110 protein-coding genes, 1 tRNA gene and 1 pseudogene (1 of these 112 only partly in view) are annotated in these 112173 nt (G+C 65.5%); 41 read left to right on the top strand and 71 right to left on the bottom strand.

The features are described 5' to 3' along the window. The 6 genes from FJQ54_RS13005 to argS all read right to left on the bottom strand — a co-directional run. Positions 1–77 carry the start of a TCR/Tet family MFS transporter gene (locus FJQ54_RS13005; RefSeq protein WP_140928849.1) on the bottom strand. The gene continues 1180 nt to the left of window position 1, outside the view, so only the first 77 of its 1257 coding nucleotides appear in the window; its start codon is at positions 75–77; the stop codon falls past the left edge of the window. After that, complete coding sequence (locus FJQ54_RS13000; RefSeq protein WP_140928848.1) at positions 74–526, bottom strand: hypothetical protein; 453 nt, start codon at positions 524–526, stop codon at positions 74–76. The genes FJQ54_RS13005 and FJQ54_RS13000 overlap by 4 nt, the downstream gene beginning before the upstream one ends. Before the next feature lie 138 nt (positions 527–664). Next, complete coding sequence (locus FJQ54_RS12995) at positions 665–1561, bottom strand: SDR family oxidoreductase (RefSeq protein WP_207790427.1); 897 nt, start codon at positions 1559–1561, stop codon at positions 665–667. A 70-nt stretch (positions 1562–1631) separates the two neighbouring features. Beyond that, the gene (locus tag FJQ54_RS12990; RefSeq protein WP_140928847.1) at positions 1632–2222 is read right to left on the bottom strand and encodes a YqaA family protein; all 591 of its coding nucleotides are present in this window, start codon (positions 2220–2222) and stop codon (positions 1632–1634) included. Between the two features lie 51 nt (positions 2223–2273). Continuing rightward, a complete protein-coding gene (locus FJQ54_RS12985) occupies positions 2274–3185 on the bottom strand; it encodes an SPOR domain-containing protein (RefSeq protein ID WP_140928846.1) in 912 nt (303 codons plus the stop codon). After that, complete coding sequence (gene argS, locus FJQ54_RS12980; protein ID WP_140928845.1) at positions 3185–4912, bottom strand: arginine--tRNA ligase; 1728 nt, start codon at positions 4910–4912, stop codon at positions 3185–3187. The genes FJQ54_RS12985 and argS overlap by 1 nt, the downstream gene beginning before the upstream one ends. 138 nt (positions 4913–5050) lie before the next feature. Here argS and FJQ54_RS12975 point away from each other — a divergent pair, with 138 nt between their 5' ends. Further along, positions 5051–6316 carry a DUF3011 domain-containing protein gene (locus FJQ54_RS12975; RefSeq protein ID WP_140928844.1) on the top strand — a complete coding sequence of 422 codons (1266 nt, stop codon included), beginning with the start codon at positions 5051–5053 and terminating at the stop codon, positions 6314–6316. Between the two features lie 78 nt (positions 6317–6394). Beyond that, positions 6395–6928, top strand: coding sequence for a Dps family protein (locus FJQ54_RS12970; protein WP_140928843.1), 534 nt, complete (start codon positions 6395–6397; stop codon positions 6926–6928). 51 nt (positions 6929–6979) lie between these two features. Here the strand turns inward: FJQ54_RS12970 and FJQ54_RS12965 are convergent, their stop codons facing one another. From FJQ54_RS12965 to FJQ54_RS12925, 9 genes are all read right to left on the bottom strand, one after another. Next, positions 6980–8014: a lysylphosphatidylglycerol synthase domain-containing protein gene (locus FJQ54_RS12965; protein WP_140928842.1), complete on the bottom strand. Its 1035-nt coding sequence runs from the start codon at positions 8012–8014 to the stop codon at positions 6980–6982. 18 nt (positions 8015–8032) lie between these two features. Continuing rightward, positions 8033–9130, bottom strand: coding sequence for a dTDP-glucose 4,6-dehydratase (rfbB, locus tag FJQ54_RS12960; protein ID WP_140928841.1), 1098 nt, complete (start codon positions 9128–9130; stop codon positions 8033–8035). Beyond that, positions 9130–9993 (bottom strand): dTDP-4-dehydrorhamnose reductase, encoded by an 864-nt coding sequence (gene rfbD, locus FJQ54_RS12955; protein ID WP_140928840.1) that lies wholly within the window; start codon positions 9991–9993, stop codon positions 9130–9132. The genes rfbB and rfbD overlap by 1 nt, the downstream gene beginning before the upstream one ends. Further along, positions 9990–10535: a dTDP-4-dehydrorhamnose 3,5-epimerase gene (gene rfbC / locus FJQ54_RS12950; protein ID WP_140928839.1), complete on the bottom strand. Its 546-nt coding sequence runs from the start codon at positions 10533–10535 to the stop codon at positions 9990–9992. Before rfbC ends, rfbD begins: the two co-directional genes overlap by 4 nt. After that, positions 10532–11407 (bottom strand): glucose-1-phosphate thymidylyltransferase RfbA, encoded by an 876-nt coding sequence (gene rfbA, locus FJQ54_RS12945; protein ID WP_140928838.1) that lies wholly within the window; start codon positions 11405–11407, stop codon positions 10532–10534. Before rfbA ends, rfbC begins: the two co-directional genes overlap by 4 nt. Before the next feature lie 99 nt (positions 11408–11506). Continuing rightward, entirely contained in the window at positions 11507–12574 is a 1068-nt protein-coding gene (locus FJQ54_RS12940; RefSeq protein ID WP_140928837.1) for a hypothetical protein, read from the bottom strand. A 46-nt stretch (positions 12575–12620) separates the two neighbouring features. Then, positions 12621–13697 (bottom strand): glycosyltransferase family 2 protein, encoded by a 1077-nt coding sequence (locus FJQ54_RS12935; RefSeq protein WP_207790426.1) that lies wholly within the window; start codon positions 13695–13697, stop codon positions 12621–12623. Positions 13698–13699: 2 nt separating this feature from the next. Further along, the gene (locus tag FJQ54_RS12930) at positions 13700–14677 is read right to left on the bottom strand and encodes a glycosyltransferase family 2 protein (protein ID WP_140928835.1); all 978 of its coding nucleotides are present in this window, start codon (positions 14675–14677) and stop codon (positions 13700–13702) included. Positions 14678–14680: 3 nt separating this feature from the next. Continuing rightward, positions 14681–15985 carry an AAA family ATPase gene (locus FJQ54_RS12925; RefSeq protein ID WP_140928834.1) on the bottom strand — a complete coding sequence of 435 codons (1305 nt, stop codon included), beginning with the start codon at positions 15983–15985 and terminating at the stop codon, positions 14681–14683. A gap of 583 nt (positions 15986–16568) precedes the next feature. Between FJQ54_RS12925 and FJQ54_RS12920 the strand changes: the two genes are divergently transcribed. Genes FJQ54_RS12920 through epsI form a run of 6 tightly spaced genes read left to right on the top strand, consistent with a single transcriptional unit; the run spans position 16569 to position 22705 of the window. After that, on the top strand, positions 16569–17900 hold the full coding sequence (locus FJQ54_RS12920) for a porin family protein (protein WP_140928833.1): 1332 nt from the start codon (positions 16569–16571) through the stop codon (positions 17898–17900). A gap of 35 nt (positions 17901–17935) precedes the next feature. Next, complete coding sequence (locus FJQ54_RS12915) at positions 17936–18805, top strand: polysaccharide biosynthesis/export family protein (RefSeq protein WP_181160155.1); 870 nt, start codon at positions 17936–17938, stop codon at positions 18803–18805. A 14-nt stretch (positions 18806–18819) separates the two neighbouring features. Then, positions 18820–20217 carry a GumC family protein gene (locus FJQ54_RS12910; RefSeq protein ID WP_140928831.1) on the top strand — a complete coding sequence of 466 codons (1398 nt, stop codon included), beginning with the start codon at positions 18820–18822 and terminating at the stop codon, positions 20215–20217. Positions 20218–20219: 2 nt separating this feature from the next. Continuing rightward, positions 20220–21095 (top strand): hypothetical protein, encoded by an 876-nt coding sequence (locus tag FJQ54_RS12905; protein WP_140928830.1) that lies wholly within the window; start codon positions 20220–20222, stop codon positions 21093–21095. A gap of 19 nt (positions 21096–21114) precedes the next feature. Further along, positions 21115–22020, top strand: a complete 906-nt coding sequence (gene xrtV, locus FJQ54_RS12900; protein WP_235890448.1) for an exosortase V — start codon at positions 21115–21117, stop codon at positions 22018–22020. Beyond that, positions 22004–22705, top strand: coding sequence for an exosortase-associated protein EpsI, V-type (gene epsI / locus FJQ54_RS12895; protein WP_181160154.1), 702 nt, complete (start codon positions 22004–22006; stop codon positions 22703–22705). Before xrtV ends, epsI begins: the two co-directional genes overlap by 17 nt. A 65-nt stretch (positions 22706–22770) precedes the next feature. Here the strand turns inward: epsI and FJQ54_RS12890 are convergent, their stop codons facing one another. Further along, positions 22771–23034: an XrtV sorting system accessory protein gene (locus tag FJQ54_RS12890; protein WP_140928828.1), complete on the bottom strand. Its 264-nt coding sequence runs from the start codon at positions 23032–23034 to the stop codon at positions 22771–22773. 170 nt (positions 23035–23204) lie between these two features. Here FJQ54_RS12890 and FJQ54_RS12885 point away from each other — a divergent pair, with 170 nt between their 5' ends. Both FJQ54_RS12885 and FJQ54_RS12880 read left to right on the top strand, forming a co-directional pair. Continuing rightward, positions 23205–24680, top strand: coding sequence for an undecaprenyl-phosphate glucose phosphotransferase (locus FJQ54_RS12885; protein ID WP_140928827.1), 1476 nt, complete (start codon positions 23205–23207; stop codon positions 24678–24680). Between the two features lie 69 nt (positions 24681–24749). Beyond that, positions 24750–25061 carry a hypothetical protein gene (locus FJQ54_RS12880; protein WP_140928826.1) on the top strand — a complete coding sequence of 104 codons (312 nt, stop codon included), beginning with the start codon at positions 24750–24752 and terminating at the stop codon, positions 25059–25061. On the opposite strand, the gene FJQ54_RS12875 is transcribed toward FJQ54_RS12880, so the two are convergent. Beyond that, positions 25058–26431, bottom strand: a complete 1374-nt coding sequence (locus tag FJQ54_RS12875; RefSeq protein ID WP_328592184.1) for a cryptochrome/photolyase family protein — start codon at positions 26429–26431, stop codon at positions 25058–25060. The two genes, FJQ54_RS12880 and FJQ54_RS12875, sit on opposite strands and share 4 nt — an antisense overlap. On the opposite strand from FJQ54_RS12875, the gene FJQ54_RS12870 reads away from it, so the two are divergent. Then, on the top strand, positions 26430–27296 hold the full coding sequence (locus FJQ54_RS12870; RefSeq protein WP_140928825.1) for a D-amino-acid transaminase: 867 nt from the start codon (positions 26430–26432) through the stop codon (positions 27294–27296). The genes FJQ54_RS12875 and FJQ54_RS12870 overlap by 2 nt on opposite strands. Before the next feature lie 45 nt (positions 27297–27341). Further along, entirely contained in the window at positions 27342–27755 is a 414-nt protein-coding gene (locus tag FJQ54_RS12865) for an acyl-CoA thioesterase (RefSeq protein ID WP_140928824.1), read from the top strand. A 7-nt stretch (positions 27756–27762) separates the two neighbouring features. Here the strand turns inward: FJQ54_RS12865 and FJQ54_RS12860 are convergent, their stop codons facing one another. After that, on the bottom strand, positions 27763–28398 hold the full coding sequence (locus FJQ54_RS12860) for a TetR/AcrR family transcriptional regulator (protein ID WP_140928823.1): 636 nt from the start codon (positions 28396–28398) through the stop codon (positions 27763–27765). A 127-nt stretch (positions 28399–28525) separates the two neighbouring features. Here FJQ54_RS12860 and FJQ54_RS12855 point away from each other — a divergent pair, with 127 nt between their 5' ends. After that, a complete protein-coding gene (locus tag FJQ54_RS12855; protein WP_140928822.1) occupies positions 28526–30727 on the top strand; it encodes a TonB-dependent receptor in 2202 nt (733 codons plus the stop codon). 64 nt (positions 30728–30791) lie between these two features. Here FJQ54_RS12855 and FJQ54_RS12850 read toward each other — a convergent pair whose 3' ends face one another. The 6 genes from FJQ54_RS12850 to FJQ54_RS12825 all read right to left on the bottom strand — a co-directional run bounded on the left by FJQ54_RS12850 (position 30792) and on the right by FJQ54_RS12825 (position 36254). After that, positions 30792–31295 (bottom strand): hypothetical protein, encoded by a 504-nt coding sequence (locus FJQ54_RS12850; protein WP_140928821.1) that lies wholly within the window; start codon positions 31293–31295, stop codon positions 30792–30794. After that, the gene (locus FJQ54_RS12845; RefSeq protein ID WP_140928820.1) at positions 31292–31639 is read right to left on the bottom strand and encodes a hypothetical protein; all 348 of its coding nucleotides are present in this window, start codon (positions 31637–31639) and stop codon (positions 31292–31294) included. Before FJQ54_RS12845 ends, FJQ54_RS12850 begins: the two co-directional genes overlap by 4 nt. Beyond that, positions 31636–32226 (bottom strand): RNA polymerase sigma factor, encoded by a 591-nt coding sequence (locus FJQ54_RS12840; protein ID WP_140928819.1) that lies wholly within the window; start codon positions 32224–32226, stop codon positions 31636–31638. Before FJQ54_RS12840 ends, FJQ54_RS12845 begins: the two co-directional genes overlap by 4 nt. A gap of 69 nt (positions 32227–32295) precedes the next feature. Continuing rightward, complete coding sequence (locus FJQ54_RS12835; RefSeq protein ID WP_235890447.1) at positions 32296–33273, bottom strand: proline iminopeptidase-family hydrolase; 978 nt, start codon at positions 33271–33273, stop codon at positions 32296–32298. 75 nt (positions 33274–33348) lie between these two features. Further along, on the bottom strand, positions 33349–34365 hold the full coding sequence (locus FJQ54_RS12830) for a 2-oxoacid:ferredoxin oxidoreductase subunit beta (RefSeq protein ID WP_140928818.1): 1017 nt from the start codon (positions 34363–34365) through the stop codon (positions 33349–33351). After that, on the bottom strand, positions 34362–36254 hold the full coding sequence (locus FJQ54_RS12825; RefSeq protein ID WP_140928817.1) for a 2-oxoacid:acceptor oxidoreductase subunit alpha: 1893 nt from the start codon (positions 36252–36254) through the stop codon (positions 34362–34364). The genes FJQ54_RS12830 and FJQ54_RS12825 overlap by 4 nt, the downstream gene beginning before the upstream one ends. Before the next feature lie 185 nt (positions 36255–36439). On the opposite strand from FJQ54_RS12825, the gene FJQ54_RS12820 reads away from it, so the two are divergent. After that, positions 36440–36514, top strand: a tRNA-Asn gene (locus FJQ54_RS12820). On the opposite strand, the gene FJQ54_RS12815 is transcribed toward FJQ54_RS12820, so the two are convergent. The 15 genes from FJQ54_RS12815 to FJQ54_RS12745 form a co-directional block, all read right to left on the bottom strand. Next, positions 36500–38167, bottom strand: a complete 1668-nt coding sequence (locus tag FJQ54_RS12815) for a recombinase family protein (RefSeq protein ID WP_235890446.1) — start codon at positions 38165–38167, stop codon at positions 36500–36502. The two genes, FJQ54_RS12820 and FJQ54_RS12815, sit on opposite strands and share 15 nt — an antisense overlap. Positions 38168–38339: 172 nt before the next feature. Beyond that, positions 38340–38567, bottom strand: coding sequence for a hypothetical protein (locus tag FJQ54_RS12810; RefSeq protein WP_140928816.1), 228 nt, complete (start codon positions 38565–38567; stop codon positions 38340–38342). Continuing rightward, positions 38557–38898, bottom strand: a complete 342-nt coding sequence (locus tag FJQ54_RS12805; RefSeq protein WP_140928815.1) for a DUF736 domain-containing protein — start codon at positions 38896–38898, stop codon at positions 38557–38559. The genes FJQ54_RS12810 and FJQ54_RS12805 overlap by 11 nt, the downstream gene beginning before the upstream one ends. Positions 38899–38901: 3 nt before the next feature. Next, positions 38902–39117, bottom strand: a complete 216-nt coding sequence (locus FJQ54_RS12800; protein WP_140928814.1) for a DUF2274 domain-containing protein — start codon at positions 39115–39117, stop codon at positions 38902–38904. Between the two features lie 13 nt (positions 39118–39130). Further along, positions 39131–40396, bottom strand: coding sequence for a TrbI/VirB10 family protein (locus tag FJQ54_RS12795; protein WP_140928813.1), 1266 nt, complete (start codon positions 40394–40396; stop codon positions 39131–39133). Beyond that, positions 40393–41385 (bottom strand): P-type conjugative transfer protein TrbG, encoded by a 993-nt coding sequence (gene trbG, locus FJQ54_RS12790; RefSeq protein WP_140928812.1) that lies wholly within the window; start codon positions 41383–41385, stop codon positions 40393–40395. The genes FJQ54_RS12795 and trbG overlap by 4 nt, the downstream gene beginning before the upstream one ends. Further along, on the bottom strand, positions 41382–42212 hold the full coding sequence (trbF, locus tag FJQ54_RS12785; protein WP_140928811.1) for a conjugal transfer protein TrbF: 831 nt from the start codon (positions 42210–42212) through the stop codon (positions 41382–41384). The genes trbG and trbF overlap by 4 nt, the downstream gene beginning before the upstream one ends. Further along, complete coding sequence (gene trbL, locus FJQ54_RS12780) at positions 42213–43562, bottom strand: P-type conjugative transfer protein TrbL (RefSeq protein ID WP_140928810.1); 1350 nt, start codon at positions 43560–43562, stop codon at positions 42213–42215. Between the two features lie 10 nt (positions 43563–43572). Next, the gene (gene trbJ, locus FJQ54_RS12775) at positions 43573–44292 is read right to left on the bottom strand and encodes a P-type conjugative transfer protein TrbJ (protein WP_140928809.1); all 720 of its coding nucleotides are present in this window, start codon (positions 44290–44292) and stop codon (positions 43573–43575) included. Continuing rightward, positions 44289–46751 (bottom strand): conjugal transfer protein TrbE, encoded by a 2463-nt coding sequence (gene trbE / locus FJQ54_RS12770; protein ID WP_140928808.1) that lies wholly within the window; start codon positions 46749–46751, stop codon positions 44289–44291. The genes trbJ and trbE overlap by 4 nt, the downstream gene beginning before the upstream one ends. Continuing rightward, a complete protein-coding gene (locus FJQ54_RS12765; RefSeq protein WP_140928807.1) occupies positions 46745–47002 on the bottom strand; it encodes a VirB3 family type IV secretion system protein in 258 nt (85 codons plus the stop codon). The genes trbE and FJQ54_RS12765 overlap by 7 nt, the downstream gene beginning before the upstream one ends. After that, a complete protein-coding gene (locus FJQ54_RS12760) occupies positions 46999–47328 on the bottom strand; it encodes a TrbC/VirB2 family protein (protein WP_140928806.1) in 330 nt (109 codons plus the stop codon). Before FJQ54_RS12760 ends, FJQ54_RS12765 begins: the two co-directional genes overlap by 4 nt. Then, positions 47325–48317: a P-type conjugative transfer ATPase TrbB gene (gene trbB, locus FJQ54_RS12755; RefSeq protein WP_207790425.1), complete on the bottom strand. Its 993-nt coding sequence runs from the start codon at positions 48315–48317 to the stop codon at positions 47325–47327. The genes FJQ54_RS12760 and trbB overlap by 4 nt, the downstream gene beginning before the upstream one ends. Continuing rightward, the gene (locus tag FJQ54_RS12750) at positions 48314–48724 is read right to left on the bottom strand and encodes a CopG family transcriptional regulator (RefSeq protein WP_140928805.1); all 411 of its coding nucleotides are present in this window, start codon (positions 48722–48724) and stop codon (positions 48314–48316) included. Before FJQ54_RS12750 ends, trbB begins: the two co-directional genes overlap by 4 nt. An 11-nt stretch (positions 48725–48735) precedes the next feature. Beyond that, complete coding sequence (locus FJQ54_RS12745) at positions 48736–50766, bottom strand: conjugal transfer protein TraG (protein ID WP_140928804.1); 2031 nt, start codon at positions 50764–50766, stop codon at positions 48736–48738. 439 nt (positions 50767–51205) lie between these two features. On the opposite strand from FJQ54_RS12745, the gene FJQ54_RS12740 reads away from it, so the two are divergent. From FJQ54_RS12740 to FJQ54_RS12730, 3 genes are read left to right on the top strand one after another with little or no spacing between them, the layout of a single operon-like run. Beyond that, positions 51206–51964: an ImuA family protein gene (locus FJQ54_RS12740; protein ID WP_181160153.1), complete on the top strand. Its 759-nt coding sequence runs from the start codon at positions 51206–51208 to the stop codon at positions 51962–51964. Continuing rightward, positions 51879–53399, top strand: coding sequence for a Y-family DNA polymerase (locus FJQ54_RS12735; RefSeq protein ID WP_140928803.1), 1521 nt, complete (start codon positions 51879–51881; stop codon positions 53397–53399). Before FJQ54_RS12740 ends, FJQ54_RS12735 begins: the two co-directional genes overlap by 86 nt. After that, a complete protein-coding gene (locus FJQ54_RS12730) occupies positions 53396–56635 on the top strand; it encodes an error-prone DNA polymerase (protein ID WP_140928802.1) in 3240 nt (1079 codons plus the stop codon). Before FJQ54_RS12735 ends, FJQ54_RS12730 begins: the two co-directional genes overlap by 4 nt. Positions 56636–56916: 281 nt before the next feature. On the opposite strand, the gene FJQ54_RS12725 is transcribed toward FJQ54_RS12730, so the two are convergent. From FJQ54_RS12725 to FJQ54_RS12660, 15 genes are all read right to left on the bottom strand, one after another. Continuing rightward, entirely contained in the window at positions 56917–58230 is a 1314-nt protein-coding gene (locus tag FJQ54_RS12725; RefSeq protein ID WP_140928801.1) for a DUF6519 domain-containing protein, read from the bottom strand. A gap of 55 nt (positions 58231–58285) precedes the next feature. Then, positions 58286–58567 (bottom strand): helix-turn-helix domain-containing protein, encoded by a 282-nt coding sequence (locus FJQ54_RS12720; protein WP_140928800.1) that lies wholly within the window; start codon positions 58565–58567, stop codon positions 58286–58288. 4 nt (positions 58568–58571) lie between these two features. Next, a complete protein-coding gene (locus tag FJQ54_RS12715; protein ID WP_235890445.1) occupies positions 58572–58904 on the bottom strand; it encodes a type II toxin-antitoxin system RelE/ParE family toxin in 333 nt (110 codons plus the stop codon). Between the two features lie 53 nt (positions 58905–58957). Beyond that, on the bottom strand, positions 58958–60928 hold the full coding sequence (gene rlxS, locus FJQ54_RS12710; RefSeq protein WP_140928799.1) for a relaxase/mobilization nuclease RlxS: 1971 nt from the start codon (positions 60926–60928) through the stop codon (positions 58958–58960). A gap of 239 nt (positions 60929–61167) precedes the next feature. Beyond that, positions 61168–61380 (bottom strand): hypothetical protein, encoded by a 213-nt coding sequence (locus tag FJQ54_RS12705; RefSeq protein ID WP_140928798.1) that lies wholly within the window; start codon positions 61378–61380, stop codon positions 61168–61170. A gap of 105 nt (positions 61381–61485) precedes the next feature. Then, positions 61486–61644: a hypothetical protein gene (locus FJQ54_RS17535; protein WP_181160152.1), complete on the bottom strand. Its 159-nt coding sequence runs from the start codon at positions 61642–61644 to the stop codon at positions 61486–61488. Positions 61645–61955: 311 nt separating this feature from the next. Further along, a complete protein-coding gene (locus FJQ54_RS12700) occupies positions 61956–62597 on the bottom strand; it encodes a lytic transglycosylase domain-containing protein (RefSeq protein ID WP_140928797.1) in 642 nt (213 codons plus the stop codon). After that, a complete protein-coding gene (locus tag FJQ54_RS12695; protein ID WP_235890444.1) occupies positions 62585–63097 on the bottom strand; it encodes a S26 family signal peptidase in 513 nt (170 codons plus the stop codon). The genes FJQ54_RS12700 and FJQ54_RS12695 overlap by 13 nt, the downstream gene beginning before the upstream one ends. A gap of 52 nt (positions 63098–63149) precedes the next feature. Next, positions 63150–63386, bottom strand: coding sequence for a helix-turn-helix transcriptional regulator (locus FJQ54_RS12690; RefSeq protein ID WP_140928795.1), 237 nt, complete (start codon positions 63384–63386; stop codon positions 63150–63152). Positions 63387–63565: 179 nt separating this feature from the next. After that, complete coding sequence (locus FJQ54_RS12685; RefSeq protein WP_140928794.1) at positions 63566–63892, bottom strand: DUF736 domain-containing protein; 327 nt, start codon at positions 63890–63892, stop codon at positions 63566–63568. Between the two features lie 461 nt (positions 63893–64353). After that, entirely contained in the window at positions 64354–64863 is a 510-nt protein-coding gene (locus tag FJQ54_RS12680) for a MucR family transcriptional regulator (protein WP_140928793.1), read from the bottom strand. A gap of 91 nt (positions 64864–64954) precedes the next feature. Further along, positions 64955–65812, bottom strand: a complete 858-nt coding sequence (locus FJQ54_RS12675; protein ID WP_140928792.1) for a hypothetical protein — start codon at positions 65810–65812, stop codon at positions 64955–64957. Positions 65813–65966: 154 nt separating this feature from the next. Further along, positions 65967–67802: a ParB/RepB/Spo0J family partition protein gene (locus tag FJQ54_RS12670; RefSeq protein WP_140928791.1), complete on the bottom strand. Its 1836-nt coding sequence runs from the start codon at positions 67800–67802 to the stop codon at positions 65967–65969. Between the two features lie 148 nt (positions 67803–67950). Next, the gene (locus FJQ54_RS12665; protein WP_140928790.1) at positions 67951–68349 is read right to left on the bottom strand and encodes a DUF2958 domain-containing protein; all 399 of its coding nucleotides are present in this window, start codon (positions 68347–68349) and stop codon (positions 67951–67953) included. Beyond that, positions 68346–69350: an ArdC family protein gene (locus FJQ54_RS12660; protein WP_140928789.1), complete on the bottom strand. Its 1005-nt coding sequence runs from the start codon at positions 69348–69350 to the stop codon at positions 68346–68348. The genes FJQ54_RS12665 and FJQ54_RS12660 overlap by 4 nt, the downstream gene beginning before the upstream one ends. A gap of 482 nt (positions 69351–69832) precedes the next feature. On the opposite strand from FJQ54_RS12660, the gene FJQ54_RS12655 reads away from it, so the two are divergent. From FJQ54_RS12655 to FJQ54_RS12640, 4 genes are all read left to right on the top strand, one after another. Then, positions 69833–71056 carry a HEPN-associated N-terminal domain-containing protein gene (locus FJQ54_RS12655; protein ID WP_140928788.1) on the top strand — a complete coding sequence of 408 codons (1224 nt, stop codon included), beginning with the start codon at positions 69833–69835 and terminating at the stop codon, positions 71054–71056. Positions 71057–71186: 130 nt separating this feature from the next. Continuing rightward, positions 71187–72335 (top strand): endonuclease/exonuclease/phosphatase family protein, encoded by a 1149-nt coding sequence (locus FJQ54_RS12650; RefSeq protein ID WP_140928787.1) that lies wholly within the window; start codon positions 71187–71189, stop codon positions 72333–72335. A 17-nt stretch (positions 72336–72352) separates the two neighbouring features. Then, positions 72353–72658 (top strand): hypothetical protein, encoded by a 306-nt coding sequence (locus tag FJQ54_RS12645; protein WP_140928786.1) that lies wholly within the window; start codon positions 72353–72355, stop codon positions 72656–72658. Further along, positions 72658–73371, top strand: coding sequence for a hypothetical protein (locus FJQ54_RS12640; protein ID WP_140928785.1), 714 nt, complete (start codon positions 72658–72660; stop codon positions 73369–73371). Before FJQ54_RS12645 ends, FJQ54_RS12640 begins: the two co-directional genes overlap by 1 nt. Positions 73372–73614: 243 nt before the next feature. On the opposite strand, the gene FJQ54_RS12635 is transcribed toward FJQ54_RS12640, so the two are convergent. The 5 genes from FJQ54_RS12635 to FJQ54_RS12615 form a co-directional block, all read right to left on the bottom strand. Next, positions 73615–74622 (bottom strand): sensor histidine kinase, encoded by a 1008-nt coding sequence (locus FJQ54_RS12635; protein WP_207790424.1) that lies wholly within the window; start codon positions 74620–74622, stop codon positions 73615–73617. A gap of 396 nt (positions 74623–75018) precedes the next feature. Beyond that, entirely contained in the window at positions 75019–76194 is a 1176-nt protein-coding gene (locus FJQ54_RS12630; protein WP_140928783.1) for an ABC transporter permease, read from the bottom strand. Beyond that, positions 76191–77354, bottom strand: a complete 1164-nt coding sequence (locus FJQ54_RS12625; protein WP_140928782.1) for an ABC transporter permease — start codon at positions 77352–77354, stop codon at positions 76191–76193. Before FJQ54_RS12625 ends, FJQ54_RS12630 begins: the two co-directional genes overlap by 4 nt. Continuing rightward, entirely contained in the window at positions 77351–78388 is a 1038-nt protein-coding gene (locus FJQ54_RS12620) for an HlyD family secretion protein (RefSeq protein ID WP_140928781.1), read from the bottom strand. Before FJQ54_RS12620 ends, FJQ54_RS12625 begins: the two co-directional genes overlap by 4 nt. After that, positions 78385–79797: a TolC family protein gene (locus tag FJQ54_RS12615; protein WP_235890443.1), complete on the bottom strand. Its 1413-nt coding sequence runs from the start codon at positions 79795–79797 to the stop codon at positions 78385–78387. The genes FJQ54_RS12620 and FJQ54_RS12615 overlap by 4 nt, the downstream gene beginning before the upstream one ends. Positions 79798–79843: 46 nt before the next feature. On the opposite strand from FJQ54_RS12615, the gene FJQ54_RS12610 reads away from it, so the two are divergent. Next, positions 79844–80497, top strand: coding sequence for a TetR/AcrR family transcriptional regulator (locus FJQ54_RS12610; protein ID WP_140928780.1), 654 nt, complete (start codon positions 79844–79846; stop codon positions 80495–80497). A 115-nt stretch (positions 80498–80612) separates the two neighbouring features. Here the strand turns inward: FJQ54_RS12610 and FJQ54_RS12605 are convergent, their stop codons facing one another. From FJQ54_RS12605 to FJQ54_RS12580, 6 genes are all read right to left on the bottom strand, one after another. After that, positions 80613–81311 (bottom strand): transporter substrate-binding domain-containing protein, encoded by a 699-nt coding sequence (locus tag FJQ54_RS12605; protein ID WP_181160149.1) that lies wholly within the window; start codon positions 81309–81311, stop codon positions 80613–80615. A 320-nt stretch (positions 81312–81631) separates the two neighbouring features. Continuing rightward, positions 81632–83398 (bottom strand): oleate hydratase, encoded by a 1767-nt coding sequence (locus tag FJQ54_RS12600; protein WP_140928778.1) that lies wholly within the window; start codon positions 83396–83398, stop codon positions 81632–81634. 44 nt (positions 83399–83442) lie between these two features. Continuing rightward, positions 83443–84306 (bottom strand): 3-hydroxyacyl-CoA dehydrogenase, encoded by an 864-nt coding sequence (locus tag FJQ54_RS12595; protein WP_140928777.1) that lies wholly within the window; start codon positions 84304–84306, stop codon positions 83443–83445. Beyond that, complete coding sequence (locus FJQ54_RS12590; RefSeq protein WP_328592183.1) at positions 84303–84749, bottom strand: acyl-CoA thioesterase; 447 nt, start codon at positions 84747–84749, stop codon at positions 84303–84305. The genes FJQ54_RS12595 and FJQ54_RS12590 overlap by 4 nt, the downstream gene beginning before the upstream one ends. Before the next feature lie 50 nt (positions 84750–84799). Then, the gene (locus FJQ54_RS12585; protein WP_235890442.1) at positions 84800–85438 is read right to left on the bottom strand and encodes a TetR/AcrR family transcriptional regulator; all 639 of its coding nucleotides are present in this window, start codon (positions 85436–85438) and stop codon (positions 84800–84802) included. A gap of 331 nt (positions 85439–85769) precedes the next feature. Continuing rightward, positions 85770–86255, bottom strand: coding sequence for a DUF2285 domain-containing protein (locus FJQ54_RS12580; protein WP_140928776.1), 486 nt, complete (start codon positions 86253–86255; stop codon positions 85770–85772). Positions 86256–86877: 622 nt separating this feature from the next. On the opposite strand from FJQ54_RS12580, the gene FJQ54_RS12575 reads away from it, so the two are divergent. From FJQ54_RS12575 to FJQ54_RS12525, 11 genes and pseudogenes are all read left to right on the top strand, one after another. After that, on the top strand, positions 86878–87276 hold the full coding sequence (locus tag FJQ54_RS12575; protein WP_140928775.1) for a helix-turn-helix domain-containing protein: 399 nt from the start codon (positions 86878–86880) through the stop codon (positions 87274–87276). Continuing rightward, positions 87255–87920, top strand: a complete 666-nt coding sequence (locus tag FJQ54_RS12570; RefSeq protein WP_140928774.1) for a response regulator transcription factor — start codon at positions 87255–87257, stop codon at positions 87918–87920. The genes FJQ54_RS12575 and FJQ54_RS12570 overlap by 22 nt, the downstream gene beginning before the upstream one ends. Before the next feature lie 81 nt (positions 87921–88001). Continuing rightward, entirely contained in the window at positions 88002–88355 is a 354-nt protein-coding gene (locus FJQ54_RS12565) for a hypothetical protein (protein ID WP_140928773.1), read from the top strand. A 72-nt stretch (positions 88356–88427) separates the two neighbouring features. Then, on the top strand, positions 88428–88829 hold the full coding sequence (locus FJQ54_RS12560) for a hypothetical protein (protein WP_140928772.1): 402 nt from the start codon (positions 88428–88430) through the stop codon (positions 88827–88829). Between the two features lie 80 nt (positions 88830–88909). Beyond that, complete coding sequence (locus tag FJQ54_RS12555; RefSeq protein ID WP_140928771.1) at positions 88910–90634, top strand: ATP-binding cassette domain-containing protein; 1725 nt, start codon at positions 88910–88912, stop codon at positions 90632–90634. A 179-nt stretch (positions 90635–90813) separates the two neighbouring features. Next, complete coding sequence (locus tag FJQ54_RS12550; RefSeq protein ID WP_140928770.1) at positions 90814–91458, top strand: GntR family transcriptional regulator; 645 nt, start codon at positions 90814–90816, stop codon at positions 91456–91458. A gap of 388 nt (positions 91459–91846) precedes the next feature. Continuing rightward, entirely contained in the window at positions 91847–91984 is a 138-nt protein-coding gene (locus FJQ54_RS12545; RefSeq protein ID WP_140928769.1) for a benenodin family lasso peptide, read from the top strand. Positions 91985–92067: 83 nt separating this feature from the next. Further along, positions 92068–92730, top strand: coding sequence for a lasso peptide biosynthesis B2 protein (locus tag FJQ54_RS12540; RefSeq protein WP_140928768.1), 663 nt, complete (start codon positions 92068–92070; stop codon positions 92728–92730). Continuing rightward, a complete protein-coding gene (locus FJQ54_RS12535; protein ID WP_207790422.1) occupies positions 92730–93602 on the top strand; it encodes an asparagine synthase-related protein in 873 nt (290 codons plus the stop codon). The genes FJQ54_RS12540 and FJQ54_RS12535 overlap by 1 nt, the downstream gene beginning before the upstream one ends. A gap of 84 nt (positions 93603–93686) precedes the next feature. Further along, positions 93687–94250 (top strand): annotated as a pseudogene (istA, locus tag FJQ54_RS12530) (IS21 family transposase); the annotation flags it as partial. 84 nt (positions 94251–94334) lie between these two features. Then, positions 94335–95698 (top strand): IS3 family transposase gene (locus tag FJQ54_RS12525; RefSeq protein ID WP_408006028.1). Its coding sequence is split into 2 segments (ribosomal slippage): positions 94335–94682 and positions 94685–95698, totalling 1362 coding nucleotides; the frame shifts between segments, so codons are not numbered across the junction. Between the two features lie 35 nt (positions 95699–95733). On the opposite strand, the gene FJQ54_RS12520 is transcribed toward FJQ54_RS12525, so the two are convergent. From FJQ54_RS12520 to FJQ54_RS12510, 3 genes are all read right to left on the bottom strand, one after another. Beyond that, positions 95734–97989 carry a TonB-dependent receptor gene (locus FJQ54_RS12520; RefSeq protein ID WP_140928765.1) on the bottom strand — a complete coding sequence of 752 codons (2256 nt, stop codon included), beginning with the start codon at positions 97987–97989 and terminating at the stop codon, positions 95734–95736. A 93-nt stretch (positions 97990–98082) separates the two neighbouring features. Next, entirely contained in the window at positions 98083–99093 is a 1011-nt protein-coding gene (locus tag FJQ54_RS12515; RefSeq protein ID WP_140928764.1) for a FecR family protein, read from the bottom strand. Then, positions 99090–99635 carry an RNA polymerase sigma factor gene (locus tag FJQ54_RS12510; RefSeq protein ID WP_140928763.1) on the bottom strand — a complete coding sequence of 182 codons (546 nt, stop codon included), beginning with the start codon at positions 99633–99635 and terminating at the stop codon, positions 99090–99092. The genes FJQ54_RS12515 and FJQ54_RS12510 overlap by 4 nt, the downstream gene beginning before the upstream one ends. Before the next feature lie 858 nt (positions 99636–100493). On the opposite strand from FJQ54_RS12510, the gene FJQ54_RS12505 reads away from it, so the two are divergent. From FJQ54_RS12505 to FJQ54_RS12485, 5 genes are all read left to right on the top strand, one after another. Beyond that, on the top strand, positions 100494–101237 hold the full coding sequence (locus FJQ54_RS12505; protein ID WP_207790421.1) for a helix-turn-helix domain-containing protein: 744 nt from the start codon (positions 100494–100496) through the stop codon (positions 101235–101237). A 190-nt stretch (positions 101238–101427) separates the two neighbouring features. Next, on the top strand, positions 101428–101886 hold the full coding sequence (locus FJQ54_RS12500; protein ID WP_140928761.1) for a response regulator transcription factor: 459 nt from the start codon (positions 101428–101430) through the stop codon (positions 101884–101886). Between the two features lie 49 nt (positions 101887–101935). Beyond that, positions 101936–102319 (top strand): hypothetical protein, encoded by a 384-nt coding sequence (locus FJQ54_RS12495; RefSeq protein WP_140928760.1) that lies wholly within the window; start codon positions 101936–101938, stop codon positions 102317–102319. Between the two features lie 33 nt (positions 102320–102352). Continuing rightward, on the top strand, positions 102353–102868 hold the full coding sequence (locus FJQ54_RS12490) for a hypothetical protein (RefSeq protein ID WP_140928759.1): 516 nt from the start codon (positions 102353–102355) through the stop codon (positions 102866–102868). Then, on the top strand, positions 102828–103283 hold the full coding sequence (locus FJQ54_RS12485) for a MarR family winged helix-turn-helix transcriptional regulator (protein WP_181160147.1): 456 nt from the start codon (positions 102828–102830) through the stop codon (positions 103281–103283). The genes FJQ54_RS12490 and FJQ54_RS12485 overlap by 41 nt, the downstream gene beginning before the upstream one ends. A 420-nt stretch (positions 103284–103703) precedes the next feature. On the opposite strand, the gene FJQ54_RS12480 is transcribed toward FJQ54_RS12485, so the two are convergent. Further along, on the bottom strand, positions 103704–105284 hold the full coding sequence (locus tag FJQ54_RS12480; protein ID WP_140928757.1) for a Fic family protein: 1581 nt from the start codon (positions 105282–105284) through the stop codon (positions 103704–103706). Positions 105285–105599: 315 nt separating this feature from the next. Next, positions 105600–107360: an SIR2 family protein gene (locus tag FJQ54_RS12475; RefSeq protein ID WP_140928756.1), complete on the bottom strand. Its 1761-nt coding sequence runs from the start codon at positions 107358–107360 to the stop codon at positions 105600–105602. Between the two features lie 315 nt (positions 107361–107675). Between FJQ54_RS12475 and FJQ54_RS12470 the strand changes: the two genes are divergently transcribed. The 3 genes from FJQ54_RS12470 to FJQ54_RS12460 are packed head-to-tail and all read left to right on the top strand — an operon-like array spanning position 107676 to position 111300. Then, positions 107676–108848: an ABC-three component system protein gene (locus tag FJQ54_RS12470; protein WP_140928755.1), complete on the top strand. Its 1173-nt coding sequence runs from the start codon at positions 107676–107678 to the stop codon at positions 108846–108848. After that, a complete protein-coding gene (locus FJQ54_RS12465) occupies positions 108845–109333 on the top strand; it encodes a three component ABC system middle component (RefSeq protein ID WP_140928754.1) in 489 nt (162 codons plus the stop codon). Before FJQ54_RS12470 ends, FJQ54_RS12465 begins: the two co-directional genes overlap by 4 nt. Beyond that, positions 109333–111300, top strand: coding sequence for a DUF3732 domain-containing protein (locus FJQ54_RS12460; protein ID WP_140928753.1), 1968 nt, complete (start codon positions 109333–109335; stop codon positions 111298–111300). Before FJQ54_RS12465 ends, FJQ54_RS12460 begins: the two co-directional genes overlap by 1 nt. Positions 111301–111410: 110 nt before the next feature. On the opposite strand, the gene FJQ54_RS12455 is transcribed toward FJQ54_RS12460, so the two are convergent. Then, positions 111411–112173: IS4 family transposase (locus tag FJQ54_RS12455; RefSeq protein WP_140928752.1), on the bottom strand; the 763-nt coding region annotated here is incomplete at its 5' end.

The raw sequence follows: 112173 nt of genomic DNA, 5'->3' as shown, positions 1-112173 counted from the left end.
ACGGTCAGCAGGATGAAGGTGAGCGGGCCGCGCGGAACCTTTGGGCTGGCAGGAGGCGCGCCGTCAGGTGTCGTCAAGCGCCACCGCCGGCTGCCGCATCCGGCCCCAGCTTGCCGTGCACGCGCTCATAAGCCTTCATGTCACCCGCCGCGAGCAGCCGCGCCTGCGACTGCCACTGGTCGCGCGTCGGTCGGCCCTGAAACTGGCCCAGTTGCGAATCGACCAGCGCCAGCTGCGCCGGGGTCCAGCCTGCGATCTGGCTGTAATGGAACACCCCCAGCTCTTTCAGCAGCGCCTGCATCTTCGGGCCGATTCCCTTGATCTGGCCAAGGTCATCCGCCTCTCCGTTCGGCGCGGGGAGGAAGGGCGAGGGCGTGCTTTCCGGCGGTGCGGCAGGTGCCGGCGGGGCGGCGGGTTCCGCCGCCGGGGTTCCGGCGGCGGGGCGCTTCGCCCGCAGCAACGCGAAGGCGACAGTGATCACCGCCACGATCAGGGCGCCGATCAGGATCAGTTGAACGTCTGTCATGCCCCGCTCCTAGAGCGGGTCTCGTTTTGATTGCATCAAAACGGCCGCTCTATCTCTTTGTTTCCCGCATGGGTTCCTTGTTCAAATGATTCCATTTGAACGGACATGCTCCTAGGCGGTTGCGCGATCTGCTGCAAATCAGGCCGTGCGCTGTTCCCGATCCTTGCTGTTGGTGGCGCGGATCGTCTCGCCGATCTGCGCCCAATCTTCATCGTCCAGCCGGGTGAGAGCGTGGAAATTGCCGCCGGTCGCCAGCCATTGTCCGCCGTCCAACGCGATCACCTCGCCCGTCAGATACTGGCATTCATCCGCCATCAGGAAAATGGCGAGGTTGGCCAGCTCGCTATGCTCGCCCACCCGGCGCAGCGGGATCATGTCCGACCCGGTGACATTGCCGGTTTTCGTCGCCATCGGCTCGGGCATCAGCCGTTCCCACGCGCCCTTGGTGGGAAAGGGGCCCGGCGCGATGGCGTTGGCGCGAATGCCCTTCGGCCCCCATTCCACCGCGAGGCTCTGCGTCATCGCGGCGACGCCCGCCTTGGACATGGCACTGGGCACGGTGAAGGGCGAGCCTGTCCACACCCATGTCGTGACGATGGAGAGGATCGAGCCCTTGTGCCCGCCCGCGATCCAGCGCTTGCCCGCCGCCACCGTGGTGTTGAAGGTGCCGTGCGCGACGATAGAGGCAACCGCGTTGAAGGCGTTGGCCGAGAGATCTTCGGTGCGGCTGATGAAATTGCCCGCCGCATTGTTCACCAGCCCGGTCAGCGGGCCGTGATCGAAAATCTCCTGCATCGCCTCGTCGATGGCTCCCGCGTTGCGGATGTCCACCGCCATCGGCGTGATGCTGCCGCCGGTCGCCTCGCGCAGTTCGGCGGCGGTTTCCTCCAGCACGGGGCCGCGCCGGCCCCAGATCACCACTTCGGCGCCATGGGCGGCATAGCCTTCCGCCATGGAGCGGCCCAGCCCGGTGCCGCCGCCCGTCACCAATATCTTGTGGCCCTTCAGCAGATCGGTGCGGAACATGGACATCATTCGTCTCCCTCGATTTCCCGCATCTGGTGCGGGAGAGGCCGGGAGGCGACAAGCTGGCAAAAACGAGCCTTCAGGACTGGGTGAGCAGCCCCATCGCCACGAAGCCGCCCACGATCGCGGTGCCCAATATGGTGGCCAGCAGCGTGAGATAACGATCAATCAGCCGCTGCATCGGCTCGCCGAACTTCCACAGCAGCGCGGCCACGATATAGAAGCGCCCCGCGCGGGAAACGATGGCCGCGCCGATCAGCACCGGCAGCGGCAGCGCAGTCGCCCCCGCCGCGATGGTGATGGCCTTGAAGGGCAGGGGCGTGATGAAGCCGCCAAGGAAGACGATCAGCCAGCCATGGGCGTTGAAGTTCGCCGCGAAGCTGTCGAAATTGTCCGTCACGCCATAGAATTGCAGGATCGGTCGCCCCACCGTGTCGAACAGGAAATAGCCGATCGCATAGCCCAGCAGCCCACCCAGCACCGATGCCAGCGTGCAGATGAAGGCGAAGCGGAACGCCTTGTTCGGCTGCGCGAGGCACATCGGTGCCAGCAGCACATCAGGCGGGATCGGGAAGAAGCTGGCTTCGGCAAAGCTGATGCCGAACAGCCAGCGTTCCGACCGGGGATCGCGGCATTTTTCCAGCGTCCAGTTGTAAAGTCCTCTCAGCATCGGACCTGACTAAACGGGATTGCTGCGTTGCACCATCCGCTTATTGCACCCTCATTGCACCACGCTGCACGCTTCGCCCGCCACGCGCAGCCGGCCGCAAATCTCGCGCGCGGCCTGCGGGTTGGGGGCGGTGGTGCGCAGGCGGTAAAGCGTCTTGCCGTCGGAGGTAACGGGCAGGATCACCGGCTCCATCCCCGCCAGATAGGCATAGCGGGTGGAGAGCGACTTGAACGCATCGCGCGCGCGGGCGCTGGAGGAAAAAGCCCCCAGTTGCAGCTGTTGGCCGTTGCCGGACGCCACCGGGGCGGCGGGTTTGGGTGCTTCCACCACTTTGGGGACGGCGGGCGCTTTCGGCGCTTCCGTTGGTGTCACGGTGACGCTGGGCTTTGGAACCACCGGCTTGGGGGCCGGAGGCGGTGCCGCAGGTTCGGCCGCGATCTTCGGTGCGCCGGTTTCCAGCGCTTCGTCCACGGAATGGGGGACGGCAGGCACCTGCGCCTCGCTCGGGCGGGGCAGCGGATCTTCCGGCAGGTCGTTCAGCGCGATTTCCGCTTCTGTTTCCCGCCCGTCACCGGTGCCGAACAGCACCTGCCCCTGGCCTTCCACCGGCACGCCGTCCACGTCCGGGCCGGTGGGCGCGATCTTCCATGGCCCCTGCGGGCGCAGCACCGGCACTTCCTCGCCCACGGCGGGCACGTCGATGGGGGAGGATTCGCGCTTGGACACCAGCGTGATACCCACCACCACGCCCACCGTCAGCACGCCCAGCAGGAACAGGATTCCCAGCAGGGTGCGGCGGCCGACGAGCGTGTGGGTCGGGCCGTCCTCTTCATACTCGCCCTCGTCCAGCCATGGCGCGTCCTCCGGCTCGGCGCGGCGACGGCGCGGCGGCGGCTCATCCCGGCCGCGGCGCTGGGCATCGTCTCGCGGGGAGGGTCCCCGGCCTCTGGGCGGCTGCGCCATCAGCGCAGTTCCTCGGCCGCCTGCACGCCCATCACGGCGAGAGCGGTGCGGATCACCTGCGCCACGGCGGAGGCGAGCGCCAGCCGCGCGGCGGTCAGCGCCGGGTCTGCCTCCACCAACAGGCGGAAGGCGGGATCGTCATTGCCGCGATTCCACAGCGTGTGGAACGCGCCCGCCAGATCGGCGAGGTAGAAGGCGATGCGGTGCGGTTCCCGCGCAGCGGCGGCCTGCCGCACCACGCGCGGCCATTGCGCGGCAAGGCCTGCCAGCGCCAGTTCCTGCGAATCCAGCCGGTCCAGCGGGGCCGGGTGTGGCAAGGTCAGCGTGGCCGCCTTGCGCAACACTGAGGAGATGCGCGCATGGGCATAGTGCACGTAAAACACCGGGTTTTCCCGCGACTGCTGCACCACGTCGGCAAAGTCGAAATCCAGCATCGCTTCGGGGCGCTTCGTCAGCATCATGAAGCGCACCACGTCGCGGCCCACTTCCGTCACCACATCGGCCAGCGTGACGAAATTGCCCGAGCGCTTGGACATTTTCACCGGTTCCCCGGCACGGAACAGCCGCACCATCTGCACCAGCTTCACATCCAGCCGCTTTTGGCCGTTTGTCAGCGCCTCCACCGCCGCTTCGATCCGCTTCACGGTGCCCGCATGGTCCGCGCCCCAGATGTTCACCAGCGCGGACGAACGCCGCGCCTTCTCGGCGTGATAGGCCATGTCATTGCCGAAATAGGTCCATTGCCCGTTGGACTTGCGGATCGGCCGGTCGATATCGTCGCCATAAAGGGTGGAACGGAACAGCGGCAGCTCCACCGGCTCCCAATCATCCGGCACTTCGCCCTTCGGCGGCGGCAGCACGCCATCATAGATCAGGTCGCGCGCGCGCAGTTCGGCTTCTGCCTTCTGCGGCGCGCCGGAGGCGAGCAGCTCGGCCTCTGACGAGAAGATGTCGTGATGGATGCCCAGCAGCGCGAGATCGGCGCGGATCATGTCCATCATCGCCGCGACGGCACGCGTGCGGAACAGCAGCAGCCATTCGGTTTCATCCGCGCCCACGAAGCGGTCGCCATATTCGGCGGCGAGGCTCTTGCCCACCGGCACCAGATAATCGCCCGGATACAGGCCTTCGGGGATGTCGCCGATGGTTTCGCCCAGCGCTTCGCGGTAACGCAGATGCGCGGAGCGGGCGAGCACGTCCACCTGCCCGCCGGCGTCGTTCACATAATATTCGCGCACCACGTCATGCCCGGCGAAGCCCAGCAGGCTGGCCAGCGCGTCGCCCACCACCGCGCCCCGGCAATGCCCCATGTGCATGGGGCCGGTGGGGTTGGCAGAGACATATTCCACGTTGATCGGCAGCGGCTCCATGCGGGGATCGCCCCGGCCATAATCCGCGCCCTGCGCCAGAATCCGGCCGATTTCCGCCTGCCACACGCCGGGTTCCAGCGTGAGGTTGATGAACCCCGGTCCGGCCACTTCGGCGCTGGCGATCTCCGGGTGGCGTGCCAGCCCCATGGCGATGCGGGTCGCCAGTTCGCGCGGGTTGGTCTTCGCGGCCTTCGCCAGTGCCAGCGCGGCGTTGGTGGCAAGGTCGCCATGGCTCGGGTCGCGCGGGGGTTCCAGCACGATCGCCGCATTTGCGGCATCCGCCGGCACCGTGCCATCCGCCACAAGGGCGCTCACGGCATCCGCCACCACTGCCTCGAACCGCTGAAAAACGTCCAAATCCTGTCTCCTTAGAGACCTGCCCGTAGCCGTCCGCGCGCAAAGCCTCAACCATCGCGTCTGTTTTGCACTGGACGCTCTGCCTTCCCCGTTTATGGTGCGGGCCGAAGCTGGGCAAATCCATTGGGGAGATTGAAGATGGGCAAGATCAACCGGCCGATGGGCCTTGGCGCGTCGATGGCGATGGTTGTGGCCCAGTTGGCCCCGGTTCCGTTTCTGGCCCCGGTGGGACTCGCGGCCGCCAGCGCGCAGAATTACAATCGCACCATCAACGTCCCCTGCTATTCCACCGCGAACCGCACGCAGACGTGCAGCCTGCCAGAAAACACCGTCTCCGTCAGCTTTGCCGGGCCGGATCGCTCCGGCATCTGCCGCGAGGGCAGCACATGGCGGCGCAACGGCAACAGCATCGAGGTGCGCAACGGCTGCGGCGGCAATTTCGAAGTGACGACGCGCGGAAACGGTGGCGGCAGCGGCGGCGGCTGGGGTGGGTCCGGCGGCAATAATGGCGGTGGCTGGGGCGGCTCCGGCGGCAGCGGTCAGGGCTTTGCCGGGGAAATCACCTGCCGCAGCCGCGATGGCCGCGAACAGGTCTGCTACGCCAACACCGATGGCCGGGTGGAAATGCTCCAGCAATACAGCAGCACCTCCTGTATCGAGGGGCGGACATGGCGCGCAGACCGGCGCTCCATTACCGTGCGCGCGGGCTGTCAGGCGCGGTTCGGCTATGGCTATGGCAACAGCAGCGGCGGCAACTGGGGCGGTGGTGGCGGCTGGGGCGGCAACAATCAGGGTTTCGCGGGCCAGACGGAATGCCGTTCTGACAACAACCGTTATCGCCGTTGCAGTGTTAACACCGAGAATCGGGTGGAGATGCTGCGGCAACTCTCCTCCAGCAGCTGTGTGCGCGGCCGCAGCTGGGGTTATGACCGCAGCAGCATCTGGGTGGACAATGGCTGCCAGGCGCGGTTCGGCTATGGCTATGGCAATGTCACCGGCGACACCTCTGGCGGAAGCAGCGGCGGCGGGTCTGACACCGGGGCCGTCATCGGCGGCGTGGCGCTGGCGGCGGGGCTGATCGCCCTGCTGGCGGCCGCGGGCAAGAGCAGCAACAGCAACAGCCGGTCTTCCGGCAGCAGCAGCGCCAGCCTTCAGGCAGACATGTCGCACTTCCCGTCTGACGCGCGCACCGAAGGGCAGGCCTGCATGAACGAGGCGGCGCGGCAGGTGGGCGCGACGGGCGGCACCGCCGTCCGGCTGAACTCGGTGAACAGCGCCACCCGGCAGGGCAGCGGCTGGGCGATTCAGGCGCAGGCAACCGCGACCTATCCCGAGCATACGCAGAAGATCGTGATCGACTGCCGGGCCAGCGGCAGCAGCGTGACTGCATTCGATATCAGATAGTGATTTTCCCGGCGTGAGGGCGGGGGCCGGAACGGCTATAACAATGCCTCGAACCGGACTTGGAAAAGGATAATGGACATGGCGACGAAAACGGAAAAGAAGGCAGCGCCCAAAAAGCCGAAGAAAGCGGCCGTTCCCGGCCCGGCGGCGCTGGATATCGGCATTCCGGCCGATCAGCTGGGGGCCATCACGAATGGTCTGTCCCGCCTGCTGGCGGACACCTACACCCTCTATCTGAAGACGCACAACTACCATTGGAACGTCACCGGGCCGCAGTTCAACAGCCTGCACCTGATGTTCGAAGCGCAATATACCGAACTGGCGCTGGCGGTGGACGTGATCGCCGAGCGGCTGCGCGCGCTGGGGGCATGGGCACCGGGCAGCTATTCCGATTTCGCGCGGCTTTCCACGGTGAAAGAGGCAAGCGGCATTCCGGCGGCCGAGGCGATGGTGGCGGAACTGGCCGCCGATCAGGCGACGGTGGTGCGCACCGCCCGCGCGCTGTTCCCGGCCGTGGACGCGGCAGGCGACGAGCCGACCGCCGACCTGCTGACGCAGCGGATGCAGGTGCATGAAAAGACGGCGTGGATGCTGCGGGCGCTGATTGCCTGACCCCAAAAAGAGAACCGGCGCCTGAAGCGGAAGCCTCAGGCGCCGGAGGGGTCAGAAGGGGTGTTGTCCCCCTGTATCCGGTGGTGCCTTGACCTTCGCTGAACGGGCCCCGGTTGAACGGGTCTGCCGCACCATGCGCAGCTCGTTCAGGCCCAGCAGCGCCACCGCGATCAGCAGCGGGCCCCAATAATAGATCAGCCGATAGAGGATCAGCGCCGAGATGAGCGAGGGCTTGTCCACCTCCGGCAGCGTCACCAGCACCACCGCTTCGAACACGCCGATTCCGCCCGGTGCGTGCGCGACCATCGCCACCACCACCGCCACCACATAGGCGACGAGGAAATCGGGATAATGGTGCCAGACATCCGGCGGCAGCAACACCAGCAGCGCCGCGCTGGCGATGGCGATGTCGGTTGCGGCCAGCGTGAACTGGATCAGCGCCTGCTTCAACGTGGGCACGGGCAAAGTCCAGCCAAGGATGTTCAGCGGCCCCATCTCTCGCGCGCAGGCCAGCAGATAGATGGCGATGACGATCAGGATGGCCGTGCCGATGGCGGCCTGCGTGCCATAGTTCATCGTTGCGTCATGCACGCGCAACGCGCCTGGGAAAGAGACGAGGAACACCCCCAGCAGCAGGAAAATCCCCAGCCAGAAGGTTACGCCCGCGATGACCACGATCCGCGCAATGTCGCCGGGATCAAGGTTGGTGCCGCGATAGGCCCGCCAGCGCGCCGCCGCCCCTGTAATCGGCGCAAAGCCCAGATTGTGCGACAGATTATAGGCGGTGAAGCTGGCCAGCAGCGCCCGCCAATAGGGCTGCGGCTTGTGGATCGCGTGCAGCCCCAGCACATCGTAGAAGCTGAGCACGAAGAAGGAGAGGGCGGTGAGCGCGATCGACAGCGCAACCTGATGCGGGGTGATCCGCCCGAACGCGGCGCCGATATCGTCCGGGTCCACCTCTTTCAGGATTTCCCACAGCGCGAAGCCCGCCACCGTGAGCACAAGGATGGTCAACAGCGCCGACAGCCAGGTTTTGTGCGCCTGCAGCCAGTCGATCACTCGTTGAAGTCTGGGGTCAAGCTTCATGCAGCGCGTCCACCGGCCCTAAAGGGCCTCGGCCCTGCCTGCATAATTGGCCTTCACCCAATCCATATAGCTGCCATCGAGGATGCTGCGCCACCAGCTTTCATGGTCCAGATACCATTTCAGCGTCTGCGCGAAGCCGCTTTCGAAGCTGTGTTGCGGCTGATAGCCCAGTTCGGCAATCGCCTTGCTGCAATCGATGGCATAGCGGCGGTCATGGCCGGGGCGGTCTGTCACGAAGGTCTTCAGGCTGGCGGTGGGCTGGCCCTTGGCGGCAGGCGCGTCGGGGAAGCGGGCAGCGAGCGACGGGTCCGCCGCGAAGGCCGCGTCCATCGCCGCGCACAGCGTGTCGATCACGCTCAGGTTGGGAAGCTCCGCGCCGCCGCCGATATTGTAGGTTTCGCCCACCCGGCCTTTTTCCAGCACGGCGGCGATGCCGCGGGCGTGATCTTCCACATGCAGCCAGTCCCGCACCTGCTGGCCATCGCCATAGATGGGCAGGTTGCGGCCGTGCAGCGCGTTGATGATGAACAGCGGAATCAGCTTTTCCGGGAAGTGGAACGGCCCGTAATTGTTGGAGCAGTTCGACGTCGTGGTGTTCAGCCCATAGGTGTGGTGATAGGCGCGTACCAGATGATCGGACGCCGCCTTAGACGCCGAATAGGGCGAGTTGGGCGCATAGGGCGTATCCTCGCGGAAGGCGGGATCGGCGGGCCCCAGCGTGCCATAGACTTCATCGGTGGAGACATGGTGGAAGCGGTGCGGCAGCTTGCCATCCACCCATTCGCGGCGCGCCACCTTCAGCAGCGCGTGCGTGCCCAGCACATTGGTTGAGATGAAGGCGTCCGGCCCCAGGATGGAGCGATCCACATGGCTTTCGGCGGCGAAGTGGACGATGGTGCGGATGTCGCGCTCACGCAGAAGCGTCGTCACCAGATCTTCGTCGGCGATGTCGCCCACCACCAGTTCGGCGTTCAGCCCGTCCAGATTGGCGCGGTTCCCGGCATAGGTCAGCAGGTCCAGCACCGTGACGCGGTCCTCAGGGTGCGTCGCAGTCCAGTGCGCGACGAAGTTGGAGCCGATGAAGCCTGCTCCACCCGTCACCAGAAGCGATGCCATCAAGCCTGTTCCTTCATCTGAGCCAGCGCTAGCTTCAGCTCGTCCCGCCAATGGGCCGCAGGCCCCGTCACTGCCCAGCTCGACCCTTTGTCGAGGACGCTCATCGCCGGGCGCCGGGCAGGGGTGGGATAGTCGCTGGTGCGGATCGGCACAACCGGGGTCCGCCGCTCCAGCAGGCCGATGGCCAGCGCTTCGTCGCGGATGGCGACGGCGAAATCATACCAGCTGGCCACCCCGGCGTCCGTCCAATGGTGGATGCCGGACACACCTGCCGCGTCCAGCGTCCAGATGGCGCGGGCGAGGCCAGCGGCGTGAGTGGGGGTGCCCACCTGATCCGCCACCACCTTCAGTTCGTCGCGCTCACGCATCAGCCGCAACATGGTGCGGACGAAATTATTGCCTTCAGCCGCATAAACCCACGCCGTGCGCAGGATGAGAGGGTTCGGATGCGCGGCCAGCACCTGCCGCTCGCCCGAGAGCTTGGTTTCGCCATAGGCGCCGATGGGGTTGGGCACGGCGTCCGGCGCGTAGGGCAGGGGGGAAAGCCCATCGAACACGAAATCGGTGGAGACATGGGCGAAGCGCGCACCTGCCGCTGCCGCCGCTGCCGCCAGCCGTCCGGCCGCCGTGCCGTTCACGGCTTCGGCCGTCGCCACATCGGCTTCGGCCTTGTCCACCTGCGTATAGGCGGCGGCGTTCACCACCAGTTGCGGCGCAGCGGCGGAGATGACGGCCGACACCTTGGCGTCGTCCAAAATGTCGAACTCGGCTTCCGGCGGGGCGATGATGGTGACGCCCTGCGGCGCGGTGGCCTGCATCGCCCGGCCCAGCTGGCCCGCGGCCCCTGCGATCAGCACCTTCATGCGAAAACCTCCGCATCCGCCAGCAGCGGCGCGGCGGCGTCCTTGCCCGCCAGTTGCGGCGTCAGCCCGTCCAGCGGCCAGTCGATGCCGATGGCCGGATCACTCCAGCGCAGCGAGCGATCCGATTGCTGATGCCACAAGGTGGTGCATTTGTAGCAGAAATCCGCCACTTCAGACAGAACGAGGAAGCCGTGCGCGAAGCCCGGTGGAATGAACAACATGGCCTGATTCTCGTCCGACAATTCGGCCCCCACCCATTGGCCGAAGCTGGGCGAGGCGCGGCGGATATCCACGGCCACGTCGAACACCCGGCCGCGCGTCACCCGCACCAGCTTCCCCTGCGGATCGGTCAGTTGATAGTGCAGCCCGCGCAGCACGCCACGCGCTGAACGGCTGTGATTGTCCTGCCGCCACTCGGTCGGCAGCCCGGCCTCGGCGAACACCCGGCTGTTGTAGGTTTCAAGGAAAAAGCCGCGATCGTCGCCGAACACGCGCGGGGTCAGCAGCTTCACATCGGGGATGGCCAGCGGCTCGATCTTCACGCCTTCTTCTCCAGCTGGGCCAGCAGATATTCGCCATAGCCGCTCTTGCGCAGCGGCTCGGCCACGCGCTTCAGCCCCTCATCGTCGATGAAACCCAGCCGCCAGGCGATTTCCTCAGGGCAACTCACCTTCAGGCCCTGCCGCTCCTCGATGATGCGCACATAGAGTGCGGCATCCAGCAGATTGCCATGGGTGCCGGTGTCCAGCCAGGCATAGCCCCGGCCCATCAGTTCCACGTTCAGCGTGCCCGCTTCCAGATAGAGCCGGTTGAGATCGGTGATCTCCAGCTCGCCGCGCGGGGAGGGTTTCACCTGCTGTGCCAGTTCCACGGCGCGGCCGTCATAGAAATAGAGGCCCGTGACCGCATAGTTGCTTTTCGGCTTCGCGGGCTTCTCCTCGATGGTTTCGGCGCGGCCATCGGCATCGAAGCTGACGACGCCATAAGCCTCAGGGTCTTTCACCCAATAGCCGAACACGGTTGCGCCGCTGTCGCGCGCGTCTGCGCGGCGCAGCAGTTCGGGCAGGCCATGGCCATAGAAGATATTGTCGCCCAGAATCAGCGCGGAGGGGCCGTCGCCCACGAAATCCGCGCCGATATGATAGGCCTGCGCCAGACCTTTGGGTTCCGGCTGCACGGCATAGCTGAGCGCCAGCCCCCATGCGCTGCCGTCGCCCAGCAGGCTCTGGAAAGCGGCCTGATCCTGCGGCGTGGTGATGATCAGGATGTCGCGAATCCCCGCCAGCATCAGCGCCGACAGGGGGTAATAGATCATCGGCTTGTCATACACCGGCATCAGCTGCTTTGAGACCGGCTTTGTCAGCGGATAGAGCCGGGTGCCGGAACCGCCTGCCAATATGATGCCCTTGCGCACCCGCATTCCTTTCATTCGGCCCTCTCGCCTACGGGCCTGTTCCCTGAAAAAGCAGCTGCGGGCAACCCCATGGGGGCTGCCCGCAGCGTTGATACGGTCTTACTGGGCGGGGGCCGGTTCCGCCGCCGGGGCCGCCGGCGGCGCGTGCTCGGCGGTTGCTGCTTCAAGCCCGGTTCCGGCCTTCGGCCCTTCGCCTGCCAGTTCCAGCGCAGAGGCCTTGGTGACCGGGGCTTTCGGATCCTTCGGTGCGGCGGGCTTCCAGCCTTCCTGGAAGACGACGCGCTGATCCTGCGACTTGCGCTGCCGGTCCACCTCGGACTTCAGCGCGTTCTGAATCCGTTCGTTCTTCAGGTAATTTTGTGCGAATTCACGCGCCTTGTCCCCGGTGAAGGGCTGCACCTTGGTTTCCTTCACCTGATTCACCAGCACCACCGGGGCGGGCGCACCTTGCGGACGGGTGGCGAACATGAACAGCTCGTCCGGCTTCTTCGCCAGCACGCCCGTCACTTCCTTCACGAATTCGGGGTTTGCCCCCAGCGAATCCAGCGACGCGGGCTGGCGGCGGAACGGGATGTTGTTGGCCGTCAGAATCTGTTCCACCTGCGCCATGGTGGTCGCCGCTTCCAGCCCCAGCTTTTCGATGTTGGCCGGGCGCAGGAACTGGATCTGGTCCAGAATGAAGAAGGTGCGGTTGGCGAACAGATAGGGGTTCTCGGCGATGAACTTGTCGGCTTCGTCGCGGGTGGGCGCGACGACCTTGGCGGCGATGTCGCGCGCCAGCGCCTGCACGCGCAGCTGTTCTTCGGCGCGGCGTTCCTGCAGCAGGAATTCCGGCTTCTTGTTCAGCTCGCGCTCTTCGGCGGCCTTGGCCAGCATGCGCCGGGTGATGATGTTTTCCAGCGCCACCTTCTCGGCATCCCGGCGGGACATCGTGGGCGGGATCGGCGTGCCGGCCAGTTCGGCGTTCACTTCCAGAACGGTGATTTCCTGCCCGTCCAGCGTGGCGACAACCTGCCCCTTCGGCTCACCGCCGCCGCCGATTCCCAGCTTGCTGCAACCGGCCAGCGCCAGCATCGCGGTTGCCACCAGCAGCACGGTGCGGGTGCGCCCGCCCTCATTGCGTCCTGTCTGTCCCAAAACTCCGGGCATTTCGCTGCGCTTCGTCATCGGTGTTCCCTCTTTTCCTTGGGGTCTTTGGTGAATGTTCGGGTGATCAGTCGAAGCTCATGCCCAGCATGGCGCGGGTCATGGCGGCGGCTTTTTTCGGCTGGCGGCGCAGCAGGCGACGGGTGATCAGACCCATCGCCAGGGGATATTGCAGCGGCCACAGCAGCGGGAAGTTGCGGCGATAAAAGCGAATCCGGCTGCGGATCAGATAATATTCCGACGCTTCGGAACGCTGCCCCTTCTGCCCGGACGAGCCGATCGAGCCGCCTTCCTTGTGATAGATGATCGCGCCATGGGCAAAGGCGATGGCGAACCGCCCCCGGTTGCGCACGGACCAGTCCATTTCCTCGAAATAGAGGAAATAGCTTTCCTCCATGAAGCCCACGGTTTCCAGAAAGGCGCGGCTGACGGCGAGCGACGCCCCCAGCACGAAATCGGTTTCCCGCGCCACCTTCTTCGGATCGAACGGGCGGGTGACGGGCACATTGGTGCCGATCCCGCGCGATTGCCCCGTCAGCAGCTTGAAGCGTTGCCCGTTCAGCGCCTGCCACACGCCGGGGCGGTGATAATAACGCACCTGCGTGCCGCACATGCCCACCTTGTGGGTGGCGTTCATGCGCGAGACGACGGCCCCGGGAGCGCCCGGATCCACCACGGTGTCGTTGTTGAGGCACCAGCAATAGGCGATCGCCGGATCTTCCAGCGCGAAGCGCATGCCCAGATTGTTACCGCCGGAAAAGCCCTTGTTCTCCCCCGCCAGCAGCAGCACGACCTGCTCGTCGCCGGGCTTGGCGCTGTCCAGCTCGTGCGGCTCGATCACCCGCAGGTTCACCGGCTTCGGGAAGGGCGGAGTGGTCAGCCGCTTCAGCGGGCCGAGCGGGGGTTCATAGGCTTCCACGCCTGCCGCCCAAGCCTTCAGCCGCTCGACCGTGCCGTCTGTGGAGCCGTTGTCCACCACGATGATGCGCGTCTTTTCATCTGCGCGCAGCAGCGATTCCAAACATTCGATCGTGTCTGCGTGCCGGTTCCAGTTCACCAGGATCACGGCCAGCCGGGCGCGCTTGTCGGCCTGGGCGCGTGCCCCCAGCACCGGCTGCTTCAGAGAGAGGTTCAGGTCGTTCACGGTCAACTGTTCCAGTTCACAAGAGCCAGCTGGTCGCCTGCCCGCGCCTTCCGCGAAAGCTCCAGCATGTCAAGCGCCCGGTGCCAGCGCAACTGCAGAAGCAGGCGCAGGCCACGGGCGCGGTTGCCGAGTCCCGTCACCCGCCGGGAAAACAGCATCATCGGGGCGTGGGCCACCCCGGAAACGGCCATCGCCGCCGCCCGCGCATCCCACAGGTTCAGGGATTTGCCCCGATCCACATGCTGGGTGAAGGCCTGATGCGCCACCCGCCCGAACTTGCGGCGGATTTCCTCGCCATTCTGCCGCGCCGGATGGAACGCCAGCATGCGCGGGGCATAGCGGGTGCGGATGCCCATCGCATAGGCGCGCTCGCCAAGGGCGCGGTCCTCCGGCTTGTCGATGCCGTCGAACGGCCCGGCCCTGTCGAACACGGCGCGGGTCATGATCAGGTTCGCGGTGACGGAATAATGCTTCTTCTGGATGTAGCTCTTCTGGCGGAAGGAAAACACGCTTTCGAAGGCTTCCACGTCCGTCATATTCTTGCGGTCGCCAACATCGATGCGGATATCGCCGCCGAAGATCGCCAGCGGCTTGCGGCCCACCGCCTTCAGCCCCGCCATCAGCCAGCCGGGCGCGACACGCACATCGGCATCCACAAAGGCCAATATGTCTGCCCGCGCCGCGCGAACGCCGGTGTTGCGCGCCGGGCCGGGGCCGGGCTGGCGCTCGATCAGGAAACGCACGCCGGGCCATGTCGCTTCCAGCAGCCGCATCGGCAGGCGGGAGCCATTGTCCACCACGATAATCTCGAACCAGCCATGGTCCAGAGTCTGTGCCGCCACGGCCTGCAGGCATTTCACCAGCAGCTCAGGGGTGTTGAAATGCGGGATGATCACCGAAACGCGGGGCGGGCCCAGCGTTTTCAGCAAATGCTCCGGGTCCGCCGACCATCTGAGCGAAGGCGGAACCTGCGACGCCATGGTTCACCGGCCCGCCCGGGCGAGCGCGGCGGACAGGCCCAGAAGCTGCGCCAGCCCTTGCGTTCGGAAGCGATAGCGCGGTTCCCGGCCGTCCAGCCCCTCTTCGCGGTCGAACAGGTCGATTTCACCGGTGAAGCCGTCCAGCGTGCGGCGCACCAGCGCCACATCCGGGCCGCCTTCGCCTTCGCCAGACACATCATGAAGTCCGAACCAGCCGTCCGGCGTGCCGGAGGCGCGGGCGGCGGCGATCAGCATCGGCCATGCGCCGCGCACTTCGGCGCGCGCCAGCTGCGCCTGCACCCGGCGCGGCAGCCCGGCGTTCCATTCCGCCAGCACCGCCTCGGTTCCGGCGATCACGTCTGCCGTGGACACCAGCGCCCGCCGGTCATCCAGCGTGCGCGCGGCGGCGCGGTTGCCCAGCAGCCGCACCAGATAGGGCGAGCCGCCCGACATCTTCACGATCAACTGCCGCGCATCCAGTGCAAACGTCAGGCCGGTCGCATCCTCGGCGCGGGCCAGAATCTCGCTCAGCTCGGCTTCCGGCATCGGCCCCACCGGCAGCCCGACGATGTTGCGGCGGATGGAGGGGGTGAAGCCGATCAATTCATCCAGATTGGAGGCAACGCCGGTGAGCACCAGCTGCACGCGGGCGGCGCGGTCCGACAGATTCTTGATCAGTTCAGCCACGTCACGCCGGAAGGCCGGATCGGCCACGCGATCATATTCGTCCAGCACCAGAATCACCCGCGTGCCGACGATCTTCTGGAACAGGTCCGCCAGTTCGCGCGGATCGACCGGGTCGCTGCCCAGCAGGTCCGCGAAGCTGCGGTCATGCTCCGCCTCATCCGCGGTGGGGGAGATATGGGCATGATAGAGCAGCGGAATTTCCGAGGCGAAGGTGCGGAACATGTCATCGAAGCGGGCTTCGACGCCGCAGCTGCCATAGAGAACCAGATAGCGGGCTTCCCGCGCGGTTTCGGCGAACACATGCACAAGGCTGGTCTTGCCGATGCCGCGTTCGCCATAGAGCACGACATGCGCGCGCTGCTGCTCGATGGCGGCGATCAGGCTGGACAGCGTATCGGCCCGGCCCGCCAGCCGTTCCCGGCTGGTGACGGGCTGGGACGCCGACAGCGCATCCGCGAGCGCCAGGCGCGCCCGCGCCGGGGATTGGGCATGCATGCCCTGCGCCGCGTCTCCGATGTCGTCGGTCGCGTCTACGGCGAAGCGGGGCAGATTGCCGGATGCGGTGGCGGCCGCCGGGGTCTCTTTCGGGCCAAGCCCTAAGCGTTCGCGACGAAAGATCATCGGGCCAGCGCCTTCCGGCCCGGGATGCCCAAGGCTGAAACGTTGTTGCCAATACCCGCCCGTCCGGGGCTGCGCCCGTCCGCCATCCGTCTTGTCCGTCCCGCCACGGTCAACGTCGCTCCTGTTCTTTGCTCCGGCCACGGCCGGCTGTTTCGCGAACGATCAGCCATACGCAACCAGACACATCCGGGCTTTCCGACGTCCCGGCACCATCTGCTGATGCCACGGACCGGGACCGCGCCATAGCCTATAACGGCTGTATGCAACAGTCTTTCGCCTTTCGATCCGGCCGCGGGCTTTGATTTGCGGTTGCGGCAACTGTATGGAACTCCAAGCATTAGGCTGGCTTTGTTACGAAGCGCGGTCAAGTGCTGCGTCATCCGGCCGTCACTTGCGCCGGTCAAAGAGTTAACGCACAACCTGTCATCTGGCGGCACGCCGGGTGGGTGGCGTAAGGGTCTGGCACGCAAGGTCGGGCGTGCAACGTAAGGAATGTCGCTCGGGCGTCGGCACCGGTTATCCGTGTCGGGCAGGCGGGCGGATCATCAGGGGAGGCTGTGTGGCGAAAGGGACGGACACGCGGATGAGGATCGAGGCCGCAGATCGGGTGAAGGGACGCGCGGCGTTTGCCGGTGGCCTGCTGGTGACTCTGGTCGTGGCTTCCCCCGCGCTGGCTCAGATGCAGCCGCCGACGCCTCGCCAGCAGTTCAACGAAGGCGCGGTGATCGACGACCCGCAACGGATCTATGGCGACGATTCGGATTCCTTTTCCCCGCTCGCCATCGTCGGCTCGCTGGGGCTGTCCGGCTATGCCGCGCTGGCGACGGAATATTCCGACAACGTGGCCCGTGTCGGCGAAGGGCGGCCGATGTCCTCGCGCTTCGAATCGAAGAGTGACTGGATTTTCCGCCCCGCCGCCGGGCTGAACTTCAGCCGGGCGCTGGGGCGGAACAATATCTCTGGCAACGCGTCGATCGGGCGCAGCTATTATGCGCGCAACAGCAATCTGAACTCCAACCGCTTCGCGCTGAGCGGCGTGGGGGACATCGCGCTGGGGCAGGCGTGCAACACGTCTCTGCGGGCCGCCTGGTCCCGGCGGGACACCCAGAAGGACAGCTTCGAGGAAGTCGTCTCGTCGCAAACGGCGCGGACGACCATCGGCGGCAGCGTGGGGTGCAGCACGCAGGCCGGGATCAGCGTGAGCGCCGGTTATAACCGCAACTGGGTGCGCAACGATTCCAACGACCCCGATGTCGACCGCAGCTTTGCCGACGTCAATTCCCAGGCGGCTGTCGGTTCGGTCGGCTACCGGGTCGGCCTGCGCGGGCAGGTGGGCGTCTCGGGCAACTGGGGCAAGAATATCTACGTCAACCAATATGTGAACGGCGTTCAGAACGAGACCGAGATTCGCACGATCAGCGGCTTCGGCAGCTATCGGATCGGCAACACGCTCAGCGCGAACGCCTCCATCGGCAAGACGAAGCTGACCTCCAACATTGAGGGCAGCAACGGCTTTTCCGGCATGACCTGGAATGTCGGTGCCACTTATGCCGGGCCGCGCATGGGCGGCAACATCAGCATGGGGCGGGGCGCGAACGGCGGGTGGGGGGGCTCGGCCAACTATTCCGTTTCGCGCTTTTTCAGCATCAGCGCCAGCTATCGCGCCAACGACAGGCTGAGTTTCGCGACGGGCTATTCCCATTCGCAGGCCGATTTCTACGGCATTGCAGCAATCCCCGAAACCGAGGTTTCGAGTCGCAACCTCAACGATCGGGTGTTCCTGGGCGCAAACTATGCGCTGAACAGTATGTTGCGCTTTGGCCTGGACCTTAACCATCATCGGCGCTCGTCGACACCGGCCGACTACAGCTACAAGGTCAACAGCGTGGTCTTCTCTTTACAGGCCCGCATCTGATGCGCCCCCAATCCCGAATTTCTGGAGACATCCCAATGGCAGGCAAAACCCAGGCACACCGGATTGCGGCGAACAGCGCCAATTCCCGTTGCCAGCGCGGGCTGGTTTCACTGGGTCTGGCAGTGGCGCTGGCCGTGGCGGCGCCATCGGCCCTGTTCGCACAGGCCGCCACGCCGTCGGCTGCGACTCCGTCGCCCACCGCGCCGCCCGTCTATATTCTGGGGCCGAGCGACGGCATCTCCGTTATCGTTTACGGCCAGTCCGAATTCAATGTGAGCACGCGTGTGAAGCCCGACGGCAGCATCGTGATGCCGCTGATCGGCAAGGTGCAGGCAGAAGGCAAGACGGTGATCACCCTTGCCGATGAAATCACCCGCCGGCTGGTGCAGGGCAATTTCCTGAAAGACCCGATCGTCAATATCGAGGTCAGTGATTACGCCTCCAACTACATTCGCATCATCGGCAAGGTGGGCAGTCCGGGCCTGATCCCGCTCGACAAGTCGAACCGGCTGATGGATGTGCTGCTGCGCTCCGGCTGGGTGCAGGAAGCGGGCAACAACACCATCACCCTGCGCCGTGCCGCCGGTGGGGACGAGCAGAAGATCAACACAGAGGATCTGGCGATGGGCAAGGTGCCCGACGTGATCCTGCAGAACGGCGACGTCATCATCGTGCCGGAAGCGGAAGTGATCTACCTGACGGGCGCCGTCGCCCGGCCTGGCACCTATCCGCTGAAGCGCGACATGACGATGTCGGAACTGCTCGCCATGGCGGGCGGCGTTGGTCCCACGGGTTCGTCCGGCAAATTTGGGCTGAAGCGCGGCGACGCCAAGGAAGTGAATATCGACGGGACGGAAGTCCTGAAGGCGGGTGATGTCGTCCGTGTCAAGGAACGCATGTTCTAATCAGGAGAGTTGAGATGAGCGTTATCCAGTTCCTGCGCATCCTGCTCGCCCGGTGGAAGCTGATCCTGGCGACGACTTTGGCCTGTCTGGTTGTTGCGACCACGGTGGCCATGCTGCTGCCCAAGCGGTATCCGGCGACTGCCCGGGTGCTGATGGACATGAGCAAGGATCCCGTCACCGGCGAAGTGCTGGTGGCGCGCGGCAGCGGCTATGTTGGCACGCAGATCGCCATCATCAAGGACATGCGCGTCGCGGGCGCGGTGGTGGACCGTCTGAACCTCACCAGCGATCCGTCGCTCGTCGAAGCCTATGAAGCCACCGGCCGTTCGGTGGACGATGGCGGTATGCGACAATGGCTGGGCGCGCGGATCATCGAAGGCACCGACGCGACGATGGTTGGCGGTTCGAACATTCTGGAAATCATCTATCAGTCGGACGATCCCGAGCGCGCCAAGCGCATCGTCGGCGTGATCCGCGACGCCTATATTCAGGAATCGCTGCGCTTGCGCACCGATCCCGCCGGCCGCACCGGCACCTGGTATCAGGAACAGACGGAACTGGCCCGCAAGGATCTGGCTGCCGCTGAGTCTGCCATGTCTGACTATATGTCGAAGAACAACATCATCATGGTGGGTGGCGTGGACAGCGAGACGGCGAAACTCGCCTCGCTGCAGGCGGCGCTGCAGCAGGCGCAGGGGATGGAAAGCTCCAACGCCATTGCTTCGTCCGGTCGCCTGGCCAATGATCCGGTGACGGATCAGCTTTCGGTGCAGCTGGCGCAGATTGAGGATGAACTGGCGCTGGCCGGTGCCCGCCTCGGCACGGCACACCCCAATTACAAGGCCATTCTGGCGCGCCGGAACACGGTGCAGAACCAGATGAACCAGGCGCGCTCGCGCTCGCAGCAGAGCGTGTCCGCGCTCAGCGGTGCGGCGAAACAGTCCGTGTCGCAACTCACCCGCGAGGTGGAGACGCAATCGAAACTGGTGCTGGAACGCAAGCCGGTGCTGGACGAACTGGTGCGTTTGTCGCGCGAAGTCGAGCTGAAGCGCAGCCAGTATGAAGAATCCAACAAGCGCACCGGCGAGCTGAAGCTGGCGGCCGACCTGTCGGAACCCGGAGTCATCGTCATGGGTGACCCCACCGCTTCGCGCACCCCGTCCTGGCCGAAGGTGAACCAGGTGATCCTGCTGTCGGGGCTTCTGGGCTTTGGTTTTGGTCTCGCCGCGGCGCTGATCGCCGAGTTCGTGGCCCGGCGGGTTCGCGGGCATGAAGATCTCTCCTTCGCGGCCGGTGCCCCTGTGCTGTCGATCGTGGGAGCCAGCCCGCCCTCGCCGCTGCGGCAGCAGCTCCGCAAACTTCTTGGCCGTCGGTCTCCCGGGGAACCGGATGCCGATCTGCAGGCGATCTGATCATGACAGACCTCGACATCACGTCCAGCCGCCTGACAGCCGACACCGGCTTCGCAGACGCGCTGCTGAAAACCGGCGCACTGACAGACGAGGAGGCCCGCGCGGTTTCCGAACATCAGGCCAAGACGGGGCTGAGTTTCGACGAAGCCGCCGTCGCGCTGACGCTGGCCACCGAAGAGGATGTGGTGCTGGCCCGGCAGGCGCTGCAAGGCAGCCTCGCGCTCCAGCTCGCGCCGTCTGCGGCGGTGTCCGATGAAGTCATCGTGCTGTCGGACCCGACAAGCCCGGACGCCGAATCGCTGCGGCTGCTGCGCACCCAGATCATCGCCCAGCATGTGGGCGCCGGACGCCGCGCCTTCGCCGTGTGCGGCGCGACGGATGGGTCGGGCGCCACCTACATCGCCGCGAACCTTGCGGTCGCGCTGTCGCAGGTCGGCATCAAGACGCTGCTGGTGGATGCCAACCTCAGGAACCCGCGGATCGACGCCATCTTCGGCATCGATCCGAACGGTCCGGGCCTGTCCACCTATCTCTCGCTGGAAGTGAACCGGCCTGAACGGGTGGTCTATCCCAACGTGCTGCCGAACCTGTCTGTCGTGCCCGCCGGTCCGCCGGTCGGGCGTCCGCAGGAGCTGCTGTCCGGCGCGCGGTTCCGCACCGGCGTGGACATCCTGCTGCGCCAGCACGACGTCGCCATCTTCGATACCCCCGCCACCAACGAGAACAGCGATGCGCTGACCGTTGCCGGCGTGCTGGGCTATGCGCTGGTGGTCGCACGGCGGAACCACGCCTTTGTGAAGGATGTGCAGACGCTTTCGTCCCAGCTCGTCGCGTCCCGCGCGACGGTGATCGGGTCCGTCCTCAACGAGTATAGCTGATCCTTCAGCTGCGGAGCGCATGATGACTGCGGCGGTGCCGATCAAGACGAGACCAGCGCTGGATTTCGCCAGACGCTACCCGTTGCTGGTGCTGGCGCTGATCGCGACAGTGCTGCCCACGCTCTATGCCATGGCGACGGAAAGCTGGAGCACGGAAGCCGGTGTTCACGGCCCGCTGGTGCTGGCGACCGCCGTGTGGCTGGTCTGGCGCAACTGGGACGAGATCATGGCGGAGGCCCGGCCGGGCAATCTGTGGCTGGCGGTGCCGGCGCTGGTGCTGATGTCGGCCTTTTATGTGTTCGGCCGCGCCTTCAACTTCCTGCTGATCGAAGTGGCGGCGTTGCTGGCGGCGCTGGTGATCATCGCCTACGCCTTTGTGGGTCCGCGCATCCTGATGAAGATGTGGTTCCCGCTGGTCTATCTGCTGTTCCTGATCCCGTTGCCGGGCTGGATGATGGATTCGATCACCCAGCCGCTGAAGATCCTGGTGTCCGACATCACCACCTGGCTGCTCTCGCTGGCGGGTTATCCGATCACGCAGGTCGGCGTCACCATCTACATCGCCCAGTATCAGCTGCTGGTGGAGGATGCCTGCGCCGGGCTGAACTCGCTGATCAGCCTCACGGCGGTTGGGCTGTTCTACATCTATCTGATGCACAACGCCTCGTGGCGCTATTCGCTGCTGCTGATGACGTTGCTGCTGCCGATCGCGATCGCCGCCAATGTGGTGCGCGTGATCATTCTGGTGCTGCTCACCTATTATGCGGGGAACGAGGTGGCGCAGGGCTATCTGCACGATTTCGCCGGCATCGTGACCTTCGTGTCCGCGCTGCTGCTGATCTTCGGCATCGACAAACTGCTCAGCCCGGTTCGCCGCCGGCTGACGGATGGCAAAAAGGAGACCGCCCATGCTGAAGCGGCGTGATCTTCTGCTGGGGCTGCCGCTGCTGGCGGCCGCCGGTGGTGCCTATGCCATGACGCCGCGCAACCGGCTGAACCTGCTGGGCGACGTGAAGCTGGAAAAGGCGATTCCGCTGAAGATCGGCAGCTGGTCGGTCATGCCGTCCAATGCCGTGGTGCTGCCGGATTCGCAGCCCGGCTCGCTGGCCGCGCGGCTGTATGACCAGACGGTGAGCCGCCTCTATACGTCTGACAGCGAACTGCCGATCATGATGGTGATCGCCTATGGCAGCACCCAGTCGGATCAGTTGCAGCTGCACCGGCCGGAAACCTGCTATACGGCAGTCGGCTTCCAGATCACCGAGGCGCGCCCTGTGCAGGTGCCCGTGCCCGGCCCGGCCAAGCTGCCCGCGCGCGAACTGGTCGCCAGCAACAATGAACGCACCGAGCCGATCCTCTACTGGACGCGGATCGGCGATTATCTGCCGGCCAGCGGCACCGAGCAGCGGCTGATGAAGCTGCGCTCGGAATTCAACGGCTATGTGGCCGATGGGGCGCTGATCCGGCTGTCAACGGTCGCGGAACCGTCGGAAGAAACATTCGCCACGCTCCAGCGCTTTGCCGCCACCATGCTGGAATCGACCGATCCGGTCGCACTTCCCGCGCTGGTCGGCCGTCCACTTGCTGCTGAAATCAAGGGTGCGGCCTGATGCGCGCCATACCGGGCAAATGCGCGGCACATCGCCCTGCGCCTTTGCGGCGCGGGGGCGTCGCGTCAGTCGCCGAACTTGCCGAACGGTTTCAGGAAATACTGGATGAAGCCAAGGATGGCGGCGATGCCCGCCACGGAGACGATGTGGAGCAGCGTGCTGTTGTCGTCGATGGCCTTGTTGCCCACCTGGTTGATCACCGCGCAAGCGACCGAGGCGGCGAAGTAAGGCCACATCTGGTCCCGCTCCGGGCCGACGGAGCGCTGCAGGAACAGGACGATCAGGCCGGCGAAAATCGCCACCGTCACCCAGTCGTACACAGTTTCCATTCGGCCAACCTCCCCCAAACAGTGTGGAACGAGCAGCCATCTCCAAGCCCGGCCCGCCCAAGCCATGCCGTGCCTTCGGCTGTTCCGCAAGGGGGCAGCCATGGTGAATCGGCCTTCACGGCAGCCTCGCAGCGCGAATTGACAGTCTATTGCAAGGCGGCGGTGACGGCATGAACGAGATCGGCCCCCCCGCAACCGATCGGCTGAAAGCGGCGGAACTGCAAACGGCGCATCGCTCTGCCGTGCCCATTGATCTGGTGATCTTCGCGGTGCGGGTGCTCGAATTCCTCACCGTGATGGCGGCGGGCATTCTTGCGCTCAACTTCTGGTCGGATCGGATCTTTTCCGGCGACACCCCGGTTTACGGCCGCTCGATGCTGGCAGGCGCGCTGATCTTCGCGCTCGTGGCGGAAATCATGGGCGCCTATGATGTCGATTGCCACTTCTCCATGCGCAAATCGTGGGAACGGGTGCTTGGCTCGTGGCTGGTGACGGGCCTGTTCCTCGTCACCATCGGCTTCCTGCTGAAAGTGTCGGAGGAGTTTTCGCGCGGCTGGGCGATCAGCTGGTTCATAGCAGCCGGCGTGATGCTGGCGGGCACGCGGGCGCTGATGACGCTGTGGATTCGCCGCCTGAAGGGGCAGGGCGTGTTCAACAGCCGTGTCGCCATCTATGGCGCGTCGGCGCAGGGGCAGAAGCTGGCCAACTATATCCGCGGCAACAGCAAGCTCACCATCAGTCTCGTCGGCTTCTTCGATGACCGGCGCGATGGCCGGGTGCCGGTGCTGGTGGATGATCTGCCGGTGTTCGGCACCACCGACGATCTGGTCGCCATGATCCGCGACGACCTGATCGATCAGGTGATCGTCGCGCTGCCATGGTCTGCCGAGGCGCGAATCCAGCAGGTGGTGCAGAAATTGGCGCTCACACCGGTGCGCATCCGTCTTGCGCCCGATCTCGCCAATTTCGCCTTCGCCGCCCGGCCGCTGGTGCTGCTGGGCGACATGCCCGTCATCACCCTGTTCGAGCGGCCGATTTCCGGCACCGACGCCATTGTGAAGCGCGCCGAGGATCTGATCCTGACGGTGGGCATCCTGCTGTTCATCTGGCCGATCCTGCTGCTCGCGGCGCTTGCGGTGAAGCTGGACAGCCCCGGCCCCGTCTTCTTCCGCCAGCCGCGCGAGGGCTTCAACAACCAGCGTTTCGATGTGCTGAAGTTCCGTTCGATGACGCATGACGAATGCCAGACGGACACCATCGAGCAGGCGACGCGCGGCGACAAGCGCGTCACCCGCGTCGGCCGCTTTATCCGTGCCACCTCCATCGACGAGTTGCCGCAGCTGCTGAACGTGCTGAAGGGCGACATGTCGCTGGTTGGCCCGCGCCCGCATGCGCCTTCCACCAAGGCCGCCGGGCGGCCGTTCCACGAAGTGGTGCAGACCTACGCCGCCCGCCACAAGGTGAAGCCGGGCATCACCGGCTGGGCGCAGGCCTGTGGCTGGCGCGGCGAGACGGACACCGAGGAAAAGCTGGTGAAGCGGCTGGAGCACGACCTTTACTATATCGAGAACTGGTCCGTGACGTTCGACCTCTACATCCTCGTCCGCACGGCCTTTGCGGTGATCTTCCCCAAAAACGCCTTCTGATCTGGCCGGCTTTGCGGGCCGGGCGCGCCGTGCTAGCCTGCGGCTTCATGTTCGGCAGGAGCCGCGGGAATGATCGGCCTGTTTCTTATCTGTGCGCAGGCCGCGGCTGAACCGCCGCCGGTGCCGAACATCGTTTTCGACCTGAAAGGCTCTGACCGGACAGAGGGGCACCCGGCCACATCCGGCGACGATATCGTGGTGACGGCCCGCAGCGGCGAAAATCCGGCCCGGCTGGGCGCGGTTCTCCCCACCGAGATCGGGCCGCTGCTGCCGCCGGCCGCGCTGAATCTGGGCGGCGGGGCCATCCTGCAAAGCTATGTGAAGGTCCACCCGCGCGAGAGCGTGCCGGAAATGCACATCTCGATCCGGATTCCGTTTTAGCCTTTCAGCGCGGCATGGGCAGCCAGCGCGCGCTCGCGTGCCAACCGATGCTCCACGAGCGGCGCGGGATAGTCGCTGCGCCCGAACTCCGGCACCCAGTGGCGGATATAGGCTTGCGCGTCGAACTTCTCCGCCTGACCTTCGGGGGAGAAAATCCGGTAATAGGGCGCGGAATCCACGCCTGAGCCTGTCACCCACTGCCAGCCCATCGCATTGTTGGCGAGGTCGGCGTCCAGCAGCGTGTCCCAGAACCAGCGCTCGCCCTCGCGCCAGTCGATCATCAGATGCTTCACCAGAAAGCTCGCGGCCACCATCCGCACCCGGTTGTGCATCCACCCGCTGGCCCACAACTGCCGCATCCCGGCATCGACGAGCGGATAGCCCGTTCGCCCGCGTTGCCATGCCCGCAGCAGCGCCCGGCCCTCGCCGCTGCTCACATCCGTCCATGGCATGTGCGCGAATTCAGGCCGGTGCGGGCGGGAGGCGGATTTGGGATATTGTTCCAGCGTTTCCAGCGCGAAATCCCGCCACGCCAATTGCCGGAGCCATGGCGCGCTGCCCTTTTGCGGCTCTACCGCATGCCACGCATCGGCGGGCGAAATCTCTCCGAAATGCAGATGCGGGGAGAGGCGCGAGGTCGCCTCCTCGCCCGGGTAATTCCGGCGCTCGCCATAATCCCCGGCCTTGTCGAGGAAGTCTGCCAGCCGCCGCTGCGCCCCCGCTTCGCCCGGTTGCCAGCCGGAAAAGCCGCCGGACCAGTCCGGTGCGCGGGGCAGCAGGCTCCAGTCCACCAGCCGATCTCCGGCAGGGAGGGGCGCGAACGTCAGTCGCGCTGGCGCGGGCAGCGGGCGCGGCGGCGGCCCCCAGCCCTGCATGGCCCGCCAGAAGGGCGTGAACACCCGGAATCGATCCCCCGCCTTCGTTCGCAGCAGGCCGGCGGGCACAAGGCTGTTGCCCTCGTGCAGCTGCAGGCGGGGAATCTCGCGCTCGATCAGTGGCCACCATGGCTCGCTGAGGCGGATCGCGTGCACGGCATCCGCGCCGGTGTCCGCAACCAGCTTCGGGATCAGCTCGGCCGCCGGCCCTCGCAGCAATAGCAACCCGCCGCCCAGTGCGCGCAGGCTGGCGTCCAACGCGGCAAGGCTGTGGTGCAGCCACCAGCGAGAGGCCCCGCCCGCCGCGCGCACGATCCGGCTTTCATCCAGCACGAACAGCGGTAGCACCGGCCCGGCGGCGGCCGCCGCCAGCAGGGCCGCCTGATCGCGAAGCCGCAAATCCTGTCGGAACCAGATGATCTGCGGCGCGGCCATGCCGCCATTAGCCCCAGCCGATTGCGCCTGCCAAGCGCGACGCCTATGCGCTGTCGCCATGCCCGCAGTCGCCTATGTCAATGGCCGTTACGGCCCCATCGCCGAAGCCGCAGTCTCCATCGAGGATCGCGGCTTCCAGTTCGCCGACAGCCTGTATGAAGTGGTCGCCGTGATGAACGGCCGCTTCCTCGATTGGGACAAGCATCTGTGGCGGCTGAAGCGCGGGCTGGCGGCGCTGTTCATCGAAGGGCTGCCGTCTGACGCCGCGCTGGCGGCGATTGCCCGCCGCCTCGTCAGCCTCAGCCGCTACTCCGACGGGCTGCTCTATATTCAGGTCAGTCGGGGCGCGGCGAAGCGGGACCACGGCTTCCCCGCCGATATCCCCGCCACGCTGGTGATGACGGTGCGGCGCTTCAACTTCCGCCAGCGCCTGCCGCAGCTGGAAACCGGCGTGTCGGCGATCAGCCTGCCCGATCAGCGCTGGGCGCGCTGCGACATCAAGACGACGGGGCTGCTGCCCGCCGTGCTGGCGAAGCAGGAGGCGCGCGCGGCCAACGCGTTCGAGGCCCTGTTCGAGAAGGACGGCATCGTCACCGAAGGCAGCTCTACCAACCTCTACATGGTTGCGGCCGATGGTCGCATCGTCACCCATCCGCTGTCTGCCAGCATCCTGCCGGGGATCGCCCGCGACACGCTGCTGGGCCTTGCGCAAGACGCGCAGATGCAGGTGGAAGAACGCCCCTTCACGCTGGAGGAAGCCCGCGCCGCGCCGGAATTGTTCCTCACCTCCACCACGGCCCCGATCCTGCCCATCGTGCAGCTGGATGGCGCGGCCGTTGGCGGGGGCGCACCCGGCCCCGTCACCCGGCGTCTGGGGGCGCTGGCGTGGGCGGAAATTCAGCGCCAGACCGGCTGGAACGGCTGATCTGCACTTGTGCAGCGCAGCAGGCTTGCGTTACGCTGAAGACACATGAACGCGCCCGCCCATCCTTTCCATCAGCATGTCATCCGCATCGCGCCGGAGGACATCGATTTCATGGGCCATGTGAACAACGCGGTTTACCTGAAATGGGTGCAGGATGCGGTGATCAGCTATTGGGAAAAGGTGGCTCCATCGGACGCCGTTGCCCAGCATCTGTGGGTCGCGCTGAAGCATGAGATCACCTATCGCGCGCCCGCCTTTCTGGATGACACTGTGCTGGCCGACGTGGTGGCGACAGGGGTTCAGGGCAGCCGCGCCTTTTTCACCACGCTGATCCAGCGCGGTGACACGATTTTGGCCGAGGTGAAATCCAGCTGGTGCTGCCTCGACACCGCCACCCGCCGCCCGGCGCGCATCGCCCGCGATCTCGCCGCGCGCTTCCTGCCGGACTGGCCCGCCTGACGCGCGCTCAGCGCCGCCGCAGCCCGTCCGCCACCAGTTCATGCGCGCGGGCCAGCACCTCGGCCAGATCGCGATCCTTGCCCCACACGCCATAGCGCAGGCCCAGAAACACGTTCATCCCGGCGATGGCCCAGGCTTCCACCTCGCCCACGCCCTCTTTCAGTTCGCCGCGCGCCGCGCCCGCTTCCAGACGCGCCGTCACGCGCGCCACGGTGGAGCGGTAATGGCCCTGATAGGCGTCCGGCGCGACGAACTCGGCCTCGTCGATGATTCGGTAGATCAGCTGCTGCTGGCTGACGAAATCCAGATAACCACCCAGCGCCGCCTTTTCGCGGGAGAGGGCATCGGGCGCTTCCTCCACGCGCGGCGTCACATGCGCCTTCACCTGCGCGGACAGGTCCGTCACCAGCGCGCGGAAGATATCCTCCTTGCTGGCGAAATAGGTGTAGAAACTGCCCAGCGCCACGCCCGCGCGGCGGGTGATGTCGGTGATGCCGGTGGCGTGGAAGCCGCTGGCGCCGAACTCCAGCGCGGCGGCGTCCAGCAGGGCGCGCAACGTCCGGCGTCCACGTTCCGTCTTGGGCACCGGTAGCCCGGAAACGGCCTCGTCAATTGGCACCTGTTGCTTCGCTGCATCGGTCACAGATCTTCTCCCCACCCCTGAAAATGTCGTTTCGGTTTCAAGTTGAATCTTGATTCATGTTTCAGTAAACCTCTGCCCAACGGAACTGCAAGCCCGAAACGGGCGCAGCCTTATGGGAGGAAAATTCATGCCACGAATCCGCCAATTGTCGATTCTCGCCCTCGCGACGGGCCTGGCGTTCCCGCTTCATGCCCAGCAAGCCCCCGCCACGGGCGAGGTTGAAGCCAGCAATGACGATATCATCGTGTCGGCCCGCCGCCGCAACGAAAGCCTGATGGAAGTGCCGATTTCCATCACCGCCGTCTCCGGCGCGGCGCTGGAAGCACAGGGTGCGCCCGATATCACCTCGCTGCAGCAGCAGGCCCCGAACATGACGACCGCGGTTGCCCGCGGCTCCAACTCCACCCTGATCGCCTTCATCCGCGGCGTGGGTCAGCAGGATCCGCTGTGGGGCTTCGAACCCGGCGTCGGCCTTTATGTGGACGATGTTTACATGGCCCGCCCGCAAGGTGCCGTGCTGGACATTTTCGACGTGGAGCGGATCGAAGTGCTGCGCGGTCCGCAGGGCACGCTTTATGGCCGCAACACCATCGGCGGCGCGATCAAATATGTGACGAAGCGGCTGGGCAATGAATTCGGCGGCCGGGTGAAAGCCACCTATGGCAGCTACAACCAGATCGACCTGTCCGGCACGGTTTCGGTGCCGCTGGGCGACAGCTTCGCGGTGGGCGCGGGCGTGCTCTGGTCCCAGCGGGACGGTTACGGCAAGAATCTGAACACCGGTGTCGATCAGTATGACAAGGACGTGCTGGCCGGCCGCCTGTCTGCCGAGTTCGACAGCGGCGATGTGTTCATCCGCGTCGCGGCGGACCGCACGGAGGATCGTTCCAACCCCCGCCACGGTACGCGTCTGCAGGGCAATGGCACCAACCCCGTGTTCGCCCCGACGGACAGCGTCTATGACACCCGCGCCGGCATTGGCGACGACAACAAGGTCGTGACGCAAGGCGTCAGCCTGACCGGTGAAGTGGGGCTGGGCGAAGGCTTCACGGTGAAATCCATCACCGCCTATCGCGACGGTTATACCGACACGCTGATCGATTTCGACAACACGCCGGGGCCGGTGCTGGACATTCCGGCCCGCTACAAGGACTGGCAGGTTACGCAGGAACTGCAACTGCTCGTGGAAAAAGAGCGGTTCCAGGGCGTGTTCGGGGCCTTCTATCTGGAAGGCCGCGCATCCGGCGCGTTCGACACCGTGGTCGGCCTCGCCAACCTCACCGTCTATACCGGCGGCAATGTGAAAACGAAGTCCATCGCCTTCTTCGGCGACGCTTCCTATGATCTGACAGACGAGCTGAAGCTCTCGGCCGGCCTGCGCTGGACGCAGGACAAGAAGGAAGGCACCGTGCTGCGGCAGCAGTATCTGGGCATTCGTTCGCCGGAGTTCGGCAACGCCAGCGCCATCTATCTGGCGACGCGGTCTGACTATACCAATGATCGCACCTTCAAGAAGCTGACCCCGCGCGTGTCGCTGAGCTATCAGCCGGATCAGGATCTGAACCTCTACGCCAGCTGGGGCCGGGGCTTCAAATCGGGCGGGTTCGACATGCGCGGCGACGTGGTCGCCACGCCGACCACCGTCAACGGCTATGAGCCGGAAACGATCGACAGCTTCGAAGTCGGCATGAAGGGCGCCTTCCTCGATCGCACCCTGTTCCTGAACCTCGCGGGCTTCTATTCGAAGTATAAGGATCAGCAGGTCACGATTCAGGCCCCGACGACGACGCCGGGCGTGATCGCCTCTTTCGTGGACAATGCGGGCCGCGCCGACATCTGGGGTGTGGAAGCCGAGCTGCGCGCCGTGCCGACGGAAAGCATCCAGCTGCAGACGAGCATCGGCTATATCAAGGCCAAGTATAAGGAATTCTGGACCTACATCGCCGGCGGCACCACGCCCGTCGACGTGTCTGACCAGCGTTTCTTCCAGAACACGCCGGAGTTCACGATCAACAGCTCCGTCACATGGTCCACCGGCCTTGCCGGCGGCCAGCTGTCGATTACCCCGTCGGTCACGCTGCGCTCGAACATCCATATGTTCGAATATGTCTCGCCGCTGGATCAGCAGGGCTATGTGCTGGTGGATGGCTCGGTGAACTGGAAGTCGGGCGACGACCGCTTCACGCTGGGCCTGCACGCCCGCAACCTGACGGACGAGCGTTATCGCGTGGGTGGTTATTACTTCCCCGGCGCGCTCTACGGCAATTCGATCATCGGCTATTACGGCCCGCCGCGCACCGTGGCGGTGACGGCCGGCTACCGCTTCTAAGCGAAGAGAGCACGAAAAAGGGGCCTCCGGTGATGAACCGGGGGCCCCTTTGCGTTTCAGGTCGTCACTCGGCAGGCGGCGGCGGCGGCGAACCCGGGGGCGGGTTGCCCTCGCGCCAGCGGATCACCCGGGCTTCCACCCGGTCCCGCCCCTTGCGGGCATCGTCCGCGAACGCCTTGCGATCCGCAGGCGAGAGCTTCTGGAAGGCCGCCAGCAGCGCCGACTGGCGCTTCACATGCTGCGCATCCACCAGCTTGCGCTCATCTTCCATCGCCCGCTTCAGCGCGGGGACGTCCAGCTTGTCCGCGCCGACCAGCGTGTTGATCCGGTCTCGTGCGGCCTTCAGCGCGGGGCGGTCACTCTGATCGGCCTTCATCGATTCAAGCAGGATCGCCCGGCCCTCTGGCGAGACATTGCCGAACAGCGGGGCATGCTGAATACGCATCGGTCGCAACTTGAGGCGGCCTTCCGCAGCTGCAGCAGGGGGGGCAGCAAGCGGCGGCGGCGCGGTCTGCGCCAGCGCCGGGGCCGCCATCAGGGCGGCGGTTGCAAGGATCAGGGTCTTCACAGCTGATATTCCTCTTCCGAAGTTGGGGTATAGAGCAGGGCGAAGGCGGCGCTGTCGCCACCGCTCGCATCTGCCAGAATCACCGGTGCTCCCCCCGGCTCCGTGTTGCCGCCCGGCTGCTGGCCGCCCCGAATCTGGGGAGACAACAGCAGGGCGAGCGCCACAGAGGCCGCAACAGCCCCCCCCAGCATCCACCAGGGGCGGTGCGAAGGGGTATGGGTTGCGGCAACAGCGTCGGCATGTTGAAGGATACGCGCCAGTGCCGCCTGATCCCCCGCAGTCGTCAGCGGGTCGGCCTTGCCCCAGGCCTCCAGCGCGTCGTTCAGGGTTGGTTTCGTCGTCATTCCAATTCGTCCTTCAAATCCCCCAGCCGGTCTTTCAGCGCGGCCCGGCCCCGCAGCAGCAATCCTTCCACCGCCTTTTCGCTGCTCTCCAGCGCGGCGGCGATTTCCGCCATCGTCAGCCCTTCGCCATGGAACAGGGCGAGCGCAGCGCGCTGCCGTTCCGGCAGGGCCGCGGCAGCGGCCTGCACCCGCGCGGCGAGATCGGCGGCTTCGGCGGCCCCGGCAGGCGTCGGCGCGGCGTCGGCGATCTCCGCGGCTTCCTCCAGCGCCGTCACCGGCTTCAACCGCCTGCGGCCATCCAGCGCGCAGTTCATCAGCATCCGCCGCCACCAGCCCGCGAAACTGCCGCGCGCCGGATCGAAGCGTTTGGCTTCGCGCCACAGGCGGGTCATCGCCTCCTGCACGGCATCTTCCGCCAGCGCCCGATCGCCCAGCACGCGGATGCACAGGCCCAGGGCGGGCCGCGCCAGCAAACGGGCGAGTTCGGCAAAGGCCCGCGCATCACCCTCTGCGGCCCGCGCCAGCAGCAGCGCCTCCGCTTCAGGTGCGGTGCGCGCGTCGTTCGCGGGCTTCAAGACGGCATGCATCGGGGCCTCATGAAAGCCCCTACGCGCTGAACCGGCGATTTCCCCCGCAGCCCGTTGGCGGCGCGTCCGTCAGGCGCGGCCATTCAGCCAGTCGCGCAGGGCCTGCTGATGTTCGGCGGGGCGGTCATTCTCGATCCAGTGGCCCGATCCTGCGATCATCCGGTATCGGGCATCCGGCACGCGGCGGGCGAATTCCTTCAGGGTGGCGGGTCGCGCTTCGTCGAACTCGCCGCCCACGAACAGGGTCGGCACGGCCACGCGCGGCAGCAGATGCTCGCCGTCATAATCGCCCAGCGTGCCGGTTACCACGAACTCGCTCGGCCCCCACATGTGCATATAGAGGTCCAGATTGAACAGCGGATCGTTCCGCCCCTGACAGGCCAGATGCAGCGGAGACAGCCGCTCGCGCGACAAATGCCGCCGGGCATAGAACAGGTCCGCCGCCATGAACGTGTCGGCCTCGAAATTGCGGGTGCGCTGCGCTTCGGCGATGTCGGCCTGCATCTCAGGCGGCATCTGCGCGATCCACACAGCCGCGTCCGCCAGCCACGCGCGGGTGGAAACCAGCGGGCTGAACAGGATCAGGCTTTCCAGCCCGTCGGGCTGGCGCGCAGCATATTCCAGCGCCAGCGTGCCGCCCCAGCTCGTGCCGGAGAGGTGGAAACGATCCAGATTGAAGGCGCGCCGCATCGAGTCGATTTCGGAAACGAAGCGATCCACCGTCCATCCCGCGCGGTTGCCGGGGCGGTCCGACAAGCCGCAATCCAGCTGATCATACAGGATCACGCCGCGTATATCGGCCAGCGGCAGCGCCCCCACCATGCCCAGATGGCTGCCGCCGGGGCCCCCGTGCAGGAACAGAACCGGGGCAGGCCCGCCCGCGAGCGTGCCGTTACCCCGCGCATAAAGATTGCCGCCCGTGGCAGGCACCCGCATCTCCACGCCGGGAACCGGGCAGGTCGTCACGGCGGAGACCCGGCGCTTGGGCGGAGGCGCTGTTTCCGCCAGCAGCGGCGCAGCCGCAAGCGCCGCGATGCCCCCCATCATGCTGCGCCGGCTCAGTTCGATCGTCAGGCCCCCTTGCACGCAGCCCCCGGAGGGCCGCCGGTTACCAGCCGATGCTCACTTCACTTCCCAGCTCTGGCCCCGTCGCAGCAGCGCGTTGAAATCGGCAGCCTTTGCGCCTGCCAGTTTCGCATGCCGGGCTTCCATCGCCGTGTCGAAGCTTGCATCCGGGTCACAGTATAGCACGCCCAGCGCCACGGGAAACTGCGGGAAGGGCATGTCGATCAGCATGTTGGCGACGGCCTTGTTCGTCTCGTCGTGCACGATCACTTGCGAGGTGTCGCCGTCCGTCACCTCCACCACTTCCAGCCGAAGCGTCTCGCGGTTCAGCTTCAGCCCCTTGGTGCCGCCCGCGAACAGCATCGGCTTGCCATGTTCCAGCCAGATCTGCGTCTGCGGAGCCTGTTTCTTCTCGGTGAACTGGTCGAACACGCCGTCGTTATACACCACGCAATTCTGGTAGATTTCCACGAAGCTGGTGCCCTTGTTGGCGTGCGCGCGCTTCAGCACCTCGGGCATATGTTTCTGCGCGGTGTCGATGGTGCGCGCCACGAAACGCCCGCCTGCCCCCAGCGCGAAGGCGCAGGGCTTCACCGGCGATTCCAGCGATCCCGCGGGCGAGGTGGGGGATCGGGTTCCGGTGCGCGAGGTTGGGGAATATTGCCCCTTCGTCAGGCCGTAAATCTCGTTGTTGAACAACAGCAGCTGGCAATCCAGATTGCGCCGGATCAGGTGCAGCATATGGTTGCCGCCAATGGACAGCCCGTCGCCGTCCCCGGTGATGATCCACACGTCCAGCGCCGGGTTCGCCAGCTTCACGCCGGTTGCGATGGTGGGCGCGCGGCCGTGGATGGTGTGGAAGCCGTAGGTTTCCATATAATAAGGAAAACGGCTGGAGCAGCCGATGCCGGAGATGAACACCGTGTTGTGCGGCTCCACCCCAAGCTCCGGCATGGTGCGCTGCACCGCCTTCAGGATGGCATAGTCGCCGCAGCCGGGGCACCAGCGCACTTCCTGATCGGTCGCCCAGTCGTCCGGCTTGGTGGCTGGAGTGATCTTTATGACTTCGTTCATGCGTCCAGCATCTCCCGAATGGCCGCTTCGATCTCCGCGATGCGGAAGGGCTGGCCGGAAACCTTGTTCAGCGGTTTGGCGTCCACCAGAAACTGGTCGCGCAGCAGCGTCTTCAGCTGGCCGGTGTTCATTTCCGGCACCAATATCCGATCGTAACGGCGCAGCAGTTCGCCCAGATTGGCGGGCAGCGGCCAGATGTGGCGGATGTGCACATGCGCGACATCATGACCCTGCGTTCGCAGCAGCTCCACCGCCTGCCGGATCGGGCCATAGGTGGAGCCCCAGCCCACCACCACCAGCGGGCCATGATCATTGCCGACTTCCACCGCCTGCGCGGGGATATAGCGGGCGATTCCATCCACCTTGGCCTTGCGCGTATCCGTCATGCGCTGATGGTTCTCGGCGGAATAATCGATGTTGCCGGTGGCATAGCTTTTCTCGATTCCGCCCACCCGGTGCATCAGCCCCGGCGTGCCGGGCCGCACCCACTGCCGTTTCAGCGTTTCGGGATCGCGGGTGAAGGGGTTGTATTTCGCCCCTTCGGCGGGCGGCTCCTCGTGGAACAGCACCGGGAAGGGCTCGAAATCGCTCGCCTCGGGCACGCGCCACGGCTCGGCCGCGTTGGCGATGTAGCCGTCCGTCAGCAGCATCACCGGCGTCATGAACTGCACCGCCAGTCGGCAGGCTTCGATGGTCGCTTCGAAGCAATCCGCCGGGCTGCGGGTGGCGATCACCGGCAGCGGCGCGTCGCCGTTGCGGCCATAAACGGCCTGATACAGATCGGATTGCTCCGTCTTGGTGGGAAGCCCGGTGGAGGGGCCGCCGCGCTGCGAATTGATGATCACCAGCGGCAGTTCCGTCATCACCGCCAGCCCGATCGCCTCTGTTTTCAGGGCGATGCCGGGGCCGGAGGACGAGGTGACGGCGAGGTTGCCCGCCCATGCCGCGCCGATCGCCGCGCCGATGGCGGCGATCTCATCCTCGGCCTGAAAGGTTGTGACGTCGAATTCGCCCAGCTTCGCCAGCGCGTGCAAAATCGCGGAGGCAGGGGTGATCGGATAGCCGCCGAAGAACATCGGCAGGCCGGACAGCTGCCCGCCCGCCACCAGCCCCAACGCGATGGCGTCGGCCCCGGTCACGGTGCGGTAAAGCCCCGGCTGCACATCGGCCGCCGCCAGCCTGAACTGCTTCAGCGGGCCGGCCAGCTCGGCGGTTTCGCCATAGGCATGGCCTGCGTTCAGCGCAGCGATATTGGCGTCGCGCAGCAGCTCGTTCTTCGCGAATTTGCCGCGCAGCCAGTTGATCAGCGGCTCGCGGTCGCGGCCGAACATCCACAGCGCCAGCCCCAGCGTCCACATATTCTTGCAGCGCAGGGCATCCTTGTTGCCAAGGCCGAAGGGCTTCACGCTCTCCAAGGTCTGCTTCGAAATGTCGAAGGCCAGCAGCTGCCATGGCTCAAGGCTGCCATCTTCCAGCGGGTTACCGGCGTAATGCGCCTTTTTCAGGTTGCGCTCCCCGAACTCGCCGCTGTCGGCGATGATCAGGCCGCCTTTTCGCAGCATCGGCAGGTTGGTTTTCAACGCCGCCGGGTTCATCGCCACCAGCACGTCGGGCTGATCGCCCGCCGTTTCGATCCGGGTGGAACCGAAATTGATCTGGAAGGCGGAAACCCCGAACAAGGTGCCCTGCGGCGCGCGAATCTCCGCCGGAAAATCCGGGAAGGTGGCAAGGTCGTTCCCCGCCAGCGCCGTTGAAAGGGTGAATTGCCCGCCGGTCAACTGCATGCCGTCGCCGGAATCCCCGGCGAACCGCACCACAACCGAATCCCGCTGAATGATCTTCGAATCTGTGCCGCCAGCGTCGGCGGGTGCCTTTACGGCAGTTGCCATTGAGCTCGCTTTCCCTCGTCTCTCCCACCGCAGCAATACGCCTGTTGCATGGTCCTACAAACAGGATTTTCTAAGAGCCTGCGCCGCTGCCCCGGCATCTTGCCGCATGGCTGTTGCCGAAACAGCGCAATCCCGGCTTGCACGGCACGAAAGCTGCCCCTATAGCGCGCCCTCCGCACAGGCATTCCTCGGTAGCTCAGCGGTAGAGCATCCGACTGTTAATCGGACGGTCGTAGGTTCGAATCCTACCCGGGGAGCCAGTTCGTTTTTTGGGCCTTTTCGGCCCCTTGCGAGCTTTCGAGCGCATTTGCTTCGGACACAGTTTCCGCAAGCATATCAAACGGTTCCTTGAACGCGGCGGTCAACTGACCGTTCGCCCAGGAGCAGTTCGAAAGTAGGAAATTCAGCAGTCTTCTTTTCTCGCCTGCGTCCTGAATTTCGAAGAGCCGGTGGGCGTCCTTGGCCAGCCTGAGTAGCGCCACGCCGTTGTCGATATAGGAATCATCCGCGCTGTGGAGACGTTCGATGTCTCTCAGGCACCGGTCCCGCTCGTCACGCCACTGGACCTGCATGCGCCGATAGAAGCCTTCCTCGATGTGGCCGTCGAGCTTGTCCACGTACATCGTCTCGATCCGCTTCTGGAGCCGGTCGGCTTCCGCACGCAACCGTTCGATAGCCTTGGTCTGCTCGCGGCTCTTTTCAGCGTGGCTCTCGTGGAGGGCCTTCCGCATCATCTCGAATACGTCATCGTCGAAGCGAAGCTGGCGCAGCAGGTCGGTGAATCGCTCTTCCAGAACCTCCTCCCGGACATAGGGCTCTCCGCATTTCCCCTTGAAGCCGGTGCAATGGTAATAAATGTACTTCTTCTTTTTGATCTCTCCGACCAACGCGCAGCCGCAATGTCCGCAGGTGATCAGCCCCGTGAAAGGGAAGTCGTGAGCGTTCGCCCGAATGTTGGCGGCGTTGCGGCCGTCCAGCACATCCTGAACCTCACCCCATAGGTCTTCCGAGACGAGAGCTTGGTGGGATCCCTTGTAAAGGTTGCCGAGCCACTCGAACTTACCGGTGTAGATTCGATTGCGCAGGATTTTGTGAACCGTGCTGACCCCGATGGGTGCACCGCTCTTGCGGTAGACCAGGCCGGCCTTCCGCGCGCGGGCCGAAACCTCCTTGAGCGAATAATGGCCGCTCGCATACCATTGGAACAGGCTCTGAACGGTCGGTCCAAGCTGCGGATCGACGGTGATGATCTTCTTGCCGTCGTTGCCCACCGTGTTGAGGTAGCCGATCGGGGCAAAGGTGGGCCACAGGCCCTGCTCGGCCTTCTCCAGCATGCCTTTGCGCGTCTCTTCGGATAGATTGTCGATGTAGTTCTTCGCCATCAGCACCTTGATGCCGTGCATGAACTTCTCCGAGGATCGTGAATCACGGGACAGCACCACCCCTTCCTTGGCGAAGTGGATTTCGACGTCGAGTTCGTCGACGGTCACCCAATCCTTCAGATTGCGGTAGAGGCGGTCGGTCTTCTCCACGAGCAATGTTCGTACGCCGGGGTGCTTGCGGAGATACCGCAGCATCTCGCCAAAGCTGCTGCGTCCACTCTGTTTGGCGGTCTCGACATCGACATATTCCGCCACGACCTGGATGTCGTTGACCGACGCATATTCTTGCAGAAGCTTCGTCTGCGCCGGAATGGAAAAGCCTTCGCGTTCCTGCTCTTTGGATGAGACACGCGCATAGAGGACAGCGCGACGGCTGCCTTCAGGGACTGGTACTTTTCGTTTCGCCCCCGTCGATGCCATGTCCAATCTCCCTTCCTGAACCCGCTGCGCCTCACCAATGTGGACCACGCCAAAATCGTATCTGCCGTCGGGGTGGCGATACGAAAGGTCGGTAGAGGAGACCATCAGCATCCCGATTGCCTCGCCCGAAGAGAGTATACAGCCACCCGATTCCGACACAAAGAGAATTGGATCAAGATAATTGAGTAAGAAAATTCCAAACAAATTGAACTGGATAATATGAATTTACACGGGACGCCTTGCCCTTTCTGACGTCAACTTGCCCCGTTGAGGCGGGACGGTTCTATTCTTTATCACCACGGTCGGGACTTCGCCGATCCCACTCGATCAGCAAGTGAAAAAACTCTGTCAGACTGTCGAGCATCCCTCGCGCCTCATCTTCGGTGATCTCGTGGCCCGTACGCGCGCGGAAGACAGTCTGCGCCTGTTTCGTCAGGTCGACAGAAAAGTGGCCGCCCCGTTTGCGCGGCTCGTGTCTGTTGCCTGAGCCGTGCCCCGTCTCATGGTCCACGGCCCGACTCCTTGGTGGGATCGGAACGGCTCCATACCAGTTCCGCGGACAACCCATTTGGCGCTGGAAACAGTGCTCCCCTCAGAGGCTCGGGCCAGATGGGATCGAACAGCTGAACCCGCAGGAAATCGCGAGAGTTGTCACCTCGAGATCGCGCCTCCCACGCTTCGCCGATCCGCGACCAGCCCACCAGAGCGAGGAAGGCTGGCGCCTGTTCGCTTTGGCGATTGTCGTTTGGGACGAACCTGACCTTACGATCGATGGTGAGGGTCAGAATTCGCCCCTCCCATCCGCCCTGCTTCGAAGGTCTGAACGTCCCGATGACGGCCACGGCTCAGCCCTCCTTGTCCCTGCGCGCCTTCGCGAATTCGCGATCTCCGGCGAGAAACGCATCGAGCATGGCGGGAATGAGATCGGCGACGTCGGCCTTCTCGCCATAAGTCTCGCGATAGAGGGTTGCATAGTCCGCGAGCGCCCGGTTGAGGTCCGGCATGACCGTGATGGTGATCTTGACCGGCGTCCGGTCGGGCAATTTGGCGAGCTTCAGCATGATGGCTCCTTTCTCAGCGTCCCGCCCACGGCCGCAGGGTCAGGTCCGAATGGACGATCACGCGCAGCGGCCAACCTGGGCGGATGGTTATGGTGGGTTGGATGTTGAGGTTCCTGGTGACGATCTGCTGCCCGGCCTGACTGGCGGACTGCTGGCTGGACTCCCGCACCGCGCGGACGAGATCGCTTTCGTCGTCCAGCGTCAGTTCTGTCCCGACGCCGAGCAAGGTGGACAGGGCCACCCCCTTGAGCAGCCGCCAGGTGTGGAATTCCACCTTGTCCGACAGACCAGCGTAGCCGGCGGCGTCGGTGGCCGGCAGGTTGTCGATCTGGATGGACGCGCCATCGGGCAGGATGATCCGCTGCCAGACCAGCAGCGCCCGGCTCTGGCCGAAGGCCACCACGCTGTCATAGCTCCCGACCAGACGCGATCCTTGCGGGATCAGCAGCGTCCGCCCGGTGACCGTGTCATAGACATTCTCCGTCACCTGAGCCGTCACCAGCCCCGGCAGGTCGGAGTTGATGCCGGTGATCAGGCTGGCGGCGATGACGCTGCCCGCCATCACCTGATAGGGCGTGGCCGGCGTATGGAGGACATGGGCGTTGGCGGTTCCACCCACCGCCGGCTGGCCAAGGAAGTCCAGCTTGCGTTGCTGGCTGTTGGGGTCCCGCTCGGGATCGAGGGCGATCCGACCGTCGCCGGCGGCGGTCCCGCCCTGCGTCGTCACTATCGTCCCCTCGGGTAGCGCCGCGAGCGGCGTCGCCGCGCGAACCGAGGACTGAGCGACCACCCCGGCCTCGCGCGCCTGGCTGGCCTGGGCGGCGAGACGCTGGCGTTCGGCCTCGGCCGCCTGTTCCTCCGGCGTCATCGCCGCTCTGGTCCCAGCCTCCGGCAGGGTCCCGCCCTGCGCCTCCAACTGGCGCTGGCGTTCTAGAACTGGCCGACCGAGATCGCCGGGCAGAGGCGGCCCGAGTTGCGGAACCGCACCATAGTCGCCGGGAAGGTTCGCCACGGCGTCGGCGGGTGTGCGTCGATCGGCGATGACCTGATCGTCCGCCTGATCGACGATATGGATCGCACTTGGCCCCAGCGCCATCCAGGCGACGCCGGCGATCGCCAGCGATCCGGCCGCCGCGCCGCCGATGACGACGCCGCGCTTGAACCGGACGATGCGGCGTGGGGCGGCGCGAAGGGTCAGGGCTTCCGCCGGCGCCTTGGGCGGCGGGTTCGGGGGAGCCGCCGCGGCTGGCGCAGCCGGTTCGATGGGCGTGTCAGTCATCGCCGCGCCCTCCCGCCCTGTGTATCGGTGCGGGCGATCCGCACGACCTGCTGCGGGTTCTCGCCAAGCCTCAGCTCGGCGGCGGCGAACAGCCGGTCGACGATATAGTGATGGCCGCTGACCCGGTAGTTCACCAGTTGGGCTTCCCCAAGCGGCCCGACCACGAACAGCGGTGGCGCCTCGCCCTGGTCAAGACGGCCGGGGAACTCGATATAGACCTTGGAGCCGTCGTCCCAGGCGCGGACCGGACGCCACGGCGGGCTGTCGCCGGTGATGGCGTAGCGGAAGCGCAGATTGGTCAGCGCGATGTTCTCCGCGACCGGCCGGGCTTCCTCGGCACGGGCGTTCTGGCGCTGGAGCGCCATCAGCCGGTCCTGCGGATAGGTCCAGGACACTGCGGCCATGGCGGTGGCGTCGGTGCTTTCCAGCGCCAGGTGATAGGCCCGCCTATCCGTCGTGATGATCATGTTGGTGGCGAGCCCAGGCGCGAACGGCTTCACGAGGACATGCACACGGGCGGTCTCGCCCGCGCCGCTGGTGGTGTCGCCGATCACCCAGCGCACGGTGTCGCCGGCCGAGACCGCCACCAGTTGCTCACCGGGCTGGAGGGCGATGTCGCTGACCCGTTCCGGCGCGGCATAGAGCCGGTAGAGCGCGCCTTCGGTCCAGGGATAGACCTGCACCGCGTTGATGTAGCCCGCGCTCGACGGCTCCTGCGTCGCGGCGCGATTGGCCGCGTCCACCCGCGCCGTCGGAGGCCGATTGTCTCGGCGCCCCGTCTCGCTTCGAACCGACGGCGGCGGTTGCAACTGACCCGGTAGCGGCAACGGCACGGCCGTTTCGACGATCTCGACCGGGCCGGGCAGTTCCGCCTCAACGGTCGCTGGCTGGAAGTCAGCGGCGTCATAGGTGATGGCCGGCGGCGGGGTCTTGCCTGCGCAGGCGGCGAGCGCCAGGGCCGAGGCCCCGGCCAAGGTCAAACGTCTCATGGCGTATCTCCTTCAGCAATGGGGGTGGGATCGACGGGGGCCGGCGACAGCGACGTCCCGGTCTCGGACACATCTCCCGCCGGTTCCGGCTGGGCCGACCGTCTGCCCGTCACCTCGGGTGTCCTCCCCGTCGCGGTCGCGACCGGGTCGAGTTCGCGGGACCAGTCGATGGCGTCGACGAACAGGCCGAGCGGGTTCTTGCGCAGCGTATCGGCGGTCCGGGGCGGCTGCATCGCGACCGTCAGCATGGCCGTCCAGCGCTCGGTGCGGGCGAGACTACCGCGCTCGTAGGTCTGCTCGACCCATTTGACCTGGAAGGAGGAGTCCGAGGCGCGCACGACGCTCGTCACCTGCACGGAGACGCTGCGCTGGCCGATCTGCGAGAACGGGTCGTTGGCGCGGGCATGGTCGTTGAGGAACAGCGCGGCCCGGCCGGTGGCGAAATCATAGGCGTCGAGCCAGGCCTTCTTGACCAGCACCGGATCGGTGGACACCGAGCGGACGTTCATGACGAACCGGCCCAGGTGCCAGGCGATCTGGCCATCGGTCGGTTTGTAATTCTGGATGGCGGGCGCAACCGAACGGGCCTCGCCCAGCCGGTCGACCTCGACCACATAGGGCGCGACGCGGCTTTGCATCGACTGCCAGACATTGCCGACGGCGAGCCCGCCGGAGAGCGTCAGGCAGCCGAAGGCGACCAGGCGCCAGTTCCGGGCCTGGACGCGGGCCGAGCCGATGCGCTCGTCCCAGAGCTGACCGGCGCGTTGATAGGGCGTTTCCGGTTCGGGCGTCTGACCATAACGCTGGATGGGGCGTTTGAAGAGCATCTAGTCCTCCTTGAGGCTTGGGTTGGCGCCCGCGCCGCCACGATCGCCGTCCTTGACGGTGTGCAGGAGCATCTGACGGCGATGACGGGCAGTCTGTTCGCTGCGCATTTTCTGCGCCCAGGCGGGCATGCTCGAAGGCGATGATCCCGCGCCGGAGGGAGCGCCGGTCGATGCATCGAAACTTTGTGATCCTGTCGGCGGCGCGCCGCCGGTCGCCGCCCACGCCGCATCGCGGCCGCGCTGGACGCTCTCACGAAAAGGTTGGGCGACGCGTGAAGCTGCGGAACGTGCCCCCTGCATGGCCGCGCCGCCGGCCGCACTGGCGACGCCGCCGAGGCCGGCGCCGACGCTCGAACTGCCCGAGGTCGCCTGGCCGAGTTGCCAGGAGGCCTGCGCCGCCGAGCCCATCGCCGTGCCGGCGCGCATCGCCGCCATGCCGCCGGACGCCGCCGCGCCAAGCGCCCGCGCGCCGAGCGCCGCGCCGCCCGCCCCCATGATCGCCGCGCCCGCCACCGTGCCGACCGCCGCGCCCGCGCCGAGCTGCGGCGCGCCCGAGACCAGGCCGCTTGCGATGCCCGGGCCGAATATGCCCAGGCCGAGCAGCGTAAAGGCCCCAAGCACGAGGGTCATGGCCGAGGCGATATCCGGCTCCGCTCCGCCGGCCGCGATGAAGCTGTCGAAGAAGCCCGAGCCGATGCCGACGATGACGGCGAACACCATCACCTTCAGGCCGGAGGAGACGACGTTCCCCAGCACCCGTTCGGCCAGGAAGCTGGTCTTGTTCCATAGGGCGAAGGGCACCAGCACGAACCCGGCGAGCGTGGTGAGCTTGAACTCGATCACGCAGATGAAGAGCTGGATGGCCAGGATGAAGAAGGCCAGCACCACCAGCAGCCAGGCGACCAGCAGCACCAGAACGGTCAAAAGATTACCGAACACCTCGGGGAAGCCGAGCATGTCGGGGATGACCTCGACCAGCGGCCAGGCCGCCTCGAAGCCGACGCTGGCGAGTTTGCCGGGCCGCAGCAGATCGTCCGCCGAAATCCCCCCGCCGCCTGCCGTGATGCCGAGCCCGGCGAAACTGCGATAGACGATGTCGCCCAGGCGCTGGAAGTTGGAGATGATGAAGGCGAAGGCGCCGACATAGAGAATCTTCTTGAGGAACCGGCCCAGGATGTCGCGATCGGCGTCCATCGCCCACCACAGGGCGGCGAGCGTCACGTCGATGCCGATCAGCACCGTGGTCAGGAAGGCGACATCGCCGCCCAGCAGGCCGAACCCGCTGTCGATATAGGCGATGAAGGCCGCCATGAAGCGGTCGATGATGTTAAGGTCCGGGTTCGGGTCCATGGTGGACGCCTCAGTCCGGCGTGTAGGCGTTGGGCGAACCGATGAAACGACGCGTCCGCTCGCGCGCCGCCGCCATGGCCTGGCGCTGGCGTTCCTGTTCGACGGCTTCGGCGCGATACTGCGCCGCCATCATCGCCTGGAGCTGAAGTTGCTGGCGCGCGGAGACGGCGAGGAGCTGGTTGGTCGCCTGCTGCGCCTGAAGGCTCCCGGTGGCGCCCTGGCTCTGGGTCACGAGTTCGGTCAGCAAGGGGCCGTCGGACTGGATATTCTCCACCACCTGGGCCTGAACCCGCATGGTCTGGCGGAAGGCCCGGGTCGCGGCCTGAAGCTGAGCCTGCGCCTGCTGCAACATGGCGTCGGTCGTCATCGCCGTATCGAACACCTCGGGGAATCGGTCCCGAAGCGCCTCATCCGTGGAAGCGATGTCGAAGGCGATGCCCTGGGCCTGGGTCATCAGCGCATCAATGCGCTGCATCGACCGGGTGATCTCGTTGAGCGTGGAGAAGTCGAGCCGCTGGAGCTGGCGCGCCATGTTCTGGAGCATGGTCGCCTGGTTCTGCAGGCTGGAGATCTGGTTGTTGATCTGCTGGAGCGTCCGGGCGGCCGTCAGCACGTTCTGGGTGTAGTTGGTCGGATCGAACACCGTCCATTGCGCGGCGGCCGGGGTCGCCGGGAGGGCGAACCCTCCAACGGTCGCCGCCAGCACGGCGAGCATGAATCTGCGGTTCATAGGGATAGCTCCTTCTGCTCGGGGATGAAGGGGGCCGCCGTGACCGCGCCGGGAAAATCGCGCAGGAGGTCGGCGGCCCAAGAGAGACCGCGCGCTTCGAGGAGGGCGGGCGTGAAGCCTTCCAGCCCTTCCTCGCGCAACAGGTCGTCGATCAGAATCTGGGTGGCGGGATCGGAGGCACCGCACAGGGTGAGCGCGATCGGGCCCATCGCCAGTTCGAACAGGCGGTTCCCGCGCCGGGACTGGAGATAATAGTGCCGCTTGGGCGTAGCCCGGGCGATCAGCTCGATCTGCCGCTCATTGAGGCCGAACCGCTCATAGGCGGCGCGGGCCTGCGGCTCGATGGCGCGGTCGTTGGGCAAGAAGATGCGCTGCGGACAGCTCTCTATGATGGCGGGCGCGATGGCGCTGTCGGCGATGTCGGCGAGGGATTGGGTGGCGAAGACCACGCTGACGTTCTTCTTCCTCAGCACTTTCAGCCATTCGCGGATGCGCTGGGCAAAAATGGGATTGTCGAGAAAGACCCAGGCCTCGTCGAGGATCAGCAGGGTCGGCCGCCCATCGAACCGCGCCTCCAGCCGGTGGAACAGATAGGTCAGCACCGGCGGAACGACGCTGGCGGTGTTCATCAGGGATTCGGTTTCGAAACACTGGACGTCAGACAGGGTCAACCGATCCTCGGCGGCGTCGAGCAGCTGTCCGAACGGCCCCTCCAGCGTCCAGGGCGACAAGGCGGCCTTCAGTGCGTGGGACTGGAGCAGGACTGACAGGCCTGTGAGCGTGCGTTCCTCCGGCGGCGCACCGGAAAGGCTGGTCAGGCCCGACCACAGGGCGTCCTTGACCTCCGGGGTGACGCCGACCTTCTCGTGGGCTAGCAGGCCGGCGATCCAGTCGGCCGCCCAGGCGCGTTCGGCGTCGTCGTCAATGTCGCGCATGGGCTGGAAGGCGAGCGTCTCGCTTTCGCCGAGTGCGTGATGCTCGCCGCCCATGGCGAGGACAGCGGCGCGGGCCGAATACCCCTTGTCGAAGACATAGACCTGCGAGCCGACGTAACGACGGAACTGCAAGGCCAGCAGCGCCAGCAGGACGGACTTGCCCGCGCCGGTCGGACCGACGATCAGCATGTGGCCGACGTCGCCGACATGGGTCGAGAGCCGGAACGGCGTGGTTCCGCTCGTCTCCGCGTAGAGCAGCGGCGGGCCGTCGAGATGATCGTTGCGCGCCGGCCCGGCCCATACCGCCGACAGCGGCATCAGATGGGCGAGGTTCAGCGTGTGGACCAGCGGCTGGCGCACATTGGCGTAGACATGACCGGGCAAACTGCCGAGCCAGGCTTCGACGGCGTTGACGGATTCCCGGATACAGGTGAAACCGAGACCGTTGACGATGCGCTCGACGATGCGGACCTTCTCGTCCGCGGCCGCCCGGTCCTCGTCGCCGACGGTGATGGTGGTGGTGAGATAACCGAAGGCGACATGGTCGCTGCCGAGCGCCTGCAAGGCCAGGTCGGCGTCCGCCACCTTGTTGTCGGCGTCGCTGTCGGTGAGCGGAACCGGCTCGTTGGTCATCACCTCGCGCATCAGCTGCGCGATCGACTTCCTCTTGTTGAACCATTGCCGCCGGACACGGGTCAGCGCCTTGTTGGCGGCGGTCTTGTCGAGGCCGATGAACCGGGTCGCCCAGCGATAGGCGAAGTCCTGATGGTTGAGTGCGTCGAGGACTCCGGGCCGCGTGGCGTTGGGGAATCCAAGGATCGTCACCGTCCTCAGATGCCGGTCGCCCAGCATCGGCTCGATCCCGCCGGACAACGGCGTGTCGACCAGCAGGCCGTCCAGATACATCGGCGTTTCGGGCACGGCGACGGGATGGCGCCGGGTCGAGATGGTTCCGTGCAGGAAGGTCAGGGTCTCGGCGTCGTCGAGCGCGCGGACCTCCGGCATGAAGCCGGACAGCAGATCCAGCACCCGATCGGTCTCGGCGACGAAGGCGCGCCGTTCCTGGCGCCAGTCGCGTCCGACCTGCGGGCCGTCGCGTTCCAGCAAGGCGCGTTCGGCCCGGCTGACCTGATCGGCCGGCGGCAGATAATAGAGCGTCAGATGATAGACGCTCTCGAAATGCTGACCACGCCGGCCGTCGAAATGCCCTCGGCGTTCCTCATCCACCAGCCAGGAGGCCGGATCAGGGAAGTCGCTGTCGGGATAGCCCAGCGCCTCGATGCGCTCGGCGTCGAAGAACAGGGCCCAGCCCGAGCCGAGACGACGCAGCGCGTTGTTGGCGCGGGCACAGACCGAGACCAGTTCGGCTTCGGTCGCGGACTCCAGGTCTGGCCCCCGAAAACGTAGGGTGCGCTGGAAGCCGCCGTCCTTGTTCAGCACCACGCCCGGCGCGACCAGCGCGGCCCAGGGCAGATGGTCGGCGAGCCGGTCGGCGGACTGGCGATATTCGCGCAGGTTCAGCATGACCACCATCCCTTCTGGCGAAGATGCCGGGCGCCGACGTCGGCGAACTCGGGATCGCGTTTCGCGGCGAAGACCGCCAGGCTATGCCCGGCGAGCCAGACCACGAGGCCCGCAATCCATTGCTGGAGCCCGAGGCCCAGGGCGGCGGCGAGCGTGCCGTTGAGGATCGCCACGCCGCGCGGCGCGCCGCCGAGCAGGATCGGCTCGGTCAGCGCCCGGTGCACCGGGACCTCGAAGCCCTCGACGCTCATCCGATCAGCGCTCCGCCGCCGAAGGAGAAGAAGGACAGGAAGAAACTCGAGGCGGCGAAGGCGATCGACAGGCCGAACACGATCTGGATCAGCTTTCTGAAGCCGCCGGAGGTCTCGCCGAAAGCGAGCGCAAGGCCTGTGGTGATGATGATCAACACCGCGACGATCTTGGCGACGGGGCCTTGCACGGATTCCAGCACGGCCTGAAGCGGCTCTTCCCAGGGCATGCCCGAGCCAGAGGCAAGGGCCGCAGCCGGCAGCAGCATCGCGACCGACAGGATGGGAATGAATGCAGCGGGTGCACGCGGACGGAGAAATGCGATCATGGATGGTCTCCTTTCAGAAGGGCTTTCAGCTGAGGGGGGTTGAGGTCTATGACGGCGTAGCCGCCGCTGGCATCGAGACCGTGGACCTCGGCCACGGTCTCGATCCTTCGGCCGGTTCCCCGGCCTTGGATGAACACCACCAGGTCGATCGCCTCGGCGATCAGCCGGCGGGGCACGGTGACGACGCCCTCAGCCACCAGCTGTTCGAGCCGGTAGAGGGCCGCGTGAGCCGAATTGGCGTGGAGGGTGGCGATGCCGCCGGGATGGCCGGTGTTCCACGCCTTCAGCATGTCGAGCGCCTCGGCGCCGCGCACCTCGCCGACCACGATGCGGTCGGGACGCAGGCGCAACGTCGAGCGCACCAGTTCGGCAATGCCGACGACGCCGGGCCGGGTCCTGAGCGCCACGGTGTCCGGCGCGGCGCATTGCAGTTCGCGGGTGTCCTCGATCAGGATGATCCGCTCGTCCAAGCCCGCCATCTCGGCGAGCAGCGCATTGGCGAAGGTGGTCTTGCCCGATGACGTGCCACCGGCGATCAGGATGTTCTTTCGGTCGATGACGGCGCGGCGCAGCAGGTCGGCTTGTACCGGGGCCAGCATTCCCCCCGCGACATAGTCGATCAGACGATGGACCTTCACGGCCGGCTTCCTGATCGCGAAGCAAGGCGCGGTCGCTACCGGCGGCAACAGGCCTTCGAACCGCTCGCCGCCGCCCGGCAGTTCCGCGCTGACAATCGGCGCGTCCGCGTGCACTTCGGCGCGGACGTGGTCGGCGACCAGGCGGACGATCCGCTCCACGTCCGCTGACGACAGACGCACGCCGGTATCGACCCGCCCATCCCCCAGACGGTCGAGCCGGAGCACCCCATCGGGGTTGACCATGATCTCTATCACCACCGGATCGGCCATCGCTTCGGCGATCGCGGGGCCCATGGCCGTGCGCAGCATGGCGCGCCGGCGCCCGAAGGTGACGGTGCCGACCTGTGTCATGCGGCAGCCTCCGCAATGGACGCGTCGCTGTCGGCTCCAGCGGCCATGCGCCGGCCGATCTGGTCGATGAATTTCTGGAAGCGGTCGCGACCTACGGCGCGCGCCGCTGCGTCGGGTTCCGGAATCTGCGCATTGAGGCAGAACTGGTAGTGGACGAACAGGGACAGGCTTTCGAGCAGCACCTGAATGTCGCGCTCGGCTCTTCCGAGCGAGCGGCTCATCCGGTCGAGGCGGACGCCGAAACGCTCGTCGAGGTCATGACCGCCCTGGCGGGTCAGCCATGCATCCAGGGCCTCCACCAATATGTCCGAGCGGGCCACGCCCGGCCTGGCGGCGAGTTCTTCAAGCCTGTCGGCAAGCCGGGGTTCGAGGAAGAGCTGGTAGCGGACCTTGTCGCGGTTGCGCATCGCGGAGCCCCTCAAAAGCTCGGCAGCAGGTCGTCGCGACCTGCGCCCTCGTTCATGGCGTGAGCGTGCGCGACATTGCTGAGCGCGCTCATGGCACGGCGGTCGAGCGCTGGATCACTATCGTCGTCACCGGGTGCGGCCGATACCGGCTCCGGTGCGGTCGCGCGGATGGCGGCCTCCTCTTCGGCAAGGCCGGGATGGCGCTGCTGCTGGACGCCGCCTTCATCTTCCAGCCCGGCGGCGGTCTCGTCCTCGGCCATTGCAGCGAGACCCGCATGGGGTTCGCGCACCTGGTCGCCCCAATCATCGGGCCGGGTCGCCGGCCGGTCGATATAGACGCCATCGGACAGCATCGGCGGCGCCGTCACGCGAGCCGTGAAATTCCGATCCTCGTAGTAGCGCAGCTTCTTCGCCTTGATCGGCGCGAGTCCCGAGACCATCACCAGTTCGTCGGCGGGCGGAAGCTGCATCACCTCGCCGGGGGTCAGCAGCGGGCGAGCGGTCTCTTGGCGGCTGACCATGACGTGGGAAAGCCAGGGGGCGAGCCGGTGGCCGGCATAGTTACGCTGGGCGCGCAGTTCGGTGGCGGTGCCGAGCGCGTCCGAAATCCGCTTGGCCGTGCGCTCGTCGTTGGAGGAGAAGGCGATCCTGACATGGCAGTTGTCGAGGATGGCGTTGTTCTCGCCGTAGGCCTTGGAGATTTGATTGAGGCTCTGGGCGATCAGATAGGCGCGGATGCCGTAGCCGGCCATGAAGGCGAGCGCGGTCTCGAAGAAGTCCAGGCGTCCCAGCGCCGGGAACTCGTCGAGCATCATCAGCAACTGGTGCTTGCGGCTCTTCTTCGGGTCGCCTTCGAGCCGTTCGGTAAGGCGGCGGCCGATCTGGTTCAGCACCAGGCGGACCAGCGGCTTGGTGCGCGAGATGTCGGACGGCGGGATGACCAGATAGAGCGAGACCGGCGCTGGGGCGTCGACGAGATCGGAGATGCGCCAGTCGCAGGCGGCCGTGGTGATCGCGACGGTCGGATCGCGGTAGAGGCCGAGGAACGACATGGCGGTGGACAGCACGCCCGAACGCTCGTTCTCGGACTTGTTCAGCACCTCGCGCGCGGCCGAGGCGACGACGGGATGGACCTGAGGCCTCTCCTTCGTGCCCAGATGGTTGGTGGCCATCATCCGGCGCAGGGTGTGGGCGAAGCTGCGCTGCGGATCGGACAGGAAGGTGGCGACGCGAGCCAACGTCTTCTCTTCCTCCGCATAGAGGACATGCAGGATCGCGCCGACGAGCAGGGAGTGGCTGGTCTTCTCCCAGTGCGAACGACGCTCCAGCGCCCCTTCGGGGTCGACCAATATGTCGGCGATGTTCTGGACGTCGCGGACCTCGTCGGGGCCTTTACGGACCTCCAGCAGGGGATTGTAGCGGGCCGAGCGCGCGTCGGTCGGGTTGAACAGCAGGCAATGCGAGAAGCGCGCGCGCCAGCCGGCGGTGAGGGTCCAGTTCTCGCCCTTGATGTCATGGATGACGGCCGAACCCGCCCATGACAGCAGGGTCGGCACGACCAGGCCGACGCCCTTGCCCGACCGGGTCGGCGCGAAGGCCATGACATGCTCGGGGCCGTCATGGCGCAGATAGTCGCCGCCCTTGCGCCCAAGGAAGACCCCGGCGTCCCTGAACAGACCGGCTTCGCCGATCTCGCGGCGCGTCGCCCAGCGCGAGGAGCCGTAGGTGGTGATGTTGCGGTTCTGCCGGGCGCGCCACAGCGAGCCGGCGACAGCCGCGCCGCAGGCCAGAAAGCCCGATCCGCCGGCCAGAATCCCGGCCTTGTCGAACACCTCCGGCGCATAGGCCTCGTAATGATACCACCAGCCGAACAGCGCCCACGGCCGATAGACCGGCATGTCGAAAGCGATGAGCCAGGGCGCGCCGAGCTGGGATTGATAGCCCAGCATGGCGGCCACCCATTGGGTCGCGGCCCAGATGCCGAGGATCACCATGCCGAAGCAGACGAGAATCTGGCCGATGAGCAGTTTGGTGGGGGTCACACGTCTTGTCCCGACTCCGGCGCGGCGAGATGCCGTGCGGGTTGGTCAAAGATCGGAGAAGTACGGGCCGACCGTTATGTGGATTGCGCCGGTCCACGCCCCTGTCCACCACATTTCAAGGCATGCAAACGCTTCAGCGACGCAAAGAACATGTCGACCGGCCTTCGCCGCGTCACCGACGTCCACGATCAGGCGGCGCCAGCCTGGATGGGAATGACTGTCGCTGGCTCGGGTCCGGACTGACCGTTTGGTCGAGCGCCGATGTCTATGCGAGCGGAACCGCCTTGGTTGGATGTCCTGTAATTCGCGCCCCGCTTTGCGGTTAGGCCGGCTGGCTCAAGAAGCCGATCCGCCCGCTCGACATGGCCGCGCTTGACTCTTCGCCATCGAAAGCGGAACAAAAAGGGAACATGTGGCTCTCTTCGTCCTTCTGTAGCGTATGGCTATCCCATCCAATCCCACCATCTCCGCGCTTCGCGACCGCATCGCTCGTCTTGAATCGAGCGACCGTCGTGCGTGCGGCGTCGTGCCGTTCGGAGTCGAAGCCGTCGACCGCCGCTTGCCCGGCGGCGGGCTGGCGCTTGGCGCGCTCCACGAGATGGCGGGCGGCGGGAACGGCGCCGTCCATGGCGCGGCGGCGGCGCTCTTTGTGGCCGGTATCGCCGCTCGGCTCGACGGCCCGGTGCTCTGGTGTCTGACGCGTCGCGACCTGTTCGCGCCCGCCCTGTCGCAGGCCGGGCTTCATCCGGATCGGGTCATCTATGTCGAGACCGGCGACGAAGCCGCCGTGCTCGCGACCATCGAGGAGGGCCTGCGCCACGGTGGCCTGGCCGCCGTGGTCGGCGAGGTGGCGCGCCTGTCGATGGTCGCCTCGCGCCGGCTGCAACTCGCCGCCGAAACGTCGGGCACGCCCTGCCTGCTGATTCGTCGCTGGCGTCGCGCGGCGGAGGCGGCGGATTTCGGCCAGCCCTCGGCGGCGGTGACGCGCTGGCGGGTGAGCGCCTTGCCGTCCGCGCCCCTGCCGGTCCCCGGCGTCGGCCGACCGCGCTGGCTGGTCGAACTGATCCGCGCGCGAGCCGGCGAATGCGCCGATTGGGACTTGGAGGCCTGCGATGAGCAGGGTCGTCTCGCTCTACCTGCCGACCTGGCCGACCGATCGGGTTCGGCGCGCGGATGGGGACGCGGCGCCGCCGCCTGATGCGCCGTTGGTTCTGGTCGGCCACGACGGACGGCGGCGCGCCGTGCTGGCGGCGGATCATGCCGCCTGCGCGGCCGGAATACGGGTGGGCATGACCGCGACCCAGGCGCAGGTCCTTGTGCCGGGCCTCGTCCTGAACGACGCCCAGCCCGAAGGCGACCGCGACGCCCTGGAACGGCTCGCGGTCTGGATGCTGCGCCGCTACGCGCCGATCGTCGCCGCCGATCCGCCCGACGGACTGGTCATGGACACGACGGGGGCGGACCATCTGCACGGCGGCGATGCGGCGATGCTGGCCGGCATGGTCGAGCGTCTGGCCGAGGCCGGCGTCAGCGCCCGCGCGGCCATCGCCGATAGCTGGGGCGCGGCCCATGCGCTCGCCCGCCACGTCGCCTGCCCGATCCATGTCTCGTCGCCCGGCGAGAGCGCGCGAGAGGCGGCGGCGCTGCCGCTGGTCGCCCTGCGGCTGCCGGCCGCGCTGACGACGACGCTCGGTACGCTGGGGTTCGAACGGATCGGCGACCTGCTCGCCAAACCCCGGGCGCCGCTCATCCTGCGGTTCGGGCCGGAACTGGATCGCCGGCTCGATCAGGCGACCGGGCGGATGTCGGAGCCGATCAATCCGGTGCGCCCGCCCGAGATGATCGAGGTCCGGCGCGCCTTCGCCGAGCCGATCGCCGCGCCGGAGACGATCGCCCGCTATATCGGCAAGCTGGTCGTGCGCCTTTGCGAGGCGCTGGAGACGAAAGGAACGGGCGCGCGCCGGCTGGACCTGATCTGCGCCCGCGTCGACAACCACGTCCAGGCCGTGCGCGTCGGCCTCGCACGGCCCTCCCGCGATGTCCGGCGGCTGACCCGGCTGCTGTGCGACAAGATCGAGACCATCGAGCCCGGCTTCGGGATCGACATGCTGACCCTGGCCGCCCCGATCGTCGCGCCGATGGGGCCGGGGCAGACCGTATCCCTGATCGATCCGGCGACGCCGGACCTATCGGGCCTGGTCGACCTGCTCGCCAACCGCGTCGGCGCGCACGGCCTCTATCGGGCGACCCCGCTGCAAAGCGACGTGCCGGAACGGGCGGTCGGCCGACTGGCGCCGCTCGCCCCGGCCTGCGGGACGGACTGGACCGGGCGCTGGCCGCGACCGTCGCGGCTGCTGACCTCGCCCGAGATGATCCAGACGGTGGCGCTGCTGCCCGACCATCCGCCGGTCGCCTTCACCTGGCGCGGCGTCCGGCGGCGGGTGGCGCGCGCCGACGGGCCGGAGCGGGTGTTCGGCGAATGGTGGCGGCGCGACGCCGAGCTGGAGGCGGTGCGGGACTATTTCGTGGTCGAGGACGACGCCGGCGAGCGGTTCTGGATCTACCGCGCCGGCGACGGCGAGGACCCCGCCACCGGATCGCATCGCTGGTTTCTCCATGGATTGTTTGCATGACCGCCGCCCGCTACGCCGAACTTCAGGTGACGTCGCACTTCTCGTTCCTGCGCGGGGCGAGCAGTTGCGAGGAACTGTTCGCCCAGGCCGCCATGCTCGGGATCGAGGCGCTGGCCGTGGTCGACCGCAACAGCCTCGCCGGGATCGTGCGGGCGCATGAAGCGGCGAAGACAACCGGCGTGCGCCTCGTCGTCGGCTGCCGCCTCGATCTCGCCGACGGAACGGCCGTCCTCGTCTATCCGACCGACCGTCCGGCCTATTCGCGGCTGTGCCGGCTGCTATCGCTGGGCAAGGGCCGCGCCGGCAAGGGCGGCTGCCGGCTCGACTGGTCCGATCTTGTGGCGTGGAGCGAAGGGGTGATCGCGGTCCTCGTCCCCGACGAAGCCGACGGCGATTGCGAATTCCGGCTGCGGCGCCTGCGCGATGATTTCGGCGACCGCGCCTATCTGGCGCTGACCCTGCGTCGGCGGCCGAACGACCAGATGCGGCTGTTCGAACTGTCGAACCTCGCCGCGCGCATGCGCGTGGCGACCCTCGTCACCAACGACGTGCTGTTCCACGAGCCCGGCCGGCGCATCCTTCAGGACGTCGTCACCTGTATCCGCCATGGCGTCACCATCGACGAGCTGGGCGACCGGCGCGAGCGCCACGCCGACCGCTATCTGAAGCCGCCCGAAGAGGTGCACCGGCTGTTCGGCCGCTATCCCGAGGCGCTCGCCCGAACGCGCGAGATCGTGGAGCGCTGCCGCTTCTCGCTCGACGAGCTGGCCTATCAATATCCCGAGGAGCGCGCCGACCCGGCATTGACGCCACAGGAGACGCTGGAGAAGCTGACCTGGGAAAGCGCGGCGGAACGCTATCCCGAGGGTGTACCCGAGGAGGTTCAGGCCACGCTCCGGCATGAGTTGCGGCTGATCGGCAAGCTCGACTACGCCCCTTACTTCCTGACGGTGAATTCGATCGTCCGGTTCGCCCGCTCGCAGGACATCCTGTGCCAGGGGCGCGGCTCGGCCGCCAACTCGGCGGTCTGCTATGTCTTGGGCATCACTTCAATCGATCCGGGCCGCAACGACCTGCTGTTCGAGCGCTTCGTCTCCGAGGCGCGGCGCGAGCCGCCCGACATCGATGTGGATTTCGAGCACGAGCGGCGTGAGATCGTCATGCAGTGGGTGTTCGACCACTACGGCCGCACCCATGCGGCGCTGTGCTCGACCGTGATCCGCTACCGCACCAAGGGCGCGCTGCGCGACGTTGGCAAGGCGCTGGGCCTGACCGAGGACCTGATCCGCACCCTGTCGAGCCAGATATGGGGCTGGTCGGAGGATGGCGTCGAGGACAAGCATGTCGAGGGGCTGAACCTCAATCTCGACGACCGCCGTCTCCGGCTCGCCATCGACCTCGCGCGCCAGCTCATGGGCGCGCCGCGCCATCTGTCGCAGCATCCGGGCGGCTTCGTCTTGACGAACGACCGGCTCGACGACCTCGTGCCGATCGAGCCGGCGGCCATGGCCGACCGCCAGGTGATCGAGTGGGACAAGGACGACATCGATGCGCTGAAGTTCATGAAGGTCGACGTGCTGGCGCTGGGGATGCTGACCTGCATGAAGCGCGGCCTCGACCTGCTCGCCGAACACAAGGGGGTCGCGCTCGACCTCGCCTCCATCCCGCCGGAAGACCCGCGCACCTATGCGATGATCCGGAATGCGGACACGCTCGGCACCTTCCAGATCGAGAGCCGCGCGCAGATGTCGATGCTGCCGCGCCTCAAGCCCCGGACCTTCTACGACCTCGTGGTGCAGGTGGCGATCGTGCGGCCGGGGCCGATCCAGGGCGACATGGTCCATCCCTATCTGCGCCGCCGCGAAGGGCTGGAGCCGGTCGACTATCCGACCCCGGAACTGGAACAGGTGCTGGGCAAGACGCTGGGCGTGCCGCTGTTCCAGGAACAGGCGATGCGCGTGGCCATGGTCTGCGCCGGCTTCACCGCCGACGAGGCCGACCAGCTCAGGAAGTCGATGGCGACCTTCAAGTTCACGGGCGGGGTCTCGGCGTTCAAGGACAAGCTGGTGGGCGGCATGATCGCGCGCGGCTACACCGCCGAGTACGCCGACCGGACCTTCTCCCAGCTCGAAGGCTTCGGCTCCTACGGCTTCCCCGAAAGCCACGCGGCGTCCTTCGCCCTGGTCGCCTACGCCTCGTCCTGGCTCAAATGCTGGCACCCCGATGTGTTCTGCGCGGCGCTGCTCAACAGCCAACCGATGGGCTTCTACGCGCCCGCGCAGATCGTGCGCGACGCCCGCGACCACGGCGTCGAGGTGCGCCCGGTCTGCGTCAACGCCTCGCGCTGGGACTGCACGCTGGAACCCGACGGGCGAGGCCGGTTTGCGGTCCGGCTCGGCCTGCGCATGGTCAAGAGCCTCGCCAACGCCCATGGCGCGGCGCTGGTCGCCGCGCGGGCCGAGGAGCCGTTCGCGTCTGTCGATGATCTATGGCGCCGCGCCGCCATTCCCACGGCCGCCCTGGTCGCGCTGGCGGAGGCCGACGCCTTCGGTCCCGCCCTGGCGCTGGCGCGGCGCGACGCCCTGTGGGCGATCAAGGCGCTGCGGGACGAGCCCCTGCCGCTGTTCGCCGCCGCCGCAGCGCACGAAGGCGCGGCCGTGCCCGAGATCGCTGAGGCCCCGGTGGCGCTGCGGCCCATGACGTCGGGGCGCGAGGTCGTCGAGGACTATGGCCATGTCGGCCTGTCGCTGCGCAGCCATCCGGTATCCTTCCTGCGCGGGGATCTGGCCCGGCGAAAGATGGTGTCCTGTGGCGAGGCGATGGCGGCGAAGGACGGCCGCTGGTTGGAGGCCGCCGGGCTGGTGCTGGTGCGCCAACGGCCCGGCTCGGCCAACGGCGTCATGTTCATCACCCTGGAGGATGAAACCGGCATCGCCAATCTCGTGGTGTGGACCAAGGTGTTCGAGACCTACCGCCGCGTGGTGATGTCCAGCAGCATGATCGCCGTCCACGGCCGCATCCAGCGCGAGGGCGAGGTGGTGCATCTGGTCGCGCATCGCCTGACCGACCTGTCGGCGGAGCTGGCCAGCGTAGGGCGGCGTGACCGGCCGTTCCCCTTGCCCGCCGGACGCGGCGATGGCGCGCGCCATGGATCGAGCGGGCCCGATCCGCGCGAGGTCCGAGCGGCGTCGCCGACCACGCCATCGGTCCGCGTCAGGACGCGGGATTTCCGGTAGCAGGCGGACATGAACTGCACGATCCAATCGAGTCCCGCAGTCATAATCGCGTTGGTCACGCCGTCGATCGCCCGCGCGTCGGTCCCGCCGCGCGGTCCGAACGCTGGATCGAAACCCGGCTTTACGGATTTCAAAGCGCCGAATTTGAAAGAGCGCAGCGGCCGCAACGTCAAGCGACTGCCTGAAGAGATCGCTATGAACCGATCGTTGGTTTGCCGGGCTGGCCGCAGGAACCATGATCGGGTCGTGATGGCCTGCTCCGGAGCGGTTGGTGGTTCGTCTCAGCGAGGGGGAAAGAGCCGGCGGCAATCCTGCAGGATTGGCTGCCCGGCGCTGAGGCCATGCAAGGCAAGCGGCGCGCGCCAGCGCCGGACGCCGACCGGTGCAAGGGCGTCCGGAATCCAACGGCCCTGAGCGCCGAGTACGCCTGGCCAGAGGACCGCGCCCAAGCCGCTCCTGACGGGTATCTGCCAATAGTCTCCGACCCGGTAGACGCCGCCTGGCGAGAATGCGATCTGGATTCCGTCAGCGAGGTCGAGCCAGAGCCAGCGGTCCGGCGTTCCTTCCTCGATGTCTGTCAGGCCGGGCGCATCGCCACGCCCGGCCGACACCCGGTCCCACGACCGGGCGAAGGGCCTGTCCAGACCCGAGTCCCAAAGGGCGCGGACGGCCGAGATGTCGCCGGCCGCTACTGTAAATCGGTTCTGGCCGGCGGGTGCGATCTCGATCAGTTCGCCTTCGCGTCCATCCAACTCCCTGTCGGCGGTGGTCAGTTCGATGACACGCCGACCTTCCAGACGGCCAGCGTCGGCGATGACGAGGTGGTCTCCATCGAGGCCAAGCCACGGCGCGACGACGCCCGCGTTGGTGCGGGACCATTTGAACTGCGCCTCTCCCGCCACGCCGCCGCGATGCACCTCGATGCGGAACAGGCCGTTCTCCATCCCGGTGTAACCCGCAGTGATGCCGTCGCCGAACCCGTCCGAAGGGGCGGCCCTCGCGGCCATGGCCGAAGGCCGATCGTCCAACGCGGTCAGGATCACCATGGCCTGTCGGGACGCGGCGTCAGGATCTTCGAGCACCTCGTCCATGACGAAAGCGGTCTCGATGGCGCGAACCTGCCACACGACCTGCCCGCGGAGCGCCGTTTCAATGCCGTCAAGCGCCGGGTCGGCGATCGCCGGATCAATGAGGGACGTGACGACCCGTTCAAACACCTCAAGATAGAGCAGCGTCACGCGCGACGGTGCATCGCCCCCTGACGCCAGCGGAACGTCATCCGGCATCGGGCGATAGAAGGGCTGCACCTGATAGGGTGCCGGTTGATCGTTCTGCACCAGCAGACCGCCGACATAGTAGCGGCCCGCGCCGATAACGAGCGTTCCATCCTGGGTGAGGCGGATTTCGAACCCCGCGTCGTCCACGGGCCCCCCGTACGGGCCGATCAGGTCGCAGGTCGTGGTACGCAGCAGATGAAGCAGGACGGCCGTCTGCTCGTTGAACTCGGCGTCGAGCGTCAAGCGGCCCTGTTGGTGCAGGATACGCTGATAGGCCATGTGCGGATCGAAGCTGTCGCGCGAGAAATCGCCCTTCATCGCCTCACTCCCGTCCGCGTGAAATCATCGCTCGCCGGCACGGTGCAACCGGCCGTCATGCCGCCCTTGCGACCTGAACCTCCACGTGCAGGCCGGCGGCGGCGAGCATGTTGACCAGGGTGTCGAGGCTGAACAGATCGATCTTGCCGCGGATGAGGTCGGAGACGCGCGGCTGGGTGACGCCCAAAAGCTTTGCCGCCTGTGACTGGCTCAGCTTTTCATGCTCGATATGATCTTTCAGCGCCCGCATGAGGCTGGAGCGCAGCTTCATGTTCTCGGCCTCCGCAGGGGTCTCCGAGATCGCGTCCCACACGCTGGGGAACCGTTCATTGGTCATGGCCTCAACTCCTGCACCAGATCCCTGTACCGGCGGGTCGCCAGCGCGATGTCTTCCCGGCCCGTCTTCTGCGTCTTCTTCGGAAGCAATGCAGGACGAACACGGCGTCGGCGAACTTCGCCACATAGATGACCCGGAAGGCGCCGCTCGCCTCCCTTATCCTGATCTCACGAACACCAGGGCCAATGGTCGTCATCGGCTTCCAGTCGTCCGGATCGCGACCGTTCTGCACCTGATCGAGCTGGAAGCCCGCTTCCCGGCGCGCCTCTTCGGGAAAGGCGCGAAGATCGGCAAGCGCGCCGCCCCGAAACTCGACAGGCTTGATGGGGCCGTTCACCGGAAATGCCTATACAAGATTTTGTATAACATCGCAAGTCTACCCCCCCTGTGTCACGACACCGACGGCCCGCTCCGCCCCCGCCCGATCGTCCAGTTGATCCCGTCGCCCTTCATCACGCCGGACACTGACTGGTCCAGATGCCGCTCCAGCACCGGCCGCCACGGGACCAGGGTGAACTCGCGGGACTTCTCGACCAGCGCGTAACGGTCCGAGGCGAGGTCCACCGGCCGCCGATAGATGCCTTCCACGCGGTCGCCGGACTTGCTCTCGACATAGCTCAGTCCCAGCTCATCGGAGAGCTTGCCGGCGACGCGGCTGAGTTCGCGCTGGCGCAAGCGGGTCAGCAGGTTGGCGCGATAAGCCACACGACCCTGTTCTTCGTCGGCCAGTTCCTGCTCGACCAGCCAGCGTTGGCGCAGCACCTTGGCCGCCGCCACCTCGGCTCCGAACCCAACGGCGCGCAGCGGCTCCGGCTGCGCGGAGACCAGCTCGCGATCCAGCCAGGTCGCGCCGTCATGACCGGCCTGCCGATCGAGTGGAACGGAGGACAAGGTGTCGACGATCACCGGCGTGGCCCTGGCCCGCTGCGCCTCGAAAGCGGCGGCGCGCTCGATGTGATCGGGGGCGATGGTCCAGGTCCCGTCCGGCTCGCGCTCGACGTCCTGGGTCAGTTTCCGGATCGCTTCCAGTCGCCGGACATGCATCTCGGCGAACGCTTCGGTCGCCGACGGATCATGCCTCAGATGCCGATCGATGCTGTATCGCCCGCCGTTCGCCTCGGCGATCGCGGCTATGGTGCGATCGACGACGCGCGCCTGGGTCTGCGTCGGCGCGACGCGCACCACCGCGCCGATGGGGATCACGTCGGTGGCGGCGCCCCGGCCGATATCGACGTAGTGGACCCGCCCGTCGGTGGCGTCGACGATCAGGTAGTGGCGATCGTTCATCTCGTCGGATAACCCGCGCTCGACGATCTTGCCGACGATCGGCGTCATGGTCGCGGGATCGGCGATGGCGATGTCGCCCGGCGCGCGCTCCAGACTGTTGGCGCTGAAGGCGCGCTGCAGGGTGCGGATGATGTCGCCGCGCTCGCCCATCCGGCGCAGGGTGTCGTCGAGGCCGCCGGCCAGGGTCCACCGGCCGGCTCCGCGCGCTTCGGCCAGGCCGAGGTCGGCGAGTTTCTTCAGCCGGCCGGCGCGCAGCGTTTGCTGGAACGGATCGGGATCGGCAGCGGTGACGATACGGTCGACGTCCATGTCGCGCAGCAGACGACGATCGATGCCGGTCAGTCGCTCCTGCTCGACCTCGCGCTGAAGCCGGTCCTTGATCTGGACGTCGGTGCGGGGCCCGAGGTCGATCGACACCAACTCGGCGGCGCGTTCGCGCAGACCCGAGGTCAGATACTCCGGCGCGATCACCAGGTCCCGGCCCTGATCGGTCTTGCCGCGCACGACGATATGGGTGTGGGGATGCCCCGTGTTGAAATGGTCGACCGCGACCCAATCCAGCTTCGTGCCCAGGTCCAGCTCCATCTGCGCCATCAGCCGGCGGGTCAGGGGTTTCAGGTCTTCATACTCGGAGCCGTCCTCGGGCGAGACGATGAAGCGGAACTGGTGGCGGTCCCCAGCCTGCCGGTCGAGGAAATCGCGGCCATCGATCTTGTCCCGTCCGGCGCCGTAGAGCCTGCCTGGCTCGCCCTCCCGCGTGACCCCGTCGCGCTGGATGTAGCGCAGATGCGCACGTGCGGCGTCGAGGCTCTTGGGCCTGTTCAGCAGGATCAGCCGCGACTTCACGATCACACGGCGCTGGCGCTGGGTGGCGAAGCGATCCCGGCTTCCCAGCATCCGCGCGGCGATCGCGCCCCGGCCGATGCGACTGCCATTGAAACCCTTACCGACGGGCTTGCCGCCGCCCGCCCGCGCCTGGGCGTGCAGGACGCGCTGGAGGTAGCTGTGCCCGACCCTGCCACCCCGTGATCGCAGACGGCCGAGACGAGGTTCAAAATCATCTTCGCCGATCATGCCAGCGACTCCGCCATGGCCCCGGATCAGGCCCTCGCGGCAAGAGTTGGCGCGACCGCCGCCCGGGATCAATGAGTCTCGCAGCGGGACCAATCTCATCAATGACTTGGGGCCTGCCTGTCTCGTGGATTGGAGAACAGGCCCGACCTGTCTCCCGAAAAAACGATGTGCAGACAAAGAGTTGGTCTCGTCTGCGGGACCGAGCTTCAATCTTGCCTTACGCGAACCCTGCCTGACCCTCAGGGCTTCCAGCGCTTCTCCGCCCTCTCGACCGCCGCTGCCCGCATACGTCCGGCTCGTTCCGCCGCATCATAGGCTTCGCCGTTCACGGGTTCGTCGCGCCACCGAAAGAAAGCCATCAGCGTCTCGTTGGTGATGGAGGTGACGGACAGGCGGACACGCCATGCCTCGGCCTCCAATGCAGCATTTCTTAGAGTTTCGGTCATGTCCATGCGTCTGCGCCAAGCATTTCCCGGTGGCAGAAGGAGGATAGATCGAGGCAAGGACATCGTGAAGAGATGCGAGGAGAAACCGCTTCCAAGGTGATGCGTCCGCGCTCAGCCGGGGTCCTCCAGCCACGCACTGAACGTCTCGTCGAGCGCCGCCTGCTGCATCTCCGCTATCTTCAGTTCGGCCTCGATCTGGCGGATTTCCTCCGCATCGTTGCAGTTCCAAAGCTCGGCCCGCAATTCCTGAATGTGCTGATAGAGCGTCATCGTCGTCTCCTTTCTTGCGAGTGACGACGTCGCCTTCCGGGACGGACCAGGTCGGGTCAGGGATCGCGGAGCGACCGCGTGGCGGCGGCGGGGGAAACGATTTTTCCGGCGCGGCGCGATGTCGGATGTGGGTCGCACACGTTTCATTCGCCGGAAAAATGGTGGGGCCCCGTCGTCCTTGACGCGGCCTGGTCCGCCCCGGACACTTGGCCAAGTCCGAGCAGACAGAGCCTCCCACCACTGGCCGTGGAAGGTGGAGCCTGTGGTTTCAGCCCGCACTCCGGGGCAGGATCACGTCACCACCGGAGGCGCTATGGATTCCCCTCGGGAACGCGCCGGACGACGAACAGGCGGCTCGCCTCGGGCGCGTCTGGTGTGCGGTCCGATGACGGGGACCGGACATCCAGCGGAAAGAACAGGGCAGTCCCCGAGAGGATCGCCGGTGGCATCGACGGCTCGGCGGGTGTTCGGGCGAGCTGGGCGATGTAGGCGCGGGTCTCGGCCGGAAGCGGGCGTCCGGTCGCGAGATGCTCGGCGTAGCGCGCCGGACCGGCGTTGTAGGCGGCGAACAGGCCCGGATAGCCGAAGCGTTCGTGCATCGCCTTCAGATAGGCCGTGCCCGCGAGGATATTGTCGCGGGGGGCGTGCGGATCAGGCCCGAGCCCGTGCGCGCTACGCAATTCGGCGTAGGTCGCGGGCATGACCTGCATCAGTCCCATCGCGCCTGCGCGACTGGTGATCGGCCGCCCGTTCAGGACGGTGCGACCACCGCTCTCGGCCTGCATCACGGCGGCGATCCAGGCTTCGGGCACGCTGAACCGGCGCGACGCCTCGGTGATCAGGGGGCGCCAATGTTCGACGGCGGGGGCGACAGGCGGGTCGGACTGCGCCGCGCCCGGAAGCGAGATACCGACTGTGAGCGCGAGGGCAATGAGTGCGCTTATCTTGTCCATATCGGCCACGCCCGCCCGATGATGGAGGACGCCGGGACCGGCCCGAAATAGCGCCCGTCGAACGACTCCGGCGCGTCCATGAGCAACAGGACTTCGCCCTCTGCGAGCGCGCGGCACCCCCTCCACCAAGGCAGCGGACGGCCTCCACGGTCATGCGACAGGCGCAGGGCGAGTGTGCGGCCGTTGACGGTCATGTCTGGCCCGGCGGCGCAGACGAGGTCGCCTGTCGAGGCGGCGACACGTTTCAGCAGCGGCACGTTGAGGGGCAGGTAACCGCGCTCCGCAGCGAGCCGGCGGACGCGTTCCGGCGTCTCGGCGAGCACCATGTCGCCGACCCTGACCGGTTCGCCGGGCGTTATGCGCCACAGGCCGACGGGCGCGCTGGCGGACGGATTCCAGATGAGGCGCGGGACGGGGCGGACTACAAGTTCGAGCGCGGCGGCGAAGCCCGTCAGGGCAAGGCCAGCGGCGATGGCCACGAGCCAGCGTCTCGTCCGCACGTGGCGGCGCGGACCCGGCGGCTGCCAGCGGACCAGGGGCGGGACAGGGCGCTCAGGCATCGGAGTTCCGTTCGCCCGCCCCGGCGTTGTGCACCGACCAGTCGTCGAGATCATCGATGTGATAGCGGACGAAACGGCCGTGGCGGCGAAAGCGCGGGCCTTCGCCCCGGCCGCGCATCTGCTCCAGGGTGTTCCTGTGCAGGCCGACATAGAAGGCGGCCTGGGCGGTGTTGAGAAAGGGGCTGCCTTTCTTCGCGCGCTGGGCGCGGCTGGCGGCGTCGTCATCCATGTCGGCGTCCTCTGGTCGCGCCCGCCAGCAGTGCGGGCGATATGATCCAGAGCGCATCGCGCGCCGCGCGCGGGAGCACGAAAGCGGCTCCCCCCGGCTTTCGTTCGGACGCGGTCGCGCGAAGATATGACGAGGAAAAAAGCCCCCGCGTCGCGCGGCGCGGGGGCGAGGCCGATGGTTCAGTCGGCCGGATTCCAGATCAGGGCGAACACGTCCCCGTCGTCCTGTCCGGCGGCGCGGCCCAGGTTGACGTAGAGGCGGCGCGGACCGAACTCCGGGGCGGCGATGGCCAGGGACACATAGTCTTTACCCGATTGCTCGCCGGTCCGGATCCAGCCCGCGCCGAGTTCGACCGGGCCTGACAGAACCCGATAGTCGGGCTGGTTGGGCGCGGATTTGGAGCGGTTGGGGACGATCTCGATATCGGTGCGGATCGAGAGGGTGCGGAGCTGACCCTTGTAGGAGTCCGATTCCGGAGTGTGGGTGACGTAGCCGATGGCGGCCATGGCGTGGTTCCTTTCGCGTGTGCGTCGGGGCCGATCCCCGGCGACAGGCCGACCGTCATGGGCGCGACCGGCCGACCGAACCCGGAAGGGCCGAAGCGTCAGCGCAGGACCGGAGCGAAGGGTTTTTTTGAGCGCAGCGGCCGCGAGGAGCCGCGCCTGCGCGGCGGGGAAAAAGCCCGGGAGCGATGGTTTCGGATCGGCCGGGCCGCCCATAGGTTCAGGCCGTCGATACCCGGGGACGTGCCTCGTGCGCATGCGAGCGGACCCGACCGAGTGCTCGGTGGCGTTCACTCCCACCTTTCAGCAACGGACGGATGCGAGGCAGGTTCGCCGGATTTCGACCTGTTTCCGGCCGGCACCTCAACTGCGCGCCTGTTCGCCCTGACGCTGGACCGAGGGACTGACCGGCCGAGCGCAACACTGGCTGGACCCGCCGGTGCAAGCGGGTCCGGGGCGCAGGTTCAGGCTGCCGGGGCCGCCTTGGGCGTTCGCGGCTTGCGCGCAGGCTTGGCGGACTTGGCGGGCTTCGCCGCCGACGCGGCGACGGGGATTTCGCCCTTTGGTTTGCGACCGAGCCCGATGGTCTTGGCCAGTTCGCTGCGCCGCGCGGAATAGCCCGGCGCAACCATCGGATAGGAGGACGGCAGGCCATAACGGGCGCGGTACTCATCCGGGGTCAGGCCATGCGCGGCCAGATGCCGCTTCAGGCTGCTGTAGGGCTTTCCATCGATCATGGAGACGATATGGTCGGGATCGGCGAGCGACTTTCGCGCCGTGACGGCAGGGTGGAAGGCTTCGACTGTCTCCGTATCGGTCGCCGCGCCCAAGCCGGCGAGAGCCCCATGGACCGCGGCGATCAGGCCGGGGAGTTCGGCCGTACCGACCTTGTTGTGGGAGACGAAGGCGGAGACCAGATCGGCAGTCAGCGCGGTGAGGTCGGTCGTGGTGTCGGGTTTGTCGAGATCGGACATAAACTCTCTTTGCAACACAAGGCAGGCTGCGGCCACGCTAAAGCAATCTCTGGATGCATCAAGGCTGCGGTCACGACGTCAGCGCTCTCCCTCAGGGGTCCGGCCAGTCACGCAGCATGACGAGTTGCCCAAGGATTTTCTGGTAGCTGGGGTCGCGCGTGATCGCGCCCGTGTAGCCCGCCCGGCGGATTGCCGCCTCCCGTTCGGTGACTTCGAACGGCTGAAGTCTGGGATCGAAGCTGATCGAAGTGAAGAGCGTGTCCGGATCGATCCGAACCTGCCTGATGCGGGGTGCGGGTTCTTCGCGCCGCCATGCGCGGTCGATCTGGAGAAGCCGCACCTCCTGCTCGTGCGCGAAATATTTCCGCTTCCACAGGAGAGAGTCAGCGCGACCCTGAACGGTGCAGAAGAAGCGGGGTCCATGTTGTCCATTGCAGGCGTTCACGATGCGCTGCCAGATGTCCCCGTCGCCGAGATACTCGACCTGACCCATCACGACATGGCTGTTCGCGCCATCGGCATGCCACGTTTCCGCCGCCGACAGCAGGCGTCGGACGGTGGTCGTCACGGTCACGCCTTCATCGTCCGCTTGGATGTTGCGGCGACTTTCGGGATCCAGCCTCACGCGCGAATAGGCCCTGAGCAGGGTGTCCGATCCGGGGTTCAACGACCAGCACTGCGCCCATGCGGGAGCGAGGTAGGCCGACAGCGGCCGCTGTCCCTTTCCCGCGACATGCAGGGTTCCGTCGAGCATGCACAGGGCGCTCGGGTCTTCTCGCGGGTCTTCCCAGAGTTGCGGCGCGACCAACCCCATCTGCTTTGACGAGATGGCTTCGATCAGCCGTTCAAGGGGAAAAATCCGCCGGATCGGCTGATCCAGGTCGGGCAGGCGAACGGCGAAGCGGCAGGGATCGCCATCGATCCGGATCAGTTCCATACCCGCTGTCATGAATGCCTTCGCACCGCATGGCAATCTGGCTGGCCAGCGACCTCCCAAGCCGCTCGCATGATGAAATCGCGCCGCCCGCGATCCCGTCAGGGATGCGGGCGGCGCGATTTTTCCCGGGGGAGAAGACGGGCGGCGTCACCGCCGCCCGTCCGGATCATGCTGCGATGGCCACGGGCTCGGCCTGCGGCCGGGGCGCTTGCGCCTCGACCTCGACCGGGGGCGCGGGCTCGGCCTCGGCGGCGGGAGCCGGGCCCGGCGCGGGAAGTCGCCTGACCTTTCTGGCGACCGCCTCCCACAGGGCCAGCGAGGAGAAGTCGCGGCCGGTGTAGCGGCCAGGGGGAAAGGCCAGCCACTTCGGCGTCCAGCCCTCGACCTTCTCGCGGTTGTTGGCGCCAGCGAGGAAGTCGCGCGCGATGCCGATCTGCGTCCTGACCTTGGCGGCGACATTGCCATTGGCCACAGGCTTCCCGCCCACGTCCCTGAGGAGGGCGTTCGCCACCTGACGGTCGCGGATCAGGCCGAAGAAGGCGTCGTCGGGCTGCCACATCGCGGCCATGTCGGGCTTCAGGTAGCCGCCTACGGCCTCGACCACGGCCCCGCCCGCCGCGAGGCTTTCACCCATGACGACGGCGGCGACCGCCATGACCTCGGCGTCGTCGAGGCTCACCAGCCGGGCGAACAGCTCCACGATGGCGGTTTCGCCGCTGTAGCGGCCGACAATCACTTCCGTATCGTCGCGCGGGCGGCCCAGCAGGGCGAGGACGGCGCGGCGGCGGGCGTCGAACCGGCTGTTGGCCTCGCCGCCCGCGACGCTCTCGGTCACGGGATCGGACTTCGCGCGCTGGCTTTCGGCCTCCACCTTCCACAGCGTCGAGCCGATGATGGCGTGGGCGACCATCAGCCGGAAGGCGATGCCGGGATGGTCGGCAAGGACCGACCGGGCGGCGGCGTGGCGATGCAGGTCGATATACTGCTGCAAGGCGCTGGTGGTTTCCGGCTTGACCGCCTTGGCGGTCTCCCCGGCCTCGGCGCGGGCGGCGGCGGCGCGGGCGCGCCGGGCCTCCTTGGCGGGAAGCCAGCCCTCGTTGACCGTCACCTCGCCATTGGCGGCGACCGTGACATAGACCCGGCCGCCCTTGTCCTTGGGGGTCGCCTCATGGTCCCATGAGCGGAAGCGCTCGCCGGTCGCAAGCACCTCGACCTCGCCCCATCCGGCGTCCAGAAGCGCGTCGCGGCGGGTGGCGACGGCCTCGTTCTGCGCGGTCCAGAACTGGTCCGGGTCGGCGAAATAGCCGTCCTCCCCGAACAGGTTGACGACGATCTGGCCGGGATAGGCGGCAAGGTCGAACAGGGCCACGGCGGTCGAGATCGACTGGCCGCCGAACAGCCACGCCTTCAACCGCTCGCCGGTGGGAGCCCGCTGCTCGGGGTCGTCCACCATCGCCAGCCAGTCTTTCTGCTGCAACTTGGTGGCGAGCGTCAGGCTGCGGACGGTGGCGACGTCGATGTCGCCCTGAGCGTAGAGGGCGCGGATACGCGGCAGGAGGTTGCCGAGCGCCATCACCTTGTGGACATAGGCTTCGGTCAGCCCGAAGGTCCGCGCCACGTCCTCGACCGTGCGGCCCTCGCGGCGGATCAGGCGGGTGAAGGTCTCCCACCGGCTGACCTCGTCGGGATCGAGACGGGCGAGGTTCTCGATCAGCGAGGCTTCCAGCGCCGCCGCGTCGTCGCCCGGCTCCATGATGGCGCAGGGCAGCGGCTCGATCTCCCCGCCGTCCTCGAGGATGGCGCGGACGGCGAAGTAGCGGCGGCGTCCGGCGACGATCTCGAAGGTCTCGCCCTCGCCGGAGGGACGCACGAGAAGGGGCGTGAGGACGCCCCGTTCGCGCACGGACGGCAGGATGTCGGACACGTCCGGGGGCTTCCTGTCGTGGCGCATGTTCAGCTTGGAGATGCTGAGCTTGCCAATGTCGATGTTTGCGAGTTGCATGATGGTCTGCTCCTTTGGGAGTGGACCGGCCCCGTCCGCCTGATCCGGCAAGAGACGTCGGGCGGGGCCGGGTTTGCGCGGAAAGAGCCGCGCGCTCATCCGCCGCCGGGATCGGCGGTCGGAATCTCGGGATCGATGGTCGGGACAGTCATGACGCAGGGCCGTGCGGGAGGCTGTGCAGCAGGCCGATGGCCTGCATGATCGAGCCGGTGCGGCGGGCCGTCTCGGCATAGATCGAGATCGGCAGCCGCCCTTCAAAATACAGGTCGCGCTCGATCCCGAGGCCGAACGGCAGCCGGACCGACGCCAGTTCGGACAGGCTGAACGATCCGAGTTCGGGACAGCCGAAGCCGAGGTCGGCGAGGCCGAACAGGGTGTCGCCGTCCGGGTCCAGTTCGGTCGCCAGCCACGTGGCCGCGCCGACGGGATTGAAGAACTTCACGACGGGAGACGGGTCGGGCTCGCGACGGCCGTCGCGCCGGGCGGCATGGCCTGCCTCGCCGTTGGCGAGGAGGCGCGCCCGCAGGTCGGGGCTCAGCAGCCTCATGCCGCGATCCTTTCGTGGCTGGGTTGGGAAGCGAGGGGCGCGGCGGCCGGGACGGCTTCGTTCTCGGGCGGGCCGTCGAAGGCCAGCAGGAAGTCGGCGGCCTTGCTGGCCTGACTGGCGGCGCGGAAGATGGCGCGGTTGTCCTCGCGAAGGACTTCAAGCCATGCGGCGAGATAGTCGGCGTGGCGGACGGTGGGGATGACGCTCTTGGCCGCGCAGACGAAGGCCGAACCCATTTCCGCGACCAGTTCTTCCCGTGCGTAGGGGTGGGAGCCCATGCGGCCGGACAGGTCGCGCGCCAGCCTTGAGGGGTGGCCGGTCCAGTGGGTCAGTTCGTGAAAACAGGTGCGATAGTAGTTGATCTGGTCCCGGAACGCGAGCTGCGGCGGAACCTGAATGAAGTCGGCGGACGGGACATAGAAGGCCTTCTCGCCCCCGATGCGGAAGTCCGCGCCGGTCGCGGCGATCAGCCGTTCGGCGGCGGGGACGATCTCGCGTTCGGGAAGCTGCGCGGGTTCGGGGGTGAGGCCGTCCAGTCCTTCGCATTGGGCAAGGTTGAAGACGGTGAAGCGTTTGAGGAAGGGGACGACGCGGGCGTCCTCGCCGGTCTCGCGGGCGCGCGCCTTCTCGGCATCGGGGGTGAAGCGGTCGGCATAGACGACGGTGGTCCCGCGCTCGCCCTTCCTGACGCACCCGCCTGCCGCCAGCGCCTGTTTGAACGTCAGCCAGCCCTGCGAGGGATAGCCGCGCGCGATGACCGCGCCCCAGAGCATGAGGATGTTGACGCCTGAATAGCGCCGTCCGGTGAGGGCGTTTCTCGGGAGGCCGGGTCCGGCCGCGCCTGCGCGTCCCCACGGCTGAACCCAGGGGAAACGGCCCGCCTCAAGCTCGGCGATGATGCTTGCCGTCACCTCGTCATAGAGGTTGGCACGGGGTTCGGCGGGAGCCGAAACCCCCTCTCTGCCCTTTCCACGGGCGCGACGGCTGGGGTTTGAACGCATGCCTGTCCTCCTTCCCCGCCCAAAAGCCACATGGCCTTCCCCGGAAGCGGGGGGTGGGCGGCGACTGCGACCGTCCGGACGCGCCCCAGAAGGCAGGGGTCACCCCGAAGGGGCTGGAACGTCAGTGGAGGAGCCGGCCACGGGCCGGCTTGGCGCATGCCGGGGCGCGTCCAGAAGGGCGCGCCGGCCACAACCCGCGCCCCGGGGAGGCCCACAGGAAACGCCATCGCGCGGCAGCGCGATGACCGCAAAAGGGGGGCGTTGCGGGGGGCAAAGCGCCCCCGCTCGAAGGGGTAGCTGGAGCCCACGCGGGCTCCAGCTCAGGGGAAGGCTTTCCCCTCCTGATTTCGATCGGAAGCCGCCGAACCGTCCGCGGCTCACGACGATAGTCAGCTTCGTCGCCCTCGTCGGCGGGGTGTGCTGCCTGGCGCAAAGACATGCTAGCGCGGGCCTGTTCATGACAAGGCGGAAGCGAGGACCGAATGGGCAGGGCGAAGGCGTGGATGCTGGAACAATGGGAACGCGGCTATAGCGACGCGGACGGCGATATCTGCGCCGGATGCGTGTCGGAGCCTGTGCTCGCCGAATGGATTGGGGCCAACCTGACGGCGCACAGCTGTTCGTTCTGCGGAACTGAATCCCATGAAGCGGTCGCCGCCAGCTTTGACGATTTCGTGGGGGTGGTGCTGGCCGGAATCTCGTTCGACTGGAACCATCCCGACAGCGAGGGCATCATGTATGTCTCGGCCGAAGGCGGCTACCAGGCGCCGGTGACCGACACATGGGAGGTCCTCGGCGACTACGGAATCAGCGAGAACGCCGTTGTCATCGATGCGCTTGCCGATTCCATCGACACGGATGGCTGGGTCGAGCGGGAGTTCTATCGCGGCAGCGACAGTCAGCGGCTCGTGTGGGGCTGGGACAGATTCAAGGCGTTCACCAAGAACGATACGCGATACTTCTTCCTGAAACGGGAACCTCGCGACGACGATGAACTGACCCCGGCCGAGATGCTGAGCCAGATCGCCAAGATGATCAGGTACGAGCTGGGCGGCCATGGACTTGTCAAAAGCCTCGAGCCCGAGACCGAACTGATCCGGATCCGCATTGACGGCGTCGGACATGGTGGGGCGGCGGCGATCGGCGCGCCGCCGGCCGAGTTCGCAACCCAGTCCAACCGGATGAGTCCGGCGGGTATCCCGATGTTCTATGGCGCGTTCGATGCGGCGACCGCCACGGCGGAGACCTTTGACCCGCAAGCGCATGCGGGTCAGGTCCTGTCGATCGGGAGTTTCAGGCCGGTCCGGGCGCTCAGGGTGCTCGACCTGGCCGAACTGCCCGAGGTCCCGAGCGTGTTCGAGCCCGCCGGCCGCAAGCTGATCCATACGCTGCGCTTCCTTCGCGCCTTCGCCCGCGACATCGCCAAGCCGATCGCCCGCGATGGTCGCGAGCATATCGAATATGTGCCGACGCAGATCGTCACCGAGTATTTTCGACGTGTCTTCCGCACCGCCGAGGGCCATGCGCTGGACGGGATCATCTATCGCAGTTCGCGAAATCCGTCGGACCGCGCCTTCGTCCTGTTCTGCGAGAACAGGCAGTGCATCGATGAGGGTGTGGCGGTGCGCCCCGAACATCTGCTGAAGTTGGTAAGCGTCACGCATCAGGCCGCCGGCGACGACGACGGCGTTCCGGCGGACGGGTAGATGGTCACAGGGCGCAACGTGTCGGCCGACCGGATTTCCCAAGCGTCCCGGAGCTTGCGGAGCATTGTTATATGCCGCGTCCCGTTCGCTGTGCTATGCTCTTCTCAGTTGTGGAAACGGGGGGCAAGCCATGTCCAACAACTATGCGGGTCTGCGCGCGACCTTCAGGCGCGACAAGGCGGCCGGGAAGCGGTGCGCCGAACGTCTGATCGCGATGCGCAAGAGCCTGGCGCCGCTGAGGAAGCGCAACAGCAAGAGCAGTCTGCTGCTGGCGACCTGGAACATCCGCGATTTCGATTCCAACAAATTCGGTTTCGGGCCGCGCCTGCCGGAGAGTTTCTACTATCTGGCCGAGATCGTCGCCTGTTTCGATCTGGTGGCGCTGCAGGAGGTCAACCGGGATCTGAGCGCGCTGGAAACGCTCGTGCGGATCCTGGGACGGGACTGGGACTATATCGTCACCGATGCGACGGAGGGTTCGGGCGGCAACGAGGAACGCATGGCCTTCCTCTATCGCCGGGACAAGGTCTGGTTCCGCAAGATCGCCGGGGAGGTGGTCCTGCCCGAGGGGCAGCTTGTGGTCTCGCCCAAGACGGTGAAGCCGCCGAGCGATCAGCCGGATGCACAGCCCATCGTCACGGAGGCCAGGCAGCAGTTCGCGCGAACGCCCTTCCTGGTGGCCTTTCAGGCGGGCTGGTTCCGGTTCAGCCTGTGCACGGTGCACATCTACTACGGTCGGGATTCCGGCGAACAGCTGAAGCGCCGCATCGCCGAGATCGAACGCCTGGTGGAGTTCTTCGCCAAGCGGCAGGACCGAGAGGCCAAGGCTGAGGGCGCCGGAAAAGCCCAGGCGGAGAATTACATCCTGCTCGGCGACTTCAACGTGGTCAGCCCGGAGCACAAGACCATGGCGGCGTTGAAGTCCAACGGCTTCGAGGTCCCCGCGCCTATCGACGGCGCCAAAGTCCGGAAGGACAAGGACCATTTCTACGATCAGATCGCGGTCCGGGTGAAGGATCCGCGGTTCCGCGTGGTGACCGGCGGGATGGTGGACATGTTCGCCGAGGTCTTCCGCGACACCGACGAGGATCGCGCTATCTATTCGTCGCTGGCCCCCAAGAGCGATCCCGAGACGGACCCCAAGTACAAGGCGAAGACGCCCGAGGCGCTCTATCGCAAATGGCGGACCTGGCAGATGTCGGATCACTCGCCCTTGTGGATCGAGATCGAGACGGATTTCGCCGACGACTATCTGCAGACGATCACGACCGAGGCCTGACATTCGGGAGCTTTCGCATGACCACCCCCGTTGACGAACCGCAACAACTCCCTGTCGCCATCCTCAATGAGGATACGGAGAGGCCTTTCATCCGACTGGCCGAAGCGCTCGAGGCGCAGGCGAGTCCGTTTGCGCGTGCCGACGAATTACCGACCTCGCTTCTGTTCCAGGCGGCTGCGGCCTTGCGCGTGGCGGCGACCTTGGCCGGACAGGACCAGTGTCGAATGGAGGCGCCCTACAAGCGCATGTATCGAATCCGCGAGCCGAGCGGAGACGTCATTCTCACCTGCGAGCATGCGCCGCCCCATCGGACCAAGCTCTGATGTCCGGCCGGCTGATCCTGGCGCTGCCGGCCTTCCTCATCGCCATCATGGGAGTGGCGCTGGCGTTGGCGATCAGGGCCGTCGGATGGCCGTGTGCAGCCGGCATCGCGGCGGCGATCTGGGGCCTGGGCTGGGCGGCAGCGCAGGTTGCGAAGCGCTGTCTCCCCCAACGCCCCCGCTGGGCGATTGCCGCCTTTACGGTCTGGACGCTCTGCCCCGGAATCGCGGCCGCGGCTGCGATCGCCATCATCGTCCACATGAACGCCGTCTTCGATCCCGACGCCATCGGCATGCCCGCGCTCGACAAGGAGATGACCAGGACCTTCTTCGGCGCCATCGCCGCGCTCTTCACCGCCATGTTCATCAAGCTGATGGACGATGCGGATGAGGAGGTAGTCGGCAAGAGGGTGCAGTCTGTGTTCCACGAGACCTTCATCGACAGTCAGAAGCAGGTTCCGACCGCCGCCTATCCCGTCATCCTCGGTCATAGCCCGGTTGAGAAGTGGGTGTTCGAGGACGCACCGGAGGGCGTTGAAGGATGGGGGTGGCGCGCGCGCTGGCGGCGAGCCGGGGAAATCGCCACAGCCATGGCGGACCCTGAGGAGCAGGAGCGCGTCCGATCCTACAGGCAGTCGAAGCCGACAGCCCCGAAGCAAGGTGACGCCCCCATCACAGACGCGCAGGCGATTCAGCCGCCCCCTCCAGCGGACTGACCCCAGTCGCACCACGCGCGCCCCTCTCATTCTGCCGGTCGTGGCGCGAGCGATCGTTGACGCCTCATGACGGCCTGGCCCCCCGGCAGCGATCGAGGCCGACGCGCGGACGACGCGTTCGGTCCGGGCGACCGCTCAGGGGATGAGCACCGCCGCGCCTTCGAGCCGCCCGGCGCACAGGTCGTCCAGCGTGGTTGAAGCGGCCAACATGCGGGCCTCCCAGCAGCCTCTCGATTTGTGCCGTCAGCTCGCGAGTGAGGCGATGGAAACGGTCATGTCCAGCTTGAATCCATCCGGTTCAAAGCGTCGCTCTACTGTGCCGCCGCTCAGGCCCATCTTGATCAATCGCGTGCCGAATCCGATCCGTCTGGGCTTTTCGACGGGAGGACCCCCACTCTCCCGCCAATGGAGCGCCAGCTCGTCGGGCTCAACGGCCCAAGAGATGCCGACGGTTCCGCCCGATACCGACAGGGCGCCATATTTGACGGCGTTTGTCGCGAGTTCATGCAAAAGCAGGGCGAGCGAAACAGCGGCACGTGATCCGATCTTCAAATCCGGTCCCTCGACCCGAATCTGATCGCCGTGGTCGTGAGGTTCTACGGCGCTCCGGACCACCTGCAGGAAGGATACCGCCGACCAGCTCTGGCGAACGAGGACATCATGCGCCTTGCCCAACGCGCCGAGTCGCTGGCCGAATGAGGCCAGCGCATCCTCGTCCGCAAGGCCCTGCAGGGTCTGGGAGGCGATCGCCTGCACCAGGGCCAGGGTATTGCCGAGACGATGCGCCAGCTCCTGGTTCGCGAGCGCGAGGTCGGCCTGGGCGCGTACCTTGCCCGTCGTCTCGATCACGGTGTCGAGCATGCCGGCGACGCTGCCGTCGGCGCGACGCAGCGGGCTGTAGCAGAAGGTGAACCAGACATCTTCCTTCACGCCTGAGCGGTCGATGCTGAGCGGAAAGTCCTCAATGTAGGTCGATTCACCTGCATAGGCCTTGTCCACGATCGGACCGATCTCATCCCAGACTTCCGCCCAGACTTCGGAAAACGGTCTGCCCAGCGCCTCGGGCTTCCCGCCGAGGATCGGCAGAAAGGCATCATTGTGGATGGTGATGAGTTCCGGTCCCCACACGATGGCCTTGGGGAAGTGGGAATCGAGAATCTGCCGGACGATGATCTTCAGTTCGGCGGGCCACGCCTCGCGCGGTCCAAGAGGCGTCGAACTCCAGTCAAAGGCGTCGACACGTGCGCGCATCGCGCTCCGGTCCGACGGATCTAACGCGAATCCGCCGCTCAGGTTGAGACTTGGCTCCTCCGCGACGCCCAAGGTCAAATCATCTGGCTCTCGATGCATAAGGTTTGCTTTCCAGGACGGGAGATAACCGCTTCATTTCGCCCGCTTATACTGAGCAGTGGAGTTAATCGCCCTCGACAATCGACAGTAATAAATTATTAGATCTCCATAAAAGTCTCATCGCTCGCCCGAACGGCGGAGCGCCCAGATTAGCAGGCTTCAGCGGAGGGCGCGACGAGCAATCGTCCGTCGGAAACTGCTCCAAGGAAGACTCGCTTGGCCGGCCCGCTACGACAATCGAGGCGACGAGGCATGGGGGCGATCTCTGCGCCGATGAGGGTGTTGTGAGGCCAGCGTTTATTTGCTGCGCTGATCGGCCGCCGGGTTTGGTGATGGCGGGACTGTCGCGCTTGAGTCAGTTTCAAGTAACGGCACCGGGCCGCGGGTAAAGCGCCACCATGCCAAGGCACCATAGCCAAGGATGAGGAAGGTGAGGTTTAGCACCTCCCGGATCTGTTCGCCAAGGCTGGCGCCCATTTGATTGAGACCGACCATTAGATGGATGCCGGCGGTCGTAGGCAAGAGGCGGGCGAGGATCGCCAGCCAGGCCGGCGTCGCTTCCGCCGGCCAGGAAAGACCCGCCAGGAAGAAGATGACGAGCGACGTGCCCATCCACAACTGCAGGGGCCGTTCCCGCGTCCGGAAGAAGCTGGCCAGCGCGAGCGCCGCGGCTACCGTTGCAGCCACGAACAGGCTGCCGCCCACGATCAGGGCTCCGGGAGAAGCGCCGCCGCGAGGATAGTCCTGAAACCAGAACACAAACCCCGCATAATAAGCAACGTCGGCCCAGCCAATCACGAAGAACGCTAGAGCAATTCCGACAAGGGTGCGCGAGGGCAGACGAAAGCGTCCCAGTGTCTCGCGCAGGGTGGCGGCGAGCATCGTCAGGCCCATCAGCAGTGTCTGGTGAATGATGAGGAAGCCGACGCCGGGAAAGACAGTGCTACCATAGCCCTCGCGAGTGTTGAAAAGCGGGCGGGGAACGAGCGATAGGGCGGGCCCGACGGGTGCGCCCTGCATCATCGCCTGATCGATTGCCGCCTCCGCTGCAATGACGGTGATTGCAAGTCCGGCGCCGGAGAGTGCGGTGCTGCTCCTGAGCAGATAGGCGCCATTGCCATAGAGCGCGACAGTGCCTTGTGCGCCGGTCAGGATATTCCGCTCAAAACCCTGTGGAATGACTATGACGGCGCCAGCGCCTGTCGTCTGTAACCAGTGCTCCGCATCCTGGGGCGAGGGCAGCCGGGCTGCAAGCTCTGCTTGCTGAAGCGCCGAAATTCTGCGGATCAGGGACCGGCTGGCACCGCTGTTGTCGAGGTCGACCACGGCGACGGGAATGCGGACAGCGACCTCGCCGGAATAGGCTGAAGGATAGAAGAAGGAATAGAGGATCGTCGACACGACGATCAGCATGAAGGCGGAACGGTCGGCGAGAATGGCGCGGAAGGTGGCAAGGAAGGCGCGCCCGATCATCGGCGGCCCCAAGCGTCGGGACTGAAGCGTGCCGACAGGTATCGCGGCAGGCCCGCGACCATGCCCACGACAAGGAAAACGAGCATGATGAGGATCGGTCTGGCCGATGCCGCGACGGGCGTGCCGATCATCCATTGCTCCACGACCAGCCGCGCGAAGTGCGTATAGGGAAGCAGCACACTCCATAGCCGGGCGAAGGCGGAGGCCGACTCTATCGGAAAAATGGCGCCCGCGAACGCGAAGGAAGCTCCCGCATAGAGCGCGGTCATCGACAGCGCCTGCCCCATGGACAGGGTGGCCCCGACGATGAACAAGGCCATGCCCGCATAGGCGAGATAGAGGGCGAGATAGCCCCCCATCAGCATCGCCACGCTCCCTTGCACGGGCCAGCCCCGGAAGGCCGCGAGATAGCCGGTCGCAAGGGCCCCCCAGAGCAGGAAGATGAGGATATAGGGCGCGATCTTGCCGGCGATCGCGGCGACCGCCTCGCCTCGAGAACCTGCAAGCCATGCTCCGATGGTCCCGTCCCGCAGCTCGCGACCGAGCGCGCTCACGACCGCGATCATGAACAGCAGGTGCAGGAGTGCGGGATGGATCAGGGCGACGAGTTGCAGTTCGTAACTGGCCTGCGGGTTGTAGAGGATCCGGCTCTGCACGCTCACCGGCGGCGGCCGCACACGCGCGGGACCGGCGATCGCGGCGCTTTGCTCCCCGGCCAGGGCCTTTGCCTGGGCCTGGACCACGGCGCCGACTTCGCGCAACACCGAACCCGAGGGCGTGGAATAGCTCGCATTGTAGAAGAGGAGGATCTTGCCGGTCTCGCCGCGCAGCACGGTGCGCTCGAGATCACGCGGGATCAGGACCACGGCATAGGCGGCGTTCGCGCGGACCAGATGCTCGGCCTGTGCCATATCGGCCGGCCGCGCCGCCACCTTGAGCCCGGGTGACGCCTCCAGCTTGCGGATGAGGTCGCGGGCGACGCCGCCGCCGTCCTCGTCGACCACGACGATCGGCAGGTCTCGCATGACGCCTGCCGACAGCTGGACCGCGACGATCGCCAGCAACAGCAGGGGCAGCCAGGTGACCAGCGCCAGATCCCAGACGCTGCCGCGCAGGAAGGCGGTTTCGCGCAGGGCGCTGTCGACGAAGGCCCGGATCATTGTGGCCAGTCGAACAGGACCGTCATGCCGGGCCGCATCCCGTCGACCCGCGATACGGGCGACAGGCGTACGTCGAAGCTCTTCACGTCGAAGCCGCTCGATTGGCGGGTCGCGCGCCATGTCGCGAAATCGCCGGCCGGCGCGATATAGAAGACACGAAACTGCGCGCTACGATCACCGAGCGCGGGTATGCGGCCCCTCAGGACCCGTCCCCGGCGGATCGCGCTGAACTGATCCTCTCGCAGGGTGAGCGTCACCCAGGGATGATCGACGTCGGTCAGGACGAAGACGGGAAAGCCCTGCGGCACGAGTTCGCCCGGCTGCGCCAGCCTGCGGCCGATCTCGCCGCCCGACGGCGCGAGCACCCGGGTTTCCTTCTCGGCCGCCTCGACTTCGGCAAGGGCGCCGCGCGCCTGGCGAACCTGTCCGCTCGCTGCCTGCCGATCCTGTCGGCGAGCGCCGGCCAGCGCCAGGTCATATTGCGCGCGCGCCGCTCGGGCCGCTTCATTGGAGGCCAGGGCGTTGGCGCGGCTCTCGTCACGTTTCTGCCCCGCGAGCACACCCTGTTCAAAGAGGCGCTCGGTGCGCTGATAGGTGGTCTGGGCAAGATCCGCCGCCGCCTGCGCGCGTCGCCACTGGGCCTCGGCAGCCCGGATATCCTCCGGCCGTGCGCCTTCATCGGCCTTGTCCGCATTCGCCTGCGCGGCGGCGAGCGCGCCGCCGGCTTGTTCGGAGCGGGCTTCGACCTCGGGACTGTCGAGCGTATAAAGCAGTTGTCCCGTCTTCACCGGTTGCCCTTCCTCGACATGAAAGGCAGTGATCCGTGCCGAGACCTTGCTCGTGATCCGCAGCTCGCGGGCCTCGACCATGCCCTGAAGCTGATCGGGAACCGGACGGTAGGCCAGCCAGAGACCTACGCCGAGAATGACCACGATCAGCAAGGCTATGAGCAGCAGCAGCTTGCGCTTCCGCCCGGTCGGAACAGGCGAAATCGTCTTTTCCGGAACGGCCTGGTTTTCCGATGTGGCGGTCATGGCGCGACCCTTTCACCCTGGTCGATATAGCCCGGCAATGTGGCGATCTGCCCGCTGACGTGCAGGAGTTGCGCCAAAGCGATGACGAAGTCGTACCCCGCCTGGGCGCGCTGGATCCGGGAACGCGCGAGACCGAGTTGCGCATCGATCACGTCGAGCGAGGTCGTCTGCTGCTCCTGATAGCCGAGGGTCTGGACCCGCAAATTTTCCTGAGCCGCAGTGATCGCCGTGTCGGTCAGCTCGAATCGCCGTCGCGCGGCTTCCGCCTCGTTCCAGGACCGCGTGACGCCGATTTCGATCTGGGTGCGGGCTTCGCGCAGGCCCGCATTGGCTTGCGTCACGGTTTCCCGCGCGGCCTGCACCGCTTGCGAGCGGTCCACACCGGAGAAGAGGGTGTAGCGCAGCCCCACGCCCACCGACCAGTCCGGATCGGTCAACAGCGTGTCGCGCCGATCGAAATTATACTGGGCGAATCCATAGACCGTCGGCCGGAGCTTCGCCCGCTGAACGGCCACCCCCGCTTCGGCCTGGTCTTCCAGCGCCGCAAGCCGGTCCAGTTGGGGATGGGCGCGGAGCGCCGTGTCCACATAGGTGTCGAGCGAGCGGAGCGGCTGACGGATCACGAAGATCGGGGAGACGGGATCGACGCCGGACGGCGCCCGCAGCGCGCCGGCAAGCGCCACCCGCGCGCTCGCGAGATCGGCCTCGGCCTTCTCGAGCTCGCGCGCGGCGTCGTCGCGCGCCACCTGCGCCTGGAGGCGTTGGGCCCGGCTTATGAACCCTTCCTGTTCGAGCTTGAGGGCGTCCGCGACATGCCGGTCCAATCCCGCAAGCGCATCACGGCGAACATCGCGCACGCGCTCGAGCAGCTGCTGGCCGAAATAGAGCTGGGTCATCTGCAACAGACCGTTGTCGATGACGATCTGGCGTTCGGCGCGCGACTGTTCCAGTTGCCCCGCCGCGCCCGCCTGCACGGCGGGTATCTGGCCGCCGGAATAGAGCGGCAGCGTCGCCGTCACGATCGGCCGGGTGCTCGTGCGCTCGATCTCGAAGCGCAGGGGATCATAGATGGCATAATCCTGGGCCACGTCCGCCAGCGGGCCGAGCGGCAGATAGAGGGTTTTCTGATAGCGGATCATCTGTCCTTCGAACTCGACGGTCGGACGCCGCAACGTGCTTGTCGAGGCCTCCTGGGCCTCCTTGCTGCGCACATCGGCGTCGGCGCCCCGGATCGCGTCCGACCGCTCGAGCAGCCTCGCCTGGGCGCTTCGATAATCGAGAGGAAGCCTGTCGATCGTTTGCGCCTGCGCGCCCTGACAGACCGCAGTCGCCAGCGCGGCAACCAGCATCGAACATCGCAAGGTCATGAAGAACGTCTCCTGCTCCCGCACGGTAACGTTGACATCCAACCAACTCAATACATATTTGTATCGAAATGCCCCCCCCCGTGATCCCGTGAGCCGCCGCCCGGCACGAACGCGCCCGACCCGGGCGCAGACCCGGGAGCGCATCCTGGATGGCGCTCTCGAGGCCTTCGCCGAACGTGGCTTCCATGGCGCCACCCAGGAAGATATTTGCGAGCGCGTCGGTCTGAGCCGGGGGGCCTATAATTCCAGCTTCCGATCCAAGGACGAATTGTTCTTCGCCCTCTATGACCGGGTGATCGAGCGCTTGCAGTCGAGGCTGGAGGAGGCGACCGCTTGCGCCCTGTCCATGCCCGGCTCGACGGCCGACAATTTCCTCAAGGCCTTTATCGCCAGCTATCCGTTCGATCGGGACTGGTATCTGCTCCAGGCCGAGTTCGGCCTCTATGCCCTACGCCATCCTGCCATGGCGAGCCACTATGCCGAACGGCAAGGACGGATCCTCGCCATCATCGAGGGCGCGCTCGCCGACATCCTTCGCGAGGATGCCCGCATCGCTGCCCGGGACCTCCCGTGCATTGCGCGCCTGATCCTGGCTGTCCACGAGGGAAGCATGTTCCAGGGCCTGCTTGAGCCCGGAAAGGTCGCGAGCGGAGAGCTTCTGGACTTTCTCGTGGATCTCATGCTGGCGGATGCCGGAGACGTCATCCGACGAGACCGGGACGGATCACCGTCGCAGACGTGACCCAGCGTAAACCATGGCCGGCATGCGCGCGACGACGGCTTTTGCCGTGTCAAGGAAAGCCGGTTCAGAGGCGCGGCCTTGCCCACGCCGATGGCAAAGGCGGCTACCATGACCTTCAGGCGTGCGTTTGCGCGTTTTCGATGAAACCCTCCGCCAGAAGCGCGTCGACCAGGCAGGAAAGATAGATGAGACTCCTCTGCCGGTCCTTCCGAACGGCGACGGCCTGGGCGATGGTCTGGAAACTATCAGGCAGCACACGCAGATCGGAGTGCTGCTGTGCGACCGTTGTCAGGGGCTGGCGAACGCCGGCAGCCACATCGGCGTCGCCATTCAGGAAGAGATCGATAGCCGCCGCCGAAGTCGGCCCTCGAACGATCTCGGCAGCGCGGATCGTGCGGGTCAGGAAAAGATCGTAGGCCGTCCGCAAGCCTGTCGCGATCCGAATGCCTGGCTTGTCTACGTCGCTCGTATCGTGAAACGGACTGTCCGACCGCACGAGATAAGCGCCTTCGATGAAAATATAAGGCGCGGTGTAGGCGATCCGCTCGGCGCGCTGCGGATCGATCGCCAGAAAGCCCATATCGACCTCTTCGCCGGCGAGGGCCTCAACGGCGTCATTGGCGGTCTTGAAGGACGTCAGAACCAAGGCGACCCCCAACCTCCTGGCGACCTCCTCGGCCAGTCGGACCGATAGGCCGGTACGAACGCCGTCGGGCCGCTGCTGGGCGAGCACGGGATTGCCCAGATTAATCGCGACCCGCAAAACGCCGCCTCGCGCCAGTTCGGCGGCGACCACCGCAAGCATTTCAGACATGCCCCATCCCTCCCCTGTTGACCGACTGCAGCACCATGATGGCGACGAACCGGGACTAGCCGCGCCATTTGTCGATCCGTCTCGCTGCGAGCGCGGACTGATCCACCCTCGCAGCCTCGCCGCCAAAATCCGGCTCGACCTTCCCCATGCACAGCTCCCGGCGCCCTCAATGGCTGCAGTCGTAGACTGCCTCCTTGGCAAAGCCGGCTGAAACCGAACTCGGCCCTGAAAGAATCTAGCCCCCCGCCCTCCCACACGACCTTCGTCCCAAAGCCGGATGAAGGTAGACATATGTGAGAAGGCGGGGAAAGCGATCGTCGTCAGTCCTCGATCAGGTCGAATTCCTCGAGCAGTTTCGCGATCTCGGTGCCCTCGAGCTTCTTCATGAGCAGATTGCGCACGAAGGCCGGACCTGGAATGTCGATCCCCTTGCCGTCCCTGAGTGGTCCGATCGCCGCCAGCAGGGTGCGGATGTCATAGGTGGAGTTGAACACCTCCGGCACGCCGCGCTCGACGTTCAACAGGGTGTAGACCGCCTCCATCGGCGTGCGAACCGAATATTCTGTCGTGAAGATGCAGTCGCGCTGCTTCGATTCCGCGAACTGGCCGATGAAGGCGAAGTTGACGGCGCCCTCGGGAACGACGTCCGGCCGATCGCCGGCCTGGCGCGGCATGAAGAAGGCGGTGATATAGGGCATCATGGTGGGCACGGTGCTCGCGCCGGTCGCTGCAAGTTCGGGAATGTCCTCGACGGGGACGCCGAGATGGTAGAGCCATTCCTGGGTGATCTCTTCGCCGGTGCAGTCCTGCATGGGCTTCTTGATGAAGTCGCCCGGCCTGTCCACGAAGAGGGCATAGAACCAGGCGATCATCTGGCCCTTGGGCTGCTTCTTGAAATGCGGCTGGCGATGGACCGTCCAGCTGAGCAGCCAGCTGGAGTCCTTCACGGTGACGATGCCGGCGGAGACGATCTTGCCGGTGAACGGATTCCGCTTGGTGATCTTCTCGACGTAGGCCGGGATGCGAGCGTCGAGCGTGGTGATCGAGGCGGAGGCCCATTTGGTCTCAGGGATGTGGGCGCCGAAAACGTCGGGGCGTCCGAAGGCGGGATCCTTCGCCGCGATGTTGCGCCAGAGATCCCAGGCCGGCGCCGGGCCGTCCCTCAGCTTCGCCGGGGTTCGATGGTCGCCATTGTCCGAGTTTTCGGTGAGGGATCCGATGGTGATGAAGACCAGGTCGTCGGGGCCGAGATCGACGCCGCCTTCGACGCCCTTCTCCGTCCAATGGATTCGCGTCGCCTGTTTGCGGCCGGCCTGGAGGTCGAAATCGACGTCGGTGACCTCGACGCCGTAGCGGAACTTGACGCCGTGATCCGTCAGCCACTTCACCAGCGGCAGGACCATGGATTCATACTGGTTGTAGCGGTTGAACTTGAGCGAGGAGAAGTCGGCGAGATTGCCGACGTGATGGATAAAGCGGTGGAGATAGAGCTTCATCTCCAGCGCGGAATGCCATTCCTCGAAGGCGAACATGGTGCGCCAGTAGAGCCAGAAATTGCTTTTGAGGAAGTCCTCGCTGAAGACCTCGTTGATCCGCTTGTTCTCCATCTCCTCGCGTGTGGCCAGAAAGATGGAGATGAGGTCCTTCTGCGCCCGGTCGTTGAGCGTCAGAAGGGCCTTGTCCGGCACGTCCTGACCCTGGTTCTGGGTCACCCGCTGGAGCGAGATATTGGGGTCGTCCTTGTTGAGGCGATAGAATTCGTCGAGCACGCTGGCGTCCTCGATCTCCAGCGAGGGGATCGAGCGATAGAGATCCCACAGACATTCGAAATGCTCTTCCATCTCGCGTCCGCCGCGGATGACGAAGCCCTTTTCCGGAACGTCCAGCCCGTCGAGGGCGCCACCGGGGATCGCCAGTTCCTCCAGGATGGTGATGCGGTCGCCGGGCACTCCGCCGTCGCGGATCAGGAAGGCCGCGCCGGCCAGCCCGGCCAGACCCGAACCGACGAACCAGGCCGTCTTGTTCTCGGCGCCCTCGGGTTTGCGGGGGCGAACGAAGGCTTCGTAATTTCCACTGCTGTAGTGCATGGCGGACTCCTTTGGATTCGCTAGGGGGAGGTCAGGAGGGGAGATCAGGAGGCGGGCTTGTAGACGTAGAAGCCTTCGCCGGACGCGACGCCCAGCTTGCCCTTGTCGATATAGTTTTCCTTCAGCCAGGCGGCGATCGCCCTGGCGTTGTCGTCGCCGTGCGACAGGATGTTGTAGGGCGTGGTCAGGCCGATGATGTCGTAGATCTGGAACGGCCCCATCGGCGCGCCGGTGGCGATGCGCCAGACCTTGTCGACATCTTCCGGCTCGGCATAGCCGCCCGCCGCAAGCCCGGCCGCCGCGTTCAGGAACGGGACCAGAAGGGAGTTGAGGACATAGCCGGCCTTTTCCTTGCGGACCGGGACAGGGACCATGCCGATGGCCGATGCGAAGGCGACGAGGGCATCGAACACGGTCGGATCGGTGTCATCCGTGCCCATCACCTCGGCGGTGTTGAACTTCCATATGCTGTTGGCGAAGTGCAGCGCCAGAAAACGGTCCGGTCGGCCGGTGAAGGCCTTCAGGTCGCTCGGCAGCAGGGTCGAGGAATTTGTGGCGAAGATCGTCCTGTCCGGCGCGAGCCCCGTCAGCTTTTCGTAGAGCGCCCGCTTGATCGAGAGAACCTCGGGAACCGCCTCGATCACCAGATCCGCATCCGCGACCGCCGTCCCGAGATCGGCAGACAGGGTGATGCGCTTCAGGGCTTCGGTCGCCTTGCCGCCGGTCGCCCCGGGCACCTCCCCTTCATAGGTTTGGACGAGGGCGGCGAACCGCGCGCCCGCCTGATCGAGGGCGTCTTCGCTGATGTCATAAGCGGTGACGTCAAAGCCGCTATAGGCGGTCTGGAAGGCGATCTGGCTCCCCAGCACGCCGGTCCCGAGGACCGTCACTTTTCGAATATCGGTCATTCCACCACCTCCCGCATGGAATCGTCACGAAGAAATGGAGCCGCCACCTCGAAGGGCACTCGGACGGGTCTGCCGCTTGACCGGTCGATCAGCGCCCATTGGGAAATTGCGATGACGAGACGACGCCCGTCGGCATGGACGAATTCGACGCATCGGGTATAGCGAGCGCCGCGCGGCGGCCCCTCGACCCAGGTCAGCGCGGTCACGTCTTCACCGACCCGGATATTGCCGCGGTATTCGATCTCATGCTTGAGGACCATCGCCACGTACCGGTCCCGGTCACAGCCTCGCGCGGCGGCGAACCAATGGGCCATCGACGCCTCCTGGGCCCAGTCGACCCAGACCGCGTTGTTGACGTGATCGAGTTCATCGATGTCGTCCGCCCTCGCGCGGAAGGTCGTGCGGAAGCGCCGCAGCGCATCGATTTCGCCGTACAGCGGCAATCCGGAGGCCCCGCACCCGATCCGCCGCGACACGGTCCGAGGCTCCATCGTCAGGCCCTCTCCGTCCCAGGGACGCCCAGCCCCATCAAGGCGCGGAAGAAGCCCACGAGCATCCGGTCGCGCGGGACGGCGCCTTCGACCTCGCCTTGGACGGCAAGGCCCATCCACAGGGCGTAAAGGCCGATCCCGGTCTGCAAGGGCGGTAGTATCGGCCGGAGTCCGAAACGCTCCGCCAGATCGCTGACCAGACCGGCGAACACCTGATGGCAGGCCGCCTTTCCTTCATAGTGTCGCGCCGCGAAGGCCGGCTCCCGGCGGGCATGAAGTTGCAATTCGATCGAGAGCAGCGACCATTGCGCCTCTTCGGCGAGCTTTGCGAGCCGGGCAGCGAGCACCTGCAGCGTGGTTTCGATATCGTCGCCGGCGCAATGCGCGACCAGATCGCGAAGCAGGGTGACCTCGTCCTGGATATGGCTCTGCAGGATCTCGACCAGCAGATCGTCCTTGCTCGCGAAGTTGGAATAGAAGGCGCCCTGGGTATGTCCGGCGGCGGTGCAGATATTGCGGATCGACATGGCGGCGACCCCCTCTTCGACGATAGAGGCGTGCGCGGCCGCGACCAACCGATCCCTGGTCTGGCGTTGCGTATCCTTTCGCTTCGACGACATATGGCTGGTCCATCCGATCATTGCGACGACACCTATCGCGCGAGAATTCGAATATCACGTGATATCCCAAATAGGAAGACGTTTTGCATGTGGGTTAGATTAATGAAAGCATTGGGCATTCTGCTCCATATAGTGCCCGGTGTATGCCGACCTTGCCATTGCAGCCCCCAACGCGAGGGTTTTGAGGCGTCTGAAAGTCGCATCCCGTCCATCGCGGGAGCACAGCATCTTGAAATCGTCACTCGAGCCGACAGCGCCTTCAAGGCGGCAAACGCCCAAGCATGGCGTTATCAGGCTCGACACCGAGCACCGGGATGAGAGACCACAGGAATCGCTTCTGCCCGACCGCAGCCTATTCGCGCAGCAACCGAAGATAGCCGCCCTCGACCAGACGTTCAGCTGTACGGATCAGGCGGTGGACACGCATCCGCATGTCCTCGCCGGCGGCCCAGTCGGTCTCGACGCGTTTGGCCCCGAACAGGGCAATGGCGATCTCGCGGTGTGTCGCCCCGGCGCGGGCGCCGTCATAGGCCTGGAAGGCCATGGCCCACCGACGGGCGCGGCGTTCGGGTGGATAAAGGGTGGCCGGCAGTCGGCCGAGGCGGCGCAGGGCGAGCAGGCGGCGCAGGGTGAGGAGCTTCGGTTCGAGTTCGGAGAAGCCCGCCAGAGTGTAGAGCAGGCGCACCGGTCCGGCCAGCAGGGTTCCGGCGGTGACCTCGATGCGGACACAACGACCCCCATCGAACAGGAGCAGTTCCTCACGTCCATCGCGCGCGCCTCGAAGGACGGCGGCGCATGGCAGACGAAGCAGGTCGATGCCGTCGGCGTCCTCCGGCATGCAGGGTTCCGCATGCACGGCGAGCACGGCCGTGTCGTAGCGCGACCGCCAGAAGACGGCCTGTGTCGCCGCGATGTCGTCCGCCGCGCCGACAGAGCCAGCCCCATGCGGCCGGCTCGTCTCCTTCCTCCGACGCCAGCAATCGAATGGGGGGCGAGCGGCGCAGCAGGCGGCCGCGACGGAACGGCCGGAGCATCAAGCGGGCCTGGGCGTTCCGCGAAGCGGATTCCCAGGCCCAACCGGACGGGTCCAGCGGCAGAAGCCGGTCATAGGCTTCGCGGCGGCGCCAGTCAGCGGTGTCCTCCTGCCCATGCATTGCGCGTCCTTTCCCCGCGCGGCTCATCGCCGGATCGGCGCAGGAGGGCCGATCCACTCCTGTCCGACCGGCGACGATAGGGAAGATTCCACCCCGGCTCTTCTCCGTTCTTCCGGTGTTTCCATCATCTTCCTGTATTAACTACGATAATACCGAGTTCTTTCGGTCTGGCCGGCGCTCAGCTCGCTGCGCCATGTACAGACGTGAGAGCACCACGCCCGGTCGATCGCCGCCGAAGGCTTGCGAAGCGGGCGTCCGTCATGACCTAATCAAGGCCCCGTGCGGGGGGCTACGGAGTGGGACGATATGGCGGAGGATACTGGGGCGTTTGACCGCGAAGTCGGAGCGCGCATACGGCGGAGACGCCGCGAGCTCGGCATGAGCCAGAAGGCGTTCGGCCAGCACCTCAACATCTCGTTCCAGCAGGTCCAGAAGTATGAGAACGGGAGTTCGCGGCTTCTGGCGTGGCGGCTGTATGTCATCTCCCGCGTGCTCGGCGTCAGTGTTCCGAGCCTTCTCGGGCTTCGAGACACGCAGCCCGCCGCCGCGCCGCGCGACGAGACCACCCGGCTGGTTGAGGCGTGGAGCCGCATTCCCTCCGAGCCGCTGCGCGGCCAACTGCTGCGGCTGATCGAGACCCTCGCTCTCGAGGCGGACGACGCGGAACCCGCGAAGGCTGACGCATGGATCGCTTCGCAAAGCTGACGGCGCGCGAGCGCGAGTGCCTGATCGGGGCTGCCCAACTCCGCCAGTCGAAGGAGATCGCGCGCGATCTCGGCGTCCGCAAGGCGACGGTCGACAAGCATTTCGCGAATGCGGTGCGCAAGCTACAGGCCGTGTCCCGGCGCGACGCCGCGCTGATGCTGGTCCGGTACATGCGCGCGAGCGGCCTACCCATTGCGTATCAGGGTCAGCCGATACCCCTATCCTTCGATCCCGTTTCGTCGGCCGATGGCGGGGAGAAAGGAGGAGCCCATGCCCCATTCGGCGATCCCGATCCCGACGGTCACCTGGGGCGATCTGGAAGCGGCGTACGACGACCTGTCGATCACGCGGGAGGAAAAGGAGACGGTGCAGCATCTGCTGACGATGACGCGTCTGCTCAGTCCGCATCTCTCGCCGCTCGATCTGATTCGAGAGATTATCTGCATCGCTTTCGTTCTGACGCCCGCGAGCGATCGACCGCCACGGAGCCCGTTAAGCCGAACGTTCGGTCGCCGTTCCTGCGACTGATGCTCGTGATGGCGGCGGCCGTTGCCATCGGTGTCGTGACGGTCGGCATCCTCTCCAGTGCGATCCAGATCGGCCATCTGGCGCAGATCTTCGACGACCGGCTCGCGCCCTACTGATCCTCGCCGGCTCCGCCGGTGCGACATTTCGATTTCACCATTTCAATATAGGAGCCCGCGCGTGCGCGGGATTGCGAACCCATGCAAAGACGCGACATCGCCCAGTCCATCGCCGACGCCCTGTTCGAGGCGGAAGGCGCCGTCGACATGGCGCTCGAGAAGGCCGCCCTGTTTATCGCGCTGACCTCGTCGCTACGGCGCGACCATGATTTCTCAGCCGTGTTGGGCCACGATGGGGTGGCGGCTGTCGCGCGATCGGTCGACACACTCGGACAGACGCGAACCCATCTGATGGCGGCGCACGCGGCCCTCGCGGCAGCCGCCCCGGAGATCGGCGTACGTCCGGCAACGCTGCACGGCACGGGAGTCAGCAAACCGGAGCGCAACGGGATCGTCCCGACTGCGGAAGTCCCGGCGCCCCGCATCGTCGCCTAAGCTTGACAGCAGCACCCATGAGTAGCGTCCTTCTCCCTCGTATGGGGGACCGAGGCGATGTTACAGACGCCTATGCAGATCGCGGGCGCGATCCTCACCTTGTTGGTGACGTCAGCGGTGCTTCTCTGGGGCGGGCGTCCCGAGCGCATCGCCGCGCTCGCGTCGCTCACGGCCTTTCTGGTCTCGCCGCTGGCGCAGGCGCTCGGCGGCGAGCGGTGGCCGATGTGGGGCGTGGCCGCAGTCGATGCGGCCCTTCTGGCGGTTCTGATCATGCTGGTGCTACGCCATGACCGGATCTGGCTGATCGTCGCGGCCGGTGTCGAACTGGTCACGGTGGCGGCGCATGTCGGCATGATGCTGGACGAAGACCTGCTGGCGCGGGGCTATGTCGTGTCGCTCTGGATTCTCTATTTCATCTTTCTCGGCGCCCTCGCGTTCAGTCTCGTGGAGACCAGGGCGCGGACGGCCGGCTGAGCCAGACCTTGCGGTGCGACCGGAATATCCGTGAAGCCGCCGCAATCAGGGAGGGCTAGTCTGCCGGGCGAGGAGCCCTCATGCCGACCTTCGCCGTCTTCCGCTCGCTGCTGCGGCTCATGGCCGATCGCACGCTCGGGCTGCGCGCGGATGTGGCGGCGAGCACGATGATCGAGGTGCTGGGCATCGGACTGGGTGTTCTCGGACCCTATCTGCTGAAGCTGGTGGTCGACAGCCTGTCGGCGGGCCAGGTTTCACCTTTCCCATTCCTGCTGCTGGTCGCGGCCTTCGTACTCGTCTGGTCGGGTACCAACCTGACCGCGGCCTGGAAATATGTCTTCACCACCAGGATCATCAACGGTCTCGCCCGGCGCCTGATCGAGGGCGCGCTGACGGGACATCTGCCGAAGATCGCGCGTGAACGGGAGGCGGACAGCGGGCGGCTGCTGGGCATGCTCGAGCGGCTGCCCTTCAGTCTCCAGCTTGTCGTGGACGGGCTGATGGGACGGGTGGCGCCGCTCCTGATCCAGATCGCTGTGTCGCTGGCGGTGATCGCGACCCTGGCTCCGCCGCCCTATGTGGTGCTGATGATCGTGGTGCTGGTCGGCTACTACGGGGCGACACGGCTGAGCGCCCGCCGGTTCCAGGCGCAGGCGGAGGCGACGAACCGGGCGGCGGCTTCGGTGTCTCAGGCGCTCGGCGACGTGTTGCGCAATGCGCGCCGGGTGGTGTTCAACGGCAATGTCGAAGGCGAGATCCGCCTCGTCGCGCACGAGGGCCGGGCGCGACAGGCCTCGGCCGAGCGGCTGGCCTGGCTGCTCGTCCATACGGCGGGCGCGCAGTATCTGGTGGCGGGCGTGGGCCTTTTCCTTCTTCTGGGACTCGCCGGCCTGGACGCGGCGCATGGCGCGATCTCGGTCGGCGATTTCGTGCTGCTGCAGGCCTATGCGTTCCGGCTGGCCCTTCCGCTCGGCGGCCTCGGCTTCATCCTGCGGCAGTCCGGGGTGGCGATCGCGAATATCGGCGATGTGCTCGCCCTGGTCGGGCGCGAGAGCCGGTCCTCCCCTGCGACGATCCCGACGACGGCCGCCGCGATCACGATCGACGGGGCCGGATTTCGCTACGGCAGCCAATGGGTGCTTCGCGATGTCCATGCCGAGATCGCGCCGGGATCGTTCGTGGTCGTGGCCGGGCCCAACGGCGCAGGCAAGTCGACGCTGGCCCGGATGATCGCCGGCCTGCTGTCGCCGAGCGAGGGGCGCGTGCGGGTGGACGGGGTGGAGATGGAGGCCATCGACGAGGCGGAGCGCTATGCGCGCGTCCTCTACGTTCCGCAGTTCATTGGCCTGTTCAACCGCAGCCTAGGCGACAACGCCCTCTATCCGCCAACGCGTCACGACGAAGCGGCGCTCAGGGCCTTGCTGGAGGATTGGTGCTTCTATGAGGACGGCCGGCCGGTGGATTTCGGACTGGCGGTCGGCGAACAGGGCGAACGGCTATCGGGCGGCCAGGTGCAGAAGCTGGAACTGGCGCGGCTGATGGGGGTGCGGGCGTCGGCGATCATCTTGGATGAGACCACATCGTCCCTCGACGCGCCAGCCGAGGCCCGCGCGATCGGCGCGCTCCGGGCGCGGCATGCGGGCGTCACGACGCTCGTTCTGGTCACCCATCGTCTCGAGCTGGCGCGCAGCGCCGATCAGGTCATCTTCATGCGCGACGGCCGTCTGACGGCCGGCCGGCATGCGGCGCTGCTTGAGATAGACGCGGCCTATCGAGCCTTTTGCGGTGGGGACGCGGCGGCCTGACCGGTGGGGGCGCGAAGTACCGGGTCGAACGGCGCCGCATCGGAGGATCGGTAAAGCCGGGACCAGCCCCTATCGCTAGAATGAGGACCGAGCCGACAGGAGGATGCCGGCGTGTGGACTGAGGTTTCAGGGTCGATCACGGGGCCGGCGGCGTATCTTGCCGGCCCGGAGTGCGGGCCATGTACGAGCAGGACACCATCGGCGGACAGGTCTATCGGCTGATCAAGGCGCAGGTGACGAGTTGCGCCTGTCGGCCCGGCCAGCGACTGAATCCGGGGCAGCTGGCGGCGGACGCGGACGCCAGCGAGACGACAGTCTACAACGCCCTGCGCCGCCTGGCGGCCGAGGGGCTGGTGGCGGGCAGCCGAACCGAAGGCTTTCATGCGCCGCCGGCTGACGAGGCGCATCTCAGGGCCAGCTATCGCTGGGCCTGTGCGCTGGCCATTCTCGCCGTCCGCAACGCGGCGCCGCTGATCGGTCCGGAGCCGGAGGTAACCCATTTCCCGACAGCGGACGGTCCAGGGCTGGTGCATCGGACCGAGGCGTTTTTCGAGCGGCTGGCGTCACTGCCGGAAATCGACGAGTGCGAGGTTGCGATGGCCCATGCCAACGACCGGCTCAGGGCGGTCCGATGTCTTGAGGGTCATCTGTTCGAAGACGGCGAAGAGGAGCTGGCCGGACTGGTCGATATGGCATCGGATCCCGAACGCCTCATTCCCCTGCTGATCCGCCACCGCGATCGCCGGCTGCTGGCCGTCGCGGATCTGGCCCGGCTGCGCGCACGCGGTCCTGCCCCCGGGCCCGGGCAAGGTCAGGTCATTTGATGGCCGAAATCGCCGCACCGGAAGATTCGTAAAGTCGAAGCCGCCCTAGAGTGGTATTCTGCTCTCACATCATGAGGCGGTATGGATCAGCTATGCGCGCCCGCTCCGCCATCCAGGCGGTCCACCGGACCGCAAAGGCTCAAGCAACGTGACGAGAGTCGCGCCGTTGCCATTGCCCATTCTATCAATACATCATCGCAGATCATCAATAATCACAAACAATCAACTGCCCGTGATGAAAGTTGGCCTCAAAAAATACTGCCCGGATTCCAACAGGATTCGGGCCAATGATGAACGTGGCGCGAATTTTACCTCTACTCACATGCGAGTCATACTTTCCTCACGCCATGAACTGGTCATGGCGATTGCCTGATGAGGGAGACGTACAATGAACACGCGTGAGCATTTCGAAGACGACCTGATCGACCTGGGCGCTTTCACCGACCAGACCAAGGGGGACACTGAGTTCCCCGGCGCTGACATTGATAATGGTCGTCGTCCTGAACTCGGCCTTTCCGACGACTGAACGCGCCTGCGGGTCTGGGGCGTATCGGTTCGATGCGCCCCAGCCTTCAAGCCGGCCTCTACCCACGATCAAGGCAATAAGCGATGTATAGGCTTCGCAACGGAATCCATGCGGCGCTTGTGGACGGCAGGTCCGTCCTTCTCGACATTCCGAAAGACAGGTATTTTCTGGTTCCGGATTCCGTGAACGACGTCCTCGGGAATCTGGATCGCGGTCACGATATCAGTCCAAGCCAGCAGCAACGTCTTGGTTCACTTGTTCGAAGCGGTGTTCTCGTGGCGAGCCCGGGCGGCCATAATCGCCGCATCTATACAAAGCCTACAGCTGAGCCAGCAGCCGAAGCGCCGCAGCGGCAGCACACGAACCGGCTTCTGGCGGCCGCTCTCTTTCAGCATGCGCGGACCTCGATCAGACTTCGCCTGAGCTCGATCGACGCCATTCTGGACAATCTTCGCTCCAGAAAGAAAAGACTGATCGAGAGCGGGAAATTCGCGAGCGCACATGCAGTTTACGAACGCGCCTCGGCGTTCCGATCATCTTCAAAATTCTATCCCAACGATCATCGCTGCCTGCGCCGCTCCATCGCCTTCATGGACGACCTGCTTCGACATGGGCATGTCGCCGATCTGGTGGTGGGTGTCCAACTCAGCCCCTTCTCGGCCCATTGTTGGGTGCAGCAGGGCGAAACAGTCCTGAATGACGGGATCGAGGATGTGCAGCCCTATACCTCCATTCTGGTGATCTAGTGGATACGACCTATCTCGCTGTGCTCTGCTCCGATGCGGGTCTTCGTCGAGGATTTGGTGATCGATTGCGATGGGTCGCCGGGCCTTTCAAAGCCGACAGTCGTGGAGATCTCACTCTCTTTACAGCTATGGAAGCCTCCACGCTGGATCTCGGCCCGTCCAGCGGAATGCTCGTCGGTGCATTATTTTCCCGGGAAACCCGGCCCAGACGTCTATCTACGATCGACGAGCCCGCAGGGCGCCGGATCGCGGAGTCCGGCGGCGCTTCTCTGGCGACGGACTTCTGGGGTGGATATGTCGCCTTCACAATGGAGAAGGGCTCGCGCGCTGTGCGCATCCTTCGCGATCCTTCGGGGACTGTGCCATGTTACTATCTCAAGGTTGGATCTGCGCTCATCGCCAGTTCGAGCGTCGCGCTGCTGTTCGCGGTCGCGGGCGTCGCGCCGGAGATTCAATGGCCGCACGCCCGCCGCTATCTCGCCACGGCGTCTCTCAGAACAAGCGAAACCGCCCTTGCGGGCGTCAAGGAAGTGCTTCCCGGGTTCGGCCTGTCGATCCGCAATGGCTCGGAAGCGGTCATCACGTTCTGGTCGCCCTGGGATTTCGTCGATCCCGAACTGCACCTCAGCGATCAGGAGCGACAGACCCGCCTCTACGAGCTTGTGCAGGGATGCATAGCTGCCTGGGCGAGCTGTTTCGACCGTATTCTGGTCGGTGTCTCCGGCGGACTGGATTCCTCGATCGTCGCCGCCTGTCTGGCGCAATGGAGTGGTCGGACGCAACTCATGACGATGGCGACGCATTCGGCTAGCGGGGACGAGCGCGCCTATGCCAGAATTCTTGTGAAGCGGCGTGCAAAATTGACCCCTTAGCGGGGTGATCGGCGTCTAAAATTGACCCCCATCATTCCAGAGTTGAGGCGTCGCGGCTTGGGCTTCCAGGCTGCGAGGATGGGGATGTTGATTGTGGAGACTATTGCCAAGATACGCCGGGAGCACAGGGACGGTAAGCCGATCAAAGAGATCGCGCGTGATTTACGGTTGTCGCGCAACACGGTGCGCAAAGCGATCCGTGCGCCGGAGGCGGATTTCAGCTATGAACGCAAGGAGCAGCCTCGACCGCAGACCGGGCCATTTCGCGAACGGCTGGACGAGTTGTTGGCGCAGAACGAGGAACGGCCGCGGCGTGAGCGGCTGCGGCTGACTCGGATACATGACCTTCTGGAGCGCGAGGGTTTCACCGGCTCCTACGATGCGGTTCGGCGCTATGCGGCGCGCTGGAAGCGCGAACGTCGGACCAACAGCGGCGATATGAGCAAGGTGTTCATCCCGCTGATGTTCCGACCTGGCGAGGCGTATCAGTTCGATTGGAGCCACGAGGACGTGGAGATCGCCGGCAAGCCGATGCGGGTGAAGGTGGCACATATGCGGTTGTGCTGGTCGCGGGCGCCGTATGTGCGGGCCTATCCGCGCGAGACCCAGGAGATGCTCTTTGACGCGCATGCCCGGGGCTTTGCCTTTGTTCCCCGTCAGCACCTATGGCACAGATTTGAGGTTGTGAATTAAGGAGTGTTGGGGCTTCGTCGTAGTGACGAAGGAACGAAGATGAAGCCCCAGCACTCCTTGAAAAAATCGCCTGCCAAGGCCCCTGCTGAGCGGGTGGTGAAGGACATCCGGCGGCAGACCCGCCGGCATTTCTCGGCCGAGGACAAGATCCGCATCGTGCTCGAAGGCCTGCGCGGCGAGGACAGCATTGCCGAGCTGTGCCGCAAGGAAGGCATCGCCCAGAGCCTGTACTACACCTGGTCGAAGGAGTTCATGGAAGCGGGCAAGCGCCGGCTGGCGGGTGACACCGCCCGCGCCGCGACCACTGGCGAGGTGCAGGACCTGCGCCGTGAGGCCCGTGCCCTGAAGGAATGCGTTGCCGACCTGACGCTCGAGAACCGTCTGCTGAAAAAAAGCATGATCGCGGATGGGGAAGGCGACGAATGAGGTATCCCGCATCCGAGAAGCTCGAGATCATCCGGATCGTCGAGCAGTCGCACCTGCCTGCCAAGCGAACGCTCGACAAGCTCGGCATCGCCCGTCGGACGTTCTACCGCTGGTACGACCGCTTCCTCGAAGGCGGGCCGGAGGCGTTGGAAGATCGGCCATCCACGCCGAGCCGCGTATGGAACCGGATCCCGCCTGACATCCATGATCAGATCATCGAACTGGCGCTGGAGCAGTCCGAGCTGAGCCCACGGGAGCTGGCAGTGCGCTTTACCGACGAAAGGCGTTACTTCGTATCGGAAGCCACGGTTTACCGCCTCCTGAAGGCCCACGGCCTGATCACCAGCCCGGCCTACGTCGTGATCAAGGCCGCCGATCAGTTCCACACCAGGACCACCCGGCCGAACGAGATGTGGCAGACTGACTTTACCTACTTCAAGATCATCGGCTGGGGCTGGATGTACCTGTCGACCGTGCTCGACGACTTCTCGCGCTACATCATCGCCTGGAAGCTGTGCACCAACATGCGCGCCGAGGACGTCACCGACACGCTGGACATGGCATTGGCCGCATCGGGCTGTGACAGCGCCAGGGTACTGCACAAGCCCAGGCTGCTCAGCGATAACGGCCCCAGCTACATCGCCGGCGAACTGGCGGAATACATCGAAGCCAACAAGATGAGCCACGTTCGCGGCGCACCGTGCCACCCGCAGACCCAGGGAAAGATCGAGCGCTGGCACCAGACTCTGAAGAACCGCATCCTGCTCGAGAACTACTTCCTGCCCGGCGACCTTGAAGCCCAGATCGAGGCCTTCGTCGAGCACTACAACCACCAGCGATATCACGAGAGCCTGAACAACGTGACGCCCGCCGACGCCTACTTCGGCAGGGCGCCAGCCATCATCAAACAACGTGAAAGGATCAAGCGACAGACCATCGAACATCGGCGCTTGCAACACCGCAAGCTCGCCGCCTAACATCAACCCCCAGACGAGGTCCGCACTCCGCTAACTTACGCCGCGAGTTGTGCCAAATGTTCTGACGACGGACACAAGGGCAACGTCGGCAATGTCTGCTGCTTGACCTGTATCCAGGTTGCATTGGCGAATGCCGACAGTTCTCCTTTGGCGAGATTAAAGGTCTGACGGTACGAGAGGTCCACGCCCTCTACCTGATAGGCTGCGGCATTTGCGTTATAGCGCAATACGATAGCTATGACAGAGGAGGGGTCGTAGGTTGCTCCGGTGCCGTTTGTTAGACTTGGCGCGCGCCCAATTATTTCTGCCTGTTGAGCCGGAGTTGGATTTCGAATGATAAAATCGGTGAAGGCAGGATCCGTAAGCGCGGTTGTAAGTGTGGAGATCGGCGTAATAACCCTATCTGTGTAGTCAATATTGAAATAGGTCGCCCCGATCTTCATGCCCGGGACTTTCGGAGGCTCGTACTCGGCACCCAGAGTCCAGGATGTGGATCGCTCTGGTCGCAGATTGGGATTGCCACCACTGGCCTGGATAACGGTTCCTCCACCCATGCCACCATAGATAGACGCAAGTCCAAGATATGCGGATTGTCCGGTATAGAGTTGCCAGAACGATGGAGCCTTGAATGACTCCCCCCACGTTCCTCTTAGGGCCAGTCCGCGGATGGGAACGTATCTCAAACCTACTTTCGGCGTGGAGGAGGATCCGAAGTCGCTATACTCTTCAATTCGGCCGGAAAAACTCAAATCCATTCCACCCGTACCGTAATCATCATAAGATGAAACGACTGGTATTCGAAGTTCCGCAAACAAGTAATCTATGTTTCGGGAACCTGCGGCGAGCGGCCTCGACATGCCGAGGAATGTGTATCCACTGACGAACCTCTCGTTGCGATGTCCGCCTCCGAACGCGACTTTGACGGCACCGCCGGGAAGGGAGAGCAGAGTCCCTTCTGCAAGACCTTCTACGAAATTCGTCTCATTACGGTAATTAAACTCGATACCTAAGTAGCCGCTTATGTCCGTGGCGTCGGTGGACGAAGCGCCGCCATCTAGGCGCAAGTTCCATTCGAGCGGCAAAGCCAACTTGAAACCGCCAGCGATCGAGTGGCTTGGAAGATCCATCTGGTGTGGGTAGGCGGGAAGCGCGACTTGGTAATGGTCCGTGTAAGTCGCGCGGCGATGTGCCCATAATGCATCCAGATTGAATGACAGTCGACTGGTGATGTCGGCGCCGACGGATACCATGGCAGACGTCCGTTCTTCCTGCCTTCCCAGATTTGAATCTCCGGGCGCCGTAGCCGTGAAGTCCCGCTGATGGGCGAAGATCGCTTCGCGATTCAGATACTCGACAGATGCCAAGGCGTGCCAGCGCGAGAACGTCTTGCCGACAAGCGCGGAATAGACCTGCTCAAGTCCACCGCCCTGCGTGGCCCCACCGACACGTGCACTCACTTCTCCGCCATCGTAGCGGGTCTTCAATATGAAGTTGGCTACACCGGCTATGGCGTCTGAGCCGTAGATCGCGGACGAGCCGTCGGTCAGCACTTCAACGCGCTGGATCGCTGCGAGCGGGATCGTGGAGATATCAGCGGATTGACCATACCCATCCGGCGGCAGGCGTCGACCGTTGAGAAGCGCCAAGGTCGCATCCGAGCCCAACCCACGCAGATTTACTGTCGTGCTGTTCGTGGTGTTATTATGAAGCGTTAAGGGAGCAGATACGACGCCGGGATTTTGGCCACCGTTGAAATTTTCGGGCAAGCTCCGAATGACGTCACCCACGGTTCCGTAACCGGCTTGCTCAATGTCCGAGCGCGTAACGGTGTGCACGGGCGACGACGGTGGAACGCCCGTGATCCGGCTCCCGGTCACCACCACGTCCTCGACCCGGGCCGCCGCGCTATCCCCTGCGGCTGCCCCCTCTCCCTGGGGGCCACTTCCCTCCCTTACGATCATCACTGCGCCCGTGGAGGTGCGGCGGGCGACCAGGCCTGATCCTGCCAGCAATCGCTCAAGCGCGTCCGTCGCCGAATACACGCCTCGCAGGGCCGGCGCGCGAAGACCGCGCACCAGATCTTCCGAAAAGATGATCTGCACGCCCGAGAGGCGGCCATACTCGCGAAGCGCCGTCGCGAGCGACTGGCCCTGGATATCATAGCTCGCGGTCCGCTCCTGAGCTGAGACCGAGCCCGGCCCCATGACGCCGAGCGCCAGGCCAACGGCGATTGCCGACGAACACAGCAGGCCGCGCCGCGCGGACACGACGGATTTTCTTGCAGCAGACATGAAAGAGACCCCGATTTGATTGGCCCGTATTCGGGCTCGGGTGAGAAAGACGACCGACTGACGCACTTCCTCAAAATAAAATTCACGCGCCTGTCAGGAACGGCTCCGAAGCGTGATGGCGCCACTGGTGTCGGCGGTCGCATCGACCGGGAGATAGGCGCTCACCGCATCGATGAAGGTGGCGGTGTCACCCGCCTTGAACACGCCAGAAACCCGTAGATCGGCCGCCTTGCCCTCGACCGACAGGCGTCGGCCGCCATATCGGGCGACCCGGGCGACGGCGTCCGACAGGGGTTCGTCCTCGAATATGAGCTGGCCGGTCTCCCACGCCGTCGCACGACTGGCGCTGACGGATTTCACCTCGGGATCCGCAGTCTGTCGAATGACGACCTGTTGTCCGGGCGCGAGAGCCATCGGCCCTGCGACCCGCGCCGAAGGCGTCCCTCCGACGGGCAGATTCAGCACGGTGACGCGACCTTCGAGCAGGGTCACCAGTACCTCGGCGCCGAGCTTGTCGATGTTGAAGGCTGTGCCCGTCGCGACCACCGTCTGTGCGCCCGCCGTGACGGTGAAGGGACGGTCCGCATTGTGCGCGACGTCGAACCGTGCCTGGCCCGATACCAGCGTCAACTGGCGCGCCTTATCGGTATAGTGAACCCGGACCTCGCTGGTGGAGTCGAGCGAGACGATGGAGCCGTCCACCAGCTTCACAACGCGGCGTTCGCCTGGGCCCGTCAGATAGACGTCGGGCTGCAGGGCGACCCAGCGCCACCCGAGCACGCCCAGCAACAGAAACGCCACCGCAAGAGGCGAAACGAGCCTCAGGATATGCGGCTGCATCGACCATCGCTTCCGCCCCGCCTGGCGTGCGCGCTGGAGGGCGCCGACCCGGGCGGCCATCAACTCGGGTGAGGTGGCCTCCTCGCCCATCCGTCGCCAGGGTGCATCAACCTGTTCCCAGGCAGACGCGTTATCAGGATCGGACCGCCAGTCTTCGAAAGCGTCGCAGCTTTCCAGTCCGTCTTCTGTCAACCGCACACGCCAGGCAGACGCCTCGGCGAGACGCACGATGTCCTGCGGCGATCTGTCGGGCGGAGTGGTCATTGGCGATCTCGGCCGTTCCGCAGCGCCAGGTGCAGGGTCGCCTTCATGACTTCCTTCTCCACCGTGCTTCGGCTGATGTTCAACAGGGCCGCAATCTCGGCCTGCTTCATGCTTTCCAGTCGGAAGAGGATGTAGATGTCCCGAGTTCTCTCACCTAGTTCGTCGAGGGCGGCGAGCATGCCGACGATCGACTCCCTGCCCAGCAAGACGCGCTCGGGGGTCCGATCCTCCACAAATTCTCGACTGAGGTTTGCGATCGTCGCATCGTCCAGCGGCGAGATGGCGATCTGGCTGCGCCGCTTGGCCGTTCGGCCGCGGTCCTTGAGGAGGTTCGCGGCGGTCACGAAAACGAGCGCCTCGACATCCTCGATCGGCCGGCGTTCGGCGGCGCCGAGCAGGCGAACGAACACATCCTGCGTTAGATCCTCGGCCTCGGCGCGACTGCGAACGCGCCGCAGGAAATAGCTCATCAGCGGCTTTCGGAACCGGCGGTCCAGAAGCGCAGCCATGGCGTCAACTGTCGGCTCGGCGCTGCCGGTCATGGAAGCCCTCTCCCAAGGGACGATGATGATGGCCTTCTTGATCCCGGACACGGCGAGAAAAAGCTGGTGGCGTCCCCGCCTCGTTGACGGCGTGTTCGGTGAAGGGCGGCCGATTGTATCCCGGTTCGCCCGCAACGCCAGACCCCGGGGTCGAGGCGACATCGGAGGCTGCGGGGCCCGCGCGGCTGAACTCCGTCGACAGGATGCGGCCCTTGCCGTGCAGCTCCATACGACATGAGTGCGGGCGACACGCTCGCGCCACATCATCCGACCGGCGCAACGCGAGGAGATGTCACGGAAATGGTGACGATTCATCCCTTCGCATATCGGCAATACTCTACTGACAGGATATACAGTCACCTCACGATACGCGGCTATTCCCACCAGTTTGCGCTGATCGGTCGCCAGGAGAAACGGGGTCTGGAGGGGAAGGCGAAGCGATCGGAAGGACAGGGCGGCCGTGCCGCCATGTGGAAGAATATTGGGGTCGACGGACAAGGATTTTGCGTATGCGCGTTTCAGGCGTTGTCGAGGTTAAGCCTCTGGACCACAGAAAATGCCGGCGTGGGGGCGAGACCGCGCGCAGCTACGGGGAATTCCGGTCGCGGGCGCCGGATCGTCGGAACAGGATCGGGCGGCGCCCGCCCCTGATGACCTAGACGGGGCGCCCCGATGCCCTGCCATCCGCCCAGGCTGATCGATTTCGCCACGGAGGGATGCTCGCCCCTGTTCGAGCGCACGCACAGGCTGAGCCGTGGCGCTATTCACATCGCTCGGGGTGCGCTGACCCCCAATCCCGGCAGGCGTCTCGGGGCTCCGCAGCTCACCGCAGTCGTCCATGAAGGCGAACCGTTCGAGATGGAATGGCGCGAACCTGATACCGGACGATTGCAGACGGCTCTGATCCGGACCGGGGCTGTGCATGTGAACCCGGGGGATCGTCCATTCTACCAGCGCTGGACGGGGCAGCCCCGGATAATGGTGATCGCCTTCGGTTCGGACTTTGTCGAGCAGATCGGCGCGTCTTTCGGCGGCAAGACAGGCGCGGACATCGGCACCGTTATCGGGCGACGGGATGCCGAGGTCGAGGCGATTGCCGCGCGGCTTCGGCGTGAACTCGCCGATGACAGCGAGGCTGCGCAATTATTGGCCGAAGGACTCGCCACCGCGCTTCTCGTCCATCTGTTCCGAACCTACCGCCGGACGCCCAATCCTGGAACACCCCTGAAGGGACGGATGGAGCCTCGAAAACTCGCTGATGTGCTGGATTACATCGACGACCATCTGACCGAGAAAATCACGCTGGATGCGCTTGCGGCGGTGGCAGGCCTGAGCCCGAACCATTTCAACGTGTCCTTCAGGACCACGACGGGCGCGCCGCCGATCAAGTTCGTGATCCGGCGCCGCCTAGAGCGGGCGATGGATTTTCTGGCCACTACAGACCGCCCGATCTCCGACATCGCCTACGGACTCGGCTTTCCAAGCCATGGCCACCTGTCGACCCACTTCAAGCGCGTGGTGGGGATCGCACCGTCCCGGTTTCGCAGCGATTGGCGCAGTAAACGTGGCGGCGGGGCGTCGGGAGAATTTCACGCCCGATAGCCGTAAGCAGCCCAGACATCGTCGGTGGTCGTGCCGCGCGCACCAATGATGAGTGGGCAGGTCCGACCCCTCATTCCACAAAGGACTGTGGCTCCTGCACATGTACTGGACGCCCAGTCCCAAGCTTGCCCGGAAAGCCACCGAATCCGTTAGAACTTGCCCACCCGCGCGGGGCTTGTACCCTTTCTCCATGAGAGTCGATTTGCTCAGTGAACGGGAGCGCGAGTGTCTCCGATTGCTGCTGCACCCTATGCGCGCCAAGGAGATCGCGCGCGCATTGGGCCTCTCCGTCCATACCGTGCACGACCATCTCAAGTCCGCCCGCAGAAAACTTGACGCGGGTGACAGCCTGTCGGCCGCGCAGATTCTGCGTGCCTATGAGGCAGGCCACTCCCCCCAAAGTGTGGGGATCACAGTTTCGGGATGGCCGGATCCCGTCCTGCCGAGCCACCAAGGCGACACTGAAGTCGTGGCGGCGAGAACGAGTGTCTTGCCGTTCTCAGTGAAAGGCAGGCCCTGGAATGATTTGAGTCTGCGATGGCGCATCGTCTGGCCGCTGCTGCTTCTGGCGGCCCTTGCCGCGGGAGCAGGCGTACTGATCAGCGGTATCGCCGCCGTCTCTCATTTCGCTCTCCTGCTCAACCGCTGACACGGCGAACCCCTGCAAGCTTCCGGGCTATCCCCGGGGAAGGAGCGTCATGTCCATTGCACAACTCCGCCGCAGCCATAATCGCCGGCACGAAGTCGCTGCAGAGATCGCAGATCACCTGAACACGTTCGAAGGCGATTTGGCTCGAGCCCTCGCGAGTGGTTCGAAGCTGGTGGGCTTTCTTCCTGGCGCTCGCGCAGATGCGGCCGTGTCGGCAGTGGTCGGGCAGGATGCGATCCATCATTTCGTCTCTTCACTCAGGCTCATCTCCAAGGCTATGGACCGCGCCGTGGACGGACATCAAAGCCTCGACCAGACGCGTCAGCGCTTCAGGGTTCCAATCCAGGCCGGCGGGGACAAAGTCCCTATCCCGCCCATCAGCGCCGCCTCGCAGGGCTTCGAAGCCGAACTGGCTGAAAGCAAGGACGATTGACTGGAAGCGCCATGAGGATGATCGCATCGCCTGATGTCGCGCCTGATCATCTTCAGCACTCTGTCGGTCGTGTGCTGCGCCTACGCCCTGACGAGAGGCGGAGCGCCGGAGCGCATCGGCACCGTGATACTCATCGCCAACTTCCAGCTCAGCCGATGGGTGGTGGCTCCGTTCGACGCCCTGTTCGGCAAGGTCGAATGGGCGATGTTCGCAGTCGATCTGACGGCCTTTGTGGCGCTCTACGTCATGTCCCTGTTTTCGGCGCGATACTGGCCGATATGGATAGCGGCTGTTCAGGGCGTGGTCGCACTGACGCATCTCGCCGGCCTATGGACGGACTTCATCATCCCGTGGGCTTACGGCAATGCCGTCGCGCTGTGGAGTTACGTCTTGCTGGCCATGCTGGCGGTGGCGACGTGGCGCCACCGGGTGCGGTTGCGACGCTACGGGATCGATCCAGCCTGGCGGGGTCAACTCCCGCCGTCCTACAGGGAAGGGCAGTCAGCCGGTGACGCGCGGTTCCCGGACTCAGTCGGTACAGGCCGCTGATGCCGTGCTGCGGTATCGTGCGGATTCCCGCGGCGCCAACGGCGACGACATCAGCGGCCGGGACGGATTTGGTGCGATGGCGCAGGCCCTCTACGCGGAGCGTCGGCACAGGGGAAAGTTCTTCAATTCCGCTCTGTTCGCCGAACCTGCCTGGGACATGTTGCTGGACCTACGTGTGCGGGTCGGATCACCGCACCATCCCTCCGTGTCGTCGGCATGCATCGGATCTGCTGCGCCGGCATCGACGGCGCTTCGCCATCTGTTGATGCTGGAAAGCGAAGGGCTGGTCGAACGGTCGGTTGACCCAACCGACGCCCGCCGAAAACTGACTTGGCTCTCATCTGACGGAAGGCGGCTGATGGACGCCTATCTGTCGGAGGTTTCGTGGAGGAGCGTGTCGAAGATTCTTCGCTGAGCCGTCTCTTGCGTCTTGGGTTCGGTTTTCGCGCCGACCCGAGGCCTGGGAACACTTTTCATGTTTGAAGATCATTTTTCACGCAACATGATCTCGAGTAATGAAATTCACAGAAAAGGCGTATTTTTCATGCCGGACGGGCGTCAGTTCCAATTTTAGGGCCGATCATCGTCTTCCGGGAGTTTCAGCGGCCGGAGAAAGCAACACGAACTGGTTATGGTGCATAGATTGATGCGTGGAGCCTGGCTGTGCCGATTCCAACGATGCTGTTGGCGATTGGCGAATGTCCCGGATCACGGTCTCGGACGGCTGGTGGATTGTGACACCGCGACATGCACCATCGGCGCCGTCCGATAGATCGGCGCCAAACGAACGGAACACGATTTCTACGCGCTGACGGTCAAGGCTTCGTCGGCGGCATCACAGGCTGAAGGGCTGATTTCCGCTCGGATCAATCGACGTCCAGTAGTCGACTGGAGCCGACACCCCGCCTCGCGTTTCGATTGGAATCGAGGGATCGGGGATCGTGAGGCGGGCGTGGCGTCCGTCCTCGCAGAAGGCGTAGGCGCGCGCCCAGGCTTCAATCGCCGCGTCCGTGGAGGGGGCGGAGCAGGCCGCGCTCACGCGCTGGCAGAATTCGAGCGCCCGGACGAAGATCGAAGGCTCTCCGCGTCTCGACAGGGCCCGCAGCGCGTCTAGGTAGTCGTTGCGATAGACGGTCGGGACGACGATCCGGGAGAGGCCTGCCGCCGCTAGTTCCTTCGTCATCATGATGCGGCTGAGCCGGCCGTTGCCGTCATTGAAGGGGTGGACGTCCGACAACAGGAAATGGACGAACAAGGCTCGCGAGAACGGGTCCGAGATCGATCGGAATATCGTCATCCCTTCTCGCAATGTGCCCGCCACCAGGTCGGGAGCGACGAAACTGGTGTCGCCGGCCTTGTTGGGCCGGGTCTTGAACAGGCCGGGCCTGACCGAAGGTCGCGCCTCCATCAGGAGCCGATGGCGCTCCTGGATTTCATCGATGAAGGCGTCGGCGTCCACCGCCGCGGCCGATCGGTCCCCGAGATCGACGAGCTGGAGATAGGTTCCGAGAATGTCGTGCCCGTCTTCGGGGCGGGCGTCAGGCATCTTTCCCTGGAAGACGATCTCGACCGCTTCGCCCACCGGAAACTCCGTGCCTTCAATGAAGTTGGAGAAATAGGCTTCCATGAAGGCGCCGGCGGTCTTGCGCTCCGGCGTGGTGTCGGCGTTCAGGATGCTGACCGGCGCGCGGGTCTGGAGATAGTCGACCAGTTTCACGAGCCGCCCGATGCAATGGGGATCGAGGGGAGCCCCCGCGGCCCGGGCCCGTCCCTGGCGCGTGGAGACCGTCGCCTCCCGGGTCCGCAACAGAGCCCCGATCAGGTTGTTCAGCACGATGAACTCCTTTTCGCGGTCGATGAGGGGGGCGAGGTCGCGGGCGGCGTCACGGATGTGGTTGAGATGGGCTTCGCCGTGGGTGGAGCAGAGGCTGTCGAGCTGCGCCTCCACCGCGGCCGCCCCGGTCGTGCGCGAGGGGCCGCTTCCGGTCGCGCGTGACGGCGTGAGGTTGTCGAGCAGTTTTCGGATAGGGCCCGCCAGCCATGTGCCGAGGTACGGAATATCGCCCTCCACGGGGCCCTTGCCTTCCCGAAAGTTGATCACGAGCCCCGGCGCCCTGATGATGTCTCGGGTTCTCGGCGCGCTCATGAAGACGAAGGCGTCCGTCTGGACGTCGCCGGACGAGGCGTCTCGCCAGGGCTTGCCGTCCATGCCGGTCCGGTCGGTCGCGACCCCATCGGGCACCAGCTTGCCGACGATCTTGAACCAGTTTCGACGAACCAGGACCTCGATCGGCTCGGCGGAGGGTTCCGCATAGATGCCGCTGGCGATGCGATTGAGCTTGCCAGCCTTGTGGTCGCGTCGGACCTTCCGGTCGAAGGCTTCATCGCCTGAGGGCGTGAAGATGATATCCGCCACCACAGTCTCCTAAGCGCGTGAGACACCCGTCAGATGTCCAATATACTCTCACAAAATATCAAAATGTCCATATTTCTCTCGTAAGAGTTTTTCTCATAAGCCTCAAGAGGCTTCATCAAATGTCCGTAGAATTCTCGCAGCAGCGCGTTTTGTCCGCGACATTCTCATAATCGGCCATACGCACGTTTCAGCCGGCCTCGGATCGTCTCGGCCATCCTGTTCACCGGTGCTGAAATATCCGATCGTTTTCAGGCGACGATTTGAAGACTGGCGTAGGGCGCGAACGCGGACGCGGACGCCTTCCCGGACGCGCTTTCAATGAAAGTTCAGGCGGCCTGCGAACGCGTAGACTTCTTCGAGCACCTTCTGGGCCTGTTCGGTCGATGAGAACCACCCCGTGCGCATGAGCGGGGCCTGTTGGCCCAATGCGCCGAGCTCGCCCTTCAACTGCTCCTGGATCTTCTGCTGGTTCTCATGACGCCAGGCCCAGCAGCCCGGCGGGGCCCATCCCCGGTCACCCTTGTCGAAGGCGCGATAGGCGACGGCGAAAAGGATTTCGAGACGATCGAACAGCGGCGCGAAGCTGTCGTAATAGTCGTTCTCGATCGCGTGCGGGGCCACCAGGGGACGGAACAGCTGCGAGAGCCAGTCGTTGAGAGGCGTATAGCGATCCGAGTTGAACAAGGCGCGCAGGTTCGACTTGTCGCTCACCAGGACCGCCGGCGCCAACCGCTCGACCGTACCCGCCTTCTCGCCGCGCTCGGTCGTTAGCCGGGCCGCTGCGACAGCGCCCAGAAGTTCGAAATTGTCGGCCTCCAGCGCGCCCAGCCCCACCGCATAGAAGACGGCGGTGGCCGGATAGGGCCACAGGGCGGACCAGAGGTTATAGGTGGAGCCCCTGACCGGCTCGCGACGAGAAAGCCGCTCGAGCATTTCCGCGACGAGGCGCGCATGTTCGGGGCGCCCCCAGCGCCCAAGTTCCAGGCCGAGGGCGATCAGCGTCTCCAGGCTGGCGTCATAGGCCTTCATCCGCTCCGGGATCGACGCATTCGTCGGCTGGGGGTCGGCAAGCGAGACGCCGCTTTTCGACCAGCGGACGCGGGCGTCATCGACGGCGTCGATGACCAGGTCATGCAGCCGGATGCGATGGCGGTCCTCGGCGATATAGCGTTTGAGGGTAGCGACCGCTGCCTGAACGGATAGGGGATGGGGTCGATCCAGGGTCTGCAGCGACGCCAGCCGGTCCGCAAGATCCGTGAAGAAGCGATCCGCGCCGGTCGTGGGCACGGGCGTGATCATTCGATCCCGCGCCAGAGTCTCGGCCGTTCCGGACAGGGGCGCCAGCGTGGCCCAATAGCTTGCGAAGCGGCGGCTGGGCGCGCGGGTGATGGCGGATCGCAAGGCGGGGTCCCAGGCCCCCGACCAGCCGCAGAGAATGAGGCCGAACTCGTCGAACACGCGATCGAGAAGCCGGTCCATCGCCGGCGAATAGGTTTCCAGCTCCGGCACGGTGTTCTTGATGCGGGTGTCCAGATAGTCGCCATGCACCTTGATGACGCAACAGGTCTGATGAACCAGGGGCAGCATGCCGGCCACCTGATCGGCGTTGGCCACGATGACCGGCACAACGCCGCGGGTTTCGAGCGCTTGCTCGATCAGCCGATCGAAATTGGTGGTGACGATCACGCGGACATAGCCGAGCGCGACGAGGTCCGCGATTGCATGGTGGGCCGGCGTCGGTGCTTTCAGACCCTGCTCGCGCTCGTCGGCGTCGGGTTCGAAATAGCGTTTGAGACATTGCTGCCGCTCGGCCTGGACCTTGAACAGTTGATCGAGGAGATTGGAATAATCGGGTTCTTGGCGATAGGTCTCCCTGAACCAGGCCTCGGGATCGGAAACGCCCGCTTCGCCCGCGGTCGCCGCCAGTTGCCGCACGAGATCGAGCGTGACTTCCCAGCCCGTGGGAATGCCAGCCGAGCGCGAGACGCCCGAGCCGACAAGAAGGGCATAGGCGCCCTTGTTAGCGTGGAGACTGAAGGCCAGGGAGACGGCGGAATCGATCGAGGCTGCGTTCATGATCCTGTCGTAGGATGTCGTGGATCGTCTCGAAAGTCCCGTTCAACGTAACTTAAGTCGCCCTCTAGGTGTTTGGTCCCACGTTTTGATGGTGCGATCCTTTCGTTGGAATGGAAGGAAGCCTTATGGGCCAAGTTCGTCACGGGAGCGCCACGACCACGCACGCAGTCCGGACCATCGCCGAACGGCAGGGCTTCGTCGACAGTCTAGTCCGGGCAGCGACCAACGCTCTACAACCAACGATCTCGCTGTTCGGCGAGAGCATGTTTAGACTGTACAAGTTTAGACCGATTCTGCGGTCGCGCGGGAAGACACATGAGCCTGGTTGAACTCGAGAAGCCGCTGAAAACCTCTGCCGCCGGGCAGTACTTGGGTTTCTCGCTTCAGCAACTACGCGCCTGCTTCCACCTGTTCTCTGCGGCCGATGGCGACAGCGTATCCCTTGAGGGGCTCGATGACGTGGCAGTTCATCGCGCGGACGGCTCGCTTCTTCTCGAGCAGGACAAGAGCACTCTCACAGGGAACCCGGCGGCCGACAAGGCTGTGGACCTCTGGAAGACCTTCGCCAACTGGGCGACGCTCTGCACCGACAAGATGATCGATCCTGCCAAGACGGATTTCCGGCTGTTCATCACGCCAGCGAAGACCGGCGCGCTCGTTGCCGAAATGAGCGCCGCCACGACTGCAGCGGCCTGCGCCACGGTGTTGGCGAAGATCGGCAAGCTGATCGATCCCAAGAAGCCGGACGTCGGCTGCGGGCCTCAGATTCGAAGGTTTCTTGAGGCGAGGCCGGACGTCTGCAGCGCCATCATCACCCGGTTCAGCCTTGTCTCGGAGGCTGACGCGCTTGAGGGCGTCCGCCAGTTTGTTCGCGCTGGCCTGCCTCAGGCGGCCGTCGATGACATGACTGCCGCGGCTATTGGCATCGCGCGCGACCGCCTTGACCGCCTCCTTCGCGACGGCGGATCCAAGACGCTCGAGGCGGTGATTTTCCGTCGGCAGTTTCAGGCCTTCTCCCGCAAGTCCAATCTGGCGGGCTACCTCATCTCTAAGGGCCCCGTCCCCGCCGATGAGTTGGTGGCGATGGTCGTCAGCACTTCGCCGACCTTCGTGCGACAGCTTCAGGCGATTGAGGCCTCGAGCGAACTCCTGACCACGGCTGTGAGCGACTATCTCCGCACGACGTCCGACAAGGTAGAATGGGCTGCCGAGGGCTTGGTCGTGGCAGAGTCATTCGACGAACTGGATGGGCAGCTGGTTCGCCAGCACACTTTGGTTCGCGACGAGGTGGAGGATGTTGATTCCAGCCTCAGCGAGCCCGAACGAGGACGCCGGGTCTATCGGCGGTGTTCCGCCGTTGAGCTCCCGCTGGATGGCCAAACCCTGCCGTCTCACTTCATCGCCGGAGCTTTCAACGATCTGGCGAACGGTCTGAAGCTCGGGTGGCATCCCGCCTACGCATCCCTGTTCAAGGGTGATGCCAAATGACCGAGGTTCCCCTGACCCCGATCGAGCTCGTCCAAAACCCCGCCTTTGGAGCCCATCTCATCTGGACTTTCTGCCAGGCCTATCAGGCCGAGCGGATCGGCGAGGTGTCTCCGATGACGTCCTTGTTCCTGGTGCTCCCGATCACTTTGCATGGACACACGATGCGGGTCGTGAAATCGACCAATCAAAGCTCAGGGCTAGCCAAGTTCGTCGCCAAACTCGCTGAAGAGCGCGAGCATCTGCTCGCCGTTCACACGCGCGCCCTCGCCATGCGGAATCTGACGCTACAGTCGCTCGGTTCAGGGATCGTCGCGGGCCTGCTCGCCGTGGACTATGACAATGCTCTGGTGCGCGCCAACCAGGCCAGCCCCCCGAAGCCGCCAGAACGGCTCAAGTATCATGTCGCGAGCGCGGAAAAGCTCGGGCGATGGTTCGCTCGCCTGCCCGCAAACCAAGTCTTTTCTCTCCTGCAGGTCGAGGCCTGATGCATTTCCAAATCCTCAAACTGATCCTGTGGTCGAAGGCAGGACATCCGTCGCGGATCGTCGAGTTCGAGCCCGGCATGGTCAATGTCATCAGCGGCGCCTCGAAGACAGGCAAATCCGCCGTCATCCCGATCATCGACTACTGCCTCGCTTCCGGGAAATGCAGCATTCCTGTCGGCGTCATCCGCGAAGCCTGCTCCTGGTTCGGCATCGTCATCGATACACTCGAGGGGCAGAAGCTCCTCGCCCGTCGCGAACCGGGGGAAGCTCGCCAGACCGGGGACATGTTCCTGCTGGAGGCCGACGAGATCGAAGTTCCGGAGGAAACGCCCGTCAAGAATATCACGGCAGACGCCGTCAAGCGCCGCTTGGACAAGCTCGCCGGGCTTTCCCAGCTCGGGCTGAATCCCGACGCAGAGGTCGCACGCGTCAGCTTTCGCGATCTGATGGCTTTCACCTTCCAGCCGCAATACATCGTCGCCAACCCGATGGTGCTCTACTTCAACGCGGACACGACTGAACATCGGGAGAAGCTCAAGGCGATTTTCCCCTATGTTCTTGGCGCGCTGACGCCGCCGATGCTCGCCGCGCGGTGGGAGATCGATCGGATCAATCGGGAGCTCCGGCGTAAAGAGTCCGCTCTCAACGCGGCTCGCACGGCCGTCCGCGCCTGGCAGACGGAAACACAGGGCTGGCTCCGCACTGCCATGGAGTACGGCCTCCTTCCGGCTGACACTCCGATCCCTGAGGACTGGAACGTTATCGTCGACCTGCTGCGAAAGGCCTCCCAGTCGAACACACGCGGGGCTGTCGCCACGGTGGCGTCCATCGACGGAGCCTTGGCGCAATTGCAGGCGCTCAGAGAGGGTGAGAGCAAGGCCGCGGCGCAGTTGGCCGACGAGCGTCAGCGCCTCAACGAAATCCAGCGCCTCTTGAGCAGCAGCGAGGCCTATGGATCGGCGATCCGCATTCAGCGGGACAGGCTCGACATCGCCGGGTGGTTGAAGACGCGCGCCGCTTCGAGCGACGATCTCCTCGTGGCACTGGGAGACAGCGGGCGTGATCGTCTCGATGCGCTGACCGAGGCTCTGGCCAGCCTCGACGTTCAGCTTCGCACCAAACCCGAGATGTCCGACGCTTTCGACCGCGAGCGGGTACGACTGCGCGGAGAGGTCGAGAAGGCCACCGGAGCGCTGGCGGAAATTCGCCAGCAGATCGTCCTGCTTGAACAGAAGTCCGAACAGGTTCGGGCGATCACCTTCCGCCAGGACAGTATCGAACGCTTCGTCGGACGCCTGGAACAGGCGCTCCAGTCCTTCGAGCGATCCCAGGACGGGTCCGCTCTGGCCGATGAGATCGTCCTTCTGCGCCAGCAGCTCGACGCTCAGAAAGCGATCTACTCCGAAGCCGCCGTCCAGCGGAAAATGACCAACGCCCTGCTGCAGGTCGAGAAGTACGCTGGTGAGATCGTTCCCCGCCTCGACGCCGAATGGCCCGATGCGCCGATCCGGATCTCGGTGCCCGACCTGACCATCAAGGTCGTGCAGACCGACCGGGAAGACTATCTCTGGGAGATCGGGAGCGGCGCGAACTGGCTCGCCTACCACTTAGCGGTGACCCTCGCCCTGCAGCGCTTTTTCCTCAACGACGTCAATCATCCGGTCCCCGGCCTGCTGGTCTACGATCAGCCGAGTCAGGTCTACTTTCCGAGTGGGTTTGAAGTGACGGACATCGAACAGCCGACAGGACGGACGCGCGACCAGGACATCGCCGCTGTCCGCAAGGTGTTCGAGACCCTGGGCTCGGAGATCGTTCGCGCCAAAGGACGTCTTCAGGCCATCGTGCTAGACCATGCGGGCGATGACGTGTGGGGAGAGATTTCTGGTGTCGCCCTGGCGCAGGCCTGGCGGGGCGACCAGAAGCTGGTCCCACCTGAGTGGCTCCAGCCCGCGCCGAAGGCCGACTAGACCTTGTCGCGCCCGTTGAGACCCGGCCCGCGCGTCGAGCGGAACGATATACGCTAGGCTTACTGAGATGGTTGCGCGGAACAAGTGTAAGCGTCCGGCCAGCCTTTCAATTACCCACAAATGTTGCGGCTGACGTTAGCACCGATTTTGATGTCCATCAGGCGAGACCATCCTCTCCAGATGACGATGTTGCCAGGCGGCGGATCATGGGCTCGCGCAAGATAGCCTCCGAGCCGGGCGATTTGGGTTAGATAGTCGGAAAGGGTTCTGCCTGGCGGTTCATTCCTTCGGGAAGCTGCGAGGTGGTCGATCAGGGTAATTTCGACATCGGTCAGGATCAGCCGAGGCGATGCGTCAGGAGCAGCGCGATTGATCATGGTCATCCAAAACAGGCGCCATGACAGAATGCAGAATATGGCGATCAGATTGGCGAGGCGTTCGGCGGTCCGCAGCCGCGCATCTTCGGCTCGGCAGCCAGATTTGAGTATCTTGTGGAAGAGTTCGATCTTCCAACGCTGAGCATACCAGTCGAGCTTTTCGATGGCTTCGTCAGGCGTCGTTACCGGCAGATCGGTGATGAGCCGCCAGTCGATTGGGGGGCGCCCTTCAGGCGTTCCACTCTCACGGGCATGCAAGATGGTCAGGCTGAGTGAAGGATAGCGCTTTTGCTTTCCGATCGGCGGCAAAACTTGGATGCGCCTATAGCGCAGTTCGATGTCGGCATGATCGTCTTTGCCAATGGTGATCCGATGCGTGCCTTGCACGGTGGTTTCGCTCATTTCGTCGGCGATCGTATGGCCACCGTCGCCAGCCAGACGATCGACACAGGTGCGGACCAAGAAATGCGTGCCGAGCGCCTGTGTTTCGCAGAAG

This window comes from Sandaracinobacter neustonicus, assembly GCF_006385875.1.
In the GTDB taxonomy this organism is placed as follows: Bacteria; Pseudomonadota; Alphaproteobacteria; order Sphingomonadales; family Sphingomonadaceae; genus Sandaracinobacteroides; species Sandaracinobacteroides neustonicus.
This window is presented reverse-complemented; position numbering and strand designations above follow the sequence as displayed.

What these genes read in the sequence shown, in the direction of transcription:
- FJQ54_RS13000 (WP_140928848.1), bottom strand. Translation starts at nt 526, where the DNA reads ATGACAGACGTTCAACTGATCCTGATCGGCGCCCTGATCGTGGCGGTG.
- FJQ54_RS12995 (WP_207790427.1), bottom strand. Translation starts at nt 1,561, where the DNA reads ATGATGTCCATGTTCCGCACCGATCTGCTGAAGGGCCACAAGATATTG.
- FJQ54_RS12990 (WP_140928847.1), bottom strand. Translation starts at nt 2,222, where the DNA reads ATGCTGAGAGGACTTTACAACTGGACGCTGGAAAAATGCCGCGATCCC.
- FJQ54_RS12985 (WP_140928846.1), bottom strand. Translation starts at nt 3,185, where the DNA reads ATGGCGCAGCCGCCCAGAGGCCGGGGACCCTCCCCGCGAGACGATGCC.
- FJQ54_RS12975 (WP_140928844.1), top strand. Translation starts at nt 5,051, where the DNA reads ATGGGCAAGATCAACCGGCCGATGGGCCTTGGCGCGTCGATGGCGATG.
- FJQ54_RS12970 (WP_140928843.1), top strand. Translation starts at nt 6,395, where the DNA reads ATGGCGACGAAAACGGAAAAGAAGGCAGCGCCCAAAAAGCCGAAGAAA.
- FJQ54_RS12965 (WP_140928842.1), bottom strand. Translation starts at nt 8,014, where the DNA reads ATGAAGCTTGACCCCAGACTTCAACGAGTGATCGACTGGCTGCAGGCG.
- rfbB (WP_140928841.1), bottom strand. Translation starts at nt 9,130, where the DNA reads ATGGCATCGCTTCTGGTGACGGGTGGAGCAGGCTTCATCGGCTCCAAC.
- rfbD (WP_140928840.1), bottom strand. Translation starts at nt 9,993, where the DNA reads ATGAAGGTGCTGATCGCAGGGGCCGCGGGCCAGCTGGGCCGGGCGATG.
- FJQ54_RS12940 (WP_140928837.1), bottom strand. Translation starts at nt 12,574, where the DNA reads ATGACGAAGCGCAGCGAAATGCCCGGAGTTTTGGGACAGACAGGACGC.
- FJQ54_RS12930 (WP_140928835.1), bottom strand. Translation starts at nt 14,677, where the DNA reads ATGGCGTCGCAGGTTCCGCCTTCGCTCAGATGGTCGGCGGACCCGGAG.
- FJQ54_RS12925 (WP_140928834.1), bottom strand. Translation starts at nt 15,985, where the DNA reads ATGATCTTTCGTCGCGAACGCTTAGGGCTTGGCCCGAAAGAGACCCCG.
- FJQ54_RS12920 (WP_140928833.1), top strand. Translation starts at nt 16,569, where the DNA reads ATGAGGATCGAGGCCGCAGATCGGGTGAAGGGACGCGCGGCGTTTGCC.
- FJQ54_RS12915 (WP_181160155.1), top strand. Translation starts at nt 17,936, where the DNA reads ATGGCAGGCAAAACCCAGGCACACCGGATTGCGGCGAACAGCGCCAAT.
- FJQ54_RS12910 (WP_140928831.1), top strand. Translation starts at nt 18,820, where the DNA reads ATGAGCGTTATCCAGTTCCTGCGCATCCTGCTCGCCCGGTGGAAGCTG.
- FJQ54_RS12905 (WP_140928830.1), top strand. Translation starts at nt 20,220, where the DNA reads ATGACAGACCTCGACATCACGTCCAGCCGCCTGACAGCCGACACCGGC.
- xrtV (WP_235890448.1), top strand. Translation starts at nt 21,115, where the DNA reads ATGATGACTGCGGCGGTGCCGATCAAGACGAGACCAGCGCTGGATTTC.
- epsI (WP_181160154.1), top strand. Translation starts at nt 22,004, where the DNA reads ATGCTGAAGCGGCGTGATCTTCTGCTGGGGCTGCCGCTGCTGGCGGCC.
- FJQ54_RS12890 (WP_140928828.1), bottom strand. Translation starts at nt 23,034, where the DNA reads ATGGAAACTGTGTACGACTGGGTGACGGTGGCGATTTTCGCCGGCCTG.
- FJQ54_RS12885 (WP_140928827.1), top strand. Translation starts at nt 23,205, where the DNA reads ATGAACGAGATCGGCCCCCCCGCAACCGATCGGCTGAAAGCGGCGGAA.
- FJQ54_RS12880 (WP_140928826.1), top strand. Translation starts at nt 24,750, where the DNA reads ATGATCGGCCTGTTTCTTATCTGTGCGCAGGCCGCGGCTGAACCGCCG.
- FJQ54_RS12870 (WP_140928825.1), top strand. Translation starts at nt 26,430, where the DNA reads ATGCCCGCAGTCGCCTATGTCAATGGCCGTTACGGCCCCATCGCCGAA.
- FJQ54_RS12875 (WP_328592184.1), bottom strand. Translation starts at nt 26,431, where the DNA reads ATGGCGACAGCGCATAGGCGTCGCGCTTGGCAGGCGCAATCGGCTGGG.
- FJQ54_RS12865 (WP_140928824.1), top strand. Translation starts at nt 27,342, where the DNA reads ATGAACGCGCCCGCCCATCCTTTCCATCAGCATGTCATCCGCATCGCG.
- FJQ54_RS12855 (WP_140928822.1), top strand. Translation starts at nt 28,526, where the DNA reads ATGCCACGAATCCGCCAATTGTCGATTCTCGCCCTCGCGACGGGCCTG.
- FJQ54_RS12845 (WP_140928820.1), bottom strand. Translation starts at nt 31,639, where the DNA reads ATGACGACGAAACCAACCCTGAACGACGCGCTGGAGGCCTGGGGCAAG.
- FJQ54_RS12840 (WP_140928819.1), bottom strand. Translation starts at nt 32,226, where the DNA reads ATGCATGCCGTCTTGAAGCCCGCGAACGACGCGCGCACCGCACCTGAA.
- FJQ54_RS12835 (WP_235890447.1), bottom strand. Translation starts at nt 33,273, where the DNA reads ATGATGGGGGGCATCGCGGCGCTTGCGGCTGCGCCGCTGCTGGCGGAA.
- FJQ54_RS12830 (WP_140928818.1), bottom strand. Translation starts at nt 34,365, where the DNA reads ATGAACGAAGTCATAAAGATCACTCCAGCCACCAAGCCGGACGACTGG.
- FJQ54_RS12825 (WP_140928817.1), bottom strand. Translation starts at nt 36,254, where the DNA reads ATGGCAACTGCCGTAAAGGCACCCGCCGACGCTGGCGGCACAGATTCG.
- FJQ54_RS12815 (WP_235890446.1), bottom strand. Translation starts at nt 38,167, where the DNA reads ATGCTGATGGTCTCCTCTACCGACCTTTCGTATCGCCACCCCGACGGC.
- FJQ54_RS12800 (WP_140928814.1), bottom strand. Translation starts at nt 39,117, where the DNA reads ATGCTGAAGCTCGCCAAATTGCCCGACCGGACGCCGGTCAAGATCACC.
- FJQ54_RS12795 (WP_140928813.1), bottom strand. Translation starts at nt 40,396, where the DNA reads ATGACTGACACGCCCATCGAACCGGCTGCGCCAGCCGCGGCGGCTCCC.
- trbG (WP_140928812.1), bottom strand. Translation starts at nt 41,385, where the DNA reads ATGAGACGTTTGACCTTGGCCGGGGCCTCGGCCCTGGCGCTCGCCGCC.
- trbF (WP_140928811.1), bottom strand. Translation starts at nt 42,212, where the DNA reads ATGCTCTTCAAACGCCCCATCCAGCGTTATGGTCAGACGCCCGAACCG.
- trbL (WP_140928810.1), bottom strand. Translation starts at nt 43,562, where the DNA reads ATGGACCCGAACCCGGACCTTAACATCATCGACCGCTTCATGGCGGCC.
- trbJ (WP_140928809.1), bottom strand. Translation starts at nt 44,292, where the DNA reads ATGAACCGCAGATTCATGCTCGCCGTGCTGGCGGCGACCGTTGGAGGG.
- trbE (WP_140928808.1), bottom strand. Translation starts at nt 46,751, where the DNA reads ATGCTGAACCTGCGCGAATATCGCCAGTCCGCCGACCGGCTCGCCGAC.
- FJQ54_RS12765 (WP_140928807.1), bottom strand. Translation starts at nt 47,002, where the DNA reads ATGAGCGTCGAGGGCTTCGAGGTCCCGGTGCACCGGGCGCTGACCGAG.
- FJQ54_RS12760 (WP_140928806.1), bottom strand. Translation starts at nt 47,328, where the DNA reads ATGATCGCATTTCTCCGTCCGCGTGCACCCGCTGCATTCATTCCCATC.
- trbB (WP_207790425.1), bottom strand. Translation starts at nt 48,317, where the DNA reads ATGACACAGGTCGGCACCGTCACCTTCGGGCGCCGGCGCGCCATGCTG.
- FJQ54_RS12750 (WP_140928805.1), bottom strand. Translation starts at nt 48,724, where the DNA reads ATGCGCAACCGCGACAAGGTCCGCTACCAGCTCTTCCTCGAACCCCGG.
- FJQ54_RS12740 (WP_181160153.1), top strand. Translation starts at nt 51,206, where the DNA reads ATGGCTATCCCATCCAATCCCACCATCTCCGCGCTTCGCGACCGCATC.
- FJQ54_RS12735 (WP_140928803.1), top strand. Translation starts at nt 51,879, where the DNA reads ATGAGCAGGGTCGTCTCGCTCTACCTGCCGACCTGGCCGACCGATCGG.
- FJQ54_RS12730 (WP_140928802.1), top strand. Translation starts at nt 53,396, where the DNA reads ATGACCGCCGCCCGCTACGCCGAACTTCAGGTGACGTCGCACTTCTCG.
- FJQ54_RS12725 (WP_140928801.1), bottom strand. Translation starts at nt 58,230, where the DNA reads ATGAAGGGCGATTTCTCGCGCGACAGCTTCGATCCGCACATGGCCTAT.
- FJQ54_RS12720 (WP_140928800.1), bottom strand. Translation starts at nt 58,567, where the DNA reads ATGACCAATGAACGGTTCCCCAGCGTGTGGGACGCGATCTCGGAGACC.
- rlxS (WP_140928799.1), bottom strand. Translation starts at nt 60,928, where the DNA reads ATGATCGGCGAAGATGATTTTGAACCTCGTCTCGGCCGTCTGCGATCA.
- FJQ54_RS12705 (WP_140928798.1), bottom strand. Translation starts at nt 61,380, where the DNA reads ATGGACATGACCGAAACTCTAAGAAATGCTGCATTGGAGGCCGAGGCA.
- FJQ54_RS17535 (WP_181160152.1), bottom strand. Translation starts at nt 61,644, where the DNA reads ATGACGCTCTATCAGCACATTCAGGAATTGCGGGCCGAGCTTTGGAAC.
- FJQ54_RS12700 (WP_140928797.1), bottom strand. Translation starts at nt 62,597, where the DNA reads ATGGACAAGATAAGCGCACTCATTGCCCTCGCGCTCACAGTCGGTATC.
- FJQ54_RS12690 (WP_140928795.1), bottom strand. Translation starts at nt 63,386, where the DNA reads ATGGATGACGACGCCGCCAGCCGCGCCCAGCGCGCGAAGAAAGGCAGC.
- FJQ54_RS12685 (WP_140928794.1), bottom strand. Translation starts at nt 63,892, where the DNA reads ATGGCCGCCATCGGCTACGTCACCCACACTCCGGAATCGGACTCCTAC.
- FJQ54_RS12680 (WP_140928793.1), bottom strand. Translation starts at nt 64,863, where the DNA reads ATGTCCGATCTCGACAAACCCGACACCACGACCGACCTCACCGCGCTG.
- FJQ54_RS12675 (WP_140928792.1), bottom strand. Translation starts at nt 65,812, where the DNA reads ATGACAGCGGGTATGGAACTGATCCGGATCGATGGCGATCCCTGCCGC.
- FJQ54_RS12670 (WP_140928791.1), bottom strand. Translation starts at nt 67,802, where the DNA reads ATGCAACTCGCAAACATCGACATTGGCAAGCTCAGCATCTCCAAGCTG.
- FJQ54_RS12665 (WP_140928790.1), bottom strand. Translation starts at nt 68,349, where the DNA reads ATGAGGCTGCTGAGCCCCGACCTGCGGGCGCGCCTCCTCGCCAACGGC.
- FJQ54_RS12660 (WP_140928789.1), bottom strand. Translation starts at nt 69,350, where the DNA reads ATGCGTTCAAACCCCAGCCGTCGCGCCCGTGGAAAGGGCAGAGAGGGG.
- FJQ54_RS12655 (WP_140928788.1), top strand. Translation starts at nt 69,833, where the DNA reads ATGGGCAGGGCGAAGGCGTGGATGCTGGAACAATGGGAACGCGGCTAT.
- FJQ54_RS12650 (WP_140928787.1), top strand. Translation starts at nt 71,187, where the DNA reads ATGTCCAACAACTATGCGGGTCTGCGCGCGACCTTCAGGCGCGACAAG.
- FJQ54_RS12645 (WP_140928786.1), top strand. Translation starts at nt 72,353, where the DNA reads ATGACCACCCCCGTTGACGAACCGCAACAACTCCCTGTCGCCATCCTC.
- FJQ54_RS12640 (WP_140928785.1), top strand. Translation starts at nt 72,658, where the DNA reads ATGTCCGGCCGGCTGATCCTGGCGCTGCCGGCCTTCCTCATCGCCATC.
- FJQ54_RS12635 (WP_207790424.1), bottom strand. Translation starts at nt 74,622, where the DNA reads ATGCGCGCACGTGTCGACGCCTTTGACTGGAGTTCGACGCCTCTTGGA.
- FJQ54_RS12630 (WP_140928783.1), bottom strand. Translation starts at nt 76,194, where the DNA reads ATGATCGGGCGCGCCTTCCTTGCCACCTTCCGCGCCATTCTCGCCGAC.
- FJQ54_RS12625 (WP_140928782.1), bottom strand. Translation starts at nt 77,354, where the DNA reads ATGATCCGGGCCTTCGTCGACAGCGCCCTGCGCGAAACCGCCTTCCTG.
- FJQ54_RS12620 (WP_140928781.1), bottom strand. Translation starts at nt 78,388, where the DNA reads ATGACCGCCACATCGGAAAACCAGGCCGTTCCGGAAAAGACGATTTCG.
- FJQ54_RS12605 (WP_181160149.1), bottom strand. Translation starts at nt 81,311, where the DNA reads ATGTCTGAAATGCTTGCGGTGGTCGCCGCCGAACTGGCGCGAGGCGGC.
- FJQ54_RS12600 (WP_140928778.1), bottom strand. Translation starts at nt 83,398, where the DNA reads ATGCACTACAGCAGTGGAAATTACGAAGCCTTCGTTCGCCCCCGCAAA.
- FJQ54_RS12595 (WP_140928777.1), bottom strand. Translation starts at nt 84,306, where the DNA reads ATGACCGATATTCGAAAAGTGACGGTCCTCGGGACCGGCGTGCTGGGG.
- FJQ54_RS12585 (WP_235890442.1), bottom strand. Translation starts at nt 85,438, where the DNA reads ATGATCGGATGGACCAGCCATATGTCGTCGAAGCGAAAGGATACGCAA.
- FJQ54_RS12580 (WP_140928776.1), bottom strand. Translation starts at nt 86,255, where the DNA reads ATGCCGGAGGACGCCGACGGCATCGACCTGCTTCGTCTGCCATGCGCC.
- FJQ54_RS12575 (WP_140928775.1), top strand. Translation starts at nt 86,878, where the DNA reads ATGGCGGAGGATACTGGGGCGTTTGACCGCGAAGTCGGAGCGCGCATA.
- FJQ54_RS12570 (WP_140928774.1), top strand. Translation starts at nt 87,255, where the DNA reads ATGGATCGCTTCGCAAAGCTGACGGCGCGCGAGCGCGAGTGCCTGATC.
- FJQ54_RS12565 (WP_140928773.1), top strand. Translation starts at nt 88,002, where the DNA reads ATGCAAAGACGCGACATCGCCCAGTCCATCGCCGACGCCCTGTTCGAG.
- FJQ54_RS12560 (WP_140928772.1), top strand. Translation starts at nt 88,428, where the DNA reads ATGCAGATCGCGGGCGCGATCCTCACCTTGTTGGTGACGTCAGCGGTG.
- FJQ54_RS12555 (WP_140928771.1), top strand. Translation starts at nt 88,910, where the DNA reads ATGCCGACCTTCGCCGTCTTCCGCTCGCTGCTGCGGCTCATGGCCGAT.
- FJQ54_RS12550 (WP_140928770.1), top strand. Translation starts at nt 90,814, where the DNA reads ATGTACGAGCAGGACACCATCGGCGGACAGGTCTATCGGCTGATCAAG.
- FJQ54_RS12545 (WP_140928769.1), top strand. Translation starts at nt 91,847, where the DNA reads ATGAACACGCGTGAGCATTTCGAAGACGACCTGATCGACCTGGGCGCT.
- FJQ54_RS12540 (WP_140928768.1), top strand. Translation starts at nt 92,068, where the DNA reads ATGTATAGGCTTCGCAACGGAATCCATGCGGCGCTTGTGGACGGCAGG.
- FJQ54_RS12520 (WP_140928765.1), bottom strand. Translation starts at nt 97,989, where the DNA reads ATGTCTGCTGCAAGAAAATCCGTCGTGTCCGCGCGGCGCGGCCTGCTG.
- FJQ54_RS12515 (WP_140928764.1), bottom strand. Translation starts at nt 99,093, where the DNA reads ATGACCACTCCGCCCGACAGATCGCCGCAGGACATCGTGCGTCTCGCC.
- FJQ54_RS12510 (WP_140928763.1), bottom strand. Translation starts at nt 99,635, where the DNA reads ATGACCGGCAGCGCCGAGCCGACAGTTGACGCCATGGCTGCGCTTCTG.
- FJQ54_RS12505 (WP_207790421.1), top strand. Translation starts at nt 100,494, where the DNA reads ATGGAATGGCGCGAACCTGATACCGGACGATTGCAGACGGCTCTGATC.
- FJQ54_RS12500 (WP_140928761.1), top strand. Translation starts at nt 101,428, where the DNA reads ATGAGAGTCGATTTGCTCAGTGAACGGGAGCGCGAGTGTCTCCGATTG.
- FJQ54_RS12495 (WP_140928760.1), top strand. Translation starts at nt 101,936, where the DNA reads ATGTCCATTGCACAACTCCGCCGCAGCCATAATCGCCGGCACGAAGTC.
- FJQ54_RS12490 (WP_140928759.1), top strand. Translation starts at nt 102,353, where the DNA reads ATGTCGCGCCTGATCATCTTCAGCACTCTGTCGGTCGTGTGCTGCGCC.
- FJQ54_RS12475 (WP_140928756.1), bottom strand. Translation starts at nt 107,360, where the DNA reads ATGAACGCAGCCTCGATCGATTCCGCCGTCTCCCTGGCCTTCAGTCTC.
- FJQ54_RS12470 (WP_140928755.1), top strand. Translation starts at nt 107,676, where the DNA reads ATGAGCCTGGTTGAACTCGAGAAGCCGCTGAAAACCTCTGCCGCCGGG.
- FJQ54_RS12465 (WP_140928754.1), top strand. Translation starts at nt 108,845, where the DNA reads ATGACCGAGGTTCCCCTGACCCCGATCGAGCTCGTCCAAAACCCCGCC.
- FJQ54_RS12460 (WP_140928753.1), top strand. Translation starts at nt 109,333, where the DNA reads ATGCATTTCCAAATCCTCAAACTGATCCTGTGGTCGAAGGCAGGACAT.